The 101,134-nt window shown below is 72.8% G+C and carries 87 protein-coding genes, 1 tRNA gene and 2 pseudogenes; 30 read left to right on the plus strand and 60 right to left on the minus strand.

What is annotated here, in order from left to right:
- Positions 1-143: 143 nt before the first annotated feature.
- The 3 genes from IH45_RS0114360 to IH45_RS0114370 form a co-directional block, all read right to left on the minus strand.
- Positions 144-1,358 (minus strand): acyl-CoA dehydrogenase family protein, encoded by a 1,215-nt coding sequence (locus tag IH45_RS0114360; protein ID WP_030666885.1) that lies wholly within the window; start codon positions 1,356-1,358, stop codon positions 144-146.
- Positions 1,359-1,497: 139 nt separating this feature from the next.
- A complete protein-coding gene (locus tag IH45_RS0114365; RefSeq protein ID WP_030666887.1) occupies positions 1,498-2,334 on the minus strand; it encodes an SDR family NAD(P)-dependent oxidoreductase in 837 nt (278 codons plus the stop codon).
- 17 nt (positions 2,335-2,351) lie between these two features.
- Positions 2,352-2,765, minus strand: a complete 414-nt coding sequence (locus IH45_RS0114370; protein ID WP_030666889.1) for a PPOX class F420-dependent oxidoreductase — start codon at positions 2,763-2,765, stop codon at positions 2,352-2,354.
- Between the two features lie 158 nt (positions 2,766-2,923).
- Between IH45_RS0114370 and IH45_RS0114375 the strand changes: the two genes are divergently transcribed.
- A complete protein-coding gene (locus IH45_RS0114375; RefSeq protein WP_030667060.1) occupies positions 2,924-3,469 on the plus strand; it encodes a TetR/AcrR family transcriptional regulator in 546 nt (181 codons plus the stop codon).
- 36 nt (positions 3,470-3,505) lie between these two features.
- On the opposite strand, the gene IH45_RS01000000143635 is transcribed toward IH45_RS0114375, so the two are convergent.
- The 8 genes from IH45_RS01000000143635 to IH45_RS0114415 form a co-directional block, all read right to left on the minus strand.
- On the minus strand, positions 3,506-4,594 hold the full coding sequence (locus IH45_RS01000000143635; protein WP_050514838.1) for a polyprenyl synthetase family protein: 1,089 nt from the start codon (positions 4,592-4,594) through the stop codon (positions 3,506-3,508).
- Positions 4,595-4,751: 157 nt separating this feature from the next.
- Positions 4,752-5,180: a MarR family winged helix-turn-helix transcriptional regulator gene (locus tag IH45_RS0114385; RefSeq protein WP_030666891.1), complete on the minus strand. Its 429-nt coding sequence runs from the start codon at positions 5,178-5,180 to the stop codon at positions 4,752-4,754.
- 32 nt (positions 5,181-5,212) lie between these two features.
- Positions 5,213-7,057, minus strand: a complete 1,845-nt coding sequence (gene asnB / locus IH45_RS0114390; RefSeq protein WP_030666893.1) for an asparagine synthase (glutamine-hydrolyzing) — start codon at positions 7,055-7,057, stop codon at positions 5,213-5,215.
- Positions 7,058-7,503: 446 nt separating this feature from the next.
- Positions 7,504-8,271: a hypothetical protein gene (locus tag IH45_RS0114395; RefSeq protein ID WP_030666895.1), complete on the minus strand. Its 768-nt coding sequence runs from the start codon at positions 8,269-8,271 to the stop codon at positions 7,504-7,506.
- A gap of 121 nt (positions 8,272-8,392) precedes the next feature.
- Positions 8,393-8,905, minus strand: a complete 513-nt coding sequence (locus IH45_RS0114400; RefSeq protein ID WP_030666897.1) for a DinB family protein — start codon at positions 8,903-8,905, stop codon at positions 8,393-8,395.
- A 111-nt stretch (positions 8,906-9,016) separates the two neighbouring features.
- Positions 9,017-9,412: a winged helix-turn-helix domain-containing protein gene (locus IH45_RS0114405; protein ID WP_030666899.1), complete on the minus strand. Its 396-nt coding sequence runs from the start codon at positions 9,410-9,412 to the stop codon at positions 9,017-9,019.
- Positions 9,409-9,729: a hypothetical protein gene (locus IH45_RS0114410; protein ID WP_050514839.1), complete on the minus strand. Its 321-nt coding sequence runs from the start codon at positions 9,727-9,729 to the stop codon at positions 9,409-9,411. The genes IH45_RS0114405 and IH45_RS0114410 overlap by 4 nt, the downstream gene beginning before the upstream one ends.
- 70 nt (positions 9,730-9,799) lie before the next feature.
- Positions 9,800-12,244: a SpoIIE family protein phosphatase gene (locus IH45_RS0114415; protein WP_030666903.1), complete on the minus strand. Its 2,445-nt coding sequence runs from the start codon at positions 12,242-12,244 to the stop codon at positions 9,800-9,802.
- A gap of 524 nt (positions 12,245-12,768) precedes the next feature.
- Between IH45_RS0114415 and IH45_RS0114420 the strand changes: the two genes are divergently transcribed.
- The gene (locus IH45_RS0114420) at positions 12,769-13,920 is read left to right on the plus strand and encodes a serine hydrolase domain-containing protein (protein ID WP_032917451.1); all 1,152 of its coding nucleotides are present in this window, start codon (positions 12,769-12,771) and stop codon (positions 13,918-13,920) included.
- Between the two features lie 73 nt (positions 13,921-13,993).
- Here IH45_RS0114420 and IH45_RS1000000150615 read toward each other — a convergent pair whose 3' ends face one another.
- Positions 13,994-16,600 carry an alpha-L-arabinofuranosidase C-terminal domain-containing protein gene (locus IH45_RS1000000150615; RefSeq protein WP_030666907.1) on the minus strand — a complete coding sequence of 869 codons (2,607 nt, stop codon included), beginning with the start codon at positions 16,598-16,600 and terminating at the stop codon, positions 13,994-13,996.
- 253 nt (positions 16,601-16,853) lie between these two features.
- On the opposite strand from IH45_RS1000000150615, the gene IH45_RS0114430 reads away from it, so the two are divergent.
- From IH45_RS0114430 to mmsB, 6 genes are all read left to right on the plus strand, one after another.
- Positions 16,854-18,014 carry a mandelate racemase/muconate lactonizing enzyme family protein gene (locus tag IH45_RS0114430; RefSeq protein WP_030666909.1) on the plus strand — a complete coding sequence of 387 codons (1,161 nt, stop codon included), beginning with the start codon at positions 16,854-16,856 and terminating at the stop codon, positions 18,012-18,014.
- Complete coding sequence (locus IH45_RS0114435; protein ID WP_030666911.1) at positions 18,011-19,033, plus strand: zinc-dependent alcohol dehydrogenase; 1,023 nt, start codon at positions 18,011-18,013, stop codon at positions 19,031-19,033. Before IH45_RS0114430 ends, IH45_RS0114435 begins: the two co-directional genes overlap by 4 nt.
- 75 nt (positions 19,034-19,108) lie before the next feature.
- The gene (locus tag IH45_RS0114440; RefSeq protein WP_030666913.1) at positions 19,109-20,077 is read left to right on the plus strand and encodes a hypothetical protein; all 969 of its coding nucleotides are present in this window, start codon (positions 19,109-19,111) and stop codon (positions 20,075-20,077) included.
- A gap of 20 nt (positions 20,078-20,097) precedes the next feature.
- Positions 20,098-21,231, plus strand: a complete 1,134-nt coding sequence (chvE, locus tag IH45_RS0114445) for a multiple monosaccharide ABC transporter substrate-binding protein (protein ID WP_078897542.1) — start codon at positions 20,098-20,100, stop codon at positions 21,229-21,231.
- Positions 21,228-22,856 (plus strand): sugar ABC transporter ATP-binding protein, encoded by a 1,629-nt coding sequence (locus IH45_RS0114450; RefSeq protein WP_050514840.1) that lies wholly within the window; start codon positions 21,228-21,230, stop codon positions 22,854-22,856. The genes chvE and IH45_RS0114450 overlap by 4 nt, the downstream gene beginning before the upstream one ends.
- 7 nt (positions 22,857-22,863) lie before the next feature.
- On the plus strand, positions 22,864-24,105 hold the full coding sequence (mmsB, locus tag IH45_RS0114455) for a multiple monosaccharide ABC transporter permease (RefSeq protein WP_030666918.1): 1,242 nt from the start codon (positions 22,864-22,866) through the stop codon (positions 24,103-24,105).
- 41 nt (positions 24,106-24,146) lie between these two features.
- Here the strand turns inward: mmsB and IH45_RS0114460 are convergent, their stop codons facing one another.
- From IH45_RS0114460 to IH45_RS0114475, 4 genes are all read right to left on the minus strand, one after another.
- On the minus strand, positions 24,147-24,791 hold the full coding sequence (locus IH45_RS0114460; protein ID WP_030666920.1) for a dihydrofolate reductase family protein: 645 nt from the start codon (positions 24,789-24,791) through the stop codon (positions 24,147-24,149).
- Between the two features lie 192 nt (positions 24,792-24,983).
- Entirely contained in the window at positions 24,984-25,337 is a 354-nt protein-coding gene (locus IH45_RS1000000151005; protein ID WP_078897566.1) for a DUF5133 domain-containing protein, read from the minus strand.
- Positions 25,338-25,499: 162 nt separating this feature from the next.
- Positions 25,500-26,357 carry an SMP-30/gluconolactonase/LRE family protein gene (locus tag IH45_RS0114470; RefSeq protein ID WP_030666930.1) on the minus strand — a complete coding sequence of 286 codons (858 nt, stop codon included), beginning with the start codon at positions 26,355-26,357 and terminating at the stop codon, positions 25,500-25,502.
- Positions 26,354-27,127, minus strand: a complete 774-nt coding sequence (locus IH45_RS0114475) for an IclR family transcriptional regulator (RefSeq protein ID WP_030666932.1) — start codon at positions 27,125-27,127, stop codon at positions 26,354-26,356. The genes IH45_RS0114470 and IH45_RS0114475 overlap by 4 nt, the downstream gene beginning before the upstream one ends.
- Positions 27,128-27,358: 231 nt before the next feature.
- On the opposite strand from IH45_RS0114475, the gene IH45_RS0114480 reads away from it, so the two are divergent.
- A complete protein-coding gene (locus tag IH45_RS0114480; protein WP_158813087.1) occupies positions 27,359-29,134 on the plus strand; it encodes a TnsA endonuclease N-terminal domain-containing protein in 1,776 nt (591 codons plus the stop codon).
- On the opposite strand, the gene IH45_RS0114485 is transcribed toward IH45_RS0114480, so the two are convergent.
- Complete coding sequence (locus tag IH45_RS0114485; RefSeq protein ID WP_030666936.1) at positions 29,127-30,056, minus strand: zinc-binding dehydrogenase; 930 nt, start codon at positions 30,054-30,056, stop codon at positions 29,127-29,129. The genes IH45_RS0114480 and IH45_RS0114485 overlap by 8 nt on opposite strands.
- Positions 30,057-30,169: 113 nt before the next feature.
- Here IH45_RS0114485 and IH45_RS0114490 point away from each other — a divergent pair, with 113 nt between their 5' ends.
- Positions 30,170-30,859: a TetR family transcriptional regulator gene (locus IH45_RS0114490; RefSeq protein ID WP_030666938.1), complete on the plus strand. Its 690-nt coding sequence runs from the start codon at positions 30,170-30,172 to the stop codon at positions 30,857-30,859.
- An 805-nt stretch (positions 30,860-31,664) separates the two neighbouring features.
- Positions 31,665-39,338: a type I polyketide synthase gene (locus IH45_RS0114495; RefSeq protein ID WP_050514841.1), complete on the plus strand. Its 7,674-nt coding sequence runs from the start codon at positions 31,665-31,667 to the stop codon at positions 39,336-39,338.
- On the opposite strand, the gene IH45_RS0114500 is transcribed toward IH45_RS0114495, so the two are convergent.
- Positions 39,325-40,206, minus strand: a complete 882-nt coding sequence (locus IH45_RS0114500; protein WP_030666943.1) for an alpha/beta hydrolase — start codon at positions 40,204-40,206, stop codon at positions 39,325-39,327. The genes IH45_RS0114495 and IH45_RS0114500 overlap by 14 nt on opposite strands.
- Positions 40,207-40,361: 155 nt before the next feature.
- On the opposite strand from IH45_RS0114500, the gene IH45_RS0114505 reads away from it, so the two are divergent.
- The gene (locus IH45_RS0114505; protein ID WP_032917456.1) at positions 40,362-42,428 is read left to right on the plus strand and encodes an AfsR/SARP family transcriptional regulator; all 2,067 of its coding nucleotides are present in this window, start codon (positions 40,362-40,364) and stop codon (positions 42,426-42,428) included.
- Positions 42,429-42,437: 9 nt separating this feature from the next.
- Here IH45_RS0114505 and IH45_RS01000000143640 read toward each other — a convergent pair whose 3' ends face one another.
- The 5 genes from IH45_RS01000000143640 to IH45_RS0114530 all read right to left on the minus strand — a co-directional run bounded on the left by IH45_RS01000000143640 (position 42,438) and on the right by IH45_RS0114530 (position 46,915).
- On the minus strand, positions 42,438-43,754 hold the full coding sequence (locus IH45_RS01000000143640; protein WP_050514842.1) for a S8 family peptidase: 1,317 nt from the start codon (positions 43,752-43,754) through the stop codon (positions 42,438-42,440).
- Between the two features lie 131 nt (positions 43,755-43,885).
- Entirely contained in the window at positions 43,886-44,332 is a 447-nt protein-coding gene (locus IH45_RS0114515; RefSeq protein WP_050514843.1) for a thioredoxin family protein, read from the minus strand.
- A gap of 95 nt (positions 44,333-44,427) precedes the next feature.
- A complete protein-coding gene (locus tag IH45_RS0114520) occupies positions 44,428-44,769 on the minus strand; it encodes a rhodanese-like domain-containing protein (protein ID WP_234440543.1) in 342 nt (113 codons plus the stop codon).
- Between the two features lie 30 nt (positions 44,770-44,799).
- Positions 44,800-46,188, minus strand: a complete 1,389-nt coding sequence (locus tag IH45_RS0114525; RefSeq protein WP_199810669.1) for a purine-cytosine permease family protein — start codon at positions 46,186-46,188, stop codon at positions 44,800-44,802.
- Positions 46,175-46,915, minus strand: a complete 741-nt coding sequence (locus IH45_RS0114530; RefSeq protein ID WP_050514844.1) for a tRNA-dependent cyclodipeptide synthase — start codon at positions 46,913-46,915, stop codon at positions 46,175-46,177. The genes IH45_RS0114525 and IH45_RS0114530 overlap by 14 nt, the downstream gene beginning before the upstream one ends.
- Positions 46,916-47,182: 267 nt before the next feature.
- On the opposite strand from IH45_RS0114530, the pseudogene IH45_RS1000000151010 reads away from it, so the two are divergent.
- The 3 genes and pseudogenes from IH45_RS1000000151010 to IH45_RS0114540 form a co-directional block, all read left to right on the plus strand.
- Positions 47,183-47,359, plus strand: a pseudogene (locus IH45_RS1000000151010) (helix-turn-helix domain-containing protein); the annotation flags it as partial.
- Between the two features lie 6 nt (positions 47,360-47,365).
- Positions 47,366-48,103 (plus strand): LysR substrate-binding domain-containing protein, encoded by a 738-nt coding sequence (locus tag IH45_RS0114535; RefSeq protein WP_050514845.1) that lies wholly within the window; start codon positions 47,366-47,368, stop codon positions 48,101-48,103.
- A complete protein-coding gene (locus IH45_RS0114540; protein ID WP_078897548.1) occupies positions 48,100-49,053 on the plus strand; it encodes a LysR family transcriptional regulator in 954 nt (317 codons plus the stop codon). The genes IH45_RS0114535 and IH45_RS0114540 overlap by 4 nt, the downstream gene beginning before the upstream one ends.
- An 8-nt stretch (positions 49,054-49,061) precedes the next feature.
- On the opposite strand, the gene IH45_RS0114545 is transcribed toward IH45_RS0114540, so the two are convergent.
- Positions 49,062-49,132 (minus strand) — tRNA-Cys (locus tag IH45_RS0114545).
- A 264-nt stretch (positions 49,133-49,396) separates the two neighbouring features.
- Between IH45_RS0114545 and IH45_RS0114550 the strand changes: the two genes are divergently transcribed.
- Positions 49,397-50,968, plus strand: a complete 1,572-nt coding sequence (locus IH45_RS0114550) for an MFS transporter (protein WP_234440544.1) — start codon at positions 49,397-49,399, stop codon at positions 50,966-50,968.
- Positions 50,969-51,017: 49 nt separating this feature from the next.
- On the opposite strand, the gene IH45_RS0114560 is transcribed toward IH45_RS0114550, so the two are convergent.
- From IH45_RS0114560 to IH45_RS0114595, 8 genes are all read right to left on the minus strand, one after another.
- Positions 51,018-52,229 (minus strand): geranylgeranyl reductase family protein, encoded by a 1,212-nt coding sequence (locus tag IH45_RS0114560; protein WP_050514846.1) that lies wholly within the window; start codon positions 52,227-52,229, stop codon positions 51,018-51,020.
- Positions 52,117-58,734 (minus strand): type I polyketide synthase, encoded by a 6,618-nt coding sequence (locus IH45_RS0114565; protein WP_050514847.1) that lies wholly within the window; start codon positions 58,732-58,734, stop codon positions 52,117-52,119. The genes IH45_RS0114560 and IH45_RS0114565 overlap by 113 nt, the downstream gene beginning before the upstream one ends.
- A 145-nt stretch (positions 58,735-58,879) precedes the next feature.
- The gene (locus IH45_RS0114570) at positions 58,880-60,292 is read right to left on the minus strand and encodes an ABC1 kinase family protein (protein ID WP_050514848.1); all 1,413 of its coding nucleotides are present in this window, start codon (positions 60,290-60,292) and stop codon (positions 58,880-58,882) included.
- Between the two features lie 62 nt (positions 60,293-60,354).
- Entirely contained in the window at positions 60,355-60,957 is a 603-nt protein-coding gene (locus IH45_RS1000000145250) for a hypothetical protein (RefSeq protein ID WP_050514849.1), read from the minus strand.
- Positions 60,958-61,008: 51 nt separating this feature from the next.
- Complete coding sequence (locus tag IH45_RS0114580) at positions 61,009-61,443, minus strand: hypothetical protein (protein ID WP_050514850.1); 435 nt, start codon at positions 61,441-61,443, stop codon at positions 61,009-61,011.
- A 357-nt stretch (positions 61,444-61,800) separates the two neighbouring features.
- Positions 61,801-62,841: a 3-oxoacyl-[acyl-carrier-protein] synthase III C-terminal domain-containing protein gene (locus IH45_RS0114585; protein WP_030666974.1), complete on the minus strand. Its 1,041-nt coding sequence runs from the start codon at positions 62,839-62,841 to the stop codon at positions 61,801-61,803.
- 1,542 nt (positions 62,842-64,383) lie between these two features.
- Complete coding sequence (locus tag IH45_RS0114590; protein ID WP_030666976.1) at positions 64,384-64,941, minus strand: DUF3291 domain-containing protein; 558 nt, start codon at positions 64,939-64,941, stop codon at positions 64,384-64,386.
- A 527-nt stretch (positions 64,942-65,468) separates the two neighbouring features.
- Positions 65,469-66,383, minus strand: coding sequence for a GNAT family N-acetyltransferase (locus IH45_RS0114595; RefSeq protein ID WP_030666978.1), 915 nt, complete (start codon positions 66,381-66,383; stop codon positions 65,469-65,471).
- Between the two features lie 152 nt (positions 66,384-66,535).
- On the opposite strand from IH45_RS0114595, the gene IH45_RS0114600 reads away from it, so the two are divergent.
- Positions 66,536-67,093 carry an SMI1/KNR4 family protein gene (locus IH45_RS0114600; RefSeq protein ID WP_078897572.1) on the plus strand — a complete coding sequence of 186 codons (558 nt, stop codon included), beginning with the start codon at positions 66,536-66,538 and terminating at the stop codon, positions 67,091-67,093.
- A 914-nt stretch (positions 67,094-68,007) separates the two neighbouring features.
- Here the strand turns inward: IH45_RS0114600 and IH45_RS0114605 are convergent.
- The 8 genes and pseudogenes from IH45_RS0114605 to IH45_RS1000000146505 form a co-directional block, all read right to left on the minus strand.
- Positions 68,008-68,823 (minus strand): annotated as a pseudogene (locus tag IH45_RS0114605) (ATP-binding cassette domain-containing protein); the annotation flags it as partial.
- Positions 68,824-68,840: 17 nt separating this feature from the next.
- Positions 68,841-69,653, minus strand: coding sequence for a hypothetical protein (locus IH45_RS0114610; protein ID WP_030666984.1), 813 nt, complete (start codon positions 69,651-69,653; stop codon positions 68,841-68,843).
- Positions 69,650-70,957: a vWA domain-containing protein gene (locus IH45_RS0114615; RefSeq protein WP_030666986.1), complete on the minus strand. Its 1,308-nt coding sequence runs from the start codon at positions 70,955-70,957 to the stop codon at positions 69,650-69,652. Before IH45_RS0114615 ends, IH45_RS0114610 begins: the two co-directional genes overlap by 4 nt.
- Positions 70,954-72,042, minus strand: coding sequence for an AAA family ATPase (locus IH45_RS0114620; RefSeq protein WP_030666988.1), 1,089 nt, complete (start codon positions 72,040-72,042; stop codon positions 70,954-70,956). The genes IH45_RS0114615 and IH45_RS0114620 overlap by 4 nt, the downstream gene beginning before the upstream one ends.
- Before the next feature lie 129 nt (positions 72,043-72,171).
- Positions 72,172-72,408: a hypothetical protein gene (locus tag IH45_RS0114625; RefSeq protein WP_030666990.1), complete on the minus strand. Its 237-nt coding sequence runs from the start codon at positions 72,406-72,408 to the stop codon at positions 72,172-72,174.
- Positions 72,409-72,579: 171 nt separating this feature from the next.
- Positions 72,580-72,798 carry an MbtH family protein gene (locus IH45_RS0114630; RefSeq protein ID WP_030666992.1) on the minus strand — a complete coding sequence of 73 codons (219 nt, stop codon included), beginning with the start codon at positions 72,796-72,798 and terminating at the stop codon, positions 72,580-72,582.
- Positions 72,799-72,800: 2 nt separating this feature from the next.
- A complete protein-coding gene (locus tag IH45_RS1000000146500; protein WP_158813089.1) occupies positions 72,801-73,070 on the minus strand; it encodes a hypothetical protein in 270 nt (89 codons plus the stop codon).
- The gene (locus IH45_RS1000000146505) at positions 72,998-73,855 is read right to left on the minus strand and encodes an alpha/beta fold hydrolase (protein WP_078897574.1); all 858 of its coding nucleotides are present in this window, start codon (positions 73,853-73,855) and stop codon (positions 72,998-73,000) included. Before IH45_RS1000000146505 ends, IH45_RS1000000146500 begins: the two co-directional genes overlap by 73 nt.
- A gap of 603 nt (positions 73,856-74,458) precedes the next feature.
- Between IH45_RS1000000146505 and dhaK the strand changes: the two genes are divergently transcribed.
- The 3 genes from dhaK to IH45_RS0114655 all read left to right on the plus strand — a co-directional run bounded on the left by dhaK (position 74,459) and on the right by IH45_RS0114655 (position 76,610).
- The gene (gene dhaK / locus IH45_RS0114645; protein ID WP_030666998.1) at positions 74,459-75,445 is read left to right on the plus strand and encodes a dihydroxyacetone kinase subunit DhaK; all 987 of its coding nucleotides are present in this window, start codon (positions 74,459-74,461) and stop codon (positions 75,443-75,445) included.
- 170 nt (positions 75,446-75,615) lie between these two features.
- Positions 75,616-76,197: a dihydroxyacetone kinase subunit DhaL gene (gene dhaL, locus IH45_RS0114650; protein WP_030667000.1), complete on the plus strand. Its 582-nt coding sequence runs from the start codon at positions 75,616-75,618 to the stop codon at positions 76,195-76,197.
- Complete coding sequence (locus IH45_RS0114655; protein ID WP_030667002.1) at positions 76,194-76,610, plus strand: PTS-dependent dihydroxyacetone kinase phosphotransferase subunit DhaM; 417 nt, start codon at positions 76,194-76,196, stop codon at positions 76,608-76,610. Before dhaL ends, IH45_RS0114655 begins: the two co-directional genes overlap by 4 nt.
- Positions 76,611-76,718: 108 nt before the next feature.
- Here the strand turns inward: IH45_RS0114655 and IH45_RS0114660 are convergent, their stop codons facing one another.
- The 7 genes from IH45_RS0114660 to IH45_RS0114690 all read right to left on the minus strand — a co-directional run bounded on the left by IH45_RS0114660 (position 76,719) and on the right by IH45_RS0114690 (position 81,433).
- On the minus strand, positions 76,719-78,617 hold the full coding sequence (locus tag IH45_RS0114660; RefSeq protein ID WP_030667003.1) for a complex I subunit 5 family protein: 1,899 nt from the start codon (positions 78,615-78,617) through the stop codon (positions 76,719-76,721).
- Between the two features lie 32 nt (positions 78,618-78,649).
- Positions 78,650-78,997 carry a sodium:proton antiporter gene (locus IH45_RS0114665; protein WP_030667005.1) on the minus strand — a complete coding sequence of 116 codons (348 nt, stop codon included), beginning with the start codon at positions 78,995-78,997 and terminating at the stop codon, positions 78,650-78,652.
- A complete protein-coding gene (locus IH45_RS0114670; RefSeq protein WP_078897558.1) occupies positions 78,994-79,866 on the minus strand; it encodes an MnhB domain-containing protein in 873 nt (290 codons plus the stop codon). Before IH45_RS0114670 ends, IH45_RS0114665 begins: the two co-directional genes overlap by 4 nt.
- Complete coding sequence (locus IH45_RS01000000143645; RefSeq protein ID WP_050514855.1) at positions 79,863-80,168, minus strand: Na(+)/H(+) antiporter subunit B; 306 nt, start codon at positions 80,166-80,168, stop codon at positions 79,863-79,865. The genes IH45_RS0114670 and IH45_RS01000000143645 overlap by 4 nt, the downstream gene beginning before the upstream one ends.
- The gene (locus IH45_RS0114680; RefSeq protein ID WP_234440545.1) at positions 80,161-80,712 is read right to left on the minus strand and encodes an MrpF/PhaF family protein; all 552 of its coding nucleotides are present in this window, start codon (positions 80,710-80,712) and stop codon (positions 80,161-80,163) included. Before IH45_RS0114680 ends, IH45_RS01000000143645 begins: the two co-directional genes overlap by 8 nt.
- Positions 80,709-80,924 (minus strand): hypothetical protein, encoded by a 216-nt coding sequence (locus IH45_RS0114685; RefSeq protein ID WP_030667013.1) that lies wholly within the window; start codon positions 80,922-80,924, stop codon positions 80,709-80,711. Before IH45_RS0114685 ends, IH45_RS0114680 begins: the two co-directional genes overlap by 4 nt.
- A gap of 137 nt (positions 80,925-81,061) precedes the next feature.
- Entirely contained in the window at positions 81,062-81,433 is a 372-nt protein-coding gene (locus IH45_RS0114690) for an ArsR/SmtB family transcription factor (protein ID WP_030667015.1), read from the minus strand.
- A gap of 156 nt (positions 81,434-81,589) precedes the next feature.
- On the opposite strand from IH45_RS0114690, the gene IH45_RS0114695 reads away from it, so the two are divergent.
- Positions 81,590-81,976 (plus strand): nuclear transport factor 2 family protein, encoded by a 387-nt coding sequence (locus tag IH45_RS0114695; protein ID WP_030667017.1) that lies wholly within the window; start codon positions 81,590-81,592, stop codon positions 81,974-81,976.
- Here IH45_RS0114695 and IH45_RS0114700 read toward each other — a convergent pair.
- The gene (locus IH45_RS0114700) at positions 81,934-83,691 is read right to left on the minus strand and encodes a CocE/NonD family hydrolase (RefSeq protein ID WP_078897560.1); all 1,758 of its coding nucleotides are present in this window, start codon (positions 83,689-83,691) and stop codon (positions 81,934-81,936) included. The genes IH45_RS0114695 and IH45_RS0114700 overlap by 43 nt on opposite strands.
- Before the next feature lie 181 nt (positions 83,692-83,872).
- Here IH45_RS0114700 and IH45_RS0114705 point away from each other — a divergent pair, with 181 nt between their 5' ends.
- Positions 83,873-84,589 carry a TetR/AcrR family transcriptional regulator C-terminal domain-containing protein gene (locus IH45_RS0114705; RefSeq protein ID WP_032917462.1) on the plus strand — a complete coding sequence of 239 codons (717 nt, stop codon included), beginning with the start codon at positions 83,873-83,875 and terminating at the stop codon, positions 84,587-84,589.
- 158 nt (positions 84,590-84,747) lie between these two features.
- Positions 84,748-85,335, plus strand: coding sequence for an AAA family ATPase (locus tag IH45_RS0114710; protein ID WP_234440546.1), 588 nt, complete (start codon positions 84,748-84,750; stop codon positions 85,333-85,335).
- A 33-nt stretch (positions 85,336-85,368) separates the two neighbouring features.
- Here IH45_RS0114710 and IH45_RS0114715 read toward each other — a convergent pair whose 3' ends face one another.
- On the minus strand, positions 85,369-85,809 hold the full coding sequence (locus IH45_RS0114715; protein WP_050514851.1) for a lysozyme family protein: 441 nt from the start codon (positions 85,807-85,809) through the stop codon (positions 85,369-85,371).
- 253 nt (positions 85,810-86,062) lie between these two features.
- On the opposite strand from IH45_RS0114715, the gene IH45_RS0114720 reads away from it, so the two are divergent.
- The 3 genes from IH45_RS0114720 to IH45_RS01000000143650 all read left to right on the plus strand — a co-directional run bounded on the left by IH45_RS0114720 (position 86,063) and on the right by IH45_RS01000000143650 (position 87,486).
- Positions 86,063-86,578 (plus strand): DUF5949 family protein, encoded by a 516-nt coding sequence (locus IH45_RS0114720; RefSeq protein WP_030667026.1) that lies wholly within the window; start codon positions 86,063-86,065, stop codon positions 86,576-86,578.
- Between the two features lie 130 nt (positions 86,579-86,708).
- A complete protein-coding gene (locus IH45_RS0114725; RefSeq protein ID WP_030667027.1) occupies positions 86,709-86,903 on the plus strand; it encodes an antitoxin in 195 nt (64 codons plus the stop codon).
- A gap of 229 nt (positions 86,904-87,132) precedes the next feature.
- Entirely contained in the window at positions 87,133-87,486 is a 354-nt protein-coding gene (locus tag IH45_RS01000000143650; protein WP_050514852.1) for an STAS domain-containing protein, read from the plus strand.
- A gap of 16 nt (positions 87,487-87,502) precedes the next feature.
- Here IH45_RS01000000143650 and amaB read toward each other — a convergent pair whose 3' ends face one another.
- The 5 genes from amaB to IH45_RS0114755 form a co-directional block, all read right to left on the minus strand.
- Positions 87,503-89,053 (minus strand): L-piperidine-6-carboxylate dehydrogenase, encoded by a 1,551-nt coding sequence (amaB, locus tag IH45_RS0114735; protein WP_030667029.1) that lies wholly within the window; start codon positions 89,051-89,053, stop codon positions 87,503-87,505.
- A gap of 53 nt (positions 89,054-89,106) precedes the next feature.
- Complete coding sequence (gene hglS, locus IH45_RS0114740; RefSeq protein ID WP_030667030.1) at positions 89,107-90,516, minus strand: 2-oxoadipate dioxygenase/decarboxylase; 1,410 nt, start codon at positions 90,514-90,516, stop codon at positions 89,107-89,109.
- 24 nt (positions 90,517-90,540) lie between these two features.
- A complete protein-coding gene (locus IH45_RS0114745; protein WP_030667031.1) occupies positions 90,541-91,761 on the minus strand; it encodes an NAD(P)/FAD-dependent oxidoreductase in 1,221 nt (406 codons plus the stop codon).
- Positions 91,762-91,866: 105 nt separating this feature from the next.
- Positions 91,867-92,583 (minus strand): hypothetical protein, encoded by a 717-nt coding sequence (locus tag IH45_RS0114750; protein ID WP_030667033.1) that lies wholly within the window; start codon positions 92,581-92,583, stop codon positions 91,867-91,869.
- Positions 92,584-92,586: 3 nt separating this feature from the next.
- Positions 92,587-93,168, minus strand: a complete 582-nt coding sequence (locus IH45_RS0114755; RefSeq protein ID WP_030667035.1) for an RNA polymerase sigma factor — start codon at positions 93,166-93,168, stop codon at positions 92,587-92,589.
- 358 nt (positions 93,169-93,526) lie between these two features.
- Between IH45_RS0114755 and IH45_RS0114760 the strand changes: the two genes are divergently transcribed.
- A complete protein-coding gene (locus tag IH45_RS0114760) occupies positions 93,527-94,351 on the plus strand; it encodes an SAM-dependent methyltransferase (RefSeq protein WP_030667036.1) in 825 nt (274 codons plus the stop codon).
- 12 nt (positions 94,352-94,363) lie between these two features.
- Here IH45_RS0114760 and IH45_RS0114765 read toward each other — a convergent pair whose 3' ends face one another.
- Both IH45_RS0114765 and IH45_RS0114770 read right to left on the minus strand, forming a co-directional pair.
- Positions 94,364-94,564 (minus strand): hypothetical protein, encoded by a 201-nt coding sequence (locus tag IH45_RS0114765; RefSeq protein WP_030667043.1) that lies wholly within the window; start codon positions 94,562-94,564, stop codon positions 94,364-94,366.
- Between the two features lie 89 nt (positions 94,565-94,653).
- Entirely contained in the window at positions 94,654-94,854 is a 201-nt protein-coding gene (locus IH45_RS0114770; protein WP_030667045.1) for a CsbD family protein, read from the minus strand.
- Between the two features lie 221 nt (positions 94,855-95,075).
- Here IH45_RS0114770 and IH45_RS0114775 point away from each other — a divergent pair, with 221 nt between their 5' ends.
- Both IH45_RS0114775 and IH45_RS0114780 read left to right on the plus strand, forming a co-directional pair.
- Complete coding sequence (locus tag IH45_RS0114775; RefSeq protein ID WP_030667046.1) at positions 95,076-96,164, plus strand: hypothetical protein; 1,089 nt, start codon at positions 95,076-95,078, stop codon at positions 96,162-96,164.
- A gap of 187 nt (positions 96,165-96,351) precedes the next feature.
- The gene (locus IH45_RS0114780; protein ID WP_030667048.1) at positions 96,352-96,945 is read left to right on the plus strand and encodes a hypothetical protein; all 594 of its coding nucleotides are present in this window, start codon (positions 96,352-96,354) and stop codon (positions 96,943-96,945) included.
- A 55-nt stretch (positions 96,946-97,000) separates the two neighbouring features.
- On the opposite strand, the gene IH45_RS0114785 is transcribed toward IH45_RS0114780, so the two are convergent.
- The 3 genes from IH45_RS0114785 to IH45_RS0114795 all read right to left on the minus strand — a co-directional run bounded on the left by IH45_RS0114785 (position 97,001) and on the right by IH45_RS0114795 (position 99,038).
- Positions 97,001-97,480 carry an NUDIX hydrolase gene (locus IH45_RS0114785; RefSeq protein WP_030667050.1) on the minus strand — a complete coding sequence of 160 codons (480 nt, stop codon included), beginning with the start codon at positions 97,478-97,480 and terminating at the stop codon, positions 97,001-97,003.
- A gap of 82 nt (positions 97,481-97,562) precedes the next feature.
- Positions 97,563-98,177 (minus strand): hypothetical protein, encoded by a 615-nt coding sequence (locus tag IH45_RS0114790; protein WP_030667052.1) that lies wholly within the window; start codon positions 98,175-98,177, stop codon positions 97,563-97,565.
- A gap of 60 nt (positions 98,178-98,237) precedes the next feature.
- On the minus strand, positions 98,238-99,038 hold the full coding sequence (locus tag IH45_RS0114795; protein ID WP_030667054.1) for a glutamate racemase: 801 nt from the start codon (positions 99,036-99,038) through the stop codon (positions 98,238-98,240).
- Between the two features lie 129 nt (positions 99,039-99,167).
- Between IH45_RS0114795 and IH45_RS0114800 the strand changes: the two genes are divergently transcribed.
- Positions 99,168-100,331 (plus strand): glycosyltransferase, encoded by a 1,164-nt coding sequence (locus IH45_RS0114800; protein ID WP_030667056.1) that lies wholly within the window; start codon positions 99,168-99,170, stop codon positions 100,329-100,331.
- A gap of 39 nt (positions 100,332-100,370) precedes the next feature.
- Here the strand turns inward: IH45_RS0114800 and IH45_RS0114805 are convergent.
- A partial coding sequence (locus IH45_RS0114805) for a Tellurium resistance (RefSeq protein ID WP_030667058.1) occupies positions 100,371-101,134 on the minus strand: 764 nt, incomplete at its 5' end.

The raw sequence follows: 101,134 nt of genomic DNA on the forward strand, positions 1-101,134 counted from the left end.
AGCCTGCTCTCCGCCATCGCCCGCCCGCGCCCCCGTCCCCACCGCGCCCGGCCCCCTGCCCCGCCCGCCCAGTATGGCGGCGCGGGGCCGGGGGGTGTAGGGCGCTGGAGGGGCGCCGGGCGGCGGGGGAAAAGCGCCGGACACTACCTCCGCACCCGCGGCATCCCCAGACCGATCCACGAGATGATTTCGCGCTGGATCTCGTTGTTGCCGCCGCCGAACGTGAAGATGACCGCGGAGCGGTAGCCGCGTTCGAGGTCGCCGTGCAGGACCGCGCCTGCCGAGCCGTCCTTCAGGGGGCCGGCGGCGGACAGGATCTCCATCAGCCAGGCGTAGGCGTCGCGGCGGGCCTCGGAGCCGTAGACCTTGACGGCGGAGGCGTCCTGCGGGGTGAGCGTGCCCTGCTGGAGGGCGTCCACCATCTGCCAGTTCAGCAGCTTCATGGCATCCAGACGGGTGTGCGTACGGGCGAGCCGGCCGCGGACCCAGCCGAGGTCGATGACGCGCCGGCCGTCGGCCAGTTTCGTTCCGGCGGCCCAGCGCTGCACGTCGTGCAGGGCGCGCACGGCCATCGTGCCGTGGGCGGCGAGGGTCACCCGTTCGTGGTTGAGCTGGTTGGTGATGATCCGCCAGCCCTGGTTCTCCTCGCCCACGCGGCGGGTGACCGGGACGCGGATGTTCTCGTAGTAGCTGGCGGTGGTGTCGTGCGAGGCGAGGGTGTTGATGCGGGTGCAGGTGTAGCCGGGCTCGGTGGTCGGTACGAGCAGCAGGCTGATGCCCTTGTGGGGCGGCACGCCGTCCTCGACGGGCGCGGTCCGCACCGCGAGCCAGACCCAGTCGGCCGTGTCACCGTTGGTGGTCCAGATCTTCTGCCCGTTGACGAGGTAGGCGTCACCGTCGCGTACGGCCCGGGTGCGCAGCGACGCGAGGTCCGTACCGGCGTCGGGTTCGCTGTACCCGATCGCGAAGTCGATCTCCCCGGAGAGGATCCTGGGCAGGAAGTACGCCTTCTGTTCGCCGGTTCCGTAGCGCATGAGCGTCGGCCCGACGGTGTTCAGCGCCATCAGCGGCAGCGGCACGCCCGCCTGCGCGGCCTCGTCGAAGAAGATGAACTGCTCCATCGGCGACATCCCCCGCCCGCCGTACTCCTCGGGCCAGCCCACCCCCAGCCAGCCGTCCGCACCGAGCCGGCGGATGGTGGCGCGGTAGAAGCGCTTCTGCGCGGTGGGACCATCGCCGTCCGGCAGGCCGTCGGGGCCACGCAAGCGCGCGTACGCGTCGTCAGGAACCAACGCGGCGAAGTACTCCCGCAGTTCGGACCGCAGCCGCTGCTGTTCCTGGGTGTATTCGAGGTGCACGAGCCCTCCTGGTGTGACGGCCTGACGGGTCGTCGGATCGGGGGTCGGGGGCACGGGCACGGTAGAACGTGTTCCATTGATAGGGAAGGGCGCGGGCGGGGAAGGGCGCGGGCGGGCGCCGGGCTGCCCGCGCCTTCCCCTACAGCGCGGCGAGCAGGTCCCCGGTGACGCGGTGCAGCCGCCGCGCCTTCGCAAGGCTGAACCCCGGTCCGCCCATATCGATCGGCTCACCCTTCACGAATGCACTGACCGGCGCGGTCGGCGGCTCGTCCAGCAGCGCGAGCATCGGGGCGACGGCCTCCGCGACCGGCCGAGCGGTCCGGCGCAGGGCCTCTACCCTTGCCGCGTCATCCAGGGTGTACTGCCCGGAGAAGCTGGTACCGACGACTCCCGGGCCGTACAGGACGTACCGGATCGCCGACCCCGGCCGGTGGTGCGGGAACCCGGCGCCGAGCAGGTCGTTGAGGCGCCCGGCGTGGGCAAGCGCGGCCCCGCCGTCGTAGCCCCGCGCGTACTCCAAGTCGTCCCAGCGGACCGGGCCGTCGTCGCCGGGCCCGGCGACGTTGAGGACGACCGGGCGGGCGGCGGTTTCGAGCAGTCCGGCCATGGTGTGGCTCAGCACGTAACGGCTGAGATAGAAGTGCGCGAAGGTGCTTTCGAAACCTTCGGGTGTCACCAGACGCGCGGACCGGTAGTGCCGAGCGCACAGTACGAGTGCGTCGAGCTTCGCGAACCGGTCCCGGACCGCCTCGGCCACGCGCCGGTTCTCGGCGACCAGACTCAGATCGGCCGGCAGGAAGTGCGCCCGGCCGCCCGCGCCGGACCGCCGCGCGGCGTTGAGCCACGCGTCCCCCTTGGCGGCGTTCCGCCCGACGACCAGCACTTCGTGCCCGCGTCGCAGGTACGCGTCCGCCAACGCCTTACCGAGGCCGTCGGTGCCGCCGGTGACGACGAGGGTCTTCCTGAGCGCCTGCACGGGCGGCCATTGCGCGCTCACAGGAACCGGGCCGCGATCTTCTCGGGGGTGACACGGACGGTGACCAGTTCGGGAAGGGTCGCCGCCGACTCCGGGTGATGTTCGGCGTACGGCTTGCCGCTGTACTTGACGGCCAGTTCGTCCATCCGGTCACGGCTCCCCGGGCCTTCGAACCGTGCGGTGCCGCTGATCACGGCGTACGCGTACGGCTCGTCCGGCGGGTTGACGGCGATGCTCAGCCGCGGATCGCGCCGCAGGTTGCGGACCTTGAGCTTGTCGACACCCGTCACGAAGAACAGGTCACCGCCGTCCCGGCCCACCCAGACAACGGACTGGTGCGGGCTCCCGTCGGGCCGGAGGGTCGCGACGGTGACGAAGACCGGGGAATCGAGGACGTGTCGCAGCTTCTCGGACAGTTCGATCGTGCGCATGGCGTGACTCCTGGGGGCATCGCTGGTAGCCGCTCGCCACGCACACCGGGCGGGCGCCACAAGTGACACAACTATGTGGCAGTTGACACACCAAGCGCAATACCTATGGGACACAACAGTGGCCGTTCGGTCACGGCTCCGCGTATGCTCCGGTCACGATGAGAGCTGACGCGGCACGCAATCTGGACGCCGTCCTGCAGACGGGCGCCCGCCTGCTGGCGCGCGACCCGGGCACGAGCATCGCCGCCATCGCCGCCGCGGCGGGCGTCGACCGGCGCACCGTCTACCGGCGTTTCGACAGCCGGGAGTCGCTGATGGCCGCGGTGTACGTGGCCAAACTGGACGCCTGCGACGAGGTCCTCGACCAGGCCCGCCTGGTCGAGGCGCCGGTGCCGGTGGCGCTGCACCGGTACGTGGAGGGCACCATCACCGTCAGCCGGCGGTGGCCCGTGGATCTCGGCCGGGCGACGGACGGGACGGCCGCCGCCCGTCTGCGCCACCTGCTCGAACGTCTCGACGTCTTCATGGCCCGCGCCGCTCGCGAAGGCTTCGTCCGCCCCGGGCTGCCGGACGGGTGGGCCCGCTCGATGCTCGTCCACCTGACCAACGTCGCGTCCCACGACATGCCGGAGCTGACCCCGGCCCAAGGCGCCGACCTCGTCAGCCAGTCCCTGTTCCGGGGTGTCGGCGCCGAGCTGCGGTAGCGGGGGCGTGTGGCCCCAGCCTGGGCGGCCTTGGTCTCAGAAGGCCGTCGGCGTGCGGGAGTCGGCGGCCGAGGGGCGGCTCCCCCAGGCTGTTCCCTCCATTCCCTCCATCCGTGCCGTTCCCCCCGTTCCCCCGTCGGCTCCTCGGCCCGCCGCGGCCGGCTTGGCGGCGGCGTCGACCAGCGCGCGCAGCGCCATCGTGTAGTCCGAGGGCACGGCCAGCCGGTCGAGCAGGTCGTGGGCCTGGCGGAGCAGGCTGTCGCGTGTGGCGAGCGTCGCTGCCTGGACCGCGGGGTCCAGGAGCATGGCCTTGATCTCCGCGCGGCTGCCGGGGCTGTCGGCCGCCTCCGCCAGGAGCCGCAGCGCCCGCCGCCGCTCGGTGCCGGTGAGCCGCTGTACGGCGCAGACCAGACGGTAGGTGGCGGTGCCGTTGCGGAGCTCCTCCGCCCGCTCGTCGCGCGAGTCTTCTTCGTCGATACGGAATTGCAGCAGCGTGCCGACCGTGTACCCGAACTCGCGCCAGCCCGCGGTCACGGCGTCGGCGCAGCCGGCGATGCGCGCGGTCATGCCGCAGGCCATCGCGTACGCGGAGCCGCCCTTGTGCTCGTACGTCGTCAGCACCGACTGCGGGTCGACCGTCGCCACGGTGTTGACCAGGTCCCTGATCCGGCCGTCGTTGGTCAGGGTCCAGCCGTCGAGGTAGTCGCTGATCAGGCTCTCCCGCAGGGCGGCCGGGAGGTCGAGGGCGGCGAGGGCGCGCAGCGGCAGGCCGTGGCCGCATTCGAGGGCGGCCATCAGGGCGGGCCCGGTGCCGACGCCGTACAGGGTGGCGTCCGCGTGCCCGTCGGCGATGTCGTCGAAGGCGTTGGCCGCCCGCCACCACAGCGTGTGGGCGGCGGCGACCGGCACGGCCGGCTCGGGGACGCCGGTGATGGCCGCGTGGGTCAGCAGCGGCAGGGCGGTCTCGTTGCGTTCCTGGCGGCCGCGGTCGAGCACCTTCCGTACGGTGGTGCGCAGCGGTCCGCAGGCGTCGGGGTAGTCGTCCAGCTGCCGCTCGATGAACGCGGTCACTTCGGGCAGCAGCCGGACGCTCGCCTCGTCGGCCCGTACCGTCGTGCTGGACATGCGTACCTCCGGTGCGGCGGTTTCTGAAGGTGCTGGCCCGTCAGACGGGTCAGGACGTGCGCCGCTTGAGTACCCGGGCGGGCGGGGTCCATGCCCGGGTACGTACGCGCCGGGTGCGGTACGGCCGTACCCGTACCGCACCCCTCAGTCCACCGCCTCAGTCCGCCGCCTCCGCCAGCCGCCGCAGGAGCGGCCCCGCCTCGGCGAGCCGGCGGGCCTCGTCGGGGCGCAGCGAGGCGAGGCGCTTGGCCAGCACCTCGGCCTCGCCGCGTGCGATGTCGGCGAGTGCGGCCGCGCCGCGTTCGGTGGCCAGGATGCGGCTGGCCCGTCCGTCGGTGGGGTCGGGTTCGCGGCGGATCAGGCCGGCCGACTCCAGGCCCAGTACGGCCGCGGTGGCGGTCGGCTGGGAACAGGGGACCCAGGCCGCGATCTCGCCGATCCGGGAGGGGCCCTGCTGGGTGAGCAGGGCCAGGACGGCGAGCTGGGTCGGCTGGATGCCGCCGGCCGCCGCGGCTCTGCGCAGGCTCCGGGTCAGCCGGTGCAGGGAGATCACCAGTTGCAGTGCCGCATCGTCACCGATTGTCATTCGCTCAGCCCATCGCGCCGCCCGGTTCGGGTTCAGGAAAGCGTAAGGCGGGGCCGGTACATGTCCAACCACAGGGCCAGGTCCAGCGTCTTTTCGAGGCCCTTGCGGGAGGCCTGGGTGATCTGCGGCGCGTCGTGTTCGACCGCCCGCTTGAGCCAGGCGCGGTCGACGATGTCGAAGACCGGGTGCGACGCATCGGTGAGCAGGTCCTTGGCGTGGTGCTGGAGCGCGACCGCGTACTTGGGGTCCTGCGTGGACGGGTACGGGCTCTTGACCCGGTCGTACACCGACTTCGGCAGCACATCGGCGGTGGCCTCGCGCAGCAGGCTCTTCTCGCGCCCGTCGAACGACTTCAGCGCCCACGGCGTGTTGTAGACGTACTCGACCAGCCGGTGGTCGCAGAACGGCACCCGCACCTCCAGGCCGACGGCCATGCTCGCGCGGTCCTTGCGGTCGAGCAGGATGCGGACGAACCGGGTCAGGTGCAGGTAGCAGATCTTGCGCATCCGGAACTCGAAGTCGCTCTCCCCGTCCAGGCGCTGTACGTCCTTGATCGCGGTCCGGTAGCCGTCCTGGACGTAGGAGGGCAGGTCGAGGGTGTCGGCGAGGCCGGGGATGAGGACGCTGCCGTCGTCACCGAAGTGCTCCGCGAAGTGGACCAGCCAAGGGAACGTTTCGGCACGGCGGGCCTCCTCGTCGAAGAACTGCTTGTAGCCGCCGAAGACCTCGTCGGCGGACTCCCCCGACAGGGCGACGGTGGAGTGCTGCCGGATCGCCTTGAAGAGGAGGTAGAGGGAGGCGTCCATGTCGCCGAAGCCCACCGGTATGTCCCGCGCCCGGATGACTTTCGCGCGCACCTCGGGGTCGGCCAGCGAGTCCGAGTCCAGGACGATGTCCTGGTGGTCGGTGCCGGAGAGGCGGGCCACGTCGTGCACGAACGGGGTGTCGGGGGTGGCGCGCAGGCCGTCGGCCACGAAGTGCTCGGTCTGGCCGACGAAGTCGACGGCGAAGCTTCGGACGGTCTCCCCCACCTCGCCCAGCTGACGGGCCGCCAGCGCGGTCATGGCCGAGGAGTCCAGGCCGCCGGAGAGCAGGGTGCAGCGCGGTACGTCGGAGACGAGCTGACGGCGGACGATGTCGTCGAGCAGCGACCGAACATGGGCCACGGAGGTGTCCCGGTCGTCCTCGTGGGCGCGGGTCTCCAGCGACCAGTACACGTGCCGGCGCAGCCCGCCGCGGTCGACGGTGACCACGGTGCCGGGCTCGACCTCGTACATTCCCTCCCACACGGCGTGGCCGGGCGTCTTGACGAAGGCGAAGAGCTCACGGACACCGTCGAGGCCGACGGTGCGCTCGGCGAGCGGGTTGGCGAGGATCGCCTTCGGCTCGGAGCCGAACAGCACGCCGTCGGGCGTCTCGTAGTAGTAGAACGGCTTGATGCCCATCCGGTCGCGGATCATCACGAGCCGCTGCCACTGCTCGTCCCAGACGGCGAACGCGTACATGCCGTTGAGCCGTTCGGCGACCGCCTCGCCCCACTCCAGGTAGCCGCGCAGGACGACCTCGGTGTCGGAGTCGGTGGTGAACCGGTGGCCGCGGCCGGTCAGTTCCTCGCGCAGCTCGCCGAAGTTGTACGCCTCGCCGGAGTAGACGATGACGACCGGGCTGCCGTCCTCCCGGTACGCGGTCATCGGCTGGCGGCCGCCCGGGAGGTCGATGATCGCGAGGCGGCGGTGGCCGAGGGCGGCGGGCCCCTGCACCCACGTACCGCGGTCGTCGGGCCCGCGGCAGGACATCGTCTCGGTCATCGCGTCCACGGTCTCCTGCTCGGAGCGCAGGTCACGATCGAAGGAAATCCAGCCGGTGATGCCACACATGCCATGTCCTCCTGCTCCGGCCCGGGAAGGCGGTCCGCCGGGCACGGGGGCGGCGTGCGCGGGCACGGGGAGCGCGGTATGCGCGGCGTGCACGGGCATGGCGCGGCCCGGCGGCTCGGCACCTTCACGGGTCAGTTGTATCGAGCACCTATATAACGAGGGTGTGCCTCGGGCGCTGCGCCGTCAACCGGGCCATGAGGGCGGTGCGACTTGCTCAAGCGGGCGCTTCGCGGCGGGAATTGAGCCGCGTGCGGAGCTTTGAGCTGCGGGTTTGCGGGTGTGGGGGCAGGACGGGGCGCGGAGGTGGATGGGCTGGGGCTTACGGGGATCTGGGGAAGGCTTTACCTGTGACTGTCGCGGGGGCCGAGTGGAGGTTGGGGTGGGGGCTTGGGGCGGGGGCTTGCGGGTACGGGTGCGCGGGTACGCGTCCGTCGCCTCCTTGGTCCCTATCGCCGCTGCCGCCGCCGGGAGATCCCCAGAGCCCGGCCCAGAGCCCTCCCCATCCGGCGGAAGAGACCACCTCGGCGCCGGGGCAGGGTGATCTCACCGGCCGCCCGCCAGTCGGCCGCCTGTGCCACCATCGCGGTCAGGCTGCGGTAGAAGGCCGAGGACCGGTCGACTCCGTCCAGGTCGGCCCAGGTGAGCACGTGTGAGAGGACGCCGTCGTACTCGTGGTACGGGCGGGCGCGCATGTGGTCGGTCAGTTTGGTCCGGATCGCCCGCTGCCGTCCGGCCGGGAGACCGGAGCCGCGCAGTTCGTCCAGCAGCCGCTGGACGTTGCCGACGACCAGGTCGACGAAGGCGTCACGGCGCCGTGCGTCCGTCCGCCGGAGGCCGGCGTTCTGGAAGTCCTCCTCGCGTCCGGGGGTTTCGTCCCGGACCCGGCTCTCCTCCGCGGCGGACAGCGGGGGCACCGGGAAGTTGCGCATGCGGGAGTCGTACGCCTGGCCGACCGCGACATGGGTCAGCTCGTGGACCATCACCGCGAGGTGGTCGGTGCGGGACATGTCCGGTGCGTAGGCGTAGGAGATGGCGTACTGGCCCTGGCCGAGGTCGCGGGTGTTGCCGCCGCCCGCGCCCGCCGTCCGTTCGAAGCCGGTCCGGCCGGTGTGGCCGAGGAGCTCCGCGAGGAGCCGCTGGACGTACGGGTCGCGGGTCTCGCGGGAGTAGTCGTGCAGCAGTTGCCGGTCCTGCGCCGTCGAGTCGTTCGCCACGATGCCCTCCGCTCGGTGCGGCCTGCGGTGCGGTGACGCGTGCTCCGGCGCCAGTCTGCGTACTGCGGCCCGCCGCGCGGTATACGTAAACCCGCCGCACCGTGCGGCGCGCCGCACCGGCTCAGACGCCCGTACTGCCGTCGATGCGCTCCCGTATGAGGTCGGCCTGGCCGCAGTGGCGGGCGTATTCGGCGGTCATGTGGGTGTAGATCCAGCGCAGGGTGACCGGCTCGCCCCGGTATGTGCCGGTGTCCTCCAGCGCACGGGAAGCGCAGTTCTTCCGCGCGTGCTCGATCTCGGCCTGCCATATGCGCCGGGCGTCCTCGTAGGTGGCCGACTCGTCGAGGTCGAAACCGCTGTTGGCGGAGCTGGCATCCGGGTCGGAGCTGAAGAGCGTCGGCGCGTCCTCCTGGACCAGAACCCGGCGGAACCAGAACCGCTCGACCGCCGCCAGGTGCCGGACCAGGCCGAGCAGGGTCAGCGACGAGGGCGGCGCGGACGCCTCGCGGAGCTGCGGCTCGGTCAGGCCGTCGCACTTCAGGGCGAGAGTGGTGCGGTAGAAGTCGAGCCAGCTCTCCAGCGTGGTCCGCTCGTCGGCGTTCATGGGAGGCAAGGTGCGTCCAGGTGTGCTCATGTCCGTCATCGTGCCACGAGGGTCTGACAACGCGACCGGGCGACGGCCTCGACCGCCGCTACGACCGGGCCCCTCCCCGCTTCGGCCACCCGTCCCCCTCTCCACTTCGGCCTACCCGCCCGCTCCCCCGCCCGTCTCCCCGTCCGGGACACCCGGGCCCCGCACCGCCAGTCGCGCCCCGACCCCCTCCGCGATCGCCCGCAGCGCCGCCAGATGCCGCTCGTACACGCCCCGCCCCTCGGCGGTCAGCGAGAGCCAGGTCCGGGGGCGGCGGCCGGCGCGGCCCTTGGCGACGGCCACCCAGCCCGCCGATTCCAGTGCCGCCACCTGCTTGGAGAGTACGGAGTCGCTCACCTCGACCAGGTCCCGCACCATCGCGAACTCGGCCTTCTCCACCGGCGCGAGCGCCGCCACCACGGACAGCCGTACGGGCGAGTTGAGCAGCGGGGCGAGGGCGTGCCGGGGGTGGCCGCCCGGCGGGCCGGCCGCGGTCCGCTTCGCCGTCACGATGACCGCCGCCTTTCGCGCCACGCCCCCACCGCGAGCGGCAGCGCGCACACCGCGGCCGCCACGGCCGCGAACACCCGGCTGCCCACGAATGCGGTCCTCCCGAGGATGACCGCGGCGCCGTAGAGAACTGTCCAGGTGCCGATCAGCACGCCGTGCCGGGCACCGAAGCCGCGCCGCACGATGCGCTGCCGCGCCGCGTACACCGAAAGCGCGGTGACAAGCCCCGCGTTGGTGAGGGCGAAAAGCAGCGCGGCGACAGGCCCGTGCCCCAGCAGAGCGGTCGGCACGAGCACCAACTGCGCGGCGGCGTACACCCACAGGTACCGGGCTGCGCAAGCGAGAGGACAACACCCGTCGCCATCCCGCCACCCAACAGACCGATCCTCACCCCTCCACAGACGCCGGCAACGGCAGTTCCGTCCACACCGTCTTGCCCTCGCGGGTGTGGCGGGCGCCCCAGCGGTCCGTGAGCTGGGCGACCAGGAGGAGGCCTCGGCCGCCCTCGTCGGTGCTGAGGGCGCGTCTGAGGTGCGGGGCGGTGCTGCTGGGGTCGGAGACCTCGCAGATCAGGGAGCGGTCGCGGATGAGTCGCAGGGTGATCGGCGTGCCGCCGTACCGGTAGGCGTTGGTGACCAGTTCGCTCACCACCAGTTCGGCGGTGAACGCCAGCTCCTCCTGGCCCCATTCGGTCAGCGTCGCGGACGTCAGTTCGCGCGCCTCGGCCGCGGCGGTCGGTTCCGCGGGCAGTTCCCAGGTGGCGACGCTCTCCGGCGGCAGCGCACGCGTACGGGCGAGGAGCAGCGCGACATCGTCCTGCGGGTGCTCCGGCAGCAGCGACTCCACCGCCGCTTTGCAGCGGTCCTCCAGGCGGCAGGCGGGCTGCTCCAGCGCTCCGCGCAGCAACGCCAGGCCCTCGTCGAGGTCCCGTCTGCGCACCTCCAGCAGCCCGTCCGTGTACAGGGCGAGCAGGCTGCCCTCGGCCAGTTCGAGTTCGGCGGACTCGAACGGCAGGCCGCCCAGCCCGAGCGGCGGCCCGGCCGGCAGGTCGGGGAGGGTCATCCGGCCGTCGGGGCCGACGACGGCGGGCGGTACGTGGCCCGCGCGGGCCATGGTGCAGCGGCGGGAGACCGGGTCGTACACCGCGTACAGGCAGGTGGCGCCGATGACCTGTGGGCTCTCCGGGCCGCCGTCGGCCGACTCCTGTTCCTCGGCCAGGCGGTGGACGAGGTCGTCCAGGTGGGAGAGCACTTCGTCGGGCGCGAGGTCGAGGTTGGCCAGCGTGTGCACCGCCGTGCGCAGCCGTCCCATGGTGGCCGCGGCGTGCAGCCCGTGGCCGACGACGTCGCCGACGACGAGGGCGACGCGGGCGCTGGAGACCGGGATGACGTCGAACCAGTCGCCCCCGACGCCCGCGGCGGGGTCGGCGGGCAGGTAGCGGTGGGCGACCTCGACGGCGAGCTGTTCGGGCAGTTCGCGCGGCAGCAGGCTGCGCTGGAGGGTCAGCGCGCCGTAGTGCTCCTGGGTGTAGCGGCGGGCGTTGTCGATGCAGATGGCGGCGCGGGAGACGAACTCCTGGGCCAGGACGAGGTCGTCCTGCTCGAACGGCTCGGAGCGCTCCGCCCGCCACAGGCTCACCAGGCCGAGCACCAGGCCGCGGGCGGCCAGCGGCACGACGATCAGGGAGTGGGCGCCCAGGCGCAGGGCCTGTTGCGAGCGCTCCGGGTCCTGGATGTACCAGCCGGTCTTCTGCGCCAGGTCCGGTTCGAGGATCGGCTGCTGTTCGGCGAGGCACTGCGCCTGCGGCGTCCCCGGGGCGTAGCGGAACACCTCGCCGACCGGGTACATGACGTCCAGGCCCTCCGCCACGACGGCTCGTACGGCCGTACGGTGCACGGGCACGTACGTCCCCCGGGTGGGATCCTGGCCGCGGGTGACCGGCTCCAGCAGGTCCACGGAGACCGCGTCGGCGAGGTCGGGCACCGCGACCTCGGCCAGTTCCCGGGCGGTCTGCCCCACGTCCAGCGTGGTGCCGATGCGGGCGCTGGCCCGGTTGAGGACGGCGAGCCGGTGCTGGGCCCGGTGCCGGTCGGTGACGTCTTCCACCATTTGGGTGACGCCGAGCACCTCCCCGGAGGAGGAGTCCCGCATCCGGAACGCGGACACGGACACCACCCGTTCCCGGCCGGGGTCGATGCGCAGCCGGCACGACTGCTCGGTGAAGATCAGCGGCCGTCCGGTCTCCAGCACCCTGCGCAGCCGCTCCTCGATGGTGGCCACGTCCGGGCCGATGAGGAAGTCCTCCATGCGCAGGCCCCGGTGCGCCGGGGCCGGGCGCCGGCTGATGCTCGCGATGGCCCGGTTGATACGGAGGATGCTCAGGTCGGGGGCGTGGACGGACAGGCCGATGGGAGAGTTCCGGAACAGGCCTTCCAGGACGGAACGGTCGATCTCCCACTGGGCGACCTCGGCCGCGGGCGCGGCGACGACGAACCACTCGTACGCGTCGTCGCCCCGGACGACGGACCTGGCCCGGAAGCCCAGCTCGACCCGCCGGCCGTCGCGGTGCAGCACCGGCAGGACGCCGGACCAGCCCCCGTCGCGCCGGGCCGCGGCGACGGCCTCCGCGGCCGCGGTCCGGTCGTCGTCGTGGATCAGGAAGGTGTCCGCGCGCCGTCCCAGCACGTCCCGCGGCCGGTAACCGAGCAGGTCCTCTGCGCATCCGCTCCAGCCCGCGACCGTGCCCCGCTCGTCGAGCACCGCCGATGCCGCCCGGCGCAGCGCGAACGGGTCCTCCGGGCATTCGGCGGACTCCGGCACCGGTGCGTCCATCGCTTCGCCCCTTCGACTCGCCGACCGTGCCCCGACCGCCGTCCTACGGCGACTCCCGAGGACGACCCGAAGCTCCTGATGCGCGCAGCTCTGCCCAGTATCGTTTCGCCTCGCCCGCACCGCGCCCCGGGCCGAGGGGCGGGAGGCCGGGCACTCGGCCGATCGGGGGTGCCGGGAGGGGCACGGGGCGCGGCACTCGGACCGAGGTGCTACGGGGTTACGGGTGCTACGGGGTACGGGGCTACGGCTGCTACGCGGGCTCCCGGTGGCGGTCGCCCACGCCCGGCTCGCCCATGCCCGGCTCACCCCGGCTGTCACCGGCTCAGCGCCTCCGAGCGCAGTGCCGCGCCGTTCGGCGCGCCGTATCGCGAGGCTCCGCAACGCGACTCGTGAGTCAACTGGCGTGGGGACAGCCCCAGTCGGGCCCCTACGGCTGCCCGGATGGTGTACCGGCCCGCGCGCCAGCAGGCTGGGCCCCGCTGCCACAGCCGCGTACACGAGAAGTACACGAGAAGAGGTCCGTCATGCCGAAGCGCTCTCGCCGCCGTCCGATATCGGCGGCCGCCATGCTGGCCGCCGCCCTGGCCCTTGCAGGCACACTGCCCGCGTCCGCCGTGCAGACCCGGGCCGCTCCCGGGCCGGTGCAGCGCGGGCTGGACCGGCTGGTGCACGAGGACGGCTACCCCGCCGCGATGGCCGCCGCCACCGGCCGCGACGGGCGCACCCGTAATGCCGTCGCAGGCGTCGCGGACCTGCGGACCGGGGCGAAGGCACCGGTCGACGGGCGGGTGCGGGGCGGGAGCGTCACCAAGTCCTTCACCGCCACCGTCGTCCTGCAACTCGTCGGCGAGGGCAGGATCTCGCTGGACGCCCCGGTCGAGACCTACCTGCCGGGGCTGCTGCGCGGTGACGGCATCGACGGCCGCCGCATCACGGTGCGCCAACTGCTCCAGCACACCAGCGGGCTGCCCGACTACACCAGGTACATGGACGACCTGGTCAGCAACCGTCACCGCTACTACGACGCCCGCTCGCTGCTCGACCTCGCGCTCCGGCACAAGGCGGCGTTCCCGCCCGGCACGGACTGGCGGTACTGCAACACCGACTACGTGGTGGCCGGGCTGCTCATCGAGCGGGTCACCGGCCGCCCGGTGGGCGAGGAGATCACCCGCCGGGTGATCGACCGCGTCGGGCTGCGGCGCACCTACCTCCCGGCCGTGGGCGAGCAGGGCATCCGGGGCGCCCACCCGCACGGCTACGTCGCGTCGAAGCCCGGCGCGCCGCTGCTGGACATCACCGAGATGGACCCGTCCGCGGCCTGGGCGGCCGGGGCCCTGATCACCACCCCGAGCGACCTGAACCGCTTCTTCGGCGCCCTGCTCGGCGGCAGGCTGCTGAAGCCCGCGCAGCTCGCCCAGATGCGCACGACCGTGGCCATCCCGGCCGACGCCGGGTACCCAAGGGGCACCCGGTTCGGGCTGGGTCTGATCAGCCAGCCGCTGAGCTGCGGCGGCCTGGCGTGGGGCCACGACGGCGATTTCCTCGGCTACGCGGTCTACTCGGCCGCGGCCGGCGACGGCCGCGCCGCCTCCATCGCCGTCAGCGCGGATCCGGGGCCCGCCGAGCACGGCCGCCGGCACGGCTGGCAGCTGCTGGACACCGCCCTCTGCAGGTGACGACGCAGGTGACGGCCCGGCCCGCCCGCCGTCAGCCTCCCGTACCTCAGCTCCCGTACCTAACCCCAGTACATCAGCCCCCGTACAACCGCAGCACGGTCACCGAGTACGCCGGGAACGTATACGTGAACCGCGTCCCGAGCCCGTTCACCGGCACCGACCGGGGCACCACCGCCGTCGGATCGCTGAGCGTGTTGGTCGCTTCCGGGCCGGGTCCCGACAGGATCTCGGCCCGGCCGGCCGGGCCGATGGTCCGGACGCCGTCGATGCGTACGGGCGTGGTGCGCGGTGCGCCTCCGGTGTTGACGACGGCGAGGTAGAGCCGTCCGGTCCGGTGGTCGCGGGTGGTGACGGTGCTCAGGCCGGGCAGGGCGCGTGCCCCGGTGGGCAGCACGGTGTCGCCCCGGTGGGTGCGCAGCAGTTGCTGTGCGTAGGAGCTGGGTGAGTGGTAGCTGGTCAGGCCGTCGTACGCGATGAGGTTGGTGGCCCAGGTGTTGTCGCGGACGTGGCTGAACAGGGGCGCGTAGCACTCCATCACCACGTGGTCGCTGTTGCGGACGATGCCGGTGAGCCAGGCGGCGTCGCCGAGCGCGGCCCGCAGGTTGGGGGTCGGGCGGCCTTCCTGGGCCGCCCATTCGCCCACGAAGACCTTGGGGGTGGCGCGGTCGCGCCGGTCGTAGAGGTGGGACCCGGCCGCGAAGGCGGCGGGTGAGCGGTAGTAGTGCTCGTCGATGAGGTCGTAGGGGCGGCTGCGGACGGGGGTGGTCGCGATGAGCTTCAGGTGCGGGTACGCACGGGTGAGCGCGTCGTGGAAGGCCGCGTAGCGCTCCTCGTAGGAGCCGGAGGTGTCGAACCAGTCCTCGTTGCCGATCTCCACGTACCGGAGCGGGTGCGGCGCGGGGTGGCCGTCGGCGGCGCGCCGGGCGCCCCAGGGGGAGGTGGCGGGCCCGGTGATGTACTCGACCTGGTCCAGCGCGTCCTGGACGAAGGGCCGCAGGGCCTCGCCGGTGACGTGCTCGCCCTTGAGCGAATAGCCCGCGTACACGCACAGCACCGGCTCGCAGTCCAGGTCCTCGGCCATCTGGAGGTATTCGGGCAGGCCGAGGCCATCGGTGGACCAGTAGCCCCAGGCGGAGTTGCGGTGGCCGGGGCGCCGTTCGACGGGGCCGATGGTCTGCTTCCAGTCGAAGCGGTCGGCGATCACGTTCCCTTCGAGGTAGTTGCCGCCGGGGAAGCGCAGGAAGGCGGGGCGCAGCGCGGCCAGTGCGGCCATCAGGTCGGGGCGCAGGCCGTTGGGGCGGTCGCGGTGGGTGGGCGGGAAGAGGGAGACCTGGGAGAGCCACAGGGTGCCCGTGGTGCCGGTGGTGCCCGCGGTGGTCAGTGTCAGGCGCGCGTCGGTGGTGCGCGGCGCGGTGGGCGGGGTGCGCAGGGTCAGGTCGTAGCGGCGCCAGTCGCGGCCGGGGGCCGGTGCGGCGGCCCGCGCGTGCACGGTGCCGTCGGTGCCGGTGAGGGCGAGGGTGAGCGGCCCGGTGCGGCCGTCGGCCTTGGCGTAGTAGGAGGCGCGGTAGGTGGTGGCGGGGCGTACGGGGATGCCCCAGTAGCCGTCGTTGGCCGTGCCGGAGCCGGGGCCGCGCACGGTGATCCGCAAAGAGCGGGTGAGCGCTTCGTTGAGGGGTGCGGTGGGATCCAGGGCGATCGTGGCGCCGCCGAGGGCGCTCCAGTGCAGCGGGGTGCGCGGGTCGGCCATGAAGCTGCGGTTGTTGACGAGTTCGGCGTACAGGCCGCCTTCGCCGCTGTGGTTGATGTCCTCGAAGAAGATGCCGCCGAGCCGGGGCGGGACGGTGGGGCCGGGGCGGCGGGCGTCGATGGTGAGCAGCGGCGTGGTGTCCCGCTCCGGCACGCCGGCCAGCCGGGCGATCTGCGCGCCGCTCAGGGCGGTGTCGTAGCAGCGTACGTCGTCGATGCCGCCCTGGAAGTGGTCCGCCTCGGCGCCGCCGAACAGCCCGCGTCCGACGGTGGTGGCGCCGGTGGCCCGCCAGCCTCCCGGGGCGGGCACCTCGCCTTCCAGTACGCCGTCGACGTACAGCCGTAAGACGCCCGCCGCCGCGTCGGCGACGCCTGCGAGGTGGTACCAGCGTCCGGCCTCCGGGGCGAAGCCCGCGCCGGCGATCACGGCGGCGCCGTTGGCGTCGGCCGCGTCCCTGGGCAACCGCGTGAAGGCGAACGCCCGGGTGTCGTCGCGCAGTTGGAGGTAGCAGGCGCTGACGGCGGCGCCGTCGAGGGCGACGGCGGTACGGAAGCCGTCGGTGGCCGTGAGGCGGACCCGGGCGGTGAGGGTGAAGCCGTGCTCGGTGTCGACGGCGGGACCGGTGGCGGTGGCGCAGGCGCGCCCGGCCAGGGCGAGGCCGTGGCCGGTGTGGCCGTCGCCCCAGGCGGCTCCGCCGCGCAGGGTGAGGGTGCGGCCGTGGCCCGAGCTGTCGGCGGCGGTGCTGCCGCGGCCTTCCTCGAAGGCCCAGTGGGCGACGGGGGCGGGCAGCGCGGGGCCCGGTGCCGCCGCGGCGGGCGGTGCCGCGCCGGTGCGCAGCGCCTCGGTCAGGGCCGTCGCACCCAGCGCCGCGATCACGGTTCTTCGTCCGGGCCCGCCCGGGACCGCTCCCGGGCGCTGGTCGTCGCTCGCCATGAGGTACCCCTCCACTCGCTTGTGTACGGGATATCGAACGCCGTGCGGAATATCGCCACCCGGCTTGCGAGGGAGGATGCGCCCCGCACGCCGCCACGTCAACACCCGTCACACACACCGCGCGTGAACCGCTCCGGCCGAACGGCCGCAGCCCGCCGCGCCCCCATTGACACCGTCCGGCAGCGCTCACTACGGTCACGCCACCATTTCGGACGCGTGACGAAATATCGAACACGATGGAGGGTCAGCTCCCGTGCGCATCACCGGTATCAGCACGCAGGTCGTCGGCACCCCCTGGCGCAACCTCACCTATGTACAGGTCCACACCGACGAGGGCCTCACCGGCGTCGGCGAGACCCGCATGCTGGGCCGCACCAACGCCCTCCTCGGCTACCTGGCCGAAGCGGCGGACCACCACATCACCGGCTCCGACCCGTTCGCCATCGAGGACCTGGTGCGGCGCATGAAGTACGGCGACTACGGGCGCGCCGGGGAGATCGTCATGTCCGCCGTCGCGTGCGTGGAAACCGCCTGCTGGGACATCAAGGGCAAGGCGCTGGGCGTACCGGTGTGGCAGCTGCTCGGCGGCCGGGTGCGCGAGCGCGTCAAGGCGTACGCCAACGGCTGGTACACCACCGAGCGCACCCCGGAGGGCTACCACGCCGCCGCCCGCGCCGTGGTGGACCGCGGCTATCGGGCCCTGAAGATCGACCCGTTCGGCACCGGGCACCTCGAACTCGACCCGGCCGCGACCCGCTACGCCGTCTCGCTCATCGAGGCCGTCCGGGACGCGATCGGCCCGGAGCGGGAGCTGATGGTGGAGATGCACGGGCGGTTCAGCCCCGCCACCGCGGTACGGCTCGCCCGCGAGCTGGCGCCCTTCGACCCGGCGTGGCTGGAGGAGCCCGTACCGCCGGAGAACCTGAAGGCGCTGGCCAAGGTCGCCGGCAAGGTGGACACCCCGATCGCGACCGGGGAGCGGATCCACGACCGGATCGAGTTCCGCGAGCTGTTCGAGTCGCAGGCGGCGGACATCGTCCAGCCGGACGTGGGCCACTTCGGCGGCATCCTGGAGACCCGCAAGCTCGCCGCGACCGCCGAGACCCACTACATGATGATCGCGCCGCACAACGTGGGCGGCGGCGTGCTGACCGCGGCCTCCCTCCAACTGGCGGGCTGCACACCCAACTTCAAGATCCTGGAGCACTTCAACGACTTCGCCGACGCCGACATCAAGCGGGTGGTCAAGGGCGCGCCCGAGGTCGTGGACGGCTACTTCACCCTGCCCGACGCGCCCGGCCTGGGCGTCGAGCTGGACACCGACGCGGCGGCCGAGTTCCCGCAGCAGCCGGCCCGCTTCGACCTGTGGGCCGAGGGGTGGGAGCGGCGCGAAGCGGGCACCGGACGCCGGTGACCGCGCCCGCGCGCACCCGGTCCGTCCTCGTCGAGGCTCCGGGTCGGCACCGCCTGGTGAGCGCGCCCACCCCCTCCCCCGGCCCCGGCGAGGCGCTGGTACGGGTGGCGGCGGCGGGCCTGTGCGGCAGTGACCGCGAGGTGTACGACGGCGGGCGGCCCGCCCCGTACGTCCGCTACCCGCTCGTCCCCGGCCACGAGTGGGCGGGCACGGTCGCAGCGGTCGGCGACGGGGTGCCGAACGGGCTGACCGGCCGCAAGGTCGTCGGCGAGAACTTCCGTACCTGCCTGACCTGCGACCGCTGCCGGGCCGGCGAGACATCCCTGTGTGCCGCCGCCTACGACGAGACCGGCTTCACCCGTCCCGGCGCCTTCGCGGACACCCTGCTGGTGCCCGCCCGGCTGCTGCACCCGCTGCCCGACGCCGCGGATCTCGATGCCGCGGCGCTGCTGGAGCCGGCCGCGGTCGCCGCCGCTGCCGCGCTGGCCGCCCGCGCGGTGCCCGGCGAGCGGGTCGCGGTGCTGGGCGCGGGCACCCTCGGGCTGCTGGCCGTACGGTTCCTGGCGGCCGTCTCCCCCGCCGAGCTGATCGCCGTCGATCCGCGCCACGCCCGTGCCGAACAGGCTCTGGAGATGGGCGCGACCGGCACCCGCTCCCCCGGTACGGGGCCCGGCGGCTTCGACGTGGTGATGGAGACCGCGGGCGCGCCCGGCACCGCCGCGACAGCGGCGGAACTCACGCGCCGGGGCGGCCGGTTGGTCCTGGTCGGCCTGCCGGGCCACGGCGCCCGCGGCCTCGATCCGGTACGCCTGGTGACCCACCACCTCACCGTGCGCGGCGTCTTCGGCGCGCCGTCCGCCGCATGGACCCATGCCGTACGGGCCTTCACCACCGGCCTGCTGGACCCGGCGCCGCTCATCACCCACACGTTTGCGCTGGAGCGCTGGGGCGAGGCCGTGGCGCTGGTGGGCGGCGGCGATCCGAGGGTGGGGAAGGTGCTGGTGCGGCCGACGCCGTAAGCGGTGCGCGGCGGCGTGGGCCCTCCCATGCCCGCCTCTCCGAACACCGTCCGATATCCCGAACGGAGGAGTCCCATGTCCCTCTCCCCTCCCCGCACAGCTCCGTCTCCCTTCCGCCACCCCGCCCACCACGCCCTCGCCCCCCTCGGCCATGCCGCCCCCGCCGACAACCCCGCCGACACCTCCCCGTACGCCTTCCCCGACGGCGGTACCTGGCGGACCGAGATCCCCTCCGTGGAAGGCCCGGAGGTGCTGTCCGCGGTCCTGAAGGAGGCCGGGCGGCTCGGTGTGCCCGTCCATCGCATCAGCCAGGGCAGCGGCGTGTGGATGCTCACCGACACCGAGATCACCGACATGCTCGACGCCTGCGCCGCGCACGGTACGGAGCTGTGCCTGTTCACCGGGCCGCGCGGCACCTGGGACATCGGCGGCGGCGCCGGGCCGCGCGCCCGGGGCCAGGAGGCGGTGGCCGGCTGTGTCGAGGACGCGCTGCGCGCCATCGATCTGGGCGTGCGCTGTCTGCTCGTCGCCGACGAGGGCGTGCTGTGGCTGCTGCACCGGCTGCGCGCGGCCGGGACCCTGCCCGCCGACACCACCTTCAAGGTCTCCGCGCTGATCGGGCCGGTCAATCCGGCGGCGTACGAGATCTGGGAGCGGCTCGGCGCCGACTCCCTGAACGTGCCCAGCGACCTCACCCTGGACCAGCTCACCCAGATCCGCCGCGTGTCCCGCGCCCCGATGGACTTCTACGTCGAGGCGCCCGACGACCTCGGCGGCTATGTGCGGATGTACGACGTGGCGCAGCTCGTCAGGCGCGCGGCGCCGCTGTACCTGAAGTTCGGCCTCAGCCGCTCCCCCGCGCTGTACCCGTACGGCGCCCAGCTGCGCGCCGCCGCCCTGGACAGCGCGCGCGAACGGGTGCGGCGCGGCCGGCTGGTGCTGGACCTGCTGGCCCGGCTCGGCGGCGACGGCCGCATGTCGCCGCCCGGTTCCCGGCTGCCGGGCGAGCTGCGGCGCTTCCCCGTACCCGAGGTGGAGCGGTGACCCGTACACGAGATGGAGCGGTGACCCGTACACGAGAAGAAGCCGCCCGCATACCGCGCCGCACGGCCGTGGCAGCGGCCCTCGCCCTCGGTCTCGGCCTCACCGGCTGCGGCCAGGAGGCCAAGGGCGGCAGCCGCTACCGCCCCGGCGGCTCCGGCGGCGGCACGGTCGGTATCGCGATGCCGACCAAGGCGTCCGAGCGGTGGCTGGCCGACGGCCGCAACATGGCCCGCGAGTTCGCGGCCAAGGGCTACCGGGCGGACCTCCAGTACGGCGACGACCGGGTGGAGAACCAGGTCGCGCAGCTGGAGAACATGGTCGCCAAGGGGCACCGGCTGCTGGTCGTGGCGGCGATCGACGGCTCCGCGCTCACCGACGTGCTGCGCCGCGCGAAGGAGGCGGGCATCGGGGTGATCGCGTACGACCGCCTGGTCCTCGGCACCCCGGACGTCGACTGCTACGCCTCCTTCGACAACGCCCGCGTCGGCCGGCTCCAGGGCCGCTACATCACCCGCAAGCTGCGGCTCGACGCGCGCGCGGACGAGCGGTTCACCATCGAGCTGTTCGCGGGGTCGCCCGACGACAACAACACCCGCTACTTCTGGAACGGCGCGCTGGCCGAGCTCCACCCGTACCTGAAGCGCGGGCAGCTGATGGTCCGCAGCGGCCAGACGGCGCTCAACCAGGCGACCACGCTGCGCTGGGACGGCGGTACGGCGCAGAAGCGGATGGACGACCTGCTCAGCACGTACTACGGGACGACCCGGCTGGACGCGGTGCTCTCCCCGTACGACGGCATCTCCCTCGGCGTCATCTCGGCCCTGAAGAGCGTCGGTTACGGCGGCGACGGCCGCCCGTACCCCGTCGTGACCGGGCAGGACGCGGAGCTGGCCGCCGTGAAGTCCATCCTGGCCGGGCAGCAGACGCAGACCGTCTACAAGGACACCCGCAAGCTCGCGCGGCAGGCGGTGCGGATGGGTGACGCCCTGCTGCACGGCAGGAAGCCGCAGGTCAACGATGTGAAGACGTACCAGAACGGCGTTCGGGTGGTGCCCGCGTTCCTGCTCGACCCGGTCAGCGTGGACCGCGGCAACGCCCGGATCCTGGTCGAGGAGGGCTATCTGAAGGCCGCGGACCTGGGCGGTGTCCTATGAGCGGGCACGAGGCCGTGCGTACGGACCCTCCCGTACTGGAGATGCGCGGCATCACCAAGAAGTTCAGCGGCGTCACCGCGCTGGACGGCGTACGGCTGTCGGTGCGCGCCGGGGAGATCCACGCCGTCTGCGGGGAGAACGGCGCGGGCAAGTCGACCCTGATGAAGGTGCTCAGCGGGGTGTATCCGTACGGCAGTTACGCCGGTGAGATCCACTTCGACGGGGCGCGCTGCGCGTTCCGGGACGTACGGGCCGGTGAGCGCCGCGGCATCGTCATCGTCCACCAGGAACTGGCGCTGGTGCCGTGCCTGTCGGTGGCGGAGAACATCTTCCTCGGCAACGAGCGGGCCCGGCGCGGGGTCATCGGCCGGTACGAGACGCTGCGGCAGGCGTCCGCGCTGCTGGCGCGGGTGGGGCTGGCCGAGGACCCGCGCTCCCGCGTCGCCGATCTCGGCGTCGGCAAACAGCAGTTGGTGGAGATCGCCAAGGCGCTGGCGAAAGACGTACGGCTGCTGATCCTGGACGAGCCGACCGCCGCGCTCAACGACGCGGACAGCGAGCACCTGCTGGAGCTGGTGGGCCGGCTGCGCGACCAGGGCGTGGCCTGCGTGCTGATCTCGCACAAGCTGGGCGAGATCCGGCGGGTCGCGGACACCGTGACCGTGCTGCGCGACGGGCGCACCATCGGGACGTTCGCCGTACGGGACCGGCCCGGCGCCGCGCCGTCCGTCCCCGAGGAGCGCATCATCCGCGCCATGGTCGGCCGCGACCTGGACCACCGCTTCCCGCCGCGGACGCGCTACGCGGGCCCGGATTCGGGCGCACCGGCGCTCGCCGTCGAGCGGTGGACCGTGCGCCACCCCGTCGATCACCGGCGCAAGGTGGTGGACGGGGCGTCCCTGCACGTCCGGCGCGGCGAGATCGTCGGCCTCGCGGGGCTGGTGGGCGCGGGCCGCACCGAGCTGGCGATGAGCGTCTTCGGCCGTTCCTACGGGCGGTACGCGGGCGGCGCCGTACGGCTCGGCGGCCGGCCCGTCGTGCTGCGCACCGTGCCGCAGGCGGTGGCGCACGGCCTGGCCTACGTCACGGAGGACCGCAAGACGTACGGCCTGAACCTGCTGGACACCGTGCACCGCAACGTCTCGCTCGCCGCGCTGTCCGGGCTGGCCCGGCGCGGGGTGGTCGACCGGCACGCGGAGCGGCGGGCCGCCGAGGAGCTGCGCACCTCACTGGGCATCAGGTCGCGCACCGTCTTCGAGGCCGTCGGGCGGCTCAGCGGCGGCAACCAGCAGAAGGTGCTGCTGGGCAAGTGGCTGCTCGCCGGGCCGGAGGTGCTGATCCTCGACGAGCCGACCCGGGGCGTCGACGTGGGCGCCAAGTACGAGATCCACGCGGTGATCGGGCAGCTTGCCGCGCGCGGCAAGGCGGTGCTGCTGATCTCCTCCGAACTCCCCGAGCTGCTGGGCCTGTGCGACCGCCTCTACACGATGGCGGCCGGGCGGGTGACCGGTGAGCTGCCCCGCGCGCGGGCTTCCCAGGAGGCGCTGATGCGCCTGATGACCGCCGAGCCGCCGCGTCCCGACGGGCCGCCGGCCACCCGCCCCTCCCCCACGGACGAGAGCTGAGGCCGCCATGACCACCGCAGTCCAACCGTCCGCCGATCACCCGGCCGGCCCGCCGTCCGGTGGCGGGCCCGGCCCGTCGGCCGCCGCCGTGCTGCTGGCCGCAGTGCGCGGCAACCTGCGCCAGTACGGCATGGTCATCGCGCTGGCGGCCATCGTCGTGCTCTTCCAGATCTGGACCGGCGGCGCCCTGCTGCTGCCCAACAACGTCTCCAACATCGTCCAGCAGAACAGCTACATCCTCATCCTCGCCATGGGCATGATGATCGTGATCGTGGCCGGGCACATCGACCTGTCCGTCGGCTCACTGGCCGCGTTCACGGGCGCCGTGGCGGCCGTCCTGATGGTCCAGCAGCATCTGCACTGGCTGCCCGCGCTGCTGCTGTGCCTGCTCATCGGCGCGGCGGCCGGGGCCTGGCAGGGCTTCTGGATCGCGTACGTCGGGATACCGTCCTTCATCGTCACCCTGGCCGGGATGCTGCTGTTCCGCGGCGCGACCCAGATCGTCCTGGCGGGGCAGTCCCTGTCCCCCTTCCCCGGCCCCTTCCAGGACCTCGCCCAAGGCTTCCTCCCGGAGGCCGGGCCGTACACCCGCTACCACAACCCGAGCCTGCTGATCGGCCTGGTGGTGGTGGCCGGGCTCCTGCTGCGCGAGCGGCGCGACCGCCGGCGGCGGGCCGCGCACGGTCTCGAAGTGCTGCCGCGCTCCCTGTGGCTGGCCAAGTGCGCCGCCATCACCGCGGCCGTGACGGTGTTCACACTGACCCTGGCCAGCTACCACGGCGTCCCGGTGGTGCTGCTGATCATGTGCGCGCTGCTGCTCGGGCTGGGCTTCGTGATGCGCGACGCGGTCGTCGGCCGCCATGTGTACGCGCTGGGCGGCAACCGGGCGGCGGCCCGCCTGTCCGGGGTCCGGGACGGGCGCGTCACGTTCCTGGTCTTCGTCACAATGGGCGTCCTCGCCGCGCTGGCCGGCTGCGTCTACGCGGCCCGGCTCAACGCGGGCACCCCGCAGGCGGGCATCAACTTCGAGCTGGAGGCGATCGCGGCGGCGTTCATCGGCGGCGCCTCCATGAGCGGCGGCATCGGCACCGTGTTCGGCGCCGTGATCGGCGCGCTGGTGCTGGGTGTCCTGAACAACGGCATGTCCCTGGTCGGCATCGGCACCGACCACCAGCAGGTGATCAAGGGTCTGGTCCTGCTGGCCGCGGTCGGCTTCGACGTGTGGAACAAGCGGCGGACCGGTACCTAGTGCTGTGAGATCGCACGGGCCCGCCGCGTCCGTGCCGTGTGTCACCGCCTCCAGAACAGGTGGTGCACCACGCCGCTCGTACTGGGCACCACCTCCAGGTGGAACCGGTCGAGCAGCTCGTCGGGCGACTCCCAGAGGCGGATACCGGAACCGAGTTCCACCGGCGCCACCGCCACATGCAGGGTGTCGACCAGGCCCGCGTCCAGGAACTGCCGGACGGTGGTGACCCCGCCGCCGAGCCGGACGTCCTTGCCCCGCGCCGCCTCCCGCGCCCGTTCGAGGACCGTCGCCGGGTCGCCGTCGACGAAGTGGAAGGTGGTGTCGGAGAGCGTGATCGACGGACGCGCGTGGTGGGTCATGACGAACACCGGGGTGTGGAACGGGGGCTCGTCGCCCCACCAGCCGCGCCAGTCGTGGTCGCGCCAGGGCCCGCGCTGGGGGCCGAACTTGTTGCGGCCCATGATCTCGGCGCCGATGTTGCGGGCGAAGTCCCGCGTGAAGTAATCGTCCAGGCCGCGGCTCCCGCCGGGCTCGGTGCGCATGGGCCAGCTCGCCGTGGCGCCGGCCCAGGCGAACAGCCTCTCGGGGTGGTCGTGGCCGAACGGCCTCTCCAGGCTCTGGTGCTCACCGGCGCCGATGCCGTCCCGTGAGACATGGAAGTTCATCACTCGCAGCAGCTGGTCCATGTGTCTCCTCATCCCGTCCTGTCGCGTCCTGGTGCGGCGGAATGCCCCACACCAAGGCGTCGAACGGGACCCGGCCGGATCGACAGCGGACCGCAAATCTCTTCCGGACTGCCCCCATACGCCTGGGCCCCGCCGTCGTCCGGCGGGGCCCAGGCTGGGCGGGATGTCCGGCGTGGCGCCTCCGTGGGGCGCTCACGCGGCGGGCAGCACAGCCCCGTCCCCGGCCGCCGCGGCGGGCAGTACCGCGCCGGCCCGGTCGGCGGGCACCCCGCCGTCCTCCCCGGCCGTCGCCGGGTGTCCGGTGCCGTCCCGGGCGGGCAGTTCGGCGAGTACGGAATCGTCCTCGACCCGGGCGCCCGGCAGCCGGTGCCGGGCCGCGATCAGCGCGGCGTCGACATCGCGGGTGCCGGTGGACACGCACAGGGTGTAGGCGACATCGTCCATCCGCTGCCGGACCTCGGGGCTCCCGTTCGCCGCGTCCAGCAGGCGCAGCGTCTCGTACTGCTCGATCAGATCACGCAGTACCGCAGGGTGAGCCAGCAACATCAGGGCCTCCTCGTTCGCCACCGTCCGTGAACAACTGCGCTCCGTGTACCCGACGGCCCCACCCGTATGCCCCCACATTTCCTTCTGCCGCTCATCCGCCGCACGGGGCTCCCGCACACCGGCCGGTACGGGCCCGCCGGACACCACCGGGGGCGCGCGGTTTCACCCGGCGAACTCGGGCTGCACCAGCCCCCGTCCGGCGTCCGGCACCACCAGCAGCGAGCCGCCGAGCGGCGCTTCGCCCGGCCCGCCGCGCGCCGTGGTGACGTACAGGTCGGTGAGCCCGGCACCGCCGAACGCGCAGGCCGTGGGGCGGGCGACCGGCATCGGGAGCACCCGCTCCAGCACCCCGTCGGGCGTGTAGTGCCGTACCTGCGCGCCCCCGAACATGGCCACCCACACACCGCCCTCGGCGTCCACGGCCAGCCCGTCCGGATAGCCCGCCGTCCCTGCCGGCTCCTCGATCTCCACGAAGGGGCGGCGGCCGGTCACCAGGCCCTCGTCCGTGACGTCGAAGACATCCACCCGCCGGGTCGGGGTGTCGATGTAGTACATCCGCCGGCCGTCCGGGCTCCATCCCGTGCCGTTGCTCACCGTGACGTCCGACAAAACACGCGTCGCGCTGCCGTCCGGCGCGATCCGGGTGAGCGTGCCGCGCCCCGGCGACTCGTCGTACGCCATGGTGCCCGCCCACAGCGACCCGTCGGGCGCCACGGCGGCGTCATTGCCGCGCCGCCCCGCCACGGGCTCGCGGCACAGCCACGTGAACGCGCCGTCCGCGTCGTACGCGCCGACGCCGTCCCGCAGGTTGACGATCAGTCCGCCTGCCGCACGGGGCTTGGCCGCGCCGACGTGCTGTTCGGTGGCCAGCACGGTGCGGCGGCCGGTGGCCGGGTCGAGGGTGTGGACGCGGGCGGAGAGGATGTCCACCCAGATCAGCCGCCCGGCGCGGGCATCCCACGTGGGCCCCTCGCCGAGCCGGGCGGGTGCGGCGACGGCGACCTCCCAGGCCCTGGTCACGGCTGCCCCCGGTGGCCGAGCCGCGCGGACAGCTCGTCGGCGCCCTTGCGGGCCAGTCCGGCCAGTTCGGCGCACCGCTCCTCGCTCCACCGGATCATCGGCACCGAGACGCTGAGCGCCGCCACGACCCGCCCGGACCGGTCCCGTACGGGCGCGGCCACGCAGCTCACGTCCGGGTTGGACTCCTGCTGCTCCACCGCCACGCCCCGGTCCCGGATCAGCGCGAGCTGGGTGTGCAGCTCCGCGGGCGAGGTGACGCTGTGCTCCGTCATGGCCGTCAGCTCGCCGTCCGCCGGGATGCGTTCGGCCAGCGCGGTCTCCGGGAGCGAGGCCAGCAGCATCTTGCCGACGGCGGTGCAGTGCGCGGGCAGCCGCCGCCCCGCCGCGGACACCATCCGTACCGCGTGGGTGCTGTCCACCTTGGCGACGTAGATGACATCGGCCCCTTCGAGGAGCGCGAGGTGCACGGTCTCGCCGCAGGTCTCGGCGACCTCGCGGGCCACCCGCTGCCCCTCGGCCGCCAGGTCAAGCTGTTCGGCGTACCGGCTGCCGAGCTGGTAGGCGCGCACGCCGAGCCGGAAGCGCCCCGGCTGCTCGGGCACGTACGCCAGGTAGTTGCGCGCGACGAGCGTGCTGACCAGCTCGTGCACGCTGGTGCGCGGCAGGCCGAGCCTGCGGGTGATGTCGGGGGCGGACAGCGTGCCGTCCCCGTCGAGGAAGAGCTCCAGTATGTCCAGCGCCCGCGTCACCGCGGGTACGAGCCGCCCCATGCGCTGCCGCTCCTCATCCGTCACCGGACCGGCCGACCGGGCCGGTCGTTCGGGATACCGGCCAACCGCCGGTATCACGGACGCACCCTAGTGCGCGCCCCCACCCTCGGCAACGGAATCGCCGGTCCGCGGCAGGTGTGTCCGATACTGGCCCCGGCCGGCCGTTTCCGCAGCCCGTGCGGGGGCCGCTGGACGGGGCGCCGACACCTGAGGGGGGATCAGGACATGGACGTGGCGGAGAGCACGGACGGTACGGACGGAACGGGCGGTCAGGCCCCGGAGCGGCGGGGGCTGCGCTGGGACCTGGAGGAGTTCCGGCGGCTGGTCGCGGGCATCGAGGCGGGAACGAGCCTGGAAGAACTCGGGGCCGGGCACCAGCGGGGCGTGTCCGGAATGCGCTGGGCCGTACGGCAGCTGGTCCCTCCCGAGGAGGCTTCCGACGGGGAAGCGGCCGCCGCGTGGCTGGCCCGGCGGCTCGCCGACGGCCCGTACGACTGGCAGGCCCGGCTGGAGGAGTCCCGGCGGGCGCGGGCGGCGGGGAAGAAGGGCAGGGCGACGGCCGTACGGACGCGCCCGGAAGCCTGTGAACCGGCCGCGGTCGTGGCGGTCTGGCAGGAGGTGACCGGGCACCGGCTGACGCCCGGACGCCGCGCCGAATTCCTGAACCGTACGGCGGTCCGGGCCCTCACCGCCCATCCGGAGGAAACGTTGCGGCCGGTGGCCCGGCGGCTCTGGCAGACGTACGGACAGCTCCTCCTCGACGCCTGGCTGCTGGACACCGTGTGTCCGGGCTACGCGACCGCCGACCTGTCGTGGGAAGCGGTCGCCGACGGCGTACCGGACACGGCCACCGTGCTGCGCGACCTTGCCGCCGCGGCCGTCGACGAGCTGCGCGACGCCCGCGCCCACGCGGTCCTCTGCCGTCGGCTCGGGCTCGACGGGCACGAACCGCGGAGCCAGCCGGTCATAGCGCAGGAGTTCACGCTGTCACGGCAGCGCATCAGCCAGCTCCAGGCCCGCGGCATCATCCGGATCCGCACCGGCCGCGAACCGGCCACCCGGGCCCTGCGCGATGTCGTGGCCGCCCTCCTGAACGAGGACCGGCCGGGCCGGCCGCACACCGCCGAACGGCTCCTGACCGTCGCCGGGACGGCGTTCCCCGGCGCACCGCTCAACCCCGCGGGCCTGATACCGGCCGGGCTCGCCGGCAAGAACGACGCCGAGGCCAGACAGCTGCTCAAGGAGGCGGCCGGGGTGCTCGCCGAGCGCCGCAAGGAGGAGCGGCGCCTCCAACGGCTGGCCGACCGCGCGGAGCGCGCCTCCACCCGCTGGGCCGCCCTCGCCGCGGCGACCCACTGGTTCGGCGCACCGGGCGCCGCCCCGGACCCGGCGGAACTGACCGCGCTGCGCGAGGTCAACCCACGGGAGCACTCCGGCACCTGGTACAGCTCCAGGCTCGGGCGCGAGGTGCAGTACGAGTCGCAGACCGAACTCCAGGTCATCCACCTCCTCGACCACGCCGGCCAGATAGCCCACTACCAGGAGCAGCCGCTCGCCATCGGCTACCGGCACGCGGGCCGGGCCCGCTCGTACTACCCCGACTTCCTCGCGGTCACCACCGAAGGGCACGCCGTACTGATCGAGGCCAAACCGCAGTGCGACATCCCGCTCGCCGTCAACCTGGCCAAGTACCGGGCGGCGGCCGAACTCTGCGCGCGCAACGGCTGGGGCCTGCTGATCACCGACGGCACCCGCACCCTCCGGGACCTCGAACGCCACCCGGTCGCCCCGGAACTGGAGCAAGGACTCCGGGCCGCCCTGGCGACCAGGGAGCTGACCTGGCCCGACGTACGCGACATCACCCGCGGCACCCCGTTCACCTCGCTCGATCTGGCGGCACTGGTCCTGCGCAACGGCTGGCAGTGGGAACTGGGGCCGTACCGGCTGCGGGCGGGGCGAGAGGGTGAGCGGTGGATCGGCGCGCCCGCGCAGCCGCCCGTCAGGTGAGTTCCAGTACCGCCTTCCCGTGCAGGCGCCGCTCCAGCAGAGCGGCGACGGCGTCGGCCGCCTCGTCCCAGCCGCCGCGCCAGGAGATCTGCGGGTCGAGCTCGCCGTCCGCCACCTGGCTCGCGAGCCAGCTGAGGTCGGGCGCCAGCTCCGGGCATTCCAGCAGGTGGAAGGCGGCCAGCGAACGGCCGTGCCGGCCCTCGTCGCCGTAGAGCACACCGACGGGGAAGTGCTCGGGCACGTTCGCGGAGTGGCCGACGGCGATGAGGGTGCCGCCTCCGGCCAGCATGGTGAACGCGTCCACGAGCTGCGGCCCGCCGACCATGTCCAGCACGCCGTGCACGAGCCCGGAGAGCTGGGAGGGGGCGGACAGCACCTGGTGCGCGCCCAGTTCGCGCAGGCCCGGGCCCTGGGTCTCGGGCGAGCCCGTCGTCGCGATGACCTCGGCGCCGCCGCGCCGGGCGAGCTGGACGGCGTACCGGCCGACGCCGCCCGTGGCACCGGTGATCAGGACGCGCCGGCCCAGGATCGGGCCGAGCGCGTGCAGGGCCCGCAGCGCGCTGGTGGCCGCGACCGGGATGGTGCTGATGGCGCCGAGATCGGCTCCGTGCGGCACCTCTCCGAGCAAGCCGGTGTCCACGGCCCGCAGTTCGGCCCAGCCGCCGTCGGGGCCGAGCGTGACCACGGGCGTGCCGGCAGCGGGGCCCGAGCCGTCGGCCGCCGCCCGCTCCACGATCCCGGCCGCGTCCCAGCCCGGCACCGTGCCGTCGGCCGCGCGCTCGACCCCGAACTTGACCTCCCCGTAGTTCAGCGAGGTCGCCGTCACCCTGACCAGCGCCTGGTGCGGAGCCGGCTCGGGATCCGGGGCCTCGCCGAGGCGCAGTCCGGAGGGGGACGAGTGGTCGATGAGCAGCGCGCGCATGGTCGTTCGCCTTTCGGTGATCGGCAACGTACGGCCCCAGAGTGCCGGTGACCGGCATTTGCCGTCAACCCGCAAATGCCGTGCGCCTGCACACGGTTGGTACGATGGCCGCCATGGCGGGAACGGACAAGGCGACGGCGGCCGGGGCGACCACGAATCTGCGCGAGCGCAAGAAGCAGCGCACCCGGCAGCGGCTGATCGACACCGCGCTCGAACTGTTCACGGAGCGCGGCTTCGACAAGACGACCCTCGACGACCTCTGCGACGCCGTCGAGATCTCCCAGCGCACCTTCTTCCGCAACTTCGCCGGCAAGGAGGATGTCGCCCTGGCCCCCACCCACGACCTGTGGCTGGCCTGCCTCGACGAGCTGGAGACCCGTCCCCTGGCCCCGCAGGGCACCCCCTTGCTGGGGCTCATCCAAGCCGCGCTGCTGGACGCTCTGGAGCGGGTGGCGGACGACAGGTGGACACACCGCGTCGCGCTCAGCCGCCAGTTGGCCGAGAAGACGCCCTCCATGGACGTGCGCGGACGGCAGTTCTGCGACCGCACCAGCCGCTCCATCCTCGACGTCCTGCACCGCCGGCTGGAGCTGCCGTCCTCCACGGACCCCCGCGCCCTGCGCGCACGGCTCGCGCTCGACATGGCGGTCGCGGCCTTCCACCAGGCCCTCAGCGACTGGTCGGCCCGCCAGGGACAGCAGGGGCCACCCAGCCACCGGCAGCTCGCCGCCGACCTGCGGAGCGCGTTCGCGGCCCTGCCCGAAGCGCTTGCCCTCGACGCCCGGCCGGTGGCCGACTCGTAGGCGCGGAGCCGCGCCCGCTGGAAGCAGCCGTTGTCGGGCACCGCCTCGTACCCGCGTTCACGGAGCTTGCCGACCACTTTGCCGCCGATGAGGCCGGTGCATCCGATGACCACGATCTTCACGTCGCGTACTCCTTGGACTGACCGCGGCCCGCATGGCTCGCCGAAGAGAGGCCCCATGGTGCTCCGCGCCCCGACATGCCCGGTGAGCACCGATCAGAGCACATCCCCATGGATACGGCTGCCCGTTCGGTGATCCGTCTAGCCCGGCGGAGGCTCACGGTCAGCGGTCTTGCGCGAGACGTTCCGGCGAGCCCGCCACCCTTGCCACCGCACCCATAGCTCGTACGCCCTCCTGAAAACCGACAAAGCGACCGCCAACAGCACGGCGGAGAAGAACCGGATCACCGAACCCCCTGCGATTTCGCACCGTCACACCACACCACTTCAGCTTTCCCGGCCGGTGCGGAAATCCCGTCCCCTCACCCGCCATCGGAGGCAGGCGGAAGAAAGCCGCGTATCGGATCGGGACGGAATTCGCGGCAACCGCCCATCGGCCGGTCCGTGCGCGGCCCGGAAACGAAAGCCCGGTCGCAAGCATCGGGCACACGATCCGAATATCTGTCTTCTCGTGCTGTTGGGTAGCCCGTTAGAGGGACGGCATGCTTGCCGTGCGCGGAGGTTGTGGTCAGGATGCGCTGACGTCGGCCAAGCAGCCCAGAGGGGCATCGGCGTACGGCGGGCTCTTCCTTGCGCCCGGCGGGTGCGTTCGTGCCGCCCTCGCATTCATCCGCAGTGAGAGGCATATGACAGTCAACTCCCCTGATGTGTCCACCCCCGATCGGGGCATTGCGGTGATCGGAGCGGCGTGCCGTCTGCCGGGTGGCATCACCGGCCTCGGCGAGCTCTGGACGACACTGTCGGACGGCGCGGACCGGGTGACGGAAATTCCGGAGAACCGGTTCGAGGTGGACCGGTTCGTCGATTCCAGCATGCCGCGGCCGGGGAAAAGTTATACGCGTGCGGGTGGTTTTCTGGGGGATGTCAGCGGTTTCGACGCCGCTTACTTCGGAATTTCGCCCAAGGAAGCGGCGCAGATGGACCCGCAGCACCGTCTGCTGCTGGAGCTGGCCGTCGAGGCGTGTGACGACGCCGGGGTGGCGCCCGCCGCGCTGGCGGGTTCCGACACCGCCGTGTACGTGGGGATCTCGGACCAGTCCTACGGCGCGCTGCAGATGACGATGCCGGAGAGCGTCAACGCGTACACCATGTCCGGGTCCGCGTCGTCCATCGCCGCCAACCGGCTGTCGCACTTCTTCGACCTGCACGGACCGAGCCTGATCGTCGACACCGCGTGCTCGTCGTCACTGGTCGCCCTGGCCGAGGCGTGCCGGGCGCTGCGGGACGGCACCAGCCGCGCCGCCCTCGTCGGCGGCGTCAACCTGCTGATCAGTCCGTACCACTTCGTGGGCTTCTCGCAGGCGGCGATGCTCTCGCCCAGCGGGCGCTGCCGTTCCTTCTCGGCGGACGCCGACGGCTATGTCCGGGCCGAGGGCGGGGGCATGGTCCTGCTCAAGAGGCTTCCCGACGCGCAGGCCGACGGGGACCGGATCGACGCGGTGATCGTCGATTGCGCCGCCAACAGCGACGGACGCACGCCCGGTCTGGCGCTGCCCCGTATGGCGGCCCAGCGCGACCTGCTGGAGGACGTCTACGCCCGCGCCGGGGTGCATGCGGACGACATCGCGTACATCGAGGCGCACGGCACCGGCACTCCCGTGGGAGACCCCATCGAAGCCGAGGCCATCGGGCGGGCGCTGGGCGTCCACCGCACCGTCGGCGCGCTGCCGATCGGCTCGGTCAAGTCCAACCTGGGGCACTTGGAGCCCGCTTCGGGAATCGCCGGTCTGCTCAAGGCCCTTCTGGTGCTGCGGCACGACGTCATTCCCCCGTCGCTGCACGCCGCGGCCCTCAACCCGCACATCGACTTCGACCGGCTGCGGCTCCGTCTGGTCGATGACGCCTGCCCGGCGGGCCTCACGGAGCGCTCGGTGATCGGCGTCAACTCCTTCGGGTTCGGCGGCGCCAACGCCCACGCCGTCCTGGCCCCCGCCCCGGCCACCGGCCGGGTACGCGCCGTACCGCCTGCTGCGGCGGCTCTTCCCGTGGTGGTCTCGGCCCGGTCCAGGAACGCGCTCGACGAGGCGCTGCTCCGGACGGTGCAGCAGCTGGCGGCAGCCGACGCGCGGGAGTTCTACGACCTCGCGTGGACATCGAGCAGCCGGCGCGGCCTGCACCCGCTGCGCGCGGTGGTGCTCGCCTCGTCCCCGGGCGAGGCGGCGGCCGGGCTGTCGCAGCTCGTGGAGAAGCCGGCGGCCGAACCGGCCGTCGAAGAGCCGCCCGCGGTGGACGAGCCGCCCGCCGCCACGGAGCCGCCCGCGATCGACGAACCGCCCGCCGTCGAAGAACCGTTCACGGAGGCCGCCTCTCCCCCGGCCCCGGAACCGCCGCAGGCACAGCGGGCCGAGGCGGTCCGCGACGGACGTCCGGTCTTCGTCTACTGCGGCAACGGCGCCCAGTGGGCGGGCATGGGCGCGGATCTGCTGCACAAGGACACCACCTTCCGTTCCGCGTTCACCGCCGTGGACGCGGCACTGCTGCCGGTACTGGGCTGGTCCGTACTGAGCGAACTCGAACTGCCCACGGACCAGTGGCGCCTGGCGCGGACCGAGGTGGCGCAGCCCCTGCTGTTCGCGGTGCAGATCGCTGTGACGGCGATGCTGCGCCACCAGGGCATCGAGCCCGCCGCCGTACTCGGGCACAGCGTCGGTGAGATCGCCGCGGCGCACGTGGCCGGGGCCCTGTCGCTGCCCGAGGCCGCGTGCGTCATCGCCGTCCGCGGACGCGCCCAGGCCGCCACGGCGGGGCAGGGCCGCATGGCGGCCCTCACCCTGTCCGCCGCGCAGGCCGAGGAGCTGCTGGACGGCCGGCCGCAGGTGGAGATCGCCTGCGTGAACACCGCCCGCGACGTGACGGTGTCCGGCCCGGCCGCCGATGTGGAAGCACTGGTCGAGCACTGCGCCGACCACGATGTGGCCGCTGTCCTGCTCGACTTGGACCATGCCTTCCACAGCCGCGCCATGGACCCCGTCCGCGAGCGCGTACTCGCCGGCCTGGCAGATCTGCGGCCGCGGGAGACCGCCATCCCGATGATCTCCGCCGTGACCGGGCAGCGGATGGCGGACGGTGAACCCGACGCCGCGTACTGGTGGCGCAACGTGCGCGACACCGTACGGTTCGAGCCCGCGGTGGCGGGTCTGCTGGCCGAGGGGTACGACGTGTTCGTCGATGTCGGGCCGCATCCGATCGTACGTCCGTACCTGCGGCGTACGGCGGCTGCTTCGCCCGGCCCGGTGGCCGTCGTCCCCACGCTCCTCCGCGACGGCGACGGCGTACGGCAGATGCAGGCCGCCGCCACCCGTCTGATCGCCGCCGGGGCCCGTGCCGACCGGAGCGCGCACTTCCCCGTCCCCGGCGGGGTCGCCCGCCTGCCCGCCTACCCCTGGCAGCGCGAGCGGCACTGGCACGGCGAGCGCTGCGCCTGGACCGGCGGCCTCGGCGAGTACGATCACCCGCTGCTGGGCGTACGCACGGCCCATTCCGAACCGACCTGGTACGGGACCGTCGAGCCCGCCCTGGTCCCGTGGCTGGCCGACCACCGCGTCGCGGGCGCGGTGCTCCTGCCCGCCACCGGATTCGTGGAACTGGCGCTGGCCGCCGGACGGCGGGTGCTGGACGCGGCCTGCGAGGTCGAGAACCTGGAGCTGTCCCGGCCGATCGTGATCCCCTGGGACGATCCGAGCCAGGTGCGCCTGGAGCTGACGTGGTCCGCCGAGGACGGTGTGGTGAGCATCGCCGCCGGTGAGGGGCGGGCGGGGCGCGCACGTCAGCATGCCCGCGGACGGGTCCGGCAGCTGCTGCGCCGCCCCTGCGCCGATCTGGACGTCCCGGCCCTGCGGGCCCGGTGCCCCGAGCGCATCGATGCCGCCCGGCACCGGGCCGCCATGGCCGCCGCGGCCCTCGACTACGGCCCCTCCTTCCAGGTCGTACGGGAACTGCTGGTGGGAGACGGCGAAGTCCTCGCCCGCTACCGCCTGAACGCCGACGCGGAGGGCTACGAGGTGCACCCGGCCCTGTTCGACGGAGCGCTGCAAGCGGGACTGCCCCTGGTGCAGCAGGTGCTGGACGAGGAGCGGGACGCGTACCTGCCCGTCGGGTTCGGTGCCGTCCGCGTATGGCGCACCCCTCCGGCCGACGGGCTGGTGCACCTGCGCCAACGCAGCCGCACCCCCACCGAACTCTGCTGGGACATCCTGGTCGCCGGTCCGGACGGCACGGTGCACGCGCAGCTCGAAGGCTGCCGGCTGCGCCGCTTCGACGGCATGCGCTCCGCCCCGCTGAGCCATCACCGTATGGTGATGCGCGCCGCCCCGCACGAGGACCACGGCGTCGCGCCCAGCCCGCTGCCGCCCACCCCGGACCTGCTGGCGCACGCGGAGCGGCGGATCGCCGCCCTGCTCGCCCACGACCCGAAGGCCGCGGCGGCGCGGCGCGGCCTGAAGCACGCCTCGGCCCATGGAGCCGCCGATCTCCACACCGAACTGCTGCCCGACCCGAGCAGCCCGTTCACCCTCGACGACCTGGTCGCCGCGGGCATGCTGGACCGCCACCGCAAGCTGGCCCGGCTGCTCATCGGCCTCCAGGAGCGGGCGGGTCTCGTGGAACGCCTGGACGGCGAACGGTTCCGGCTGACCGCCCCGGGGTCCAGGACCGCTCAGATCCTGCGTCCGCTGATCGCCGGCAACACGGCGGGCCCGGCCCTGACGCTGCTCTACAGCTTGTGCCTGCGGCACAGCACGACGCTGCTGCGCGGTGAGAGCGAGCTGCTGGAGAAGATCGTGGCCGACGGCGCGGCCACCGCCATCGAGCAGTTCTACGACATTGAGTTCCCCTGCCGCCGCTACAACCGGCTCATGCAGACCGTGGTCGCCCAGCTGGCCGGCCGGTGGCCGGCGGACCGTCCGCTGCGCGTGCTGGAGATCGGCGCCGGCACGGGGGGCGCCGCGGCGGCCCTGCTGCCCATGCTGCCGCCCGACCGTACGCGCTATGTCTTCACCGACGTCTCACCGCTGTTCCTGCCCCCCGCGCAGAAGCGATTCGCGCAGTACGACTTCGTCGACTACCGCACCTTCGACCTCAACCAGGACGGCGGCGGCCAAGGCTTCACCGACCACGGCTTCGACCTGGTCATCGCGGCCAACGCCCTGCACACCGCCACCGAGGTGGCTCCGGCGCTCCGGCGCGTGCGGCGCCTGCTGGGTCCGGGAGGGCGGCTGATCTCGCTGGAGACGCACGACCTCGAACTGCTGGCCCCGCTGTTCGGCACGCTGGAAGGCTTCTGGAACTTCACCGATCACGAGCTGCGCGGTGACTCCGTACTGCTGCCCGCCGACGCTTGGCTGCGGCTGCTGCCCGCCTGCGGCTTCACCGACGCGACGGCGGTCGGCGCCGCCGGTGAGGTCCCGGACGAGGGCTTCTCCGTCTTCATGGCCACTGCCGACCCGGCCACGCCGCCGGCCGCGCCGCCCGCCCTGCCCGCGCCCGACACCGGTCAGGCCTGGGTCGTGATCGGCGAGGACGACGGCCCGGACTCCCTGTCCGCGGCGGTGGCCGACGCGCTCGGTGCCGCCGGGGCCGACCCGGTCCACCGGCAGGCTGCCGCCGACGTGGGCAGCACCGGGCTCCCCCCGCACGCGTCCAGGCTGACCGCCGTGGTGGTGCTGGCAGGTCCCGACACCTCGACCGCAGCAGACACCCGGGCCGCATGGGCGGCACAGCACGCGGTCAGGCGCGCGAGCCTGCTGCGCTCCGTCGCCGAAGCGCTGGACACGCTGCCCGTCGAAACGGAGCGGACGCTGTGGCTCGTGACCCGGCCCAGCGGCGCCCTGCCCGCCCCTGAAGCGCCCTCGCACCCGGTGGACGCCGCCGCCTGGGGCGTGGCACGCACCGTGGGAAACGAATATCCGGACCTGGCCGTCAAGCGGCTGTCCCTGCACCGCACCGGGGACACCGCCGCCGACGGGCAACGGGTCGCCCGCGAACTGCTCACCGCCACCGACGAGGACGAGCTGGTCCTGACCGCGTCCGGCCGTTTCGTTCCGCGTCTGACCGAACTGCCGTCCCCCACCGGCTGCCGGCCGGGGAGCGACCTTCCCGGTTACACCCTGGAGGTACGCCGTCCGGGGCTCTCCTACGAACTCGCCTGGCAGGAGAGCACGCCACCGCCGGCAGGCACGGGGCAGGTGGCCATCGCCGTACACGCGGCGGCCCTCAACTACCGGGACATCATGCAGGTGGTCGGTCTGCTGCCCGCCGAGGCGGAGGAGATCACCGGCGGGCAGGCCGGGCTGGGCCTGGAGTGTGCGGGCGTGGTCACCGCGGTCGGTGCCGGGGTCACGTCGCTGCGCCCGGGTGACCGGGTCCTGGCGATCGCTCCCAACTCCCTGGGCACCCATGCCGTCACGTCCGAGCACGCGGTGGGCCGCATCCCGGACGGCATGCCGTTCCCGGACGCCGTCACCACCCCGGTGGCCTTCCTCACCGTCCACTACAGCCTCGGCCGGCTGGCCCGCCTGGCCGCGGGAGAGACCGTTCTGGTACACGGCGGCGCCGGCGGTGTGGGGCTGGCCGCCGTACAGTTCGCGCAGCGCCGCGGAGCCCGCGTGATCGCCACCGCCGGGTCCGAAGCCAAGCGCGACCTGCTGCGCCGGCTGGGCGTCGAACACGTCCTGGACTCCCGCACGCCGGCCTTTGCCGACGGCATCCACCACCTGACCGACGGGCGGGGCGTGGACGTCGTCCTGAACTCGCTCGCCGGTGAGGCCGCCGTCCGCAGTCTCGAACTGCTCGCCCAGGGAGGGCGCTTCGTCGAACTCGGCAAGCGCGACATCTACGAGAACCGTCCCCTGCTGCTGCGCCCGTTCCGCAAGAACATCGCCTTCTACGGAGTGGACCTGATCGGTCTCCTCCAGGATCCCCAGCTGGCCGTGGAACAGTTCGCGGAGGTCGCCGAGCTCGTCCGGAGCGGCGCCTACCGCCCGTTGCTGCACAGCGACTACCCGGCCGCCCGCGTCACCGAGGCCTTCCGGCTGCTCCAGCACTCCCGGCACGTCGGCAAGGTCGTCGTCACCTTCGATCCCCAGGACGAGGCCGCCCGCGTCGAACCGCGCACGCGCCGCCCGGCCCTCCAGGCCGGGGCCACCTACCTGATCACCGGCGGCCTGACCGGCCTGGGGGCACTGACCGCCCGCCATCTGGCCCGGTGCGGGGCAGGCCGCCTGGCACTGGTCGGACGGCGGGGCGGCGACACACCCGAGGCCGAAGCCCTGCTCGACGACCTCACGTCCCAGGGCGTACGGGTGTCGGTCCACCGCGCGGACGTCAGCGACTCCGAGGCCATGCGGCAGGTCGTGGTCCAGGCCGACGCAGCAGGGTGCCCCCTGCGCGGCGTCGTCCACTCGGCCATGCACCTGGGTGACGGATCGCTGGTGGAGCTGACCGACGAACAGTTCGCCGCCGTCCTGGCCCCCAAGGTGACCGGAGCGGAGGTACTGCACCGCCTCACCGAGCACCTGGACCTGGACTTCTTCCTGCTGTACTCGTCGGCCACCGCCACTCTGGGCAATGTCCGCCAAGCGAACTACGTGGCCGGCAACCTCTACATGGAAGCCCTCGCCCGCCGGCGCCGGGCCATGGGCCTGCCCGCGACGGCACTGGCCTGGGGCGCCCTGGGGGAGACCGGCTACGTCGCCCGGAGCGCCCTCACCGACGCCATGAGCCGCATGGGCATCGAACCGGTCAGCCCCCGCCAGGCCCTGCGCGCCGTCGACGCGGCCCTGACCTCCGGTTCCGACGACCTCGGGGTCGGCTGCTACAACTGGATCCCCCTGTCCCGTCTCCTGCCCACGCTGGCGGCCCCCCGCCTCGCCGGGCTCCTGCCCGTCCCCGTCGAGGGCGGCGGCCGGACCAGGGACGAGCTGGTACGCGAACTGGCGCGCATGACGCCGGAAGAAGCGCGCGGCCTCATCGCCGACACCATCGCCGCGCTGTTCGCCGAGGTCCTGCACATGTCACCGGAGCAGATCGACCACCACCGGCGGCTGGACGAGTACGGCATGGACTCCCTGATGGGCACCGAACTGCTCGTCACCGTCCGGCAGCGCTTCGATCTCGACCTGCCGCCCATGGAACTGCTCAGGTCCGAGGGCACCATCGCCGACATCGCCCGCATCGTGTACATCCGGCTGGGCCTGTCCCGCCCGTCCGAGGCCCCGCCGGCCCCCGTTCCCGCACCCCGGCCTGCCGATCCGGAAACCTCGTCGGAGGGCGGTGACGCCGCGTCGGCCGTCAGCGGCCGGTGAGGGCCCGGATCTCGCCGGCGATCAGCCCGGGGTCCTCCTCCGCCATGAAGTGGCCGCAGGAGACCGTACGGTGCCGCAGGTCTTCGGCCCAGGCGCTCCACAGGCCCCGGGCGTGGTAGCCGAGGGCCGCGCCCCAGTCCTGCTGGAGGACGGTGACCGGCATGGCCAGCCGGTTGCCCGCCTCCCGGTCGGCGGTGTCGTGGTCCACGTCCACGCCGGCGGAGGCGCGGTAGTCGGCGACGATGGAGGGCACGGCCGCCGCGGACGCGGCCAGGTAGTGCTCGCGTACGTCCGCGGGGATCGCGTCCGGGGTGTGGGTCCAGGCGTCGAGGAAGTGGGCGAAGAAGGCGTCGGCGGACGCCTCGATCATCCGCTCCGGCAGGCCCGGCGCCTGGGCCATCAGGTAGAGGTGGAAGCCGACCGCGCCGGTCACGCCGCGCAGGGCGTCCCACATGTCCAGGGTCGGCAGGATGTCGAGGAAGAGCGCATGGGACACGGCGTCCGGGTGGTCCATCGCGGCGCGGAAGGCGACCAGGGCGCCGCGGTCGTGACCGGCCAGCGTGAAGCGGTCGTGCCCCAGCCCGGCGGCGAGGCGGACGATGTCCCGGGCCATGGTCCGCTTGGCGTAGACCTCCGGGCCGCTCGCGGCGGGCTTGTCGCTGGCCCCGTAGCCGCGCAGGTCGGGGCAGATGACGGTGTGGTCGTCGGCGAGGCCGGACGCGACATGCCGCCACATCAGGTGGGTCTGCGGGAATCCGTGCAGCAGCACAACCGGGCTGCCGGTGCCGCCGACGGCGGCGTTCAGCGTGACGCCGTCGCCGACCGGCACGCGGTGCTCGGTGAATCCGGGGATGCTCGGGTGTGTCACAGCGACTCCTGTGGCTCGTGGCAGAGTGGACGTCCCGGGCCCCGCGGCCCGGGTCGTCCGGATACGTCAGCCAGACTGCGGGCTCCGGATCAGCGATCGATGAGTGACCGCGCGGCACCCCCGGGGGACGGCGCCGCCCGCGAAGGGACCGTGCCGTGGGCGTGGAGTTCGGACTGCTGGGACCGGTCGCCGCCTGGGGCCCCGACGGCGCTCCCCGCCCGCTCGGCGCTCCTCGCCACCGGGAGGTGCTCGGCCGGCTGCTGATCGCCCGCAACCGGGTGGTCCCGGTCGGCCGGCTCGTGGACGATCTGTGGCCGGACGAACCCCCGGCCGGGGCGGTCGGCGCGGTCCGCACCTTCGTCGCGGCGCTGCGCCGCGCCCTGGAGCCCGGGCGCCCGCCCCGGCAGCCGTCGCGGCTGCTGGTCACCGACGGCCCCGGCTACGTCCTGCGCGCCGGGCGCGATGTGGTGGACGCCTGGCGGTTCGAGGACACGGCCGCGCGGGCCGCCGAGGCGCCGCCGCACGCGGCGGTCGCCCTCTGGGACGAGGCGCTCGCCCGCTGGCGCGGGCCGGTGCTGGCCGACTTCCCCGCCGCCGCGTGGGCCGCCGCCGAACAGGCCCGGCTGGAGGCGCTCCGCCTCGACGCGGTCGAGCGCCGCGCCGACGCCCAGCTGGCCACCGGCGCCGCCCGGGCCGCCGTCGCCGATCTGCGGGCCCACGTCGCCGCGCACCCGGGGCGGGAGGACGGCTGGGCGCTGCTGGCGACCGCACTGGACCGGTCCGGCCGGCGCGGCGAGGCCCTGGAGACGCTGCGGCACGCCCGTAAGGCCCTCATCAGCGCGTACGGATCGGGCACCGGCACCGGAGCCGCCCTGGACCGCGCCGAGGCACGCATCCGCAGCGGTACGGCCGGCTCCGCGGCCGAGCCGGCCGGAGTGGCGGACGGCGTCTGGGACCGGGCGGCCGCCGCGTGGGACCGCTCGGTGCCCGCCCGGTCCCGGGCCCGGCTGCACGCCACCGCCGGGCTGCTGCGGGACCTCGCGGTGACCGGTGCCGACGGCCTGGAGGAGGCGCGCGAGCACCGGCGGGAACTGGTCGCGGCGGCCGAGACGACCGGGGACGCCGAGCTGGCCGCCGGGATCATCGGCTCGTACGACGTCCCGGCGGTCTGGACCCGCGCCGACGATCCCGGGAACGCCGGCGAACTCGTCCGGGCCGCCGCCCGCGCCGCCGCCCGGCTCGGCCCCGACGGCCCGCCCGCGCTGCGGGCCCGGCTGCTGTCGGTCGTCGCCGTCGAGTCACGCGGCGACGCCGCCGCCGACGCGCCGCTCCCCCGGGCGGCCGACGCCCCCGCCGCCGAACCATGGCGGCTGCGTGCCGAGCGGTCCGCGGAGGAGGCCGTTCGCATCGCTCGGCGCCTCGCGGACCCCGCGCTGCTCGCGTTCGCCCTCAACGGCGCCTTCATGCAGTCCTTCGCCACCTGCGGATCGGCCGCCCGCCGCGACGCCCTCGGCGCCGAACTGACCCGGCTGGCTATCGGCCACCACCTGCCCGGCCACGAGGTCCTGGCACGCATCGTCCGCCTCCAGGCCCTCGCCGGACTCGGCGACCTCGCGGCGGCGGACGCGGAGGCCGAGGAGATCGACCGGCTGGCACACCGCAACGAACGGCCGCTCGCCGCGGTGTTCACCTCCTGGTACCGGGCGCTGCGCACCTGCGAGACCGACGGGTGGCCGGCGGCCCGCCCCGCATACGCGAAGGTCCTCGCGGAGACCGCGAACTGCGGCATGCCCGGACTGGTCCGGGGAGCGGCCGTCCTGGTCGCGCTCGTCCCGGTCATGCGGGGCGACGCCCTGCCCCGCCCCGACGACTTCGCCGGCCTGGACGCGGGCCCGTACCGGCCGTGGCTCGACCCCCTGCTGCTGGCCGCCTCCGGCGCCACCGAGCGGGCCCGGCACGCACTCGCCACGGTTCCCCGGCCGCCCCACGACCTCCTCCAGGAGGCGCTCTGGTGCGTACTGGCCCGTACGGCCGCGGCAGTGGGACACGAGCCGGTCCTGCGCCGGGCCCGCAACGAACTCGCCGATGCTGATGGCGAGTTGGCCGGAGCAGGCAGCGGCCTGGTCTCCTTCGGACCGGTCGCACGCCAGCTGCGGGCCATCGACGCGGCCCTCGGCCAGGGCGCACCGTGCGCTACGGAGCCGGCTGACGGCGGTACGTAGCAGCGGTGGTCATCGGCCCGTGTACAGCAGCCGGTTGCGGGAGTCCTGGCCCGCGTCCTTCACGTGGTCGGCGGTGGAGGCCGCGATGAGCGCCTTGTCGAGTTCGACCGGCGTCGCCCCGGGGTGGCCGGCGAGGTACATCGCGGCGGCACCGGTGGTCTCGGCGGTGGCGGCCGAGGTGCCGGTGAGCTTCACGTAGGAGCTGTTGCCGCGGTTGCCGGCGGTGGTGATGTCGCTGCCGGGCGCGAACAGGTGGACGCAGTAACCGTAGTTGGACCACGCGGGGCGCTTGTCCTCGCGGTCGGTGGCGGCGACGGTGATGGCGGTGGTCTGCCGGGCGGGGGTGGTCTCGCAGGACTCGACACCCCGGCCCGACGCGTCCCCGTTCCCGGCCGCGGCGGTGTAGGCGATGCCCTTGTGGGTCATCTGGTAGAGCTGCAGGTCGAGTACCGAGCCGGGCTCACCGGAGAAGCCCATGTTGACGACGGAGGGGCCGTCGGCGTGGGCGGTGATCCAGTCGACCGCGGACATGATGTGCTCCAGGGTTCCGGTGCCGTCGCAGCCGAAGGCGCGTACCGACTGCACGGTCGCCCCCTTGGCGATGCCGCTCCAGAGCCCCGCGGCGATGGCCGCCGAGGCGGTCCCGTGACCGTTGCAGTCGGTGTCGCCGCCGGGGCTCTGCCGGATGGCGTCGTACGCGCCGTGCGCCCGGCCGCCCAGGAACTCCTGATGGCCCACCCGGACGCCGGTGTCGACGATGTAGGTGGTCACGCCGGCCCCGGTGCCCGAGAAGCCGTAGCGGCCGTCCAGCGGAAGATCGCGCTGGTCCACGCGGTCCAGCCCCCACGGCGGATTCAGCTGGACACCACCGGCGGGCCGGTGCGCGGCGGGCACCCGGGCGGGCCGCTGCTGCCCGGACAGGTGTCCGGCGACCCGGTAGGTCCGGTCGCCGGTGATCGAGTCGACGCGGGTGTCGGAGTAGTAGGTGTCCACCTGCTCGCCGGTCAGCGTCACCGAGAACGCCTGGGAGGCGGCGAAGTACACCCTGCGCAACTCGCCGCCGTGGGCGGCGATCAGCTCATGGGCCCGCTCGGTGACCGCTTCCTCGGTCGCCTTGGTGCCGTTCACCTCGATGATGTACACGGCCGGGGCGGAGGAGACGAAGGAGACGAAGGAGACCCGGTTGCCCGGCACGGCCGACGACGCCGGGCCGGCGGACAGCGCGGGAACGGCCACGGCGATCGCCGCGGCGGCCGCCGCGGCGGCCCAGGGCTTCCTTCTGAGGGCCGCCATCATGGAGACCTCCTTCACGGGGGATTTCTGCATGGGGGATTTCCGCATGGGGGTGGGCCTTTCGCCTTGCGTGGAGAGAGCGCCCGGGGCGTCGGCAGGAGAGGCGACGCCTCCCGGGTCAGGGCGGTGCCGCCGCGCACCGGGGTGGCGGCGGCACCCGAGCACTACAGCCGGTTCAGCCAGTTGCGCAGCGAGCTGGGCCCGTCGAAGCCCACCAGGCGGCTTCCGGCCTCGCGGCCGTTGCGGATGTTGAGCAGCGCGGGGATACCGCGCACGTTGTACTTCTGGGAGAGGCCGGGGTTCTCGTCGACGTCGACCTTCGCCCATACCCAGGCGCCCTTGTCCTGGGTGTTGTACTGCTGGAGGTAGGGCTTCTGCTTCTGGCACCAGTAACACCACGAAGCGGTGAAGTCGAGCACGACGGGCTTGGTCTTCGACCACTGCATGACCTGGTCGTAGTTCGCGTCGGTCACGTCGACGACGGCGGGGATGTCGGCGGCGGGGGCGGCCGCCTCGGTCACGGGCGCCACCGGGGCGGCGATGGCCGCGGTGGCGGTGCCGCTGAGGAGTGTTGCCACTGCCGCGGTCACGACAGCCAGCTTGCGGTACATGGTCGGTTCCCTTCCGTGGAAATTTCGATGGATGTGTGCTGGGTGGACATGGCTGGGCGCACGTACGCGCGGGAGGAGGCGGAGTCCGGGCGTCCTCAGCCCGTGGCGGTCTGTGTCGGCAGACCGTGGGCGACCCAGTCCTCGATTCCCTCGCGGTACTTGCGCACGTTCGTGTAACCGAGCGACACCAGCCGGCTACCGACGATCTCGCTGTTGCGGCACGGCACGTTCGCGCAGTACACGACGATGGGAGCGGTACGGTCCGGCAGTACGGTGGGCGCGAGTTCATCGGTGAAGCGCGCCGCGTCGTCGTAGGGGAAGCCCGGAATGTTCACCGCGCCGGGCAGGTGCTCCTGCCCGTAGTAGGCCGTCGGCATGGTGTCGACCACGACGACCTTCCCGGCGTCCATTTCCGCTTTCAGTTCGTCTCGCGTCACCAGGGGGAGCACAACGGCCTCCGGCTCTCGTCATACGGTTCGGTCGGGGAGGGGGGTGCCCCGCGCGGGAGTGCCGCGCCGGGCGTACACCGCGCGGCCGGCCACCGCGTACAGGGCGAAGGCGGCCACGACGGCGTTGATGGCGGGGATGCCGAAGTCCAGGTACGTGCCGGCCAGCGTCCCGACGGCCCAGCAGATCAGGGACAACGGCTGCCAGTCGGGACCGTGTTCGGGCAGGACACCGGTACGCCGGGCCCGGTCGAGGCTTACGCGGTGGCGCCGGACGACGTAGTACTCGGCGATGATGATTCCGGCCACGGGAGGGGCGAGCATCCCGATGGCCGTCAGGAAGCCGGTGAAGTCGCCGACCACGCCCAGGGCGGACAGGGCGGTGCCCGCGGCGCCGATGCCCAGGGTCACGGCCCGGCGGCCGATGCGGCGGCCGAAGAGCACATCCACGCTGTTGACCGTGGCCAGCGCGGACGAGTACAGGTTCCAGTCGTTGATCTTCAGGATCGCCGTCGCCAGGATCAGCGTGCCCAGCAGGCCGGACGAGGTGGTGATGATGCCCACGACGTCCGCGGTGCGGGCGGCGTGACCGAGCAGCACCGCGGTCAGGCCGATGAGGTACTCCCCCAGCGTCACGCCCAGCAGCGTCTGCTTGACGACGTCGGAGGGGCGGCGGTTGAAGCGCGTCATGTCCGGCGTCATCAGGGCGCCGAGGATGAAGGCGCCGGCGACCAGCGTCGTCCCCTGTGCCAGGGACATCACGGGGCCGGGCGGGGCGCCGGTCAGCAGCTCGTTCAGCGAGTGGCCGGCCAGCGTGTCCACCACCGACCAGCCGGCCAGGAGGAGGAAGGCGGGCACGGCCAGATACGCCGTCCACGCCATGATGCGGAAGCCGAAGACCGAGACGGCGGTGACCGCCGCGCCGCCGAGGACCGCCCAGGCCCACTCCGGCGCCCATGCGGCGAGCTGGTGCATGCCGTGCGCGAAGACGCCGTTCTGTACGCCGAACCAGCCGGCGAGGCTGAACGCCACCAGCACTCCGACGGCGGCGGAGCCCTTGCGGCCGAAGCCCGACCAGCGGGCCAGCACCGAGGTGGACACCCCCTCCCGCACTCCGGCGACGCCCAGGAGGATCGTGACGATCTCCAGCATCACCGAGCCGACGGTGATGGCGATCACCGCGTCGGTGAAGGCCATGCCGTAGCCCAGGACGGCGCCGACCATGAACTGCTGGAAGGAGGAGACCTGGCCGAAGCGCTGCACGGCCACGCTGAACCAGGAGCGGCGGGCCTCCTCGGGGACCGGGGTGAGCGAGTAGTCGTCCTGGGCCTCGTTCCCCGCGGACCGGACGGCCTTCTTTCCGGTCCGGGGCGGCACGTCGCCGCTGCCCGTGTTCTCAGCCGACGCCACGGGCCGCCTCCTGTGCCGGTACGGCTCCGGTCCGGAGCTGCGTCCCGGGCCGGTCCTGCGCCGCTTCACGGACGACCAGGAAGCCCTGCCCGCCCGTCGGCTGCAGGCTCAGTTCCCGGCGGAAGAAGCGCTCCAGGAAGGCGACCCGTTGGTGGTAGACGAAGAACGAGACGCGGTGTCCGGCGATGCCCCCGGCGTCGATGAAGAGCGGCAACTCGGCGAGGAAGTAGCGCACCGCTTCACGGAGTTGGTCCTCGGTCGCGGTGATGCCCGGCGGGAGCTTGTGCTCCAGCACCCAGTGCGAGGCGTCGAGACACGCGGCGCGGAAGGACTCGTCCTCCTCGTAGCGCAGGTGGACCTCGTCGAACAGGGCCAGATAGCGGGGAGTGCGGTGCAGCCGGTCCATGCCCCAGACCAGGCCCGCGGGGTCCTCCACGCCCAGTGCGCGCAGCGCCGTGGTGATCTTGTTGTGTACGTACTGTCCCTGCCGCCGGGCCTTGTGGCGGGCGTGGTCCAGGTCGTACCCCAGGGCCCGCAGGGTGTGCGCGGCCGCCATGTCCGGCACGAAGAAGTGGACGCTCTCGAAGCGCGTCACGGCCCAGTCGGCCAGTCGCCGCAGGCGCGCGGTGGTGAAGTAGCTGTTGAACGGGCTGACTCCGATGCACACGTGAGTGGCCGTCGGCAGGTAGCCGCGACATCGCTCGGTCAGTGGTTCAATGACAAACATCTTGATCCTCACACGGTGATGCGGACGAGCCCCCCTCGCACGGCCGGTCCGGCCGGCCCGTGAAGCGATGACTGGAATAGTGACGGCGCAACAGTTGACTGAGTACTGCCGCCGGGTAATACCAATTGCGCAAACCCCCGCCCGGCTAGCGGAGAGTGCCCACCGGCAAGCGGACGGTGATCACCGAGAATGAACAATTCCGGAGAAACGAACACGTTGGGCTGAGGCCCTGGCGAATGCATCGGCAAGCGGCTTAACTCTTGGCTTATGGATCTGCAACTTCGCCACTTACGGCAACTTCGCGTAATTTCCGACGCCGGAAGCCTGAACAGGGCCGCGACCGCGCTCGGCCTGCCGCAGCCGGCCCTGAGCCGCCAGATACGCAGACTGGAAGAACTGTTCGGCGGAACGTTGTTCGAACGCGATCGGCACGGCACGCGCCCATCCCCTTTGGGAAGCGCCGTACTGGACCACGCAGAGTCCATCCTGCGCACCTTCGACGACCTGACGGAGCAGGTGCACGACTACCGCAGGCTCAGACGCGGGACACTCAGGGTCGGCTGGGCCCACAGCGGGCTGTACGAACCCATCCTGGGATGCCTGCGGCAGCTGTCGTGCGACGGGAACGTCCAGATCACGACCTCCGGTTCCAGCCGCGAGCTGATGGACCTGCTGCGGGCGGGGGAGATCGACATCGCCCTGCGCGACCACTCGTCGACCGACGGCCCGGTACCCACCCGTGACGGCGCGATCGGGCACGTCGCCTGGGCGGAGTCCCCGGTGCTGCTCGCGGTGGCGGCCGGTACGGCACTGGCCACCGCGGAACGTCTGACCATGGCGGACCTCGCGGGCGAGGACTGGATCTCCTGCACCGGGCCGGACGCCTGCGACGACAAGCTACGCCGGCTCTGCGCCGCCTACGGGTTCAGCCCGCGCATCACCCACGACGTCACGGTGTCCGGACCCCGCGGCGCGGTGATCCGGCACCAGGGCTGCGTCGCCCTGACGCAGGCCTACCGCCCCCTGCTGCCGGGCGTGGTGCGGCGCACCGTGGACGACCTGGCCATGCGGGTGACGCATCTGGTGACCTACCGCATGGAGAGCTGGATCGCCGCGAAGGTGCCGCGGCTGGTCACCCTGCTGTCCGCCGCCTACCGAGGACAGGCCACGGATCCCGAGTTGTCATGAACATAGAAATTCAGGACCTGCGGGTGCTGCGCGCCGTCGCCGAGAGCGGAAGCCTGGCCGGCGCGGCACGCAGCCTCGGGGTCAACCAGGCCGGCGTCACCCGCCGGATACAGCACCTCGAACGGGTCACCGAACTCGTCGTACTGCACCGCGACCACCAGGGCGCCCGTCTCACCGCGGCCGGCCGGCTCCTGCTGCGCTGGGCCGACGACCTGCTGCCCAAGGTCGACCGTCTGCTGACCGCCTGCGGCCGCGAAGGCATCCCCGGACCTTCGGCCGAACGCCTGCGCATCGGCGCGGTACCCACTCCGGCCCTCCCCCTGATCACCAGCCTGCTCCGCGCCCATCTGCCGTCGACCGCCATCGAGCCGCGCACCGTTGGGGACACGCTCCGGGAGGCGGCCTGCGAAGCACCGGCCGCGGGCCACGGCACCGCCCTGCCGGACCTGTTCCGCTCCCACTGCCTCGACCTGGCCGTCGTACGGCACTGCGTCGCGCTGGACGCCCCCCTGCCCGCCCTCTTCGGCTCCGCCGTACTCGCCGAGGAGAACCTCCTCATCGGCACCGTCGCCGGGCACCGCCTCGCAGGCAGGCCCTCGCTCCTGCTCGGCGACCTCGACGGAGAGACCTGCCTGCTCGTCGGCGGCCGGCGGCACGCCGACCTGCGCCGCCACTTCACCGCCGCCGTCCGGCACGCCGGCGTCCGCGTCTGGCTGCGCTGGGCGTCCGACGAGGCCGAGGCCGCCGCGCTGGCCTGCGCGCTGCCCGGAGTACTGCCCGCCTATCCGCTCCCCGCGCCGAAAGCCGGCATGATCTACACCCCGCTCACCGACGACCGTACGCGTCATCGGCTGCTGCTGGTCTGGGAGGCGGACGGACCGGCCGCCGACTGGGCGCCCGGTCTCGCGGACCTGGTCCGCGAGACCTACCGACGCGCCGACCAGGCGTGAGGGGACAGAGGTGGAGACAGGATTCGAACCTGTGTGAACGGCTTTGCAGGCCGTCGCCTCGCCTCTCGGCCACTCCACCGATACGGAATGCGCTCCGCGTCCGCCGGAACGCCGGCCGGAATAGACACTGCCCGACCCGGCCCGATCTCTCGGCGTGGCCGTGACTGTAGCAACCTCGGGCCCGCACAGGAATACCCGCGTCCGACTCCGCCGGAGAAATTCCTGGCACTTCCCGGTGCCTTCGGAGCACCAGCTGGTGCCTTTTCGGCATACCCGTCGACAGAACCGCCACGTGAAGTTTGAATGCCCCGGGAATCCACGCCTCAAGGGAATCGGTGACAGCGTGATCGAGCAAAAGTCCGGACCAATACGGAAGTGGTGGGCTTTCACGGGCCTGGGCATTCTGAGTTTTCTGGGATGCATCGACCTGACCATCGTGAGCACCGCGGCACCCGTCATCCAGGACGACCTCGGCGCGACGGTCACCGAACTCCAGCTGATCGTCAACGTCTTCGTCGTGGCCCTGTCCACCGGCATGGTCGCCACCGGCCGCTTCTCCGACAGCCACGGACGGCGCAAGGTCCTCTACATCGGAGCCGTCGTCTTCGCCCTCGCCTCCCTGTGCGCGGGATGCGCGACCACCGCACCGTGGCTGATCGCCTTCCGCTTCTGCCAAGGAGCGGCCTGCGCCATTCTCTACACCGCCACCGGAGCCCTGGTCTCCGCCATCTTCCCCCCGCACGAACGCGGCCGGGCCATCGGAAGCCTCTACGGGGTCAACGGACTCGGCCTCGCGGCCGGCCCCGTACTCGGCGGCCTCCTCGTCGGCCCGGCGGGCTGGCCATGGATCTTCTGGCTCAACGTACCGCTCGTCGTGGTGGCACTGGCCATCTGCCTGCCCACTGTTCCCGAGTCCTACGGCGAGAAGATGACGGGCGGCATGGACTGGCCCGGGCTGGCCCTGCTGTTCACCTCCGTTCCCTCGCTCGTCCTCGGGCTGACCCTGGGGCACACCCAGGGCTGGAGCACCGCCGGCATCATCACCCTCCTCCTCTACGGCATCGCCGGTCTCGCTGCCTTCGTACAGGCCGAGTTGAGGGCGCAGAACCCGTTGATCCGCTTCCGGCTGTTCGCCCGGCGCGCCTTCCTGAGCGCGGTCACCGCCGACTTCGCGCTGGCCTTCTTCTACTGCGTCGCCCTCTTCCTGATGCCCTTGTACCTCCACACGGTGGGCGGCTTCGACGGGCGCACCACCGGCCTGCTCCTGCTCCCCTGCACAGCCGCCGTCGCCGTTCTCTCCCCACTGGTCGGCCGGCTCGTCGACCGGTGGGGGCCCCGGCGCCTGCTCTGCCTCGGCTTCCTGGCCTTCGCCCTGTCCGCCCTGGCCCAGACCAGGCTCACCCCGGACACGGGGACACCCGCCCTCATCGCGGGCTTCACGTTGATGGGCATCGGCTGGGCTCTCGTCCTCGGCCCCGCCACGGTCGCCGCGCTGTCCGCGGTGCCCGGCCACTTGGCCGGCACAGCCGTCGGGGCCTCGTGGACCGGCCACAACCTGGGAGGCGCCCTGGGCCTCGCCGCCGGCATGGAGGTCTACCGCCTCGCGGCACAGGCCGCCCTGTCCGACCGGCTCGACCGCCTGGGTTTACCCGGCGGAGCCTGGACAGCTCAGGCGGTGGAGAACCCGCAGGCCGGCTCCGCGCTCCTGCAACGTCACACCGGCCTCGGCGCGCAACAGGCCACGCAGATCAGCAACGCCGTGTTCACGAGCGGCAGTCGAGCCGCCATGTGGCTCCTGCTCGTGGTCGCCCTGACCGCCCTGCTCATCATCACCGTAGGGCTGCGCCCGGCACGCACGCCTCGGGCGGAACACACGACGGCACCAGATCGGTCCGAAGCAGGGCCACGGCTCTGACCGGACGCGTGCCGGCGCCCGCCGACGTTCGGGCCCGCCCGGTTCCCGGTCATGTGGAACTGCCTGCCGGCTTGGCGGGCAAGAGGCCGCCGAGTGCGGCGGCAGCGCGGGCGACAGGGGTGTTCATGATCCTTGCGACGCTGGAGTGACCGGCGATGTAGGTGTCCAGGTGACGCCATGCCGGAGGCAGGCGTGTCAATGCCGTGTGCAGGAGGGCCGGGTTCCGGATGAAGAGGTCCGCCAGGGCCGCGCTGGCGCGCATGTCGACGCCGAGGATGTCGTCGACCTGCTGTGCGTAGTGGTCGGTGGCCGACTTCGCTTCGTCCTCACCGGCCGCGGCGACGAGCCGGGCGGCCGCGCGGCCGGCGAAGGCTCCCGAGTGCAGGGCGTACGAGATGCCTTCCCTGGACCAGTGGTCGACCAGTGCCGCGGCGTCCCCGGCGACCAGTACATGTCCGCGGGCCAGCGGGGAGTCGGGGCGGCGGCAGCGGGTCAGGTGGCCGGTGTCGTGGAGGGGGCGGGCCGTGTGGAGGCTGTGGCGGGTGAGGAAGTCGTCCTTGTAGGCGCGCAGAGCCGCGGGGTTGCCACGGGAGGCCACCACCCCGGCGGTGCAGATGTCCCCCTTGGGGAACACCCAGCCGAAGGAGCCGGGCAGCGGCCCCCATTCGAGCAGGACACGGCCGCGCCACCGGTCGGCCGTCCGCGCGTCCACGGGCGTTTCCACTTCGAGGGCCAGATCCACTTGGGCGCATCGCACCCCGACGTAGCGGGCGACCCTGCTGGCGCTGCCGTCGGCGCCGATCACGGTACGGGCGCGAAGCGGGTCTCCGTGATTGGTGCGCACGGTGACGGTGCGGCCCTGTTGCTCCAGGGTGGCCAGTGCGGTGGAATCGCGGACCGTCGCACCCGCGGCGGCCGCCGCCTCGGTCAGTGCCGCGTCGGGTTCGCTGCGGAAGACCATGGCACAGGTGGGGGTACGGGACGTACGGGTGCGTTCCCTGCGGCCGTTGAGGCTGAAGGTGAACAGGCGGGTCGTATCGAATACGTTGAGGGGCAGGCCGGGAGGCAGGGCCGACAGGGAGGCCCCGATGAGGCCGCCGCCGCACGTCTTGTAGCGCGGGATGGCAGCACGTTCCAGCAGCAGCACCTCACAGCCGTGCCCGGCGGCCACACGGGCCGCGGTGGCGCCGGCCGGTCCGGCGCCGACGACGATCACGTCCCGGGTTTTGGTGGTGCGGGAGGGGGCGGAGTGGGCTGACATGCGGTGGTCGCCTCCGAGTCGCGGAGACGGACGGGGCGGACGCTTCGGCTTCCGGGGACCGGCGGGGCGACGGAGTGGCGGGGGTGTCCGGCCCCGGTTCGGGGTGCAGCCGGCCCAGGAGGTAGTGGGTGAGAGCGGAGGCCGTGGGGTGGGTCCACATGACCGTCGTGGGGATGTCCAGGGCCATCTCGCGTTGCAGGCGGTTGCGCAGGGCGATGGCCATGAGGGAGTCGAGGCCCAGCGTGACCAACGACGTGTCGGCGTCGAACCGGTCGGTTCCCACGCGCAGCACCGAGGCGATGTGTTCGACCACCCGGGGGATCAGGATCCCGTGCCGCTCCTGGGCGCTTCCGGCCGCCTTCAGCGATTCCAGCAGAGCGTTGCGGGAGCCGGATGCGTCGGTGTCCTCGGCCGGGGCGGCGAGGTCCGCGAAGAAGGCGAGGCGGCTGGTGGCGGGGTAGGACTCCAGCCACTGTGCGAAGTCGGCGGGGGTGTAGGCGGTGCGGGCACGGTTGTGGGAGAGGATGCGTTCCAGGGCGGCGATGCCTTCCTCCGGCGCGATCATGGCGTAGCCACGCCGGGCCATTCCCGCGCCGCGGCCGACCTCTGCCCACGGCCCCCAGTTGACGCAGGTGGCGGGCAGTCCTTGGGCGCGGCGCCAGGAGGTGAACTCGTCCAGCCAGGCGTTGGCCGCCGCGTAAGCGCCCTGCCCGGGGTTGCCCAGCAGGGAGGCCGCGGAGGAGAAGGTGACCCACCAGTCCAGGCCCTGGCCGCGGACGGCGTGGTGGAGGAGCCAGGCACCGGTCGCCTTGGGGCGCCAGACCTTCTCCAGCAGGTCGGGGGTGAGGTTGGCGACGGTGGCGTCCTCCACGACGGCCGCGGCGTGCACAACGCCCCGCAGGGGGTGGCCGGTCGCCAGAGCGCCGCGCACCAGAGCATCGGCGGCTCCCGGTTCCGCGATGTCTCCGTTGATGATTTCGACACGGGTGCCGGAGGACGCCGTGATCGCGTCGAGGGCGGTCCGGGCCGCCGCGGAGGGGGCGCCGCGGGAGGAGAGCACCACGGCTCCGGCGCCTCGTTCCGCCAGCCACCGGGCGACCAGGAGTCCGAGCCCGCCGAGCCCGCCGGTGATCAGGTAACTGCCGTCGGGCCGGACGACGGTGACGTCCCGGGGCCGCACCGGCAGGCGGTCGGTGCCGTCGGCGGGCCAGGTCAGGACGAGTTTGCCGATGTGCTGGGCGGAGGCCATGGTGTGGAAGGCGGCGGACGCCTCGGCCACGGGATGTTCCGTACGGGGCAGGAGCGGCAGCGTACCGTCGGCGAGCATGCCGGTCAGCTCGCGGAAGCCGGCGGCGAGCGTGTCCGCGCCCTCCAGCATCATCCGCAGGACATCGACACCGCAGAAGGTGACGTTGTGGCGGAAGGGCAGCAGGCCCAGGCGGGTGTTGGCGTAGATGTCCCGCTTGCCGAGTTCCACGAAGCGGCCCTGGTGCGCCAGCAGGTCCAGGCCCGCGGTCTGGGCAGGCCCGGTGAGGGAGTTGAGGACGACATCGACGCCGCGGCCCGCGGTCAGATCACGTACCTGGCCGGCGAAGTCCAGGGTCCGGGAGTCCAGTACGTGTGAGATGCCCAGCTCGCGCAGGAAGGCCCGCTTCTTGTCACTGCCGGCGGTGGCCAGGACTTCCGCGCCGCAGGCCCGTGCGAGGTGCACGGCGGCCAGCCCGGTGCCGCCGCTCGCCGAGTGGATCAGCACCCGCTCCCCCGGCCGCAGCCGGGCCAGGTGCCGCAGGGCGTACCAGGCGGTCAGGTAGGCGCAGGGCAGCGCGGCCGCCTCGCGGGTACTCACCCGGCCCGGGAGGCGCAGGACGCAGTCGGCGCGGACGGTCGCGAAGGAGGTCATGACGGCGCTCTCCGTGGCGTCCACGAACATCGCGGCCACCCGGTCCCCGGCCCGCACGTCCCGGACGCCCTCCCCGACGGCGGTGACGCGGCCCGCGCCGTCGAACGCGCAGGCGTCCGCCGTCTCCCCCTCGGTGCTGAAGTCCCGGTACACGCCCATGGCCTGGAGTACGTTGATGAAGTTGACGCTGGTGGCGTCGAGCCGTACCTCGATCTCGCCCGGTCCGGGCCGTCGCCGGCGCTGGGCGACGCGTTCGAAGGAATCCAGATCGCCGACGCGGGCGAGGTGGAGGGCCACCCGGTCACGCCGCCGGTCGACGGTCCGGTCGCGGCGCTCCCGCTCGTCCAGCGGCGTGTTGCGCAGCCGGGCCAGGAGGCGCTTCCCGTGCCGGTAGGCGATCTCGTCCTGGTCATCGGGGCAGGTCAGCAGTTCGGCGGCCACCTGCCGTACCGGCGTCCGCGCATCGACGTCCAGGATGCCGGGGCGCAGTTCGGGATGCTCGTAGCTCAGGACCCGTACCAGTCCGCGCAAGCCCGCCTGGCCCACGTCCGGCCGGTCTTCTGGGGCCACGTGCTGAGCGGTGCGGGTGACCGTCCACAGCCGGGGCGCCGTCCCGCCGTCGGCGTACTTCGCCAGGCAGCGGGCCGTCGCCAGCAGGTGGGTGACCCGGTTCCGGGCCTGCTGGTCGGGGGACAGGCCGTCGGAGGCGGTGCCGGGTGCCGGAAGGTACACCACCGCCTGCGGTGTGTTCTTGCCGGAGCCGGTGGGGCCGGTGGGACCGAGCGGGTCTGGACCGTCCTCGCCGAAGTCGGCCGAGGCGGGCGTCAGGACCCGTACCGCGGCACCCTGTTCTTCCAACACCTCGCCGAGCGCGGCCGCATAGGCTTCCTGCCCGGCCTCCGTCACCAGCGTCCAGGCTCCGGTGGCCGCCTGCGGCGCGGGGCGTTCGCAGGGGTCCCAGACCGTCTGCAGCAGTCGGTTCGCGAAGCGCTCTTCCGGGCTCTCGGCGGGTACGTGGTGGAACTCCACCCCGGTGGCGTCCGCGACCACCTTGCCGTTGTCGTCCCAGAGCCGGAAGTCCGCCGTGTACCGGCTGCCGTCCGCCCGCGTGAGCGTCACCAGGCAGTATCCGCTGAGCGGGACCGGGCCGTACTGCCGCAGCGCGCCGATCCGCCGCGGCAGGATGCCGCCCGCGGGCACGGCGTCGGTGCGCAGGACGGCGGCGGCCACCGCTTGCAGGCAGCTGTCCAGTGCGACGGGGTGCCAGTGGAGCACCGGAGCGCCCGCCCGGCCTTCGTCGGGCACCTGAAGTCGCGCCAGGAGGCGATCGCCTTCGGGGTGCCGCGCGGACCGCTGCTCCGGCGCGTCGGCGTACAGGGCCCGCAGACCGAGGAAGGGCGGCCCGTGGTGGACGCCGCGTTCCTCGCGCATCTGCCGGTAGATCTCCGATGCCTCCACGAGATGGGGGAACTGCTTGCGCAACTGCGCCGGGTCGCAGCCCACCGGGGCGCGCTCCCCTTCGGGGACCACGTGCAGGCTCGCCCGGGCGTGCTGGACGGCCGTACCGTCGGAGGCGGTGCTGACCACCCGCCAGCGGGCGCTGTCCGGGCCGGATGCCTCGGCGGTGGCGGTGACGCGGGTGCCGTCCGCGGCCGGCAGCAGCAGCCGCTGCAGATCGATACCGGTGACGCGGAGGCGTTCCGTACCGGTGCCGTACAGGTCGGCCGCGGCGGCGATGGCCATCTCGCACAGGGCGGCACCGGGCACCACGACGACATCGTTGACGCGGTGTGCGGCCAGCCAGGGCAGCGTCGTGGGGGTGATCAGGGTCTGCCACAGGTGGCGGCCTTCGCCGTCCGGATCCGCCGTGCGGGGGCCGGTCAGCGGGTGCGAGGCGGCCGGTTGCCGCAGCGGAGACGGATCCACGATGTACCGCCTGCGCTCCCAAGTGGTGGGCGGGACGTCGGCCAGGGAGCCGGTCCTGTAGCGCTCGGCCCAGTCCAGCGGATGGCCGGCGCAGTGCAGGGCTGCCACGTGTGTGTGGAAGGCCAGCATGTCGTCGGTGTCGCGCAGCAGGGAGGGCAGGGCCGCCGCGCCGGTGTGTCCGTACTCCGCCAGCGTGGCCTGTACGGGCTGGAGCAGGACGGAGTGCGGGCCGATCTCCACGAACAGCCGGTGTCCGTCCTCGGCCGCGGCGCGTACCGCGTCGGCGAAGTGCACGACCCGGCGGAGGTTGTCCGACCAGTAGGCGGCGTCGAAGGCGACGGGTGCGCGCGGATCGTCGGAGACGGTGCTGTAGAAGGCCGCCGTCGGGGGCGTGCCGGTGACGCCGGTGAGCGCGTCGGCGAGGTCGGGCAGGATCGGGTCCATGTGGGCGGTGTGCGAGGCGACGTCCACTTCGACCACGCGGATGCCGACGCCGCGGGCGTCCCATTCCCGGGCGACCCGGCGGATGGCGTCGGCGTCTCCCCCGATGACGGTGTTGTGCGGCGACGCCACGACGGCGACGGTCACCCGGCGTACGTCCTGTTCCGCCAGGAGCTGTTCGACCTCCGCGCGCCCCAGGGCGACCGAGGCCATCAGGCCCCGCCCCGCGGTCCGCAGGATCAGGCGCGAGCGGCGGCAGATGACCCGTGCCCCGTCCTGGACGCCCAGTCCCCCGGCGGCCACCGCGGCGGCCACTTCGCCCATGGAGTGTCCGATCACGGCCGCCGGTTCGACGCCGTGCGCACGCCACATCGCCGCCAGCCCCAACTGGATGGTGAAGATCACCGGCTGGACCCGGTCGAAGCCGGTCACCACCTCGGGCCGGGACAGCGTCTCCCGTACGGAGAAGCCGGACTCGGCGCGGACCAGCGGTTCGAGTTCGTCGACCACCCGGGTGAACTCCGGGACGCGGTCCAGCAGTTGTCGGCACATCCCGGCCCACTGCGAACCGTGTCCCGAGAACACCCACACCACGCCCGGGCCGGGCTCCGGTACGGCCCGCCCGGTCGCCACCCCGGCGGGTGACGCGGTGCCGGACGCCAGCTCCTCCAGTCGTGCTGCGAGTTGGGCCCGGCCGACGGCGACGATCCCGGCCCGCTCCCGTGCGTACGAGCGCCGTACGGCCAGGGTGTGCGCCACATCGCCGAGCGGCACGCGCGCGCCCTCTCCCCGCAGCCAGCGGGCCAGGCGTACGGCCGCGGACCGCAGGGCCACCGGTGTGCCCGCGGAGAGCGGGAACACGCGCGGCACGTCACCGTCTTCCCGGCGCTCCGGCGCGACGGACGCACGCCGTCGGACGGCGCGGCGGCCGGCCGCGGGGGGCTGCTCAATGACGGCATGGGCGTTGGTCCCGCTGATGCCGAAGGACGAGACGGCGGCCAACCGCGCCACTCCCCGCACCGGCCACCCGGTGGTGGCGGTGGGGACGAACAGACGGGAGCCGCTGGGGTCGATCTGCGGGTTCCAGCGGCGGAAGTGGAGGCTGGCGGGGACCTGGCCGTACCGCAGGGAGGCGATGGCCTTGAGCAGCCCGGCCAGGCCCGAAACCGGTTCGGTGTGGCCGAGGTTGGTCTTCACCGAGCCCAGCGCGCACCGGCCGCGGCCCCTGCCGTACACCGCGGCCACCGCGGCGAACTCGATCGGGTCACCGACCGCCGTGCCCGGGCCGTGTCCCTCCACCATCCCGACGTCGCCGGCCGCGACGCCCGCGCGCTCCAGCGCCTGGCGGTAGAGCTCGATCTGGGCGGGCTCCGACGGAGCGCTGAGCCGGGTGCCGCGGCCGTTCTGGTTGACCGCCGTGCCGCGCAGCACCGCCAGCACCCGGTCACCGGCCCGTACGGCGTCCGCCAGACGCTTGAGGACCACCACCGCACAGCCCTCCCCGCGTACGTAGCCGTTGGCGGCGGCGTCGAAGGCGTGGCAGCGGCCGGTGGGAGAGAACACGCCCCAGAGCGCGGGGGCGGTGACGCCCTCCGGGCCGAGGGACAGCATCGTGGCGCCTGCCAGGGCGATCTCCGTCTCTCCTGTGCGCAGGCTCTGGCAAGCGGTGTGCACCGCGACCAGACCCGACGCGCAGGCGCTTTCGACCACGACCGAGGGGCCCTTCAAATTCAGCATGAATCCCACACGGCCGGGGCCGATGCTGTCGAATCCGGTGTACATCGCATAGGCGTGGATCTCTTCCAGGGGCCGTTGCATCCGCAGCATGTAGTCCTTCTGGTACATCCCGAAGAACATGCCCGTCGGCGTGCCCGAGAGGCTTCGCACCGGAATACCGGCGTGTTCGACGGCCTCCCAGACCACTTCCCCGAGCATCCGGTGTTCGGGGTCCACCCAAGGCGCTTCCTGCGCGTTGATCCCGAAGAACTCCGGCTCGTAGGCATAGACGTCGTCATCCAGAAAACAGCCGTAGCGCAGCCGCTCCGACACCTCGGCCGGCAGCCCCATCAGCTCCTTCTGCTCCCACCGCTCGGCGGGCACCTCCCGCCTGGTGTCCCGGCGCGCCATGAGCAGCCGCCACAACGACGTCAGGGAATCGACCCGGCCCGGGAACCGGCAGGCCGCTCCGACGACCGCAACCGGTTCTTCCCGGTCCGCCGTGCCGTTTCGTGTACTCATGCGACACTCTCCTTCCTTTGCTCCGAGACATTCACGGAGGCGATCGGACCGTTGTCCGCCGCATTTCCGGGTCCCGCACGTATCCTCCATCGCGCCGTACGGCCGCGGTCGTCCGATCGATTTCCGGCCCGGGGCCGGAACTCTTTCAGTTGCCCGTGCCGAGAGTGAGCGGGCGGCCGCGGAGCAGACTGTGCATCCGCTCGGCCATCGACCCGATGTCCAGCATCATTTCCAGCGCGGTACGGGCCACCTGCTCCTCGGAGACGACCTCCGCCGCCAGGGAGAACATGACATTGCGCATCTCGTCCTTGAACACCTCGACCAGGGAGAGTTCCGGCGCCAGAAAACGCACCGAGCCCTCGACATTCGCGAACGCCTTGCCGAGGACGGCGACCGCCGGACTCGTCTTGATGCCGCGCCGGGTGGAACAGGTCAGTACGCGGGTGAGTGTCACCCCGAAACTCAGCTCCTCCAGGGACGCACCGGCGACCTGCGGCACCAGGAGGGCCATGTCGGAGGCGAAGGCGTCGGGCTTCGCCCAGGATGTCGCGCGCCCCATCTCCATCCACGCCCGGGCCAGCCCGTGCCCGTCGCTCTGGGCCAGGGCCAGGAGAACGAGCACGAGCAGCATGCCGGTGCGCCGGTCCGTGCGTCCCACCATGCCCCAGTCGATCAGGGTGGCCTTCTCGCCGGGCGCGACGAACACATTGCCCGGGTGGAGGTCGGCGTGGAAGAACCGGTCGGTGAAGAAGCCGCGGAAGATGAACGTCAGCAGGTCACGTCCGATCGCCAGCCGCTCCCGCGGATCGAAGGCGTCACGCTTCGCGTACCGGATGGACCGGCCCGGGGCCAGGCTCTGCACCAGGACGCGCGGGGTGGCCAGCAGCACCTCCGGTACCGCGAGGTGGTCGAAGGGGGCGATGAGCCGGGCGGCCCGGCGCATGTTGCGCGCCTCGTTGACGAAGTCCAGCTCGGGGCGCATCGATTCGAAGAGCACATCGAGCATGGCCTCGATGTCGATCACTTCGGTGAAGCGGGGAGTGAGTCGGCCGGTGCGCCGGGCGGCCTTCCGCAGGAACGCCATGTCCTGGATCACCGTGTCGCGCACGCCCGGCCGCTGGATCTTGACCACGGCGGGCCGCCCGTCCGCGCGCGTGATCCGGTACACCTGCGCCAGGGAGGCGGCGCCCAGGGGTTTCTCGGTGTCGATGTCGCCCAACTTCCGGGGCCAGGTGGCGCCGAGTTCCGCCCGGAGCACCGGCTCCAGCGCGGAGAAGGGCAGTACCGACGCGCTGTCGTGCAGCTTCTCCAGTTCTGCGATCACATAGTCCGGGACGATGTCGGGGCGGGTGGACAGCATCTGCCCGACCTTGATGTAGAACGGGCCGAGCTGCTCGAAGGCCCGGCGGATGCTCCGGGCCCGCTCCGCCTCGCGCCGCGCACGCTCGTCACCGGACCGGGCCCCCGCACCACGGCGGACACGGAAGGCCCGGGACGCCTCTTCGAGCGCCAGCTGCTTGAAAACCTGCGCAACGAGGCCAAGGCGGCCACCACTCATGAGGGAACCGCCTCGCCGGTGAAACAGGAGAACAGCAGCGGACCGCCGAGGAACCGGAACGGTCAGGCACGCGGCGACGCACCGGAATCGGTGGCCTCCCGAGCTGTCGACGCGTCCCGCAAAGTTCCCACCAGGGCGGAGAGTTCGGACGTGAGTGTCCGCATCGTCTTCGCCACGTCCTCCTGACCGGCCGGCGCGCCGCCCCGCCGGGGCCGGCGCGACTCTTCGGCCGCCGGTCGGTGGTACGGCCCTTCCTCGTCGTCGTGGTCGCCGTAGCGCGGCCGTCGGCCGTGCTCGCGCGGGCGCCAGTGTTCGTCGTCCCGGTCGCGGTCCCGGCGTCGGCCGGAGTCCTCACGGTGCCGCCAATGGTCGTCCTCGCGGTCCCGCCGACGAGCGCCGTCCTCGCGATGCCGCCAGCCGTCGTCGTCCCGGTCCCGCCGGCGACCGCCGTCCTCACGGTGCCGCCAGCCGTCGTCGTCCCGGTCCCGCCGGCGGCCGTCGTCCTCACGGTGCCGCCATCCCTGGTCCCTGTGCCGCCGTCCCAGGTCGTCTTGCCCGTGCCAGCCGCGCCCGTCGTAGTCGATGATGTCGTCGAACGCCACCTTCACATCGTCCGTGATGCCACCGACCAGATCCCTGAAGGTGTCACTGATGCTTTTGCCCATGCGTGAGCCGCCTTTCATCGATATAGGTGATCGACCGGTCCGACACCACGTCTACCGTTCGCGTTCGAGACGAAGCACGGTCCCATGGCGAATGCCGAGCCAAAGGGAGTGGTCGTCACCCCGGCCGTCCAGAAGGCAGCGACCGTAACGGTCGACGGAATCGTCGGAGCACACCCGGACCCAGACATTCTCCAACAGCCATGAGTCGCTGCCCACTTGCGCGGCCAGCCGGACATACACCGGATGCCGGTCGGTGTCGTCGAACGTCAGCCGCGGGGAACGCGGATCATTGGTGGACGCGTGGGTGACAGAGCTACCACGCCCCAGCGTGAAGAAGTTCCTGTCCCCCCGCCGGAAGTCGTCCTCGTCGACGTTGTCGAGCACGAACTCCCGTCCGCCGAGCCCCAGATAGACCAGGGCGTCGGTACCCGCGTCCGGTTCGCCCCCCGTCAGGATCTCCACCTCGATACTTTCGATGTCGGCCATCTCTCTCCCCTCCTTCGGCCGGGGCCGCAGTCGACCTGCGAACGACTTCCGGCCTTCACTCCGACAGCAAATCCAGCATCCCCCGCCTCCACCCACAAGTCATCACCCACTAGGTGCTACCTTTGACGCCACGCGGTGAATTCATTAAACATATCGAGGGATGGGCACGAAATAGCATCGGAGAATATCCGCCGCACCACACCCACGTTGCAGCTCGCACCCGTCCTCGCCATGGCCGCCTGGTGCGCCCGGTAATCGATACATCGATATCTTCGGCCGCGGGCCGGCCAGGCCGGTCGAATCCTGGGCATCACGTCCGAAGCGCCGCCGAAAACTGCCGGTATCCGGCCAGGCCTGTCAGGAGGTTCCGGTGAGGAGCGCGGCCCAGAGGACCGCTCCCGGGCCGAAGGCCAGAAGGATGCCGTACTCCCCCCGGCTCAGCGGGCGCCGGCTGCGGAGGCGGCGGAGGGTCATCAGGGCGCTGACGCCAGTGGTGTTGCCGTGTTCGGCCATCTCCTCGCGCGCGGCGCGGGTGGATACGGGGTCGAAGTCCAGGGTGTGGGCGACCTCGTCGATGATGCGGCGCCCGCCGGGGTGGAGGGCCCACCAGATGATGTCGGCGCGGGTGAGACCGTTCCGGGCGAGCAGGGGGGCGATCAGGTCGTCGACACGGGTGGCGAGGAATTCGGGGATGTCCTGGGGAACACGGACGTAAAGGCCGCTGTCGGTGGAAGCGATGACAAGATCGTTCTCGCCCCGGGGGGCGATGACCGAGGCCATGTCGAGGATCTCCTGGCCGGGTGCCGTACCGGTCGGCGTCAGGACGGCCGCGGCGGCTCCGTCACCGAAGAGGGCGTGGACGACCGCCCCTTCTTTGCCGTAGGGCGGTGGCTGGAGGTGGGGAGACATCGCCTCGGTGCAGATCGCGAGTGCGGGACGCCGGTGGTGTTCGACCCACAGGCGGGCGATGTCCACCGTGGGCATGGAGGCGTAGCACCCCATGGGGCCGAGGGTGTAGAGGGCCGTGTCGGGGTGGACACCGAGGCCGATGGCGATGTTGCTCAGGCCCTTGATCTGGTAGGCGGAGGAGGTGCTGACGACCACAGCACCGAGGTCGTGCGGTGCGAGGCCGGCGGTGCGCAGGACCTTGCGCGCGGCCTCGTCGCCGTAGGTCACGCAGATGTCGACGGCCGCCCTCATCCGGCGGGTGTTGGACCAGGCGCGGGGGTCGGTGACGAGCGGATTGACGGCGAACGCCTTGGTGACGATCCCCGACGCCTCGATGGTCTTGGCGACGATGTCCCCGCCCGCGTCACCATCCGTGAGTGCGGCGACGTCAGCCATGGCGAGCAGCGGCGGAAAGGCGCCTTCGATGGCGCTCAGGGTTGCAGAGGGCACGGTTCTTCTCCTTCAGCGAGTCGGCGCTCACAGCGCCCCGGACCACGAGAGCGGGACATCTCGCCAACGGTTCGCGGTCGACGGTGGGACCGGTAAGGAAGAGCGGCCGCGACCTTCTCGTCGCGCCTCGCCGCCACCGACACGCCGGAATTCGGCGGCCTTGGACGGCGGCCTTGTACGGCGGCCCCGCCGACAGCGTCCGCCCCGCGACGCGCTCGCGGCTCACGCACGTCGCCTCACACCCGTCGGCGGCATCTGGGACCACTGCCGCCCCCGGAATCCACTATGACGGTCACAAGACCCTCACGGGAGGCGCACCCAGCCGCAGACGACTCACACACAATCTCCAAAGTGCTCCGCCACAATCGGCCACACCTCCTCGCACCACCCCGTAAGACGCACGGACTCCCCCATTCCGCCCTCCCGCGCGCCCCAGCCGAAACGACACTGCGCACTTGCGCCTGCCCACCCACCTGCCGCATGTGCCTGACACCGTCACCAGGCCGACACCTTGACCCCGGGGGGAGCGCGGTGTTCGACGTACCCCTTTGTTGCGCCTGCTGTCTGCCGAAAGACTCCGGCTGCTGCGGTCGAGGCCGGATTCACCGCCAATCACCATGGCGTCTCACCTTGACCGTTTCCTCGACGAACTCAACGCTTCGGAAGCTGAATTGCGTGTCGAACGGTTCCCTCCGCTCGGGCACTCGTTCGGGCACTCGTTCGGGCCGGTGATCGGCTGCGACTTCACGCTGCGCGGGGCCCGCGCCGCCCCGACCGACTGGTGCTGGTCCCGCCCGGGCGCAACCCCCGAAACCTGCGTTGACCCACGCCAACACGGTACTGGGCATCACCGAACTCACCCTGCCCGGCCAGCTCATCGAGGGGTGAGTGGTCTTGGCGGATGGCGCCCGCCACCGACTCGCCAGACCCCGACGCGTACCGGGAGCGGTACCTCGCCGTCGAACGTCGGCGGCTCCGCCCAGTCGGCCGGCGCCGATACGCTCTCACCGCCTGAGAATCGCCACAGCCGGCGATATCCGCGTCCAGCAGCACCATGTCTTCACCCGCGATCTCTCGGTGCCGCATATGCGGTGGGAAGGGCGCTCGCATGTGCTCTTCCCACCGCTGTGAAAGCAGGTTCAGTCCCGGTTCGCCCATATTCGCGATCATGCCCGAAATCCAGGCTCTGCGGAAAGGAGCACCCATAGAGCTGTCGGATGACCGTTTCATCTGCTTCCTCGGCCATGGACACCTGTCTGCCGCCCTGAGGACCACCTCACCCGGAACGAGCCGCACCCGAAGACTTCCTGACCGGCGGAGGCGAACATCCGGCATACATCCGGCTCACGTCCGGCACACATCCGGCTTACGGCCTCGCCCGAATACGACAGGCGGGAGGTGCACAGGTAGCAGGTCACCAGCTCTTCTCCCGCCGGCCGCACAGCCACGTCGCCGAAGTCGCCCTCCGCGGCAGCGGCTCGCGTGGCCCTTCAGGCTTCCTCTTCGGACTCCCTCTTCAGGCTTCCTCTTCAGGCTCCCTCTTCAGCGAACCTGGTCGCGCTTCGGTCCGATGCCTTTGGTCTTGGTCGGAGTTCCGTCCTGGGCGAACGAATGGTGGAAGGTGAAGGCGTGCGGCGTGGAACCGTTGTCGTGGAGGTGCTCCAGCCTGGAAACCCCGTCCTGCCAAGTGGGTATCACGCCGTCGGCGACCCACCAGAACACGTAACCCGGGTGTTCTGTCCTCTCGAACCAGTCGTAACGCCTGTTCAGCGCCGCACGGTGCAGACCGGTGTAGATGGCGTCGAAGACGGGGCGCAGGTCGGTCCAGAGCGAGAGCGTCGCGGCCAGGGCGATGGTTTCCGGCGTACGGCCTTTGCCGTACCAGGCCGGTACGGCGAACTCTCCCCAGATACCCCAGTCCAAGTCGAAGTGTGAGCCCCGTTCGCCGTCTGCCGCTTCGGCATGAGCGATGTATCCGGGGTGCCGGCTGATCTTCCGGTAGACAGCCTCACCCGTGTCGTAGAACTCGCGCGTGAGAGGCGCGCGATCGGCGAGAGGTGACTTCAGAACACCGAATGTGTACAGAGCAAGATGGGACATGCTTCTCTTTCTGATTCGGGGTTCCTGGCGTGAACCCGGTTCGGTGGCCTACGCATGGGCGAGGATTCATGTGGCGTGCCAACGCATTCCGTCGCGGGGGCTCAGCCCGAACGAGCCCCCGTGCGACCGTGGGCAACCGCCGACGGCCAGGCGAAGATAGCTGCCTCTGCGGGCCATGTCGAAGTTGCGTTTTCCCTGCCCAAGTGGCTTCTTGTACAAGCCCTTGCGGGAACTGGGCGATGGCACTGCTTGCCGGCGCGCGCTGTTTGGCGCGGGGCGGCGAGATGGCTGTCAATGCCGCAGTCGCTGGGGCTGCGGCCCACAAGCCACAGCCCCGTTCTCAGCGCGGCCTCTGCTCGGAGCCCGACGACCCAGCACGAGTACCAGGTTTGAGCATGGCTCCACCGGAGGGGGGACCGCAGAACTCCGCCACAAGTAGCGCCCGGGAAACATGGACCCGACGGCGGGTGACGGTTGCAGCAGTGACGGGCCTCGCGTGCGGTGCCGACTCGGGCTCCGGGGCGTGGTCACTCGGGGCGGTGCTGCCAGCGACGGTCGGTGCGGGTCAGTTCCCGGAAGCCCACCGACGTCAGCTGGTCGATCGCCGTCCGGTCTGTGGCCGGCTCGTAGGCGACGACGCGGTCCACGCCGCACAGGCGGAGCCAGTCGGCGGCCTGAGTGAGCAGCCAGCGCTCCAGGCCCGTACCGCAGTGGGCCGGGCCGGTGTGGAGGTTGCCGATGTCGGCGAGGCCCGCGGAACGGGTGTGGCGCTCGGGGCGGGCGAGGGCTGTGTCGACCTCGACGAAACCAACCGCGTGTCCGTCGGCGTAGGCCGTGAATCGCGTACCGCATTCCCCCAGCGTGCGCTCGGCTGTCACACCGGGCCGGGGCTCGGGTACCGACAGGTCGGCCGTTCGCGCCAGCAGGATCACCTCGGTGTCCCCGACGTGCCGGAAGCCCGCGCGTTCGTACACGGCGCGGATGTGCGGCCAGTTCCGGGGCAGACCGTGGACGACGGGGGCGGGCAGCGCGCCGGACGCGTAGCGGGAGCGGACGTTCCAGCGTGCGAGCTGGGCCAGGCAGGCGGACATCAACAGGTGTGCGGCCTCGTCGGAGTCCGGCCAGAAGGAGGCCGGCGGGCGGCAGACGAACCAGTCGATCTCGCCGGTGTCCCGGTAGTCCTCGCCGACCTCGGCGTCGGCGCGGTAGCGCAACAGGTGGGCCGCGGCCACCACGCACCTGCGCTGTTCGGCGACGAGCGTGACCCGCTCGCTCACCCACGGGTCGGTGATGAATTCGTCCGCCTGCCGCTCCAGGGTGCTGAGCACGGTGTTGACGGAGACGGAAACCCCTGGGACGACGGCGGCGACGTGCTGGTTGACCAGTTCGGTGAGCTGGTCGCGGTCGTCGCGGCGGAAGGGGCGCACCGTGAGTGCGGACATGTGGGACCTCCGGTTGAAGACTCGTGTCGGGAGGCCGCCATGCGATGCGGTACGCAGCCGAGGATACCCCGGCACCGGGGCCGTACACGGCGCGTTGGGTGCAGCCCTTCCGTAGGGACGAATGTCAGCAGCTCATGACAGGATCCGGCCTCATGAGTGAGCGTTCGTTGTCGCCGGCCCGGCTGTCTTCGTGGGTGAGCGCGGTCTCGCCGGTGCTGGCGGAGATGACGGCGGAGTTCGAGTGCAAGCACGGCTTCCCGCCGGGTGTCAACCGGATCTGCCTGGCCGCTGACGCCGCTGACAGTGGCCAAGAGGCGGTGCGTGCGCTGGCCCGCGTTCCTTGCGCAGCCGCAGACCTGGTCACCTTCTACCGGAGCATCGGAGAAGTCGTATGGGAGGACGTCGGCAACGGCTGTTTCATCCATCCCGCGCGCGATGTCCTTCAGCACCTCTCGGATTACGGGGCCGTCCGTGTGAGTGAGAGCCAGGAGCCGTGCGGGCTGGTGATCGGATCGGATGGGGGCGGCCTGTCCTACGTCGTGGGTCCCGACGGGGCCGTCCACCGGACACGGACGGCATCACTGGAGGAGCCGGAGTTCGACAGAGTGGCGGACGACATGCGTCACTTCCTGGAACTGCTTGAGCGATCCTTGGCCCGGTTCGTCGCCACAGGTGAACCTGGGTATCTCCGGTCTCAGGCCGGCCGCTGACAAGCTCTTGGAGCGCAGAGCCCGAACAGCGCCTCGGAGGTGAGCCGCAACCGTTGCCGCTCACCACAGCAGGGCGCGGACCGCACCGCTTCCACGGCGAAACGCCTTCCAGGACGTCGCCGTGTACAAGCTCACGCCCCTCCGCCCTCCAGCACTTGCGCCACCTCCAGTGCCCGCGCATATCCTGAGGTCGTCACGCTGAGTAACTCACCCGGTAACTGACGGGCCGTCAGGGAAGTCGACAGGTCAGTGAAGTCAACAGGTCGGCATCAGTACCGACGGAGTCCGCCGCCGATCGTTCGAGCACCCGAGGAGCCCCCGTGAAAATGCTCATCAACGTCTCGAAACTGGGCATTTTCGCAGGTCAATCGGGTGACGAGATGCTGTCGGTCAGCAAATGGTCAGCATGCGACCCTGACTATGACCATCAAGCGCTCTCCTGTCTTCGGATCCGGCTCGCCATCGGCATACTCAGCGTGATCTCGGCCGAAGTGCAACAGCTAAGTCGTACGGCGCGTGACCGACCACCACAAACTTTCCGAAGGAACAGAGTGAGCGGCCCACCGTGGCCAGTACTCCGTCGGGCAGGTGGTGTTCCTCCCCTGGCAGATGGAGCCAACGTTTCGGTGAGGCTCTCTGCGCCGGCCTCGGGCCGGCCGACGGCGACCAGTTCGGCGATGAAGTCTCGGCCGAGAGGGACAGGTAACACGGCGTGCGGCTGGTGGCCACCAAGTTGAAGACCGTCGGGCGCTTCGGGTGCCGCGTCCCTCAGACCGAGCCCTGTTCGCAGTCGCCTCGATGGCGGTCTGCGGGTCCGGCCAGCAGCCGGCAGGAGGCTCTATCTCCCCCGCAGTGACGGGGCCCTCTCCATCTACTGCACAGCGTCGCCTGCGGCGTGCTCGGCGGGCCACGTCCACCGGGGCGCTGACGCGAAAGCCGTCCTCGTCGACCTCCGGGCGGCCGCCCGTGATCCGGGTCAGCAGGCTGGCCACCTCGGGCAGGCGGATCGCGTCGCGCAGCACCACATCCACCTGGTCGCCCCCGATGCGGGACTTCAGCTCGGCCGGAGTGCCCTCGGCGATCACCCTGCCCGTGTCGATCACCGCGATCTGGTCGGCCAGCTGGTCCGCCTCGTCCAGATACTGGGTGGTGAGCAGCACGGTCGTGCCACCCGCGACGAGGGAGCGCAGTGCGGCCCAGACCTCGTTCCGGTTGCGCGGGTCCAGGCCGGTGGTGGGCTCGTCGAGAAAGAGCACCTGTGGGGCGAGGATGAGACCGGCAGCCAGGTCCAGCCGGCGCTTCATGCCCCCGGAGTAGGTGCCCGCCTTCTTGTCCGCGGCCTCGGCGAGGTTGAACTGGTCGAGCAACTGCTCGGCCCGGGCGCGGGCGCCGGCCTTGCCCAGGCGGAACAGCCGGCCGAACATCTGGAGGTTCTGCATGCCGGTGAGTGCGTCGTCGATCGCCGCGTACTGGCCGGTGAGGCCGATGCGGTAGCGGACCTGCGCGGCCTGACGCACCACGTCGAACCCGGCGACGACGGCCCGGCCGCCGTCGGCCCGCAGGAGCGTTGACAAGATCCGTACCGCGGTGGTCTTGCCTGCGCCGTTGGGGCCGAGCAGGCCGCACACGGTGCCTTCCGGGACGGCGAGGTCGAACCCGTCCAGCGCGGTGGTGGAGCCGTAGGTCTTGCGCAGCCCTTCGGCGAGGACCGCGTAGGGGGTACCGCTCATGGTCGTACTCCTCTTCGTCAGGACGGTTCGCCTCCGCTGAGGGCGCGCAGCACCTTGGCCTGTTCGACGTCGGTGCCTTCGGCGCGCATCCCGGCCGCCTCCTGGGCGGTGAAGCCTGCCGCGCGCCATGGCGCGACCTCGTCGATCGGGATGCCCGCACGCCACCAGGTGGCCATCAGTTCGATGGCGGACTCGCCGTCGGAGAGCACCTTCTCCGCCTCCCCCGCCTCGAAGCCCAGGGCGAGGAAGACGCGGGCCTCGCCCGGGTCGATGCCGCGCCGGGCCCAGGGAAGCGCTTCCTCGCCGCTCCAGCCCGACTCGACGAAGCCTCTGGCGGCCGCGGCCGGAACGCCGCGATGCAGCAAGGCCTTCATGGCTTTGGCCCGTTCCTCGCCGAGGTTGTCCTTGGTGGTGTCACGGCGTGGGTTGAGCAGCCGGTAGAGCCAGCTGCGCGGGGTGGGGCTCTCCCCGGCCAGGTGCCGTTCGGCGGCTTCCTGGGCGGAGTAGCCGAGTTCGCGCCAGCGGACCGCGTCGCGTGGGGTCATGCCCGCGCTCAGCCAGGTGTCGACGGTGTACGGGGTGGCGCCCGCGGTACGCCATTGCCGTGCCTTGTCCGGGGTGTAGACGCCGGAGGTGCGCCAGCGCACGGCCTCGGCGACGGCGAAGCCCTCGTCGATCCAGCTGCGTGCCTCGGCCAGGGTGAACCCGTGCTCCGGCCACTGCGGCAACGGCTCCGGGGTGGGCGCATGCTCCGGCTCGGGTACGGGCCGGTGGCGCTCTCGGCCCTTGTCCCGCTCGGGTTCCTCGTCGTCGCTGAATCCCACGGTCATGTCAGTGCCTCCTGCGGAATGCGGGCGATGGCGGCCCAGTCGGGTGCGTGGCCGTCCTCGCCGATGAGGCAGACGACGACGTGCGGTCGCGGCCGGTGTTCCGGCCAGGGGGTCTGGCCGTCGGTGAGCACGACGATGAGGTCGGGGCGGGGCCGCAGGTGCGCGGCGGCCTCGATCCCGGCGCGCATGTCCGTACCGCCGCCGCCGACGAGCGTGATGTCCTCGGCCCGGCGTACGGTCTGCACCGGGTACGGGGTCATGTCGCAGCACAGGGCGCGCAGCCGCCGGTTCGGTCCGGCGACCCCGGTGATGATGGCGGTGACCTCGGCGAGCAGCCGGTCGAGCACGGCGTTGGTGACCGAGCCCGAGGTGTCGACGACGAGCACGGTGTCCGGAACCGGGGAGACCAGCGCGGGCGGCACGATGTCGGTGTAGGCGCCCGCGCGGCGCGACGGCCTGCGGTGGCTGAAGTCGGTGTTGCCGGCCACCGCGGACAGTCCGCGACGGATCAGTGCACCGAGCCGGGACCGCCAGTTCACCTGGGGCGCCAGGCGTTCTCCGGCCCAGCGCTGCCAGCCCGAGGGCACCTCGCTGCGGGCGCTGATCCGGTCCTGGATGCCGACGGCGATGGAGCGTTCCAGCAGTTCCTTGTCGAGTTCGGACAGTCCTCCGCCGCCGGACTCTTCGTACTCGCGCGGGCGCCCGTCCGCGGCACTGCCACAGTCAATGGCCTCGGCCAGGGCCTTGCCGCCCCGCCCCATGGCCTCGGCCAGCACGTCCAGCATCGGCACGTACTCCTCGGCCATGCGGTTGTCCGGAAGCCCCAGTGCCTTCGGGGAGATGACCCCGTCCGGCACCGGCAGGTCCTCGGCCTCCAGGTCATCGTTGATCTCGGCGTCGGCCGCCTGGTTCCAGCGGTGCGCCCGTTCCTCTCCAGCGAGCCCGGCCGCGTGCGTTCCGCCGCCGTTGCCCGGTTTCACCGGGGAACGGCTCGCGTGCCGGCGGACGAGGTGGCCCACGTGGTGCAGCAGCCACCAGCCGATCTCCGGCACGGGGGTGGCCAGTGCCGTGCCGGTCTCCAGGTGGACGTTCCACCGGGTGTCGGCAGGAAAGGCGCGGAACTCCGGGTCGGGCACCGGCGTCCCTGTGGTGTCGTCGATGGCCGCCTCGATGACCACCGGGGTCAGCGCGAACACCGCGGAGGCCAGGTACGGCGCGTGGTGTGCGGCCCAGAGCCGGGCCGCCGCGAACCGCGCGAGGACCTGTTCGCGCTGCTCCGCCGGCCCGTCGGGGACGGCCGTCATGTCAGCAGCCCCGCCGCGCGCAGGATCGGTGCCAGCTCCAGCATGGTGCTGGGCGGCTTCGCGCCGCTGGGGCGGTGCTTGGCCAGCGCCCGGGCGGCGCTGGCGGCGATGTCGGGTGAGGAGCGGGCGACGCGGCTGACCACCGTCCACGACTGCTCCCAGACGGGCGCGCCTCCATCGGCCACGACGTGTGCGACGAGCGCGCCGAGGAGGGCGTGCAGCCGGTCGAGGCGGTCGGGGAGGGTGGCGTGCGGGTCGTTGAGCAACTGCACCGGGTCCGGCAGGTCGAGGTTGCGCACCCAGGAAAGCAGCTCGAAGCCGGCGGCCTCGCCCACAGCGCCCAGGAGCAGCTCGGCGAGTACGGCCTCGTCGGTGCCGCTGTGCGCGCAGGCGCCCAGTGCGCGGGCGGCCAGCTCCCAGCTGCGCGGGCTGGGCCAGCCGCGTCCAGCGCGATCCGGGCTGTCCGGCACGGCGAGCACGAGTTCGGGGCGTACCCGAAGGAACGCGCCGACCATGGCGCGGGACTTGGTGACCTCGGCGAGGGTGGGCGGCTCACTGTGCGCGAGCTCGGGCACGGTGAATCCGCCGGCCAAGCCCTCGGCGATGTCGACGGCCGAGACCTGCCAGTCGAGGTGGATGAGCCGGTTGGCCAGCGGCGCGGAGAGGTCCCAGCCGTCGGCGGCCTGCTCGGGCGGGTTGGCGGCGGCGACAATGCGGATCTCGGGTGGCAGCACCAGGTCGCCGACGGTGCGCTCCAGGACGACACGCAGCATGGCGGCCTGGACGGCGGGAGGCGCGGTGGTCAATTCGTCGAGGAACAGCAACCCGGTCCCGGACCGCGCCAGCCGTTCCGCCCAGCGCGGCGGGGCGAACCAGGTGCCGCCGTCACGGAGTACGGGCAGACCGGAGAAGTCACTCGGCTCGCGGATGGATCCGACAACGACTTCGACGGGCAGGCCGAGGCTCTCTCCCAGCGCGACCACTGCTGACGTCTTTCCGGTGCCCGGCGCTCCCCAGAGAATGACGGGTAAGTTGGCGGCCACGGCGACGGCGACCGCTTGCTGTGTGACGGATTGTGCGCCCATGGGGTCCACCGAATTCCTTTGTCGCGGCAATATTCTGTCCGGATGCGTCCAGCTCGCGTGCCCTGACCCGGGCAGCTTTCAGCAGGCCGCGGCACAGGTGCCTCAGCCCGAATCCCGTTGCGGGAGTGGCTAGTCCTGGTTGCGGAACAGCCTTCGGCCGCCGTACTTCTTGTGCGCGGCCTGCTTGCTGATGCCCAGGGCGGCGGCGATGTCGGCCCAGGTACGCCCCTGTGTGCGGGCGCGCCGTACCAACACCGCCTCCAGCCGCTCCATCTCGCGCCGCACCTCAACAGTGGCGCTGAGCCCCGCCACGGGGTCGTCACCCTTGGCTTCTTCTGCCAACAGTACGAGCCGGCCAATCTCCATGATGTCACCCTAGGTTGACAGAAGCGAAGTGTCAACCAGGGGTGACACGCATGGTCCTGACCAGGGGCAAAACCGCTTCGGCTACAGGCAATTCCACTGCCGGACAGGAGGCCGACCCGGCGCGGCGGGGCGCCGGGTGCCGGGTCGGCGCCGGACGGGCGGGCCGGGAGGTCAGGAGCTCGCTTCCTCCATGGCCCGGACCAGGCTCAGGGGGCGCATGTCCGTCCAGTTCTCTTCGATGTAGGACAGGCAGGCTTCGCGGGAATCTTCCGGATGGGCCGTGTGCCAGCCCTCGGGGATGTCGGCGAACGTCGGCCAGAGGGAGTGCTGCCCCTCGTCGTTGACGAGCACCAGGAAACGGCCCTCGGGGTTGTCGAAGGGGTTCGTCATGATCAGTCCTCTCGGGTCGGATCGGTGTGGAGGCCGCGGAGTTCCGCGGCCAGTTCGGGTCCCAGCTGACGCAGGGAGTCGGGCTGCATCAGGGCGTGGTGGGACGACGTGATGCGGTGATGGTGGATCCGGCCCTCGATGTACGGGGCCCAGACCTCCGGGTCGATCACGTACTCACCGCCGTTGGTCGCGGTGAAGATCAGCATGTTCGTGGTGACCCGGCCGTGGATGTGCTGGGCGCCGATGCCCACGTTGTTCTGCAGTACGCGCATCGACGCCTCGGCCATGCGCTCGTCCACGGTGGCCAATGCCGTGTGCTCCGTCGACAGAAGGCGAAGGAACTCCTCGTGAGTGAGGCTGTGTTCGTCGATTCCGTCGGTGTCGACGTGGAAAGCCTGAAGCATTCCCAGATACACCTTGGACATCTCCAAAGCGGCGATCTGCTCCTGGCTTCCTCCGGAAGGGGCTTTGCCGGAACCGCGTCGACAACTACCAGCAAGTCCGTGCGTTCACCCTGCTGCTGCAGGCGGTCGGCGATGGCGTGTGCCACCACCGCGCCGAAGGACCAGCCCAGCAGGTGGTACGGGCCGTGCGGCTGGACCGTACGCATCTGGCCGAGGTAGTCCTCGACCATCTCCGCCACCGAGCCGGCCAGCTCCTCGCCCTCCGTCATGCCTCTCGCCAGAAGGCCGTACACCGGGACATCGGGGTCGAGGTACTGAAGCAGACCCGCATAGGGCCAGCTCAGGCCGCCGGCCGGGTGTATGCAGAACAACGGTGGCTTGGTGCCGCGCGGGCGGAGCGGGAGGAGAACTCCGAGGGCGTCCTCCCGGACGTCCAGATGCAGCTGACCGGCGAGCCCTGCGACGGTCGGCGTCTCGAACAGGGCCCGGATCGGCAGATCCGCCCCGAGCACGGCGCGGATGCGACTGATAGCGCCCGGGTCGGGCAGGTCGGACCCCAGCTGTCGGACGTGTGCCGCGAGCCCGGCAACTGGACGCCGTACCGGAACAGCATGACGGTGTTCGACTCCACCGGCTACGCGCTTGAGGACCATACGGCCCTGGACGTTCTGATCGAACTGGCGCAGGAGACGGGTGTCGGCGAGCGCCTGCTCATCGAACACCTTCCGGTCGATGCCCTGGACCCGTATGCGTTCGCCGGCTGAGCGCCTGGCCAGCCCCTCCGTACACGTGAACGTGGCTTGGAAGCGAAAGACCCACTGACTGTTCTGGTCGAGCGGTAGGGCCAACTTCGAAGCGGGCCATCAGCCGGAGGCTGTCGGCTTTCTTCACCATGCGTCGCACGGCGCGTTCCGAGCCGCACTGGGTGAACCAGTCGGCTTCGGCTACCAGGCGGGCACCTCAATCCGAGCACTGGCCGAGGAAACCGGCCGAGGGAACCGGCCGCTCCCGCGCGGTCTCGTTGCACGAGTACGGATCATGTGGTCCCTGCCCGTGCGGGTCTCTTCTGCCGATTCACCGGACCGTCTCACCGGCCTCCGCTGCAAAGTCGGCATCAGATCAGCAGCAGTACCGACGGAGTCCGCCGCCAACCGCCGGAGACCGCCGGAACCAACTACCTCTCCCACTACCTTTGGACCTGCACCATCGCAGCTCACCGCCGATTCCTTCGAGCAGCCGAGGAGCCCCGCGTGAAAATGCTCATCAACGTCCCCGAATCCGTGGTCGCCGACGCCCTTCGCGGGATGGCTGTGGCCCATCCCGACCTGGTCGTGGATGTGGAGAACCGGGTGGTCGTGCGGCGGGATGCGCCGGTCGGAGGGAAGGTGGCGCTGGTTTCGGGGGGTGGTAGTGGGCATGAGCCGTTGCACGGGGGGTTCGTGGGGGCGGGGATGCTGGATGCCGCGTGTCCCGGGGAGGTGTTCACCTCGCCCGTGCCGGATCAGATGGTGGGGGCCGCCGCGGCCGTGGACAGTGGTGCGGGGGTGCTGTTCGTCGTCAAGAACTACACCGGTGACGTGCTGAACTTCCGGATGGCCGCGGAGCTGGCGGAGGACGAGGGGGTGCAGGTCGCGACGGTGGTCGTGAACGACGACGTGGCGGTGACCGACTCACTGCACACCGCCGGGCGCCGCGGGACCGGCGCCACGCTGTTCGTGGAGAAGATCGCGGGTGCGGCGGCCGCGGAGGGCGCGCCGCTGGACCGGGTGGCGGGGCTGGCGCGCCGGGTCGTGGAGTCGTCGCGGAGCTTCGGTGTGGCGCTCAGTTCTTGTACGACTCCGGCCAAGGGCGGCCCGATGTTCGACCTGCCCGCCGGTGAGCTGGAGCTGGGCGTCGGCATCCACGGGGAGCCGGGCCGCGAGCGGCGGCCGATGATGACCGCCGGTGAGATCGCGGACTACGCCGTGGAGGCGGTGCTGGCGGACCTGCGGCCCGGACACCCGGTGCTGGTGCTGGTCAACGGGATGGGCGGCACCCCGCTGCTGGAGCTGTACGGGTTCGCCGCCGAGGTGCACCGGGTGCTCGGCGAGCGGGGCGTGCCGGTGGCTCGTACGCTGGTCGGCAATTACGTCACCTCGCTCGACATGGCGGGCTGCTCGGTGACGCTGTGCCAGGTGGACGAGGAGCTGCTGCGGCTGTGGGACGCGCCGGTACGGACGCCCGCGCTGCGCTGGGGTTGCTGACCGGGCCGGTCGCCGGAGGTTTGCGCGCACAATGGCGGGGACGTTCTCCCGTACACGTCACGTCGTCCCGGTCTTCGCGGGCCGACGTGACCGCGGTACCCGCACACGTACGACCAGAGGAGCAGTTCGTGTCCGAAACGGCACTGGACGCCGGGTTCTTTCTGCGGTGGATGACGGCGGTCGCCGCCTCCGTCGACCGGGAAGCGCCCCGTCTCACCGAGCTCGACTCGGCCATCGGCGACGCCGACCACGGCAGCAACCTCCAGCGCGGCTTCGCGGCCGTCGTCAAGACGCTCGAAGCGGAGCCGCCGGGGACGCCGGGGGCCGTGCTGACGATGGCGGGGCGGCAGCTGATCTCCACGGTGGGCGGCGCGTCCGGCCCGCTGTACGGGACGCTGCTGCGGCGTACGGGCAAGGCGCTGGGCGACGCGGACAGCGTCACCGCCGACGAGCTGCGCGCGGCGCTGCGCACCGGGGTGGACGCGGTGGCGCAGCTGGGCGGTTCGGCGCCCGGTGACGCGACGATGCTCGACGCGCTCGATCCGGCCGTCGAGGCGCTGGCCACGTCCTTCCGGGCCGCCGCCGAGGCCGCCGGGCAGGGGGCGGAGGCCACCGTTCCGCTCCAGGCCCGCAAGGGCCGGGCGAGCTATCTGGGCGAGCGCAGCGTCGGTCATCAGGATCCGGGGGCGACCTCGTCGGCCCTGCTGTTCACCGCGCTGGCGGAGACGGCGGAGCAGGAGGCGGCGAAGTGAGCGGCGCGGACTCCTCGTACGTGGGCATCGTGCTGGTGTCGCACAGCGGGCCGGTGGCCGAGTCGGTGGCGCGGCTGGCCGTCGGCCTGGCGGGCGGTGGCGCCAAGGCCCCGGTGGCGGCAGCGGGCGGTACACCGGACGGCGGGCTGGGGACCAGCGCGGAGCTGATCACGGAGGCGGCGCGGAAGGTGGACGGCGGTGCGGGCGTCGCCGTCCTCGTCGATCTGGGCAGCGCCGTACTGACCGTCAAGGCCCTGCTCGCCGAGGGCGACGAGCTGCCCGAAGGTACGCGGCTGGTGGACGCGCCGTTCGTCGAGGGCGCGGTGGCGGCCGTGGTCACCGCTTCGACCGGGGCCGGTCTGGACGCGGTGGCGGCGGCTGCGGGAGAGGCGTACTCCTATCGGAAGGAGTGAAAGCGGCTTCCGCGAAGAGTGAGGAAGAGTGAGGGCGGTGGTGCCGGGGTGCTCTTCACCGCCGCCCCGGCACCCCGATCACCACAAGCCCGATCACGACGACCCCGATCACCACAACCCCGGCACCACCAACCCCGCCACCAACACCACCCCCGCCAGCACCCACGCGACATAGTCCCCGATGTGTCCGGAGTGCAGCCGGCGGACCGGCGCCGCCCAGCGGGCGGGTTCGGCGGGGCCCTGGGGGCGGCGTACGGCCCACCAGGCCAGGCCGCAGGCGAGGGCGGCGGACAGCAGGCCGAGGGCCACGCCCGCCGGGGTCCAGTGCGGTCCGGGCATCGGTACGGGTGCGGCCGACGGGGTGTGCAGGACCGCGGCGGCGTAGCCCGCCCGGTCGAGGAAGGCGTCCGCGGCCCGGCCGACCGCGGCGTGCAGGCCCGGTACGACGCCCACGGCCAGTGCGCCCGCCAGCAGCGCGACCGGCACGGCCAGCATGGTGTCCGGGATGCGGCTCAGCTGGCCGGCGGTTTCCGGTTGTTCGTCCTTGCCGCTGGTCTCGTCCGCGCGGTTCGCCGCCTCGTCGGCTGCCTTCGGCCGTACGCCGAGCCCGAGGAAGACCCGGGCGACGGCGCGCAACACCGCTCCCCCGGTGACCGCGGAGACGAGCACGAACACGGCGGCCGGCCAGCCTCCGGCCGCTTCCTCGGTGACCGCCTTGCCCAGGCCCGTACCGAACGGCGGCAGCCCGGCCAGGGCCAGCCCGCCGGCCGCGCAGACCACGCCGACCAGGGGCAGTTCCCTGCCGCGGCCGTGCAGTTCGAGTTCGTCGACGCTGCGGAAGCGGTCGAGGAGGATGCCCATGGCGGCGAAGAGCGCGGCTTTGACGCCCGCGTGTCCGAGGACGTACAGGGCCGTGCCGCCCGCGCCGTCCGGTGTCATGGTCGCCAGCCCGATCAGGAACAGGCCGGTGTGCGCGACGGTGGAGAACGCCAGCAGCCGTTTGAGGTGCCGCTGCTGCCAGCACATCAGCGCGCCGACGACGGCGGTGAGCGTGCCGAGGGCGAGCAGCGTGCGGTGCGCGTCGGCGGTGGGGATACCGCCGGGGCCCGCGAAGACGGTCCAGTAGACGCGGGCCGTGCCGTACACGCCCAGTTCGACCATGACGCCGGACAGCAGCATGCACACCGGGGTGGGCGCGACGGCGTGCGCGTCCGGGAGCCAGAAGTGGAAAGGGACCACGGCGGCCTTGACGAGCAGGCCGGTCAGGACGAGGACGAAGGCGGTCAGGACGAGGATGTCGGGGCCTTCGGCGAGGCCGGCGGACGGGCCGGTGGGCGGACCGGCGGAGGACGCGCCCGGGTGGGTGGCCAGGCGGGCGCCGATCTGGGCGAAGCCGAGTTCCCCGGTGCGTCCGTACAGCAGGCCGACGCCGAGCAGGGTGGCGTAGCCGCCGAGGGAGTTGACGACGCCGAAGGTGAGCGCGCCCTGCACGGCGCGCGCCCCCTCGACGCGGTAGCCGGTGAGGGCGTACGCGACGACGCCCATCAGCTCGAAGAAGACGAACGCGTTGAAGAGGTCGCCGGTGAGCGCGAAGCCGCACATGGCCGCCTGGAAGATCAGGACGAGGGCGGGGAAGGTGCCCGCCTGGCGGTGCGGCGGCTCGTCGAAGTACCGCCAGGAGTACGCGAGGACGGCGACGACCAGGAGCGAGGTGACGGCGGCCAGCCCGACGCCGATCCGGTCGCCGACCAGGACGATGCCCACACCCGCGCCGCCGTGCGGGTGCCAGCCGCCCAGCCATTCGACGGCGCGCCCGCCCGGGCCGCCCGCCGACGCCCCGCGCAGCAGGACGGAGAAGGCGAGGGCGGCGGTGCCCGCCGCGAAGACGGTGCCCGCGATCTCGGCGGCCCGGCGCGCCATCCGGCGGCCCGCCGCGACCAGGAACGCGGCGCCGAGCAGCGGGAGGGTCACGATCAGCGGCAGGGTGGCGGCCGGGGTGAGGGTCATGCCCGCGGCGGCGGTGAGGGGGCCCGCCGCCGTCACCCGCGCAGCTCCGAGAGTTCGTCCGGGTCGACGGTCCCGTGCCGTTTGCCGACCTGGACGACGAGGGCCAGCAGCAGCGCGGTGACCGTCGCGCCCACCACCACGTCGGTGAGGGTCAGGGCCTGGACGACGGGGTCGACGACCGGGCGGGTGCCGGGCTTCAGGTCGGAGAAGACCGGCGCGGTACCGCCGTCCCGGTAGCCGACGGCGAGCAGCAGGACGTACGTGGAGGCCTGGCAGACGGCGAGGCAGCCGACGGCGTGGATGAGGTTGCGGCTGGTGGCCAGCCCGTAGCAGCCGATCAGGAAGATCCAGCCGGCGACGAGGTAGGGCAGCACGCTCATGTCGGCTTCTCCTCGGGCGGGTTGTGGGGGGTGGGCGTTCGGCCGGAGGTGTCGGGGGCGGGGGGCTGGTCGGAGTTGTCGGGGGCGCGGGGCCGGCCGGAGTTGTCCTGGTCGGAGTTTCGGCCGGAGCTGTCGGGGTCGTCCGCGTCGACGATTTCCACCGCTTGGTCGAGGAAGGAGGCCAGCAGGACGACGACGCCGCTGGCGACCTCCACCCCGACGGCGGCGTTGAGCAGCGGCACCGTGCCGCCCGAGGCCAGTGTGTTGAAGGTGCCGTACGGGAGGACGTTGGCCAGGTAGGCGGTCCCGGCGATCAGGCCGGCGGCGCCCAGCAGCAGGTAGGCGGCCTCCCCCGCCGCGTCCGCCATCGCGTACAGGCCGATCGGCCTTATCCGTTCCAGGGCGCGGTAGTCCACGGCGATGTACAGCAGGTGCAGGGCCGTCGCGACGACGACCCCGCCCTGGAAGCCGCCGCCGGGGCTGAGCTGGCCGTGGGCGACGATGTACAGGCCGATGAGCAGGGTCACCGGGAGCGCGACCAGCGCGTAGCGGCGTACGGGCGGGGCGACGCGCGCCGGTTCGGGGCGTACCCGGTGCTCGTCGCTCGTCTGGCGGAGCAGTACGACGGTGCCCAGCGCCGCGCAGAACAGGATCGATTCCTCGCCCAGCGTGTCGAACGCCCGCTGGTCGAAGTTGACCGCCGCGACGACGTTGGAGGTGTGCCGGGCGAGGGCGGCCTCGACGGCCCGGACCCCGTACGGGTGCCAATCGCCGCCGAAGCCGGGCAGTTCCAGGCTCGCCGCGAACAGCAGGACGGCCAGACCCAGGCCGCCGACGGCCAGCACCCACAGCCGGGCGCGCCTGCTCATCGGCGCCCCTCCTGGTCCGTGCTGCCGGTCCGGTTCCCGGCATTGCGGTGGCTGCCGCCCTCCTTGCCCTTGCGCCGTACCTTCCGTACGGAGAGCAGCAGCATCAGCGGGGTGAGGGCGGAGCCGACCGCGAGCTGGGACAGGGCCACGTCCGGCGCCTGGAGGACGGCGAAGAGGAGGGCGAGGCTGAGGCCGAGCAGGGCCAGTACGGTCGACTGCCGGACCGGGTCGCGGGCCAGTACGGCGGCGGTCGAGGACGCCGCGACGAGTGCCAGGGCCAGCACGATCAGTACGTCAGCCACCGGCCGCACCGCTCTGCCCGCCGGTGGTGTGCCGTTCGGGCCCGGTGGCCTGCGGGGTGTGCCCGGTGCCGCGCGGGGTGTGCCCGGTGGCGTGCCGGGCGGACAGCGCGCGTGTGGACACGATGTTCCCGCCGATCAGCAGCGCCCCGATCGCCAGGAGCTTGACCATCGCCCGGCCCGGCCCGGTCGCGACGCACAGCGGCAGTACCACGAGCGGTACGCAGACCGCGGCGAGCGGCGTCATGGCACGGCCGAGGGCGCGTGCGACGGGGTCGCGGGCCGGGCGTTCGGCCAGTTCGTCGGCGAGCAGCCGGGCGTAGACGAGGGTTCCGGCGGGGCCGAGGACCGCGAGGACGAGCGCGAGATCGACGTACGAGGGCCGCGCGTAGCCCTGTGCGAGGAGCAGCAGGACCAGGCAGCCGGCCAGTGTCGCGAGGTTCTGCGCCATGACCCGGCGCCGTACGGGGCCGCTCGCCGCGCCCCACACGGTCGGCGCGAAGCCGACGAGGAGCAGGAGCGCGGCGGCCGACAGCCAGCCGTTCACCTCGGCCGCCCGCGGTTCCCGTCACCCGCCGCGGCTCTGCGGGCGGCGCGTGCGGCGAACGCGCCGAGGAGCGCGGCCGCCGCGCCGACCAGGAACTCCAGCGTGTCCAGGCTGCTGACGAGCACCAGCCACAGGCCGGTCAGCACGGCCCACCAGACGGCCGGTTCGGCGGCCTTCGCCGCCGCGCCGGACGGCTTCACGGCACCGGACATGCACTCACCTCCGGCCTCGCCCGTACCCGGCCGTCAGGCTCTCATGCGGCACTCGCCAACCGGACGAACCGCGCCGAACGGACCATCCGGACGATGCACCCGCCCATTCCGCCCTGGGGACGCGCCGCCCGGGCCGGTCACCCCCGGCGAGCCCCGGCCACCACTCCGTCACCCACCGCCCCGCTGCCCGCCACCACCTCGGGATCGTCGCCGGCGGCGGCCAGCACCACGTCCAGCAGCCCCGGGAAGCGCGCCTCCAGGTCCTCGCGCCGCAGGTGCATCACAAGGCGGCGGCCCTCCCGCCGCTGATGGAGCACACCGCTTTCGCGCAGCACCCGCCAGTGGTGACTGGCGGTGGACTTCGACACCTCGGGCAGCAGCTCGCCGCAGGAGCGCTCGGCCCCGTGGGCGAGACGGTGCACGATGCGCAGCCGGATCGGATGGGCGAACGCCTCCAGCACATCCGCGATGCGTAGTTCGGCGCGGTCGGGGTGACTCAGTACGGCCATGCTCCGAGCGTACGCGGAGGCACCGACACCCGGACCACGTCCCCGCCCCCTCCCCGCGGTCCGCCGAATTGATTGCTACTGTTCTAGAACATACGAACTGACGCGCGGCAGGCCGTTCGGACCGACCTGCCGCGCCCCTCTCACGAAGGAGCCCCCATGGCCCTCCACCAGGACAACTACTCCCTCGGCAAGCAGTTCCACGCCGCGCTCGTCACCGGCGACTGGGCGGCGATCCGCTCCCTGCTGCACGACGACGCGGTCTGGGAGCTGCCCGGCGACAACACGATCTCCGGCACCGCGGAAGGCGCCGACGCGATCGTCGAACACGCCCGCAAGATCGCCGGGTACGGAGTGAACTTCACCCTGCTCCACATCCTCGTCAGCCGCCGCAACATGGCACTCTCCCTGCACAACACCGCACGGCGCGGGGACACGGTGCTGGACGAGCACCTGTCCACGGTGTGCACGGTGCGCGACGGCAAGATCGCGGCCATCGAGACCTACCTGTCCGACGTGGACGGCATGAACGCCTTCTTCGTCTGAGGTTCGCCGCTCTCCCGCGGCGCCGTCACGGGCTCCGCCCGCGGCAGGACCAGCGCCGACGGATGGTGCACGGTGATCCCGGTCGCCACCAGCCGGGTGGCCGTCGCCAGGGGCTCGCCCGTACCGGTGTTGCGGGCGAAGCGCGGGTGGGCGCCGCCGCTGACCTGGAGGCGGATGCGGTGCCCGGCGGCGAAGGAGTGGGCGGTGGGGCTCATGTCCACCGTCACTTCCGCCGGGCCGGGCGCGGCCGTGGCGGGGTCCAGGCGCCGTATCCCGTCGCAGACGTTGGTCGAGCGGCCCCGTTCGTCCACGTCGCAGAGCCGTACGAACACGTCGGCGTGCCCGGTGTCGGCGCCGACCCGCAGGTGCACGGCGGCCGTGCCGAGGATCTCGGCCGGCTCGGTGAGCGGCGGGGTGGTGAAGGTCAGCACGTCGTCCCGGGCCTCCAGGGCGGCATTGTCGCGCGGACCGGCCGTCCGGGACAGCAAGGGGCCGCCGACCGACGGCGTCGGGTCGGCCGGGTCGTAGCGGAAGGACACCGGAGGCGCCGCGGCCTCGGGAGCGCGGCCGTTCAGCAGGCCGTCGCCCGTCAGGTACCAGCGGCGGCCCGTAGCGGCCGGTGGCCAGTCGGGCAGGTCGCGCCATTCCTGACGGCCGCCCACGTGCACACGGGCCCGCGCCTCGCGCAGGCCGGACGGGTCGTCGCACAGGTGGGCCCGCAGCCAGGCGAGGCTTTCGGCGAAGACCTCGGGCCAGCCCTGCTGCATCGCGGAGTTGTGCGTCCAGGGGCCGACGAGCAGCGCGGTGTCGCAGCCGGCGCGTCGCAGCCGGTCGTACTGCTCCAGCGTCTGGTCGAGGCACACGTCGTACCAGCCGGTGATCAGGCTGGTCGGTACGGCCGGGTGCGCGGCAGCGGCGCCCGCGTCCGCGCCCTGCCAGTGGGCGTCGTCCCGGTCGGGCCGGGCCATCGCCTCGTCCAGGAACGGCACCCGGCCGCCCAGGCCGGGTACGTACGCCTCGCCGAGCGGCAGCTTGCGGGTGATCGCGGGGAGGTGGCGTTGCAGGCGCAGCGCGGCCCGCACCATGGCCAGGGCGCCCCGCCCGTAATGCAGCCGCCCGACCGCGGAAACCAGAGCGCTCTCCAGGGCGAGGGGGCCGCCCGAGGGGTAGAAGAACCCGTGGATGTCGTGCAGCCCGACCTGGACGACCATCGCGCGCAGTTCCGGCGGCGGGTCGGCGGCGAGGGCCCACTGGGCGTAGCCGAGGGCGCTGGGCCCGATCGTCCCGAGAACGCCGGTGAACCAGGACTGTTCGCGCAGCCACGCGACGGCCGCCCGCCCGTCGGCCGCCTCGTGCTGCCACAGGGCGTACTCCCCGCCGGACCCGCCGGTGCCACGGGCACTCTGCAGGACGACGTGGAAGCCCTGTTCCGCGAAGAGCAGGCCGAACATGGGCGCCCACGGAATGCCCCGGCCGTACGGGGAGCGGACCAGCAGCGTGGGGAAGTCCCCGTCGGCGCGGGGGAAGTAATGGTCGGTCAGCAGCGGGCTGCCGTCGGCGGCGGGCACGACGAGGCCCCGCTCGCAAGAGACGTCGTACTGCCGGGGCGGCATGCCGCGCCAGGTGCGCCGCACGGCCCGGGCGAGCAGGGGCGGCTTCCTGGCCGCCTTCCGGGACGAGGAATGGGCGGAAGGGTGGTGCGTCGCTGTCGTCACGGTGCCTCGATTCCTGGTGCGGACCGGTTCGTTCCGCCGGCCCGGCCACTCCCCGACCGGGCCGGCGTCCGGCCGACATATTTCCCGTACGTCGTACGACAATAGCGGATGGTTGGATGGACGCGGACAGCGAAGAGAGGTTGCCGTGACGCGTACAGGCACATCAGGCCGTGCTGCCGGGGTGGATCCCGAGGCCTTGTGGGCGCCGGCCGCACGTCCGCGGCGCGGCCGCCCGCCGGCCCACAGCCGGGCCGCGGTCACCGCCGCGGCCGTCGCCCTCGCCGACGCCGAAGGGCTCGGCGCCGTCACGATGCGCGCGGTCGCGGCCCGGATCGGGGCCGGCACGATGTCGCTCTACAGCTATGTGCCCAACAAGGAGACGCTGCTGGAGCTGATGATCGACGAGGTCGGCGGCGGCCACCGGCTGCCCGAACCGTCCGGCGACTGGCGCGCGGACCTGCGCCGCCTCTTCCACGAGCAGCGCGCGATCATGCGGCGCCACCCCTGGCTGCCCGCCGCGCTGCCCGCACGGCAGACGTTCGGCCCGAACACCCTCGCCGCCCTGGAGTACGCGCTCACCGTCCTGGCGCCCGCGGGCCTGGACGCCCGGGCCGGGCTGGAGGTCTTCAGCCTGCTCTCCGGTTTCGTGGCCAGTCACGTCACCCACGAACTCGCCCAGGAACAGGCCGCCCACAACGCGGACAACGCGGGTGACGCGGGCAACACCGCCCACGCATTCCACGAAGCCCAGACCCGCTACCTGCGCTCCCCCGCCGTCGCGGACGCCTACCCGACCGTCTCCCACGCCCTGACGGAACCCGACGCCGCCCCCTCCCCCGACGCCACCTTCGACCGCCTCCTCGACCGCATGATCAACGGCCTTGCGGGGGCGGGCTGAGCCGGACGGGCGGAGCACCGGGCGCAAGCGGCAACAAGGGCGCGCGAGCGCGGGAAACCGGCTGCCCGGCATGATCCACCAACGCTAAGATGCCCCGGCGGAGGGCCCGCACAGCCCGTCCCGCCCGTACCGCCCCTCCTGCGGAAAGGCAGCCGACCATGACCGCACACTCCACCGGTGCCGATGCCGCAACGCCGCGAGGGCCGTGGCTCGGCCCGGGGGTCGTGGTGCTGACCGGGATTCAGGCGGCCGGGAAGTCGACCGTGGCGCAGGCGCTCGCGGAGCGGCTGGAGCGGTCGGTGCATCTGCGGGGGGACACGTTCCGGCGGATGGTCGTACGGGGGCGGGCGGAGATGACGCCGGACGCCGGTGAGACCGCCCTCGCCCAGCTGCGGCTGCGGCACCGGCTCACGGCCCTCTGTGCCGACCAGTACGCGCAGGCCGGGTTCACCGTGATCGCGCAGGACATCCTGCTCGGCGAGCACCTGACCGAGATGGCCGAGCACATCCGGACCCGCCCGCTCGCGGTGGTCGTCCTGACGCCCGACGCGTCGGCGGTCGAGCGGCGGGAGGCGACCCGGTCCAAGACGGCCTACGGGCCCGACTGGAGTGTGCGGGACCTCGATACGGCGCTGCGCGAGCACACCCCGCCCATCGGGCTGTGGCTGGACACCACCGAGCAGACCGTCGAGCAGACGGTGGACGAGATCCTGGCCCGCGCCTGGACCGAAGGCGCCATCGCCTGAGCCGTCCGCCCGGCGTCCGCGGCCGGCGGCCGGTCAGTAGCCCTTCGGCGGCCGGGTCGGGTCGGCCTGCTGCACCCGCTCCGCGAAGTTCGAGCCGGAGGTGTTGACGCCGTAGCGGTCGCGGACGTACCCGATGGTCGCGCCCATGCACGCGACCACGTCGTACGGGGTGCGGGCCGTGCCGTCGAGGTGGTACGCCGCGAAGGTCGGCGGGACGCACTGGGTCGCGCCGCGCGAGCAGTTGCGCGGGTGGCCGTCCGTCATGACCGGCCCCCAGGCATTGCCGTCGGTGGTGTTCACCCGCCAGCGCGGGTGGTTGTACGAGGACTCCCGCCGCGCGATGGTGACCAGCGCCGGAACGCCGTACCGCGGGTCCATGCCGGTCAGTTCGCACGCCACCCGGGCGTATGCGCCCATGGCCTCCTTGCCCGACGCGTCGTCGGGGTCGTGGTACTCCACCTCGGAAAGCTCCACCGGCCCCCGCTCCCCTCCGCCGCCCGGCACGCGCCGCGGCCCGCTGCCGGGCCTGCCCCCATGGTGCCCGTCCGCCCGGCGCGCGAACCGGCCCGCCGCCCCGCCGGCCGCCGCTGCCGCGGGCGTACGGAGCCGGTGCGGTCGCCGGTACGGGTGACCGGGCGGGTCTCGTTCGGCTGGGATGCCGACAGGGCTCGTCCAACCGGGTGAAGCCCGCGCACGACGGCTCCCGGAGGTCACTAAGGTGCCCGCCATGACCACATCCCAGACCACCACCGGCACCCCTCCGAACAGTCAGCTGGGCACCCTCATGATGATCGGATGGAGCGGCGCCCACCCCGAGGACGGTCACGATGTGCCCTTCCTGCTCTCCTACTCCCTCGGGGACGGCAAGGACGGCCCGGAGGCCGGGACGGAGGCCATGGGCAGGATGCTCGGCCAGGCCGGGCTGCTGGTCGGCGGCGAGCTCCAGGACGCCTCCCGCACGCCCAGCCTCCCGCTGACGCTGATCGTCGAGGCCGGGCAGGCGGTGCTGACCATGCCGGTCTTCACCGCACAGTGCCCGGTGCCGCCGGAGTGGCTGGCGGCGGCCGACCACCGCAAGCAGGTGTACGGCATGTTCGCCACCCGGCCCTGGCCCGAGGCGCGGCCGGGCGGCCCGGTCAGCGAGGACATGCTGCGGGCCTTCGCAGGCGACGAAGGCGTGATCAGGAGTTCCGCGCACTGCCTCATCCCCGTGCGCACCCTGCGGGGTTCCGCCGCGTCCTGAACGCGCGGCGCCGGCCGGCCCGCGCCGCGCCCGGCCCGGTCCGTGCGGCAGCGCGCCACCCCGGATGCGGATCCGTCCGTCGGCGGTGACCCTGGAGACATGGGGGCGACAGTGGCGAGGAGGACGACTCATGTCCGTGATGGACAAGCTCAAGCAGATGCTGAAGGGCCACGAGGACCAGGCCGGCAAGGGCGTCGACAAGGCCGGCGACTTCGTCGACGAGAAGTCGCAGGGCAAGTACAGCGGCCAGGTGGACTCGGCCCAGGACAAGCTCAAGCAGCAGTTCGGCAGCGATCAGGACCAGGACCGGCCGCCGCAGTCCTGATCACGCTCGGTTCCGGGCCGGACGCCGCCTGTCAGGGCGTCCGGCCCGGCACTCTTGTCACGCTCCGGCTCACTCGTCAAGAGCCACGACACGCCTTCACCCGTTCGAGGGATACAACCGTGCCTGATCGATTCTCCTCGGACACATCCCGCTACCGTTTTTCCGCACCCCGGTCCCCGGTGCCAACAGCGAGAAGCCGCTCTGCGGCCTGCGCACCGGTGGGGGCGACATGGCGGAACGCACCGTCGACACGGCATTGCACACATACACGGTCGGCGACCAGTTCGTACTGGCACTGCGCGGCGAGCTGGACCTCGCGCTGGCACTGACCTTGCAGCCCGTCATCGGCGAGGCGCTGCCACCCCGGCCGGGCACGATCGTCGTCAATCTGTGCCAGGTCTCCTTCATGGACTGCAGCGGCCTGGCCCTGATCTGCCGGCTGCGCGAGCGGGTGGTCGACCGCGGGGGCCGGCTGGTGCTGCTGAGCCCGCGCCCCGTGGTCCGCCGGCTGCTGCGCCTCGCGCCGCTCGACGAGCGCTTCGTCGTGATCGACCGGCTGCTGCCCGCGCGTACCCTCAACTGAGGCGCGGCGGGCGGGATCAGCCGAACGTCACGCCCTGCGCCAGCGGCAGCGCGTCCGAGTAGTTCACGGTGTTCGTCGCCCGCCGCATGTACGAACGCCAGGCGTCCGAGCCGGATTCGCGGCCGCCGCCGGTCTCCTTCTCGCCGCCGAACGCGCCGCCGATCTCCGCGCCCGAGGTGCCGATGTTGACGTTGGCGATGCCGCAGTCGGAGCCGTCGGCGGCCAGGAAGCGTTCGGCCTCGCGCTGGTCCCGGGTGAAGATGCTGGACGACAGGCCCTGCGGGACGCCGTTGTGCAGGGCCAGCGCCTCTTCGAAGGTGCGGTAGGTCAGGACGTAGAGGATGGGCGCGAAGGTCTCCGCGCGGACGATGCCGGTCTGCGCCGGCATCCGTACGACCGCCGGGCGTACGTAGGCGGCCTCCGGCGCCTGGTCGGCGAAGTGGCGGTCGCCGCCGGTCAGTACGGTGCCGCCGTCGGCCCGGGCGGCGTCCAGGGCCTTGCCCATGGCGGCGTGGGCGGCCGGGCCGATCAGCGGGCCGACGAGGGTGGCCGCGTCGAAGGGGTTGCCGACGGGGAGCTGACGGTAGGCGTGCACGATCTTCTCGGTCAGGCGGTCCGCGACGTCCTCGTGGACGATGAGCCGGCGCAGCGTCGTACAGCGCTGGCCCGCGGTGCCGGCGGCGGAGAAGATGATGCCGCGTACGGCGAGTTCGAGGTCGGCGGACGGGGTGACCACGGCGGCGTTGTTGCCGCCGAGTTCGAGCAGGCAGCGGCCGAAGCGGGCGGCCACCCGCGGCCCCACCTCGCGCCCCATCCGGACCGACCCGGTGGCGCTGAGCAGCGCGACGCGCGGGTCGTCGGCGAGCAGCGCACCGGTCTCCCGGCCGCCGAGGAGCAGGTGGTGCAGCGCGGCCGGCGCGCCCGTGTCGGCGATCGCGCGGGCCAGCAGGGCGTCGCAGGCCAGGGCGGTCAGCGGGGTCTGCTCGGAGGGCTTCCAGACGACCGGGTCGCCGCAGACCAGGGCCACGGCGGTGTTCCAGGCCCAGACGGCGACGGGGAAGTTGAAGGCGGTCAGCACACCGGCCACGCCGAGCGGGTGCCAGGTCTCCGCGAGGCGGTGGCCCGGGCGTTCGCAGGCCATGGTGCGCCCGTAGAGCTGCCGGGACAGCCCGACCGCGAAGTCGCAGACGTCGGTCATCTCGCGGACCTCGCCGAGCGCTTCGGAACGGATCTTGCCGGCCTCGACGGTGACCAGGTCGGCGAGGTCGTCCTGATGGGCCGTCAGAAGCTCGCCGAGGCGCTTGACCAGGGCGCCGCGCCGGGGCGCGGGGACGGAGCGCCACTCGCGGAACGCCGCTTCGGCGGCGGTGACGGCGGCGTCGGCCTGCTCGGCGGTGGCGGCGGGCAGCCGGTACAGGACGCCGCCGGTGAGCGGCGTACGGGCGGTGATGCCGGTGCCCTCCGGGACGGTGTTCTCCGGGAGGGCGCCGACGCCGCAGCGGCGCAGCCGGTCGGCGGCCAGGGCGCGGAGTTCCTCGGTGCCGGGGAGCTGGTCGGGGGTGCTCACGTCGGGGTGGCTCCTAAGGTCGCGGGGCGGTGGGGTGTGCCGGTACGCGGTGGTCAGGAGGGGTGCAGGGCGCGCAGGGCGTCGTCCGCGCCCAGTACCTCCAGGGCGTGCCGCAGCGAAGCGTGCTGCTGGGCCGCGTAGATCTCGAAGGGGTCGTGGACGGGGCGCCCGATGGCTTCGGCGAGCCGGTGTTCGTCGTACGGCGTACCGGTGCGCGCGGCGCCCCTCGTGCCCTGCTCCGGCAGGTTGGAGCGGAAGATCCCGGCGGCCGAGCGGGGCAGGAAGTCCTCGTAGACGATGGGGTGGGCGGTCAGCCAGCCGTGGTCCAGCAGCCCGGCCAGGTCGGCGGGCGGGCGCCGTCCGTCGCGCGGGCGCGCGGGTGCGGGTTCGTACGTGAAGCAGCCGAGGCCTTCGACGGCGAGCCGGTGTTCCGAACGCGGGAAGCCGGCCTCCCAGAGGGCGCGCGCCACTTCCGGCCGGGTGGGGCCGCCGGGTCCCGACGCGGCGAGCCGCCGGTCCGTCTCGGCGGTGAGCACGTCGTAACGGGCCCGGCCCGCGCGGCTGAGCGCGATGCCGCGTGCTTCGACCTCGCCGAACCGCACGCGCAGCGCGCCGGTGGTGACGCTGCCGTCCGGTTCGCGGAAGGTACGGGCCTCGTCCAGCGCGCGGAACGAGGTCTGCCGCAGCAGGACGTCGGGCCCGTCCCAGCGGGGCGGCCCCTGGATCTCGTCGATCATGGTGATGCCGCGGTCCGCCATCCGGCGGTGGAGCGCGTCGATGTCCAGCACGCGCGGGGTGAGGTGGTTGATGTGGGTGCTGGTGACGCCGCCGATGTCGGCGGCGACGGCGGAGACCCGGGCGAGTTCGGTGTACCAGGCGCGGTCGACCGGCTCCGGGGACAGTGCGAAGGCGGCGACCGCCAGCGTGAGGAAGCGTTCTGCCTGGTCCGGTACGAGGCCGTGCTCGCGTTCGGCGCGCTCGGCGAGCGTGAGCAGTTCCGGCGGGAAGAGGGTGCGGCGGTCCAGGAAGGTTTCCAGCCGGGCCTGGAGTCCGGCGTCGAAGAACCGGCGGTCGGCGGTGGTGAGCAGGGAGGTGAAGACGCGGAAGGGGTTGCGGGCCAGTTCCTCGGGCTCGACGGGCCTGAAGGCGGTGGAGACCACCGGGACCGCGCCGGTGGTGGTGTCCCGCAGGTCGTAGAAGCCCACCGGGTGCATGCCCAGGGCGGCGAAGACCTGCGCGGCCCGGCGCAGTTCGCGGGGTGTGCCGACGCGGATGGCGCCGTGCCGCTCCGCGGTGACCCGGGCGAGGGCACCGAGCCTCCCGGCGTCCGGATCGCGGCGCGCCACCTCGTCGTTCACCTCGCCCGCCACCTCCAGGAGCGTGGTGTACGCGGGGACTTCGGCACCGTACATGCCGGACAGCCGGCGGGCGAAGGCGGCGCGCAGCCGCCAGGCGGGGATCATGCGTCCTCCCGACGCGACGGGCGTTCAGATGATGTGGGCCTCCGGGCGGACACCCGCGCTCCCCGGCTCCCCCGCCGGGCCGTCGAACCGGCTCGCGGCCAGCGGCCCGATGTCGAGGAACGGCTCCCGGCCCAGGTAGAGGTCGCGGACCAGCTCCCCCACGGCGGGCGCCTGGAGGAAGCCGTGGCCGGAGAAGCCGGTGGCGTACAGGAAGCGGCGCACGTCCGGGGACTCGCCGATGAGGGCGTTGTTGTCGGGGGTGGTCTCGTACAGCCCGGCCCAGCCGTGCCCGGCCGGGACGGTGGCCAGGGCGGGTGCCCGGCGCGCGACGGCCGCGCGGAAGGGTTCCAGCCACTCCCGGTCGAAGTCCCGGCCGAAACCCGGTTCCTGGCGCGGGTCCGACAGGCCCAGGAGCAGCCCGCCCGCGCCGTCGTTGTGGAAGTAGGCGGTGGAGGCGAAGTCGAGGGTGAAGGGGATGCGGGGCGGCGGCGGGTCCAGCGGGCCGGTCAGGGCGATCTGGCGGCGCAGCGGGGTGACGGGCAGCCGTACGCCCGCCATCGCGCCGACCTGCTGCGACCAGGCGCCGGCGCAGCAGATCACCGTGCCGGTGCGCACGGCACCGTACGGCGTTCGGACCGCGCCGAGGGTGCCACCGGAGGTGTCGATCGCGGTGACGGGGCAGTGCGTACGGACCGTCGCGCCGTGCCGGACGGCGGCGCGCAGATAGCCGCGCACGGCTGCCACCGGGAGCGCGTGGCCGTCGGTGGGGCAGTACGCGGCGGCGGCGATACGGTCCGGGTCCACGTACGGGCACAGCGCGGCGGCCTCGGCCGGGCGGATGATCCGGCTGGGCACCCCGAGCGCGTTCTGGGTTGCCACGCCCTCCTCGAAGAGGGCGAGTTCGGTGGCGTCGCCGAGGAGGAAGAGGTATCCCACGCCGTCGAAGCCGATGTCGGCGCCGGGCCGCGCGGCGAACGCCCGCCACGCCTCCAGGCTGCGCCGGCCGATCCGGATGTTGAGCGGGTCGGAGAACTGGGCGCGGACGCCTCCGATGGGCTTGCCCGAGGAGCCGGCCGCGGGCCGTTCGCGCTCCAGCAGCAGGACGCCGGGCACCCCGGCCTCCGCGAGGTGGAAGGCGATGCTCGCGCCGATGATGCCACCGCCGATGACCACGGCATCGGCGCGGCCGGGGACGGGGGCCGTACCGGGGCCCGTACCGGGGTCCGTGGCCGTGCTGCGCTCCATGCGAGGCGCCTTCCGCCGGGGTCGGGACGTGGGGTGCCGCTGGTATCGATGGTGACGGTCATGGTCCGCCGCGTCCATGCGCCGTCCGACCGGCGGGCGCCGGACCTACTGGCCGAGGTCGTCCACGAGCGTCGGCGAGGGGCGCGGGATCTCGCCGAAGTCCTCGTCGTCGTCCGCGACGGTGAGGCGGTTGATGACGTTCTCCAGGACGGCGGGCAGGGTGGGCGCGAGGCCGCTGTGCCACTGGACGAGCAGGGCGTGCCGGGCGGCGTCCGGCAGCAGTTGCCGGCCGTCGCGGGCGGCGGGCGGCGGCGGTTCCTCGTCGGGGTCGTGGGCGGCCTGCGTACGCCAGTAGGCGGCGTCGCGGAACTCGCCGTGCCGCCGGTGGGAGAGGTACAGGCAGTAGGCCGCGGTACGGCTGCCGCCGCCGGCACCGAAGCGCCACCAGAAGTCGGCGGCCTCGGCGCGCCCGGTGATGTGCAGCAGACAGGCGAAGACCAGGGCGCCCTCGGGGTCGATCCGGTGGTCGTTGACCAGCCGGGCCAGGCTGTCCGCGGCCGCGGCGGCGTTGACGACCAGGGCACAGGCCAGGTCCAGTTCGTGGGTGGCCTCGTCGTGGGCGCTCGGGTAGGCGGTGGGTGCCGGGGCGTCGGCCCGGGGCGCGGCCGGGTACGCGGCGCCGCTCTCCTCGTACGCGTCCCCGGCCAGCCGGTCGCGGGCCGCCGCCGTGTCGTAGGAACCGTAGGACTCGGCGAGCACGTCGGCGGCGGCGGCCAGCAGGGATTCGATGGTGTCCGGGCCGGCCTGACGGGTGTGCGGCATGGGTCACTTTCCCTTCGTGGGGCACGCGGCGATGCCCAGTGCGGCGGCGAGCCGGCGCTTGCCCCGGCTCGCGTGGGAGCGGACGGTGGCCTCGTCGACCCCGAGCAGGGCGGCTATCTGGGCGTCGGAGTAGCCGACGACATGGCGCAGCACGATCACGTCGCACTGCCGCTCGGGCAGCCGGGAGATCGCTTCGTACAGGCCCAGCTGGCTCTCCAGGAGCGCGAACTGCTGCTGGCACTCGCGCAGCAGCGCGCGGGTGACGACGGCGAAGGCCGCGCTCTGGGTCAGCGCCGTGGCGCGCCCGTTCGCGCCGAGCCAGTCGACCACGGTCTCCTTGAGGACGGCCCACGCGTAGGAGTCGACCGAGGACTGTTTGAGCGCGTACGGCCAGCACAGCCGTAATCTCCGGTAGGCGGCGCCGGTGACCTCCAGGGCCGCCTCCTCGCTGCCGGTGTGCAGGTGGGCGTAGGCCAGCCACTTGCGGTAGTGCGTCTCGTGGAACGCCTCGAAGGCGACGGCCAGCCGCCGGCCGGCCTGCCGCAGCGGATCGCCGGCCGCGGGCGGCAGCCGGTCGCGGGTCATGGGCGCACCTGTGCGCCGCGGCGCCGGGGGCCGAGGGAGCGGGCCGCGGCGGACGACGGCAAGGGGCTGTCCCGGTACGTGCTCACGTGCGTTCCTCGATCCGTTCGCCGCGGTCCGGGAGCCAGGCGGGCCCCGGCATCAGCGGGAGGGCGCGGGCCCTCTCTTCCAATGAACCGGAAAACCCGCCCCGTTGTGGCACCGACCGCCAAGAAATCTCGCGGTACGCGTTCGAGTGGTTACTTGGACCGGACAGCCGGGGGCGCGGGACCGGGCGTACGGCCCGCTCCGGCGCATGACCGGGATCGCGGCGGGTAGGGCTCCGTCGGCGGCCCGGCAGCCGTACAGGGGAGGTGCGGGGATGAGCGAGGAGCACGGCGAACCGGTGGTGGACCTCCAGCTGGACCGGGCCCACTCGGCCCGCATCTACGACTACATGCTCGGCGGCAAGACCAACTTCCTCGCCGACCGCACCGCCGCGGGCAGCGTGCTCGCCGTCTTCCCCGCGGCGCTGGTCGCCGCCCGGATCAACCGGGAGTTCATGCACCGCTCGACGCGCGACCTCGCGCGGGCCGGGCTGCGCCAGTTCCTGGACATCGGTACGGGCATCCCCACCCCGCCCAACCTCCACGAGATCGCCCAGGGCCTCGCGCCGGACGCCCGCGTGGTCTACACGGACAACGACCCGATCGTGCTGGCGCACGCCGCGGCGCTGCTGCACAGCACGCCGCAGGGCCGGACCGCCTATCTCCAGGCGGACGTCACCGACCCGGGCGCCATCGTCACCGCGCCCCAGGTCCTGCGGACCCTGGATCTGAGCCGTCCGGTGGCGCTGAGCCTGAACGCGCTGATGCACTTCGTGCCCGACGGGGAGCGGAGGCGGGCGCACGAGGTCGTCGAAGAGCTCAAGGCCGCCCTGCCCAGCGGCAGCGCGCTGGCCATGAGCCACGCCACGGCCGACTTCGCCCCCGAGGCGATGGCCCGGATCTCGGACATCTACGCGGCGGCGGGCACGACCGTGACGTTCCGTACGGAGGCGGAGTTCGCGCGGTTCTTCGACGGCTGGGAGCTGTGGGAGCCCGGCATCACCCTGTCGCACCAGTGGCGGCCCGACGACCCGGGCGACGCCACCCACGTGACGAACGCCGAGGCCGCCAGCTACGCGGCCGTGGCACGCAAGCCCTGACGCCCGGCCCTGCTACCCGGCGTTGCCGTGCTGGACCGTGAACGCGGGCGGCGGCTCCACGTCGTGGACATGCGGGAGTTCGGAGATCAGTTCCGTGGTCATCGCGACGGTCGCGCCGAGGGCTTCGGGGACTTCCACGGCGTGCGCGGTGGTCTGGGCGGTAGCGGCGACCGAGCCCGCCAGCAGGGCCGTGGCGGCAATCTTCTTGATCATGCCTTGCACAACGAGAGCCCCGGCGCACGGGTCACCCCGCCGCCCGCACCGGGGTGCGGGCGGCGGGGTCCGACGGGGATCCGGCCCGGTCAGGTCCGCCGGTCGCCCTTGTCCTTCAGGGAGTCGCGCATGCCCTGGGCGTTCTTCTTGGCGTCGTCCATCGCGCCCTTGGCCTTGCCCTTGGCGCGGTCCGTCCTGCCCTCGCTCTTCATCCGGTCGTCGCCGGTGGCCTTGCCCGCCATCTCCTTGGCCTTGCCCTTGACCTTGTCCATGGCGCTCTCGTCGCCCATGACCTGCTCCCTCGGTCCGGTTGGTGGGACAGCACCACGCTGCCGCAGCCGGGCGGCGGGCGCATCCGGAGGCGGCTACCGGTAGTCCCGCAGCCCGTACGGCACCGGCCGGTCCCGCGTACGCGTCCCGCCGCCGCCATTGACCTCTCCGGCCACCGGCGCCAACGTGTTCCCCCGCCAGTTGCGTGTCCTGTTCCTCTTCGACCCCAAGGACGGCACTCATGCGAAGACGCAGCTTCGTCAGTGGTCTGGCGGGCACCGCCGCGGGCCTCGGCCTGGCCGGTACGGCGCACCCCGCGACCGCCTCCCCCGCCACCGCCCCCGGCTGGTCGGCCGTCCCGGTCCCGGACGCGCGGCCGGGCGCCCGGCTGTACGGGGTGGCCGCCGCCGGGCCCGACCTCGCCTGGGCCGTCGGTGTGGAAGGGCTCGGCGGCACCGGCGACGGGACCGCGGTCGCGCTGCGCTGGGACGGCGCCGCCTGGTCCCGTACCGACCTGGGCGCGCTCGCCTCCGCCGGCCCGCTGACGGCGGTCACCGCGGCCGGTGCCCGGACCGCCTGGGCCGTCGGCGCGGGCGGCCTGCTGCTGACCTGGGACGGTACGACCTGGCAGCGGACTCCGTACCCCGGCCAGGGCGGGGCCGGGACCACGGTCACCGACGTGGTGGCCACCTGCGACGGCCGGGCGTGGGCCGGCGGGCGGCACGACGGCCGCGCCGGGCTGCTGCACTGGGACGGCCGCCGGTGGCGCTGGTGCGCCCCGCTGCCGGACGCGACGGCCCCCACTCCCGGGCACATCCACGTCACGCCCCGCGGCGAGGTGTGGGTCTACGGCGAGGTCATCGCGCGCTGGGACGGCGCCTGGACCGTGCTCCCGCACAACCCCGGCGTCCGCTCGACCGTCTCCGGGCTGCTGCCGGTGGCCCACGACGACATCTGGCTCACCGGTTACGGCTACGGGGTCGGCGGCCCGCCCGGGAAGCCGCCCGGTGTCGTACTGGAGCACTGGAACGGCACCGAGTGGACGTGGGTGAAGGCGCCGTACTCCGTCGGCCTGCTCAGTTCGATCAGCGGGGACGCGCGGGGCCGCCCCGACCGGATCACCGGCTGGGACTTCTGGGACCAGAAGCGCTCCCACTACCTGCGGTGGGACGGCGCCGCCTGGGTGAGCGAACGCGGCCCCGAGATGCCGGAGACGGCCCTGATGACGGACCTGACGCGGATCCCCGGCACCGCCGGTTACTGGTCGGTCGGCACCACGTCCTTCTACGCGGGCACCACGGCCCGGATGCACATCGAACGCCACGGGTGAGCGACCGGTGCCCGGCCCGGGCGTTCCGTCCGGGACACCGGCCGCCGGCCCCGGGTGGACGGGGCGGACGGCGGCCCCGCCGTTCACCCGTTCGCCCGTGCCGGATCGCAGCGCGTGCCCGGGGCTCCTACCGTCCGTACGACGGAGTGTCCCCCTCCTGCGCGACCCGCGGCCGAAGGAGTTCGACATGCGCCGGCTCATCGCCGTACCGACCGCACTGCTCGCCCTCGCCGTCGCCGGGTGCGCCGGCGGCGGACCGGACGATCCCACGGCGTCCTCCGCCGCCTCCGGCTCCGCGCCGGGCGCGAGCCCCACGAAGAGCCTGCGGGGAAGCCCGTCCGGGGACCCGGGCTCCAGCGGTGGCGCGAGCCCGTCCGGGTCCGGCTCCGCCGCCCCGGGCCAGCCGCTGGACTGCGGGGCGCTGCCGGACGCGATGGGCGAGGGCCTGACCGCGCGGCTCTTCTCCGGCCCCGGCGCCGGGCCGACCGCGGGCTGCGCGGAGGCCCGCGGCGTGATGGCGGAGTTCTTCCGCAAGGCCACCGCGGACCAGCCGGCGCTGACGGTACGCGGCTGGGAGTGCCAGTACGAGAACGGGCCCACCGGCACCTGGCTGAGCAGCTGCCGCAAGGACGGCGGCCGGCAGCAGATGCACACCGAGGAGGCGGCCCGGTCCGCGCCACCGGACGGTCCGGGGCAGTCCGAGATGCCGGAGGGGCCCGGGCTGCCCGGCGGGGGCGAGGAGTCGCAGACCTCGATCCGCCTCCCGTGGGCCCACGTCTGACGGCCGCCCGCGGTCCGGGTGCGCCTTCCCGGCCCCCTCCGTCCGCTCGGTCCCCTTACGCCCGCTCGATCCCCGCGAACCAGGCCGGCCCGTCGTCCAGCGCCATCTTGATCCGCGCCACCGCGAACTCCTCCATCTCCGGCAGCGCGTCCAGCGCGAACCAGCCCACCTCCAGCGACTCGTCGTCGTTGACCACGGCCGTGCCGCCGACCGCGCGGCAGCGCAGCGAGATATCCATGAACTGGCACTCGTCACCGTTGGGATAGCGCACCCGCTGGAGCGCCTCGACGAGGATCACGCGTTCGGGGACCACGTGCACCGCGGTCTCCTCGAAGACCTCGCGCACCGCGGTCTCGGCCGGCTGCTCCCCCGGCTCCGGGATGCCGCCGATGATCGACCACATGCCGCTGTCCGCTCTGCGGCCGAGCAGGACCCGGCCGCGGTCGTCGAAGACCACGGCGCTCACGCCCGGCAGCCACAGGAGCTGGTGGCCGATATCGGCCCGGATGTCACGGATGAAGTCGGGTGTCGCCATACCCGCACCCTAACGACCACCGGACAAGGAGGATGTCGATCGTCCACGCCGTACGCACTTGCGAAGGCGGTACGGCAGCCGCTCAGGCGCCCGCGCCCCGTTTCCGGTTCACCGCGCACCGGCCGCGGATGCAGCGCACCGCGCTCTCGGCGTCGTCGACGGTGACCGTGAAGCTGCGGCCGTCGCCGAGCCGGAGCACCACGGCCTCGCCGCGCCGTACGACCACGGCCGTGCCCTGCTCGGGGCGCCAGCGGTAGCCCCAGCCGCCCCAGTGGCGCGGGGTGACCCGCGGCGCGAAATCGGCGCCGACGACGTGCTCCAGTGGGATACGGCGGCGGGGCAGTCCCATGTGCCCGCAGCGCACCTCCAGGCAGTCCTGGTCGACCCGGACGGCGACGTGGACGAAGGCGAGGGTGCCGAAGAGCACCAGCAGGCCGGCCAGGACGCAGCCGACCACCGACATCACCAGCGGCGCCAGCCCGGACGTCCAGGCGCTGTCGACGGCCAGCTCGATGCCGAGCGCCATGCAGGCCGCTCCGGCGCCCGCCAGGAGCCACTGCACGCGGTTGGTGGCGCGGCCGTGCCACACCTCGGGGACGTCCGCGGGGTCGCGGTGACTGCCGGAGCCCCCGCCGTCACCGGCCGGGCCGCCGTGCTCGCCGGGGGCTGTCGCCCCCTCGTGGGGGTGGTCCCTCATGAGACGCAGCGTACGCGTATTCGCCCGCCCTGGCAGCGTGTCGCGCGTACTCCCGTGGCCTCAGTGACGGACGGGCCCGCCGGCCCGGGCCGGTCCGGACAGCAGACGTCCCTCGGCGTAGGCGAGCGCGGCCTCGGGGAGCTGCCCGGGACGGCCGCTGAGCAGGACGGTGACGGTGCCGGCCGGCTCGGCCGAGGGATCCGGCTGCGCCCCGATGCGGCGCAGCGCCTGGGCGGCGACCGCCTCGGCGGAGCCGAGCAGGACCAGGGCGGGCGCGCCGGGCTGCTGGAGGGCGGCGCGGATGCGCTCGGCGACCAGCTCGTAGTGGGTGCAGCCGAGGACGACGGTCCGTACGTCACGCGGGGTGTTCGCGGCGGCGGCCGCGACGGCGGCGTCGATGGCGGCCTCGTCGGCGCTCTCCACGGCGTCCGCGAGGCCGGGGCACGGCACGCCGGTGACCTCGACGCCCGCGGCGAACTGTTCGATCAGGTCGCGCTGGTAGGGGCTGCCGGTGGTGGCGGGGGTGGCCCAGATGGCGACCGGGCCGCCGGTGGCGGCGGCGGGCTTGATGGCGGGCACGGTGCCGATGACCGGCAGCGCGGGCTCCAGCTCGGCCCGCAGGGCGGGCAGCGCGTGCACGGTGGCGGTGTTGCAGGCGACGATCAGGGCGTCCGGGCGGTGCCCGGCGGCGGCCCGGGCGACGGCGAGCGCGTGCGCCGCGATGTCGTGCGGCGGGCGGGGGCCCCAGGGCATGCCGTCCGGGTCCGAGGAGAGCACCAGGTCGGCGTCGGGCCGCAGCCGCCGTACCGCGGCCGCCGCCGCGAGCAGGCCGGTTCCGGAGTCCATGAGCGCGATCTTCACCCGGACACTTTACGCCGGGCCGCACCGGGCTTGTCATACCGGCGGGCTGCGTCCGGCGCCCCGCGGGCCGCCCGCGGCGGGTTCCGGCCACGGCCGGCGCCGGTGCGGCAGACTGCGGGCGTGGGTGCGATGGGAGCGGTGGAGTGGATCGGCGCCGGGTCGCTGGCGGCCTGGGTGTGGCTGGCGCTGGCGCAGGGCTTCTTCTGGCGTACGGATGTACGGCTGCCCCCACGCGGGGACCCGGAGCGCTGGCCGTCGGTCGCCGTCGTGGTCCCGGCGCGGGACGAGGCCGCCGTACTGCCGGTGAGCCTGCCGTCCCTGCTGGCGCAGAAGTATCCCGGCCGGGCCGAGGTGGTCCTCGTCGACGACGGCAGTACGGACGGGACGGGCGAGCTGGCCCGGGAGCTGGCCGCGCGGGGCGGGCTGCCGCTGACCGTCACGGCACCCGGTGAGCCGGAGCCGGGCTGGACGGGCAAGCTGTGGGCGGTACGGCACGGCATGGCGCTCGTACGGGAGCGGGGCGACGCGGAGTACGTGCTGCTGACGGACGCGGACATCGCCCACGCGCCGGACAGCCTGCGCGAGTTGGTGGCGGCGGCGCGCTCGGCGGACCTGGACCTGGTGTCGCAGATGGCGCGGCTGCGGGTGGTCTCGGCCTGGGAGCGGCTGATCGTCCCGGCCTTCGTGTACTTCTTCGCGCAGCTGTATCCGTTCCGGTGGGTCAACCGGCCGGGGGCGCGGACCGCCGCGGCGGCGGGCGGCTGCGTACTGCTGCGGCGTGCGGTGGCCGAGCGGGCCGGGGTGCCCGACAGCATCCGGCACGCGGTGATCGACGATGTGACGCTCGCCAGGGCCGTGCGGCGGGCCGGGGGCCGGATCTGGCTGGGGCTGGGCGACCGGGTGGAGAGCGTGCGCCCGTACGCGGGGCTGGGCACGCTGTGGCGGATGGTCTCACGCAGCGCGTACGCCCAGCTGCGGCACAACCCGCTCCTGCTCGCGGGCACGGTGGCCGGGCTCGCGCTGGTCTATCTCGCGCCGCCCGCCGCGCTGGTCACCGGCCTGGCGACCGGCGGCGCGACGGCGGCGGCGCTGGGCGGCGCGGCGTGGGCCGTGATGGCGGGCACGTACCTGCCGATGCTGCGCTACTACCGGCAGCCGCGGTGGCTCGCGCCGCTGCTGCCGGGCACCGCGCTGCTCTACCTGCTGATGACGGTCGACTCCGCCGTCCAGCACTACCGGGGGCGCGGGGCCGCCTGGAAGGGCCGGACGTACGGGGCGACGGGCGCTTCCTGAAGGGCGCTCACTCCGGCGGTCGCTCGCGCCGACGGGCGCTCACTTGCTGGCCGGGGACCAGTTCAGCCCCCAGCCGTACGCCTCGTCGACGGTGCGCTGCGGGCTGACGCCCGGCGCGGGGACCAGATAGCGGGCCTCGCGCTGCACGACCAGTTCGCTGCCGGTGTTGGTGATCAGGGCGAGGGCGCAGACGTTGGACGGCACGGTGCACTCGTCGAGCGAGAAGTCGACGGGGGCGCCGTACTGGGGCTGGAGCGTGACGGTGGCGTGCAGCCCCTCGAAGCTCCGGGCGCCCGCGTAGACCGTCACGAACACCAGGATGCGCCGGATGCGGGCCTGGTGGTCCAGATTGATCGTCAGGTTCTCGCCCGCGGCGGCGGCGCCGGTGCGGTCGTCCTGGTCGAGCTGGATGTACGGCGGGACGTGCAGCGCGCCGAAGTTGCCGCCGATGGGGTGGATGACGCCCGCGCTGCCGTCGGTGAGTTCGTACAGCGCGCACAGGTCGAGGTCCAGGTCGCCGGACTGCGGCCGGAGCGCGCCGCGCGCGCCCAGCGCCTCCATGGTCTTGCGGCCCAGCTTCTTGCCCAGGCGTTTGGCCTGGCCGCCCGCCTGCTGCCAGTTCAGGTTGACCCGCATCGCCCCGGAGGTGCCGCCCTGTTTCGTCAGGGAGACGGCGGGCGCCTCCTTGGTGAGGGTGACTTTGGAGAGGCTGACGGGCGGGGCGGGGGCGGGCACGGGGGCCGCGCCGTACGACTGGGCGGGCGGCGCCGGGGGTGGCGGGTACGCGCCGTACGGCTGGGAGG

The organism is Streptomyces rimosus subsp. rimosus (assembly GCF_000720725.1).
Lineage (GTDB): Bacteria > Actinomycetota > Actinomycetes > Streptomycetales > Streptomycetaceae > Streptomyces > Streptomyces rimosus_A.

Coding starts and splice junctions, on each gene's coding strand:
- IH45_RS01000000143650 (WP_050514852.1), top strand. CDS start 87,133: ATGGCGGAACGCACCGTCGACACGGCATTGCACACATACACGGTCGGC.
- IH45_RS0114670 (WP_078897558.1), bottom strand. CDS start 79,866: ATGAGCAGGCGCGCCCGGCTGTGGGTGCTGGCCGTCGGCGGCCTGGGT.
- IH45_RS0114695 (WP_030667017.1), top strand. CDS start 81,590: ATGGCCCTCCACCAGGACAACTACTCCCTCGGCAAGCAGTTCCACGCC.
- asnB (WP_030666893.1), bottom strand. CDS start 7,057: ATGTGTGGCATCACCGGCTGGATTTCCTTCGATCGTGACCTGCGCTCC.
- IH45_RS0114560 (WP_050514846.1), bottom strand. CDS start 52,229: ATGTCAGCCCACTCCGCCCCCTCCCGCACCACCAAAACCCGGGACGTG.
- IH45_RS0114800 (WP_030667056.1), top strand. CDS start 99,168: ATGGGAGCGGTGGAGTGGATCGGCGCCGGGTCGCTGGCGGCCTGGGTG.
- IH45_RS0114540 (WP_078897548.1), top strand. CDS start 48,100: ATGAACATAGAAATTCAGGACCTGCGGGTGCTGCGCGCCGTCGCCGAG.
- hglS (WP_030667030.1), bottom strand. CDS start 90,516: ATGATCCCCGCCTGGCGGCTGCGCGCCGCCTTCGCCCGCCGGCTGTCC.
- IH45_RS0114745 (WP_030667031.1), bottom strand. CDS start 91,761: ATGGAGCGCAGCACGGCCACGGACCCCGGTACGGGCCCCGGTACGGCC.
- IH45_RS0114710 (WP_234440546.1), top strand. CDS start 84,748: ATGACCGCACACTCCACCGGTGCCGATGCCGCAACGCCGCGAGGGCCG.
- dhaK (WP_030666998.1), top strand. CDS start 74,459: ATGCTCATCAACGTCCCCGAATCCGTGGTCGCCGACGCCCTTCGCGGG.
- IH45_RS0114625 (WP_030666990.1), bottom strand. CDS start 72,408: ATGGAGATTGGCCGGCTCGTACTGTTGGCAGAAGAAGCCAAGGGTGAC.
- mmsB (WP_030666918.1), top strand. CDS start 22,864: ATGACCACCGCAGTCCAACCGTCCGCCGATCACCCGGCCGGCCCGCCG.
- IH45_RS0114775 (WP_030667046.1), top strand. CDS start 95,076: ATGCGAAGACGCAGCTTCGTCAGTGGTCTGGCGGGCACCGCCGCGGGC.
- IH45_RS0114495 (WP_050514841.1), top strand. CDS start 31,665: ATGACAGTCAACTCCCCTGATGTGTCCACCCCCGATCGGGGCATTGCG.
- IH45_RS0114760 (WP_030667036.1), top strand. CDS start 93,527: ATGAGCGAGGAGCACGGCGAACCGGTGGTGGACCTCCAGCTGGACCGG.
- IH45_RS1000000150615 (WP_030666907.1), bottom strand. CDS start 16,600: ATGGCGAGCGACGACCAGCGCCCGGGAGCGGTCCCGGGCGGGCCCGGA.
- IH45_RS1000000146500 (WP_158813089.1), bottom strand. CDS start 73,070: ATGCGCGTACTGCAGAACAACGTGGGCATCGGCGCCCAGCACATCCAC.
- IH45_RS0114770 (WP_030667045.1), bottom strand. CDS start 94,854: ATGGGCGACGAGAGCGCCATGGACAAGGTCAAGGGCAAGGCCAAGGAG.
- IH45_RS0114375 (WP_030667060.1), top strand. CDS start 2,924: ATGAGAGCTGACGCGGCACGCAATCTGGACGCCGTCCTGCAGACGGGC.
- IH45_RS1000000146505 (WP_078897574.1), bottom strand. CDS start 73,855: ATGGTCCTCAAGCGCGTAGCCGGTGGAGTCGAACACCGTCATGCTGTT.
- IH45_RS0114615 (WP_030666986.1), bottom strand. CDS start 70,957: ATGACGGCCGTCCCCGACGGGCCGGCGGAGCAGCGCGAACAGGTCCTC.
- IH45_RS0114725 (WP_030667027.1), top strand. CDS start 86,709: ATGTCCGTGATGGACAAGCTCAAGCAGATGCTGAAGGGCCACGAGGAC.
- IH45_RS1000000145250 (WP_050514849.1), bottom strand. CDS start 60,957: ATGGGCAAAAGCATCAGTGACACCTTCAGGGATCTGGTCGGTGGCATC.
- IH45_RS0114630 (WP_030666992.1), bottom strand. CDS start 72,798: ATGACGAACCCCTTCGACAACCCCGAGGGCCGTTTCCTGGTGCTCGTC.
- IH45_RS0114780 (WP_030667048.1), top strand. CDS start 96,352: ATGCGCCGGCTCATCGCCGTACCGACCGCACTGCTCGCCCTCGCCGTC.
- IH45_RS0114610 (WP_030666984.1), bottom strand. CDS start 69,653: ATGACCGTGGGATTCAGCGACGACGAGGAACCCGAGCGGGACAAGGGC.
- IH45_RS0114385 (WP_030666891.1), bottom strand. CDS start 5,180: ATGACAATCGGTGACGATGCGGCACTGCAACTGGTGATCTCCCTGCAC.
- IH45_RS0114580 (WP_050514850.1), bottom strand. CDS start 61,443: ATGGCCGACATCGAAAGTATCGAGGTGGAGATCCTGACGGGGGGCGAA.
- IH45_RS0114765 (WP_030667043.1), bottom strand. CDS start 94,564: ATGATCAAGAAGATTGCCGCCACGGCCCTGCTGGCGGGCTCGGTCGCC.
- IH45_RS0114720 (WP_030667026.1), top strand. CDS start 86,063: ATGACCACATCCCAGACCACCACCGGCACCCCTCCGAACAGTCAGCTG.
- IH45_RS0114600 (WP_078897572.1), top strand. CDS start 66,536: ATGAGTGAGCGTTCGTTGTCGCCGGCCCGGCTGTCTTCGTGGGTGAGC.
- IH45_RS0114400 (WP_030666897.1), bottom strand. CDS start 8,905: ATGAGCACACCTGGACGCACCTTGCCTCCCATGAACGCCGACGAGCGG.
- IH45_RS0114485 (WP_030666936.1), bottom strand. CDS start 30,056: ATGCGCGCGCTGCTCATCGACCACTCGTCCCCCTCCGGACTGCGCCTC.
- IH45_RS0114590 (WP_030666976.1), bottom strand. CDS start 64,941: ATGTCCCATCTTGCTCTGTACACATTCGGTGTTCTGAAGTCACCTCTC.
- IH45_RS0114440 (WP_030666913.1), top strand. CDS start 19,109: ATGTCCCTCTCCCCTCCCCGCACAGCTCCGTCTCCCTTCCGCCACCCC.
- IH45_RS0114750 (WP_030667033.1), bottom strand. CDS start 92,583: ATGCCGCACACCCGTCAGGCCGGCCCGGACACCATCGAATCCCTGCTG.
- IH45_RS0114420 (WP_032917451.1), top strand. CDS start 12,769: ATGCCGAAGCGCTCTCGCCGCCGTCCGATATCGGCGGCCGCCATGCTG.
- IH45_RS0114595 (WP_030666978.1), bottom strand. CDS start 66,383: ATGTCCGCACTCACGGTGCGCCCCTTCCGCCGCGACGACCGCGACCAG.
- IH45_RS0114415 (WP_030666903.1), bottom strand. CDS start 12,244: ATGGACGCACCGGTGCCGGAGTCCGCCGAATGCCCGGAGGACCCGTTC.
- IH45_RS0114570 (WP_050514848.1), bottom strand. CDS start 60,292: ATGAGTGGTGGCCGCCTTGGCCTCGTTGCGCAGGTTTTCAAGCAGCTG.
- IH45_RS0114565 (WP_050514847.1), bottom strand. CDS start 58,734: ATGAGTACACGAAACGGCACGGCGGACCGGGAAGAACCGGTTGCGGTC.
- IH45_RS0114660 (WP_030667003.1), bottom strand. CDS start 78,617: ATGACCCTCACCCCGGCCGCCACCCTGCCGCTGATCGTGACCCTCCCG.
- dhaL (WP_030667000.1), top strand. CDS start 75,616: ATGACGGCGGTCGCCGCCTCCGTCGACCGGGAAGCGCCCCGTCTCACC.
- IH45_RS0114530 (WP_050514844.1), bottom strand. CDS start 46,915: ATGTTTGTCATTGAACCACTGACCGAGCGATGTCGCGGCTACCTGCCG.
- IH45_RS0114475 (WP_030666932.1), bottom strand. CDS start 27,127: ATGGGGCGGCTCGTACCCGCGGTGACGCGGGCGCTGGACATACTGGAG.
- IH45_RS0114665 (WP_030667005.1), bottom strand. CDS start 78,997: ATGAGCGTGCTGCCCTACCTCGTCGCCGGCTGGATCTTCCTGATCGGC.
- IH45_RS0114620 (WP_030666988.1), bottom strand. CDS start 72,042: ATGGGCGCACAATCCGTCACACAGCAAGCGGTCGCCGTCGCCGTGGCC.
- IH45_RS0114490 (WP_030666938.1), top strand. CDS start 30,170: ATGGCGGGAACGGACAAGGCGACGGCGGCCGGGGCGACCACGAATCTG.
- IH45_RS0114790 (WP_030667052.1), bottom strand. CDS start 98,177: ATGAGGGACCACCCCCACGAGGGGGCGACAGCCCCCGGCGAGCACGGC.
- IH45_RS0114690 (WP_030667015.1), bottom strand. CDS start 81,433: ATGGCCGTACTGAGTCACCCCGACCGCGCCGAACTACGCATCGCGGAT.
- IH45_RS01000000143635 (WP_050514838.1), bottom strand. CDS start 4,594: ATGTCCAGCACGACGGTACGGGCCGACGAGGCGAGCGTCCGGCTGCTG.
- IH45_RS0114785 (WP_030667050.1), bottom strand. CDS start 97,480: ATGGCGACACCCGACTTCATCCGTGACATCCGGGCCGATATCGGCCAC.
- IH45_RS0114450 (WP_050514840.1), top strand. CDS start 21,228: ATGAGCGGGCACGAGGCCGTGCGTACGGACCCTCCCGTACTGGAGATG.
- IH45_RS0114370 (WP_030666889.1), bottom strand. CDS start 2,765: ATGCGCACGATCGAACTGTCCGAGAAGCTGCGACACGTCCTCGATTCC.
- IH45_RS01000000143640 (WP_050514842.1), bottom strand. CDS start 43,754: ATGCAGAAATCCCCCGTGAAGGAGGTCTCCATGATGGCGGCCCTCAGA.
- IH45_RS0114515 (WP_050514843.1), bottom strand. CDS start 44,332: ATGTACCGCAAGCTGGCTGTCGTGACCGCGGCAGTGGCAACACTCCTC.
- IH45_RS1000000151005 (WP_078897566.1), bottom strand. CDS start 25,337: ATGTTGCTGGCTCACCCTGCGGTACTGCGTGATCTGATCGAGCAGTAC.
- IH45_RS0114460 (WP_030666920.1), bottom strand. CDS start 24,791: ATGGACCAGCTGCTGCGAGTGATGAACTTCCATGTCTCACGGGACGGC.
- IH45_RS0114685 (WP_030667013.1), bottom strand. CDS start 80,924: ATGTCCGGTGCCGTGAAGCCGTCCGGCGCGGCGGCGAAGGCCGCCGAA.
- IH45_RS0114755 (WP_030667035.1), bottom strand. CDS start 93,168: ATGACCCGCGACCGGCTGCCGCCCGCGGCCGGCGATCCGCTGCGGCAG.